Raw genomic sequence first — 112736 nt, 5'->3', positions numbered from 1 at the left:
GGTGTGTCGCAGCCTTCGGCGTGTCGAGCTTGAGCGGCGGGATGCGGACCTTGTCGCCTTCATCGAGCCGATCCTTGCTGTCGGCGCGCTTGCCGTTCACACGCAACTCGCCTTTGCGGACGATGCGCTGAATGTGGGAAAACGACAGGCCGGGAAAGCGCGCTTCGAGAAAGCGATCGACGCGCATGTTGGCTTCGTCGGCCGTCACGGCGACCGTCTGCACCTTCGTCGGCAGCGGCGCTGGTTCGGGTTTGGCGGGCGGTTCGATGAAGGGCACAGTTTCGCGAGGTGTGGCTGCGCGCGGCGGCCTGCCTGGCCGAACGCCCTGTCCTCGCTCGCCTCCGAAACGCTCGGCCGCGCCACGCCCTTCCGGACGCGTCCGTTTGGGACGAACACCTTTGGACAGAGCGCCTTTGGAACGCTCGCTGCCCGAACCGCGGGATTTCGCGAGAGGTCGTTTGACGCGGCGGCTCATGTGCTTTTCTCGCTTGCGAACAGACCCCGGTGCGTAGCGCAGATGCGGGCCACCGTCACGGTGAAATCACCTCGCCGCCCGCCCAGCCGCTACTGGCAAGCCGCCTGCCTCTTGAGCAAAGCGAGGTCGATCAGCACGTCGCGCGAGCGTTTGAGCTTGTCGGCCTCGCTCGCGGCCGCACAGGCGCCCGCGGCGTCGCCGGTCTGCAGCCGCGCAAGTCCGAGACTGGCCCACCCATCCGCGAATGCGGGTGCGTCGCGCACGCCCTCCTCCAAAATCGTTTTCGCCTCGGCCGGACGCTTGGCCTTCAGCAGCAGGCGGCCGTAATCGGCCTTCAGCGTTCGCCGCGGCGACGGCTGGCGAAGCGCGACCTTGAACAATTCTTCTGCATATTCGAGATCCCCGAACCGCGCTGCGGCGATCACGGCGAACCCCTGATAGATCGGGCTGCGTTCGGGGGCGAGCAGCCACGCCTGATTGAATCGCTTCGCCGCCTCCGAAAAGTCGCTGCGCTCCAAATGCCCCCAGCCGCGCTCGATGGCCGCATGAAACACCGCCTCGCGCGGGCCAAGCTTGTCCACGCTTGCGAGAAAATCGGCATCGGCCTTGCGTTGTTCGGGAGTTTTGTCGGCGAACCCGAAGAACGGCTGCTCGTCGATCGGCGCCGCGAATGTCTTCTTCGTCACCGTGACGCCAGGCGCGGTCTCGACCATCTCGGCGTGCGAGGGCGCTATCCACGCGAGAACGCCGATGCCGATAATGCAGGCCCGGATAAACTTCATGGTCACTTGCTGCTCTCCTTCTCTCGTCGCAGCTTCGCCCAATAGTCCAGCCGCTTCCTGATCTCGCGCTCGAAGCCGCGATCGGGCGGATCGTAGAACGTCCGCCGTCCGAGCGCCTCCGGAAAATAGTCCTGCCCCGAAAAGCCATCCGGCGTATCGTGATCGTATTGATAGCCTTCGCCGTAGCCTTCTTCCTTCATCAGCCTGGTCGGCGAATTCAGGATGTGCCTCGGCGGCAACAGCGAACCACCCTCCTTTGCGACCCGCTTCGCCGCGCCGAACGCCTTGTAGGCGGCGTTCGATTTCGGCGCGGTCGCGACATAGATCACGGCCTGTGCGATGGCGAGTTCGCCCTCGGGCGAGCCGAGAAAATCATAGGCATCCTTCGCGGCGTTGGCGATGACCAGCGCCTGCGGATCGGCAAGACCGATATCCTCCACCGCCATCCGCACCACGCGGCGCGCGAGAAACAGCGGATCCTCGCCGGCCTCGAGCATCCGCGCCAGATAATACAGCGCCGCGTCCGGATCGGAGCCGCGCACCGCTTTGTGCAGCGCGGAGATCAGGTTGTAATGGCCGTCGGCGGACTTGTCGTAGATCGGCGCGCGGCGCTGCAGCACGCCCTGCAACTGTTCGGCATTGAACACCTCGCCGTCACGCGCCGAGCGCCAGACCTCCTCGACCAGCGTCAAGGCCGCGCGGCCGTCGCCGTCGGCCATGCGCACCAGCGCGGCGCGGGCCTCGGCATCGAGCGGCAGCGGCTTGCCTTCCACCTGTTCGGCGCGGGCGAACAGGTTCTCGATCGCCGCCGCGTCGAGCGAATGGAACACCAGCACGCGCGCCCGCGACAGCAGCGCCGCGTTCAGTTCGAAGGAGGGATTCTCCGTGGTCGCGCCGACCAGGACGACGGTGCCATCCTCCATGACGGGCAGAAACGAATCCTGCTGCGCGCGATTGAAGCGATGCACCTCGTCCACGAACAATAGCGTTCCCGTGCCGGTCTCGCGGCGCGCTCGCGCGGCGTCGAACGCTTTCTTCAGATCGGCGACGCCGGAGAACACGGCGGACAGTTGCTCGAAGTGCAACGCGGTCGCGTCCGCCAGCAGCCGCGCCACCGTGGTCTTGCCGGTTCCCGGCGGTCCCCAGAAAATCAGCGAGCCGAGCGTGCGGGTTTCCAGCATCCGCGTCAGCGCGCCATCCGGTCCGAGGATGTGGTCCTGCCCGACCACATCAGACAGCGCTCGCGGACGCAGCCGATCCGGCAGTGGACGCGGCGCATCGTTCTCCAGACCCGCCGCGGCGAACAGCCTTTTGGACTCGCGCTGTCGCTTCGGGCTCATCCGCCAAGCATGACTTGAATCTGCTGGCCGCCGCGCATCAACGTGATCCGCCAGAGCCGCCCGGCTTCGCTGACGGCGCGTTCGAGATCGGCCGTCTTTGCGATCTTCTTGTTGTTGACCGCCAGAATGATGTCGCCCTTCATGAAGCCGACGCTCGCGGCCATTCCATCGTCCACCAGCGCGGTGACCACGACGCCCTCAGTGCCGGGGTCGAGATGAAGTTCGTCGGCGAGCGCCGGCGAGATGTTGGCAACTTTCGCGCCCTGAAACGGCGACGGCTTGGTGATCGTGATCTCGTCGCGGCCTCTGTCCGGCGCGGTCTCCAACGGAACGGTGAGCTTGACCGGCCTCCCGTTGCGCTGAACCTCGACCTGCGAGGTGCCGCCGAGCGGACGCGTGGCGAAGCGATAGTCGAACGCATTGGGATCCTCGACGGGCTGTCCGTCGATCGACACGATCAGGTCGGAGAGCTTGAGCCCGGCCCGCGCCGCCGGGCTTCCCGGCGTCACGCTCGCGACCAGCGCGCCGGCGGGTGCCTTGAGGCCGATGGTTTCGGCGATTTCCGGCGTTACCGCCTGCAGCCGCGCGCCAAGCCAGGGCCGCTTCACGGCCTTGCCGCCGTGCTTTGCGGACGCCACGACGACCCGCACCATGTTGGCCGGAATTGCAAAGCCGATGCCCTGCGATCCTCCGGAGCGCGAGAAGATCGCCGTGTTGATGCCGGCAAGGCGGCCGGTCATGTCGACCAGCGCGCCGCCGGAGTTGCCCGGATTGATCGCCGCATCGGTCTGGATGAAGAACTGATAGTCGGTGATGCCGACCTGCGTGCGCGCCAGCGCCGACACGATGCCGTGCGTTACCGTCTGTCCGACGCCGAAGGGATTTCCGATCGCGATGACGACGTCTCCGACCTGCAACTCGTCCGAATTGGCGAAATCGAGCGTCGGAAACTTCTCATGCACATTTTTCAGCCGCAGGATCGCGAGGTCGGTCCGGGTGTCCTTGAGCACGATCTCGGCTTCGAACTCACGCTTGTCCGCCAGCGCGACCTTGACCTGATCGGCGCCTTCGATGACGTGATTGTTGGTCACGACAAGGCCGGACGGATCGACCATCACGCCGGAGCCAAGCGAGCGCTGCATCTGTTCGGGCTGCTGGCCGGGAACGCCGAAGAAGCGGCGAAAGACCGGATCGTCGAGAAGCGGATTGCGGTTCTGGATCACCTTGGCGGCGTAGACGTTCACCACCGCCGGCGCCACCCGCTGCACGATCGGCGCAAAGGACAACCGAATCTCGGCCTCGGAAGCCGGCACGCGGCGATCCTGCGCCGTCGCAGGGTTGACGCCGGTAACGACGACGGCACATAGAGCCGCCGCAAGGAAAGCACTGATTCGGATCATCGATGCCTCTCGGAAAGCGAACGGAATATAAGCCGTCCGGCGGTGCAATATAACGTTTTCGAACGAAGTGGGCATCGGCTCGCGCGAAGAAACACGTCAAATCAAAGTCATGACGTCGCTTTCGATTTCGCCGAGGCGGAACGGTCTCCGAAGATGATCCGCCCCGATTTCGGCATCCGGACGCGAGGCGTATCGAAGTTCCGGCGCAACTGGACAACCGCGATTCGGGGTCAAGTGCCGTCGGCAGTCATGGACCGAATGATATCGCCGGCCATATGACGTCGCCGGCCATAAACAAAAACGGCGCTTAACGCGCCGCTTCCGATGTCTTTGGATGCCGCAGAAGGTCAGTCCTCCTCGGCGGCCTTCTCCTGCACCGGACCGGAGTCCTGTCCCTTGGCATCGAAGTCGCGATCGACGAACTCGATCACCGCCATCGGCGCGTTGTCGCCGTACCGGAAGCCGGCCTTGATGATGCGGGTGTAGCCGCCCTGACGGTCCGCGTAGCGGGGCGCCAGCACGCCGAACAGCTTCTTCACCTGATCGATATCGCGCATCTCGCTGATCGCCTGACGGCGCTTGTCGAGACCGCCCTTCTTGCCGAGCGTCACGAGCTTTTCGACAATCGGACGCAGTTCCTTCGCCTTCGGCAGCGTGGTGACGATCTGCTCGTGCTTGATGAGCGACGACGCCATGTTGGCGAACATCGCCTTGCGATGCTCCGCGGTGCGGTTGAGCTTGCGGTGAACCTTGCCGTGACGCATGTCTCTTTCCTCAATCCCTGTCGCGGCCGCGGGCCGGACATTCAGTGCAGATGGGCATCCTGCGTTCGCCCGGTGATCCCGCTTCCGTCATTCCGGAGGCTGCAGGGCAGCGATCCGGAATCCGGAAACAGAATTGGATGAATTTCTGGATTCCGGGTTCGAGCCTTCGGCTCGCTCCGGAATGACAGAGAGTTCAGTAATGATCCTCGAAGCGCTTGGCCAGTTCGTCGATATTCTCCGGCGGCCAGCCGGGTACTTCCATGCCGAGATGCAGACCCATCTGGGCCAGCACTTCCTTGATTTCGTTCAGTGACTTGCGGCCGAAGTTCGGCGTCCGCAGCATCTCCGCTTCCGACTTCTGCACCAGGTCGCCGATGTAGACAATGTTGTCGTTCTTCAGGCAGTTCGCCGAGCGCACCGACAATTCCAGTTCGTCCACCTTCTTGAGGAACGCCGGGTTGAACGCCAGATCCGGAATGATCTCGGTGGTGACTTCCTTGCGCGGCTCCTCGAAGTTGACGAACACGTTGAGTTGATCCTGCAGGATGCGCGCGGCGAAGGCCACGGCGTCCTCGGGCGTCACGCCGCCGTTGGTCTCGATCGTCATCGTCAGCTTGTCGTAGTCGAGGATCTGGCCCTCGCGGGTATTCTCGACCTTGTAGGACACCTTGCGCACGGGCGAATACAGGCTGTCGACCGGGATCAGACCGATCGGCGCGTCCTCGGGCCGGTTGCGCTCGGCGGCAACGTAGCCCTTCCCGTTGGCGACGGTGAATTCCATGCGGATTTCGGCGCCGTCGTCGAGGGTGCAGATCGGAAGCTCGGGATTGAGCACCACGATGTCGCCGACGGTCTGGATATCGCCTGCGGTGACGGAGCCTGGCCCCTGCTTCTTGACGACCATGCGCTTGGGGCCTTCGCCCTGCATCTTGATCGAGATGTCCTTGATGTTCAGCACGATGTCGGTGACGTCCTCGCGCACGCCGGCGATCGAGGAGAACTCATGCAGCACGCCGTCGATGTGCACCGACTGCACCGCGGCGCCCTGCAGCGACGACAGCAGGATGCGCCGCAGCGCGTTGCCGAGCGTCTGGCCGAAGCCGCGCTCAAGCGGCTCCGCGATCAGGGTCGCGAAGCGCGAGGGATCGCTGCCGGGAACGACCTGCAGCTTGCTCGGCCGAATCAGTTCTTGCCAATTTTTCTGGATCGTCACTGTATCACCCATGCCATCAAGATCTCTGGCGTTGGAGTGCGCGGATCAACCCGCGCGATAATTAGGTCTTGAACCTGTGCGGACGACCAACGCCCGCGGCCGAATATCAAACGCGCCGGCGCTTGCGCGGACGGCAACCGTTATGCGGGATCGTGGTCACGTCACGAATCGAGGTGACGGTGAAGCCAGCGGCCTGCAGCGCGCGCAGCGCCGATTCGCGGCCCGACCCCGGGCCTGCCACCTCGACCTCGAGGGTGCGCATCCCGTGCTCCTGCGCCTTCTTGGAAACGTCTTCCGCAGCAACCTGCGCGGCATACGGCGTCGATTTGCGCGAGCCCTTGAAGCCCATCGTTCCGGCCGACGACCAGGCGATGGTGTTGCCCTGCGCGTCGGTGATGGTGATGGTGGTGTTGTTGAACGACGAATTCACATGCGCGATGCCGGATGCGATGTTCTTGCGTTCGCGGCGGCGCACGCGTGTCGCAGCTTCCTTACCCATTGTCAGCCTTTCCTGTGATCTCAACGCCGCCGTAGTGCCAGCGGCTCCACCAGCGAGTAGCGAACGGCAAAGCAGCGATAGAAACGACTATCCGCTGTCCCCGCTCGCTTATCGCTATCGTTACTTCTTCTTGCCGGCGATCGATTTGGCCGGCCCCTTGCGGGTGCGCGCGTTGGTATGGGTGCGCTGGCCGCGCACCGGCAGACCGCGGCGATGACGCAGGCCGCGATAGCAGCCGAGATCCATCAGCCGCTTGATATTGATGCCGACTTCACGGCGAAGATCGCCTTCGACGAGGTAGTCGCGATCAATGACTTCACGAATCTGAAGAACTTCCTGATCGGTCAGTTGCGAGACCCGGCGATCCGCCGGAATCTTGACCTTCTCGATGATCTCGGCGGCATTCTTCTGACCGATGCCATGGATATACTGAAGCGCAATGACGACGCGCTTGTTGGTCGGGATATTCACGCCGGCAATACGGGCCACAGACTTTTCTCCTGTCACCGGCCCTCGATGGGTCGGCCTTTCCTTCGATATTTCAGGCGGGTATCCTCAAACACGAACACGACGCCCGACCCGCGCAATCCTGGGGCCCGGCATCGTCTCAAACGATCCGCTGGATGACCGCTTATTAGGGATTTAGTATCGTTTCGTCAACCGTTTCGCGCCATCTGCTCGCTTTTTCGTGACTTTGTGACCGCCTTTTGCGTGCTTTCCCTTGCCGGTTCCTCATCCGGAACGACAAACCGTCGGGGCGCTCTCATACGCCTCCCAGATCGATATCCGGGCGGCTTCACCACCTGCGGACGCCGAATTTCGACATCGGCACCCCCGTTTTCCTCAGGACGCTGCGGATATCCCGCGTGACGTCCTCGACGGCCATCATGCCGTCAACGGTCAGCAGCTTGCCGCGCTCCGAATAGTAGCGAATGAGCGGCTCCGTCAGCGCCCGATAGCTCGCCAGGCGCTTTGAGAGCACCTCGGGCGTATCGTCGGCCCGCACCTGCTCGTTCCGGGCCGTCATTTCCGCGACCCGGCTTTCCACGCGCTGCAACAGTGCACGCTCATCGACACGAAGTTCGATAGCCGCGTCGAGATTGAGCTTCTTAGAGTCGAGCAGCTGGTCCAGCGCTTCGGCCTGCGGCACGGTGCGCGGAAAGCCGTCCAGGATGAAACCGCGGGCCGCATCCGGCTGGTCGAGACGATCGGAAATGATGCCGATGACGACGTCGTCGGGAACCAGCCCGCCGCTCGCCATGATGTCCTTCGCCTTGAGCCCGACCGGCGTGCCGGCAGCTACAGCCGCGCGCAGCATGTCGCCGGTGGAGAGCTGAACGATTCCGTAGTCGTGGATCAGGCGTTGCGCCTGGGTTCCCTTCCCTGCCCCCGGCGGTCCGAGAAGAATCAGTCTCATGACGAATTGCCCCCTCGCCGGTTGAGCGAGCGGCCACGCACCCGCGTTTCGATAGTGGGAACGGGACACATCAGCGCCGATCCTCACGCAAACTCATAAGCCACGTTGCCATAGGCGATCAATGAAATACGAAGCACGGCGGCGGAAGGCTGCCATGAATGTGGTGCCGACCTCAGTCTGGATCGGCGTCAGCGACAAGGGCCATGCTGCGCAGCCACGTCGGGGCGCGCCTCGTGCGAGCGCACCGGGCGCGAATTTGACTGGCCGGCAGACGCCGAATTACCGGCGTCGCCCTCTCAGCTTGGATTTCTTGATCAGCCCTTCATACTGATGGGCCAGCAGATACCCCTGCACCTGCGACACCGTGTCCATCGTCACGCTGACGACGATCAGGAGCGAGGTGCCGCCGAAGTAGAACGGCACGGCCGCGTAGGAAATCAGGATCTCCGGGATCAGGCAGACAACCGCGAGATAGACCGCCCCGGGCACGGTGATGCGCGAGAGCACGTAGTCGATATATTCGGCCGTGCGCTCGCCCGGCCTGATGCCCGGAATGAAACCGCCGTGCTTTTTCAGATTGTCGGCAGTCTCGGTCGGATTGAACACGATCGCGGTGTAGAAGAAGGTGAAGAACACGATCAGCACGAGGTAGAGGACCAGAAACAGCGGCCGGCCGTGGCCGAGCTGCGTGTTCAGCCACTGGAACCATTCCGGTCCCTTGCCCGCGTTGAAGTTCGCGACCGTCGTCGGCAGCAGCAGCAGCGACGATGCGAAGATCGGCGGAATCACGCCCGAGGTATTAAGCTTCAGAGGCAGATGCGAGGACTGCCCCTCGAACATCTTGTTGCCGACCTGACGCTTCGGATACTGGATCAGCAGCCTGCGCTGGGCGCGCTCCATGAACACGATGAAGGCGATAACGGCCACCACCATGATCAGAACGATCAGGATGATGCCGGTCGACAGCGCGCCCTGGCGGCCGAGCTCCAGCATGTTGGCCAGCGCGGAGGGCAACTCGGCGACGATGCCCGCCATGATGATGAGCGAAATGCCGTTGCCGATGCCGCGCGAGGTGATCTGCTCGCCGAGCCACATCAGGAACATGGTGCCGCCGGTCAGCGTGATCGCGGTCGAGATCAGAAAGAACATGCCCGGATTGCTGACGACGTTGCCGGCACCCTGAAGGCCGACGGCGATGCCGTAGGACTGGAAGAACGCCAGCACCACCGTGAGGTAGCGGGTGTACTGGTTGATCATCTTGCGGCCGGCTTCGCCCTCCTTCTTGAGGGCCTCGAGCTTCGGCGACACGGTGGTCAACAGTTGCAGGATGATCGACGCCGAAATGTACGGCATGATGTTCAGGGCGAAGATCGCCATGCGATCGATGCCGCCGCCGGAGAACATGTTGAACATCCCGAGGATGCCGCCGGCCTGGGAGTTGAAAACCTTCTGCCAGACCGTGGGGTCGATGCCCGGCAGCGGGATGTAGGTGCCGAGCCGATAGACGAGCAGCGCACCCAGTGTGAACCAGATGCGCTTCTTCAGTTCGTCGGCTTTCGCGAACGCGGAGAAATTAAGGTTCGCCGCCAGTTGTTCCGCCGCTGAGACCATATTCAGCTTTCTCCCGCGCCAACCTTGCCGTCATGCTCCGCGGTGGGCACTCGGCAGACGTCAAACCTCGTGTGGTGCTCGGTTGTCGATAAATCTACCATTCGCAAGTCTGGTGTCGCACGCCAAAGCCGACGATGACGCAGATGTTACGCTGCCTCGCCTTCGTCCTGCTTCGGCGCAAGGATTTTCACCGAGCCGCCAGCCTTCTCGACCGCCGCGATCGCGGACTTCGAGGCCCCATGGACCTCAATGGTGAGTTTCGCCTTGATCTCGCCGCGACCGAGCAGACGGATCCCGTCCCTGGCGCGTCGCACCACGCCGGACTTCACCAGCGACTCGGCGTTGACGGTCTCCTTCGCGTTGATCGAACCGGCGTCGATCGCGGCCTGGAGCCGGTCGAGGTTGATCTCGGCGAACTCCAGCCGGAAAATGTTGTTGAAGCCACGCTTCGGCAGGCGGCGGTGCAGCGGCATCTGGCCGCCTTCAAAGCCCTTGATGCGCACGCCCGAGCGCGCGGTCTGGCCCTTGCCGCCACGGCCGCCGGTCTTGCCCTTGCCGGAGCCGATACCCCGGCCGATCCGCATCCGCTTCTTCCGCGAGCCTGCGTTGTCGGCGATATCGCTGAGTTTCATTGTCGCATCCTCGTCATGTCCGCCGAGCCGGGCTCCCCGGCCATCCACGTCTCTTACCCGGCATCAGGCCGGGCGTGACGGCAAATTGTTATGTCTCGTCGATCACCCTGACGATGTGCTGAACCTTCGCGATCATGCCGCGAACCTCGGGCGTGTCCTGCAACTCGGCGACCCGGCCGATCTTGTTGAGCCTGAGCCCGATCAGCGTCGAACGCTGCGCGTGCTGGCGGCGGATCGCGCTGCCGGTCTGCTCGACCTTGATCGTCTTTGCGGCCTTATTCGCAGTCTTGGCCATCGTCCTCACTCCAAAAGTGCGGCTGGTTGATCGGACCGGCGACCGCCGCTCCGGCTCAGCCTCGTTATTCGGCAACCGCTTCGACGTCGCCGCCGACACGGCGCGCCTGCAGCGTGGATACCTTGATGTTGCGGCGGGCGGCGACCGAGCGCGGCGAATCCAGATGCTTCAGCGCATCGAAGGTCGCGCGAACCATGTTGTAGGGATTGGACGAGCCGACCGACTTCGCAACCACGTCCTGGATGCCGAGCGTCTCGAACACCGCGCGCATCGGGCCACCGGCAATGATGCCGGTGCCGGCCGGCGCGGCGCGCAGGTAAACGCGGCCTGCGCCGTGACGCCCCGCGATGTCGTGATGCAGCGTCCGGCCCTCGCGCAGCGCCACGCGCGTCAGATTGCGCTTGGCCGATTCCGTAGCCTTGCGGATCGCCTCCGGCACTTCGCGCGCCTTGCCGTGACCGAAGCCGACGCGGCCCTTCTGGTCGCCGATCACGACCAGCGCCGCGAAACCGAACCGCTTGCCGCCCTTGACGACCTTCGCCACACGATTGATGTGGACGAGCTTGTCGACGAACTCGCTGTCGCGCTCCTCGCGATCCCTGCTCCGTTCGCGTCCGCCGCGTTCGCGTTCACCTGCCATGGTGTTTTTCCGATCCTTGTGAGGCTTCCGCCCCGTCCTGTCCGTTCGATACCAATCTCAAGTCGCGTATTCCTGTCGCAAAACCCGTTTCCGCCTTTTGCGGGCTACGCATTAGAAGCTCAATCCACTCTCGCGGGCCGCATCGGCCAAAGCCTTGACGCGGCCGTGATAGAGATAGCCGCCGCGATCGAAGACCACTTCCTTGACACCGTTCTTCACCGCCCGCTCCGCCAGCAGCTTGCCGACCGCCTTGGCGGCCTCGATGTTGGCGCCGGTGTTGCCCGCATCGCGCATCGCTTTCTCCAGCGACGACGCCGACGCCAGCGTCTCGCCCTTCTGGTCGTCGATGACCTGGGCATAGATGTGCTTGGACGAGCGGAACACCGACAGCCGCGGACGGCCGTTCGCGGTGCGGCGCAACGACAGCCTCACGCGTTGCTTGCGCCGGGCATTCGTAATCTTCAATTTCGACATGACCGGCTCCGTTACTTCTTCTTGCCTTCCTTGCGGAAGATCTTTTCATCAGCGTACTTCACGCCCTTGCCCTTGTAGGGCTCTGGCGGACGATAGCCGCGGATCTCGGCCGCGACCTGGCCGACGCGCTGCGCATCGTTGCCCGTGATCGTGATTTCGGTCGGCTTCGGCACCGCGATCGTGATGCCTTCCGGAATCGCGTAGTTGACGTCGTGGCTGTAGCCGAGCGCGAGCTGCAGGGTCTTGCCCTGCAAGGCGGCGCGATAACCGACGCCGACGATCTCGAGCTTCTTCTCGAAACCCTTGGTGACGCCCGCGACAAGATTGGCGACCTGCGCACGCGCCGTGCCATACAGCGCCTGCGCGCGGTTGGTCTCGTATCGCGGCGCGACCTTCACCGCGCCGTCCTCGAACTTCACCTCGACATCGTCATGGACGACGAACTGAAGCTGGCCTTTCGGCCCCTTCATCTTGACGGTCTGCCCTTCGACGGTCGCGGTCACACCCGACGGCACCGTGACCGGCCTCTTGCCAATGCGTGACATGGCTCAATCCTTCATCTTGGTCTGTGCACGTTGTCGCAAAACCGGTTCCCACTTTCGCGACATACGCACTAGAACACCGTAAAGAGAACTTCGCCGCCCACGTTCGCGTCGCGCGCATCGTGGTCGGCCATGATCCCCTTCGGCGTCGACAACACCGAAATTCCCAGCCCGTTATTGACGCGGGGCAGATTCCTCACCGAGGCGTAAACCCGCCGGCCCGGCCTGGAGACGCGCTCGATCTCGCGGATCACCGGCTCGCCGTCGAAATACTTCAGCTCAATCTCGAGCTCGCTGCGGCCCGAGGAATGCTCGACGCTGGCGTAGCCGCGGATATAGCCCTCGCTCTTGAGAACTTCGAGCACGTTGGCGCGCATCCGCGAGCCCGGCGTCGAAACCTTGGACTTGTTGCGCATCTGTGCGTTGCGGATGCGGGTGATGAGATCGCTGATCGGATCGTGCGTGGACATCTGGCGATCCTCCTTACCAGCTCGACTTCACGAGGCCGGGAACCAGGCCTCGCGAGCCGAGATCGCGCAACGCGATGCGGCTCAACTTGTTCTTGCGGTAATTCGAACGCGGACGTCCGGTCAGTTCGCAACGATTGCGAATACGCGTCGCCGACGAGTTGCGCGGCATTTCGGCAAGTTTCAGGGTGGCGGCGAACCGCTCCTCCATCGGCTTGGTCTTGTCGGCGATGACCGCCTTCAGCCGCGCGCGCTTCGCAGCCGCGTTCTTGGTCATCCGCCTGCGCCGGTTGTTCTTCTCGATCGAACTCTTCTTTGCCATGCTCGGCTCCTTGCCTTTCCGCGTCTGAGCGCCTTTCAGCGTCTCACTGCCGGAACGGGAAATTGAATGCGGTCAGCAGCGCCTGGGCTTCATCGTCCGTCTGCGCCGTCGTGCAGACGGTGACGTCCATGCCCCAGCTCTCCCCGACCTTGTCGAAGTCGATTTCGGGAAAAATGATGTGTTCCTTGATGCCGAGCGAGTAATTGCCGCGGCCGTCGAAGCTCTTCGGGTTGAGGCCGCGGAAGTCGCGCACGCGCGGCAGCGCGACGTTCACCAGGCGATCGATGAACTCGTACATCTTGGCCTTGCGCAGCGTCACCTTGCAGCCGATCGGCTGGTTTTCACGCAGCTTGTAGGTCGCGATCGCGACGCGCGAATAGGTCACGATCGCCTTCTGGCCGGCGATCAGCGACAGGTCGCCAGCCGCCGTTTCGGCCTTTTTGCGGTCGTTCACGGCCTCGCCGATTCCCATGTTGAGAACCACCTTGTCGAGGCGCGGCACCTGCATGACGTTGCCATAGCCGAACTGCTCGGTCAGCCGGGCGCGGATGCTCTTGTCATACTCCGCGCGCAGGCGCGGCACGTAAGCCGTCTCAGCCATCGATCTCCGCTCCCGAACGCTTGGCGACACGCACCTTGGTGCCGTCGGCCTGAATCTTGAAACCGACGCGGGTCGGCTTGCCGTCCTTGCCGACGATCGCGATCTTGGACAGGTGGACCGGCGCCTCCTTCGAGACGATGCCGCCCTCCCGGTTCTGGGTCTGCTTCTGGTGGCGCTTCACCATGTTGACGCCGCGCACCAAAGCCCTGCTTTCCGCCGGACGCACCTCGAACACCTCGCCGGTGCGGCCCTTGTCGCGGCCCGACAGAACGATAACCTTGTCGCCTTTCCGGATCTTGGCAGCCATCACAGCACCTCCGGGGCCAACGAAATGATCTTCATGTGGTTCTTGGCGCGCAACTCGCGCGGCACCGGTCCGAAAATGCGGGTGCCGACCGGCTCGGACTGATTGTTGATCAGCACGGCCGCGTTGCGGTCGAAGCGGATCACAGAGCCGTCCGCGCGGCGGATGTCCTTGGCCACGCGCACGACCACCGCCTTCATGACGTCGCCCTTCTTCACCTTCCCGCGCGGGATGGCTTCCTTGATCGACACGACGATGATGTCGCCCACCGTTGCATAGCGGCGCTTGGAGCCTCCAAGCACCTTGATGCACATGACACGGCGTGCGCCTGAATTATCGGCCACGTCGAGGTTGGTCTGCATCTGAATCATTGATGCACCTTGTCCTCTTTCTGATGCGCAAAATCGCGCTTAAGCGGTTTTCTTCTGTTCGCCCCGGACCACGGTCCAGCGCTTCAACTTCGAGATCGGCTTGCTCTCCTCGATCCATACCGTATCACCCGGCTTGAACTCGTTGTTCTCGTCGTGCGCGTGATAGTTTTTCGAGCGGCGAATGGTCTTCTTGTAGATCGGATGGGTGAAGCGGCGATCGACGCGCACCACAACCGTCTTGGCTTGCTTGTCGCTGACGACCACGCCCTGCAGCGTCCGTTTCGGCATCTTGCGCCCCTTATTTCTTCGCGTCGCGCTTCTGCGCGGCGATGGTCTTGATCCGTGCGATATCGCGGCGCGCTTCGCGCATCCGCGAGGTGTTCTCCAACTGCCCGGTGGCGCGCTGGAAGCGCAGATTGAACCGCTCCTTCTTCAGATTGGCGACGGCGTCGTCCATCTGGTCGGGGGTCATCGCGCGAATGTCGGCGGTCTTCATTGCGGCCATGTCGGTTACTCCGCGATGCGCGCGACGAAGCGCGTCTTGATCGGCAGCTTGGCGGCGGCGAGCGTCAGCGCTTCCTTCGCGGTCTGCGCCGCGACGCCATCGATCTCGAAAAGGACCCGGCCCGGCTTGACCCGCACCACCCACAATTCCGGCGCGCCCTTGCCCGAGCCCATGCGGACCTCGGCCGGCTTCTTCGAGACGGGCACATCCGGGAACACGCGGATCCAGACGCGGCCGGCGCGCTTCATGTGACGCGTCAGCGCACGTCGCGCGGCTTCGATCTGACGCGCCGTGATGCGCTCGGGCGCCATCGCCTTCAGGCCGAACTGGCCGAAAGCCAGCGTCGCGCCCGACGACGCGGTGCCGTGGATGCGGCCCTTGTGCGCCTTCCGGAACTTGGTCTTCTTGGGTTGCATCATGGCTTACGCCCTCAAACCTTCTGTCTATTGCGCATGATCTGCTCCGAAAACCGGTATCCACTTTTCGGGATCATGCTGTCGCTCAAGCCGCGTCGCGGCGCGGACGGGTGTCGTCCCCGGCCAGCCGCTTGTCCTGGGCCATCGGATCGTGCTCGAGGATCTCGCCCTTGAAGATCCAGACCTTGACGCCGCAGGTGCCGAACGTCGTGAACGCGGTGGCGACGCCGTAATCGACGTCGGCGCGCAGCGTGTGCAGCGGCACGCGGCCTTCGCGATACCATTCCATGCGGGCGATTTCGGCGCCGCCAAGACGGCCCGAGCAGTTGATGCGGATGCCCTCGGCGCCCAGACGCATCGCCGACTGCACGGCGCGTTTCATCGCGCGGCGGAACGCGACGCGGCGCTCGAGCTGTTGCGCGATCGATTCGGCGACCAGCGTGGCGTCAAGCTCCGGCTTGCGAATTTCGACGATATTGATGACGACGTCCGACGAGGTGATGTCGGCGACCCTCTTGCGAAGCTTGTCGATATCGGCGCCCTTCTTGCCGATCACGACGCCGGGACGCGCCGAATGGATCGTCACGCGGCACTTCTTGTGCGGGCGCTCGATCACGATGCGCGCCACGGCCGCCTGCTTGAGCTCCTTGTGCAGAAGCTCGCGGATCTTGACGTCCTCGTGCAGCAGCTTGCCGTACTCGCCTTTGCCGGCATACCAACGGGAATCCCAGGTCCGGTTGATGCCAAGACGCAGCCCGATCGGATTGATCTTTTGACCCATCGTTTTCTCCTGCGCCTCTCTTAAGCGCTCGCCTCGGCCTCGACCTGACGCACGATGATGGTCAGTTGCGAGAACGGTTTATAAATACGGCCCGAGCGGCCTCGGCCGCGCGGTGCGAAACGCTTCATCACCATGCCGTTGCCGACAAACGCTTGCGCCACGACCAACTCGTCGACGTCCAGATCGTGGTTGTTCTCGGCGTTGGCGATCGCCGACTCCAGGCACTTCTTCACGTCGCCCGCGATCCGCTTGCGCGAAAACTGTAGGTCGGCAAGCGCCGCCGACGCCTTGCGGCCGCGGATCAACTGCGCAACGAGGTTGAGCTTCTGCGGGCTCACCCGAAGCATCCGGGCGACCGCCTTGGCTTCGTTTTCCGGGAGGGTCCGTTCGCGCTTTGGTTTGCTCATGACTTAAACCTCAAGCCTTCTTGGCTTTCTTGTCGCCGGAGTGGCCATGAAAGGTCCGCGTCGGCGAGAACTCGCCGAACTTGTGACCGACCATCTCCTCGTTGACCGACACCGGCACATGCTTCTGGCCGTTGTAGACGCCGAACACCAGGCCGACGAACTGCGGCAGAATGGTCGAGCGACGGCTCCAGATCTTGATGACATCATGACGGCCGCTCGCACGCGCCGCATCTGCCTTCTTGAGCAGCGAGCCTTCGACGAACGGGCCTTTCCAGACTGAACGAACCATGTCCGGCTTTCCTTACTGCTTCTTCCGCTTGTGGCGGCTGATGAGAATGAACTTGTTGGTCGACTTGTTGGAACGGGTCTTCTTGCCCTTGGTCGGCTTGCCCCACGGCGTCACCGGGTGACGGCCGCCCGAGGTGCGGCCTTCGCCGCCGCCGTGCGGATGGTCGATCGGGTTCATGACCACGCCGCGGTTGTGCGGGCGCCGACCCATCCAGCGGGTGCGGCCGGCCTTGCCGATCGAGATATTCATGTGATCCGGATTCGAGACCGCACCGATGGCGCCGCGGCAACGGCCGTGCACCAGGCGCTGCTCACCTGAATTCAGGCGAAGGATGACGTAGTCCTGGTCGCGGCCGACGATCTGGGCATAGGTGCCGGCGGAGCGCGCAAGCTGGCCGCCCTTGCCGATCTTCATCTCGACGTTATGAACAATCGTGCCGACGGGCATGTTGCCGAGCGGCATGACATTGCCCGGCTTGACGTCGACATAGTTGCCGGCGAGGACGGTGTCGCCGACGGCCAACCGCTGCGGCGCGAGAATGTAAGCCTGCTCGCCGTCCCGATACTTGATCAGCGCGATGAAGGCGGTGCGGTTCGGGTCGTATTCGAGCCGCTCGACGACCGCCGGCACGTCCACCTTCCCGCGCTTGAAATCGACGTTGCGGTAGGCCTGCTTGTGGCCGCCGCCGCGAAACCGCACGGTGATGCGGCCGGTGTTGTTGCGGCCGCCCTTGGCGCGCTTGCCCTCGGTAAGCTTCTTGACCGGCTTGCCCTTGTACAGGGCCGAACGATCGACCATCACCAACTGGCGTTGGCCCGGCGTCGTGGGATTGAATGTTTTAAGTGCCATAATCTATCGCCTTAAAGCCGTTTCCGCCTCAGAGTCCGGTGGTGACGTCGATGCGGTGGCCCTCTTCGAGGGTCACAACCGCGCGCTTGCTGTCCGACTGCGAACCCAGGCTGCCGCGGAAGACCTTGGTCTTGCCCTTGCGCACCAGCGTGTTCACGTTCTTGACCTTGACGTCGAACAGTTTCTCGACCGCTTCCTTGATCTGCGGCTTGGTCGCCTTGCGTGTCACCTTGAACACGACCTTGTTGTGTTCGGAGGCCATCGTCGCCTTTTCGGTAATGACCGGCGAGACGATCACATCGTAATGCTTCGCATCGATTGTCATTTGAAGCGCGCCTCCAGCGCATCAACCGCCGCCTTGGTCAGAACGAGCTTCTGACGGCGCAGAATGTCGTAGACGTTGATGCCCTGGATCGGCAGCACGTCGATGTTCGGAATATTGCGCGCGGCGGTTTCGAACCCGGCATGAACCTGGGCACCGTCCACGATCAGCGCACTGGTCAGGCCGAGGCCCGAGAAGTGGCCGATCAGCGCCTTGGTCTTGGCATCCTTCAGCTCGGCGCTGTCGATGACGATCAGACCGCCGTCCTTGGCCTTCGCCGACAGCGCGTGGCGCAGCGCCAGCGCGCGCACCTTCTTCGGCAGATCGTGCGCATGGCTGCGGACGACCGGACCGAATGCGCGACCGCCGCCGCGGAACTGCGAGACGCGGGCGGAGCCGTGACGGGCGTTGCCGGTGCCCTTCTGCTTGAACATCTTCTTGCCGGTGCGCCAGATTTCCGCGCGGCCCTTGGCCTTGTGGGTGCCGGCCTGACGCTTGGCGAGCTGCCAGTTGACACAGCGCTGGATCAGGTCCTTGCGCGGCTCGAGACCGAAAATCCCGTCCGAGAGCTGGACCGAGCCCGCGGCCTTGCCTTCGAGGGTGGTGACGTTCAGTTCCATGTTATGCACCCTCCTTCTCGGCCGGGGCATCCGCCGGGACCTTGTCATCGCCGGCAGCCTGCGCACCGCCGTTCGCAACCTTGAACTTGCCGGGCTTGGGCGCTTCCTTCGGCAACGGCTTCTTGACCGCGTCACGCACCGCGATCCAGCCGCCCTTGGAGCCCGGAACGGCGCCCTCGACGAGGATCAGCCCGCGCTCCACGTCGGTCGAGACGACGCGCAGATTGAGCGTCGTGATGCGATCGACGCCCATGTGGCCGGGCATCTTCTTGTTCTTGAATGTCTTGCCGGGATCCTGACGTCCGCCGGTCGAACCGATCGAACGATGCGAGACCGACACGCCGTGCGTGGCGCGCAGACCGCCGAAGTTCCACCGCTTCATGCCGCCGGCGAAACCCTTGCCGACCGAGGTGCCGGTGACATCGACGAACTGACCGACCACGAAATGGTCCGCCTGAATTTCAGCGCCGACCGGAATCAGCGAATCCTCGGACACGCGGAATTCCGCGACCTTGCGCTTCGGCTCGACCTTGGCCACCGCGAACTGCCCGCGCTCCGCTTTCGGCAGATAGACCGTCTTGCGCACGCCCGAGCCGAGCTGCAACGCGACGTAGCCGTTCTTCTCACTGGTCCGGTGACCCAACACCTGACAATTGCTCAGCTTCAGCACGGTCACAGGGACATGCTCGCCGGTCTCCGTGAAGACCCGCGTCATCCCGACCTTTTGTGCGATCACTCCGGAGCGCATCGGCGTGCTTCCTGTTCTTTCTGTCCGCTAACGTTCGGACTGTTCCCAAACTTCGTTTCGACTTCCGCGCGCCCTGCCGGAACGGCGGGCTGCCGCGTCGTCAGAGCTTGATCTCGACGTCGACACCCGCGGCCAGATCAAGCTTCATCAAGGCATCGACCGTCTGCGGGGTCGGATCGACGATGTCGAGAAGGCGCTTATGCGTGCGCATCTCGAACTGCTCGCGGCTCTTCTTGTCGACATGCGGCGAACGGTTGACCGTGAACTTCTCGATCCGCGTCGGCAGCGGGATCGGTCCGCGGACCTGCGCGCCGGTGCGTTTCGCGGTGTTCACGATCTCGCGGGTCGACGTATCGAGAATCCGATGGTCGAACGCCTTGAGACGGATGCGAATATTTTGGCCGTTCATCTGCTTATCTCTTTCGACTGTCATCGCCTGCGAATGCGGGTGATCCAGTAAACACTAGCGCCTCAGTTCATACGCGACGTCGCGAAATACTGGGTCCCCCGCTTTCGCGGGGGACGACAGTCAGTGTGTGTTACTCAATGATGCTCGCCACCACGCCCGCACCGACGGTGCGTCCGCCCTCGCGGATGGCGAAGCGCAGCTTCTCTTCCATCGCGATCGGCACGATCAGGTGCACTTCCATCGCGACGTTGTCGCCCGGCATCACCATCTCGGTGCCGGCCGGAAGATGAACCACGCCGGTCACGTCCGTGGTGCGGAAATAAAACTGAGGCCTGTAGTTGGTGAAGAACGGGGTGTGGCGACCGCCCTCCTCCTTGGTCAGGATGTAGGCTTCGGCCTTGAACTTGGTGTGCGGCTTCACCGAGCCCGGCTTGCACAGGACCTGACCGCGCTCCACTTCCTCGCGCTTGGTGCCGCGCAACAGCGCGCCGATGTTGTCGCCCGCCTGACCCTGGTCGAGCAGCTTGCGGAACATCTCGACGCCGGTCACCGTCGTCTTCTGCGTCGGGCGGATGCCGACGATCTCGATTTCCTCACCGACCTTGACCACGCCGCGCTCCACGCGGCCCGTGACCACCGTGCCGCGGCCCGAGATCGAGAACACGTCTTCGACCGGCATCAGGAACGGCTGGTCGATCGGACGCTCCGGCTGCGGAATGTACTCGTCGACGTTCTTCATCAGCTCGAGAATCGCGTCATGGCCGAGCTTCTGGTCCGAATTCTCCAGCGCCGCCAGCGCCGAACCCTTCACGATCGGAATCTTGTCGCCGGGGAATTCGTACTTCGACAACAGTTCGCGAACCTCGAGCTCGACGAGTTCGAGCAGCTCCGGATCGTCAACCATGTCGCACTTGTTCAGAAACACCACGAGCGCCGGAACACCGACCTGGCGCGCCAGAAGGATGTGCTCGCGGGTCTGCGGCATCGGACCGTCCGCCGCCGACACCACCAGGATCGCGCCGTCCATCTGCGCCGCGCCCGTGATCATGTTCTTCACGTAGTCGGCGTGGCCCGGGCAGTCGACGTGGGCATAGTGGCGGTTCGCGGTTTCGTATTCGACGTGCGCGGTCGAGATCGTGATGCCGCGCGCCTTCTCTTCCGGCGCCTTGTCGATCTGATCGTACGCCGTGAACGTCGCCCCGCCCGTCTCCGCGAGAACCTTCGTAATCGCAGCCGTCAAGGACGTCTTGCCATGGTCAACATGACCGATCGTCCCGATGTTGCAATGCGGCTTGTTACGTTCAAACTTCGCTTTGGCCATTTGACTCTCCGTTCAGTCGTTGACTGTCGCCAGCGACAATCAGGCAAACTTCTTCTGGACTTCCGCCGACACGTTCGCCGGCGCTTCAGCATAATGATCGAATTGCATGGTAAAGGTCGCGCGCCCCTGGCTCATCGAGCGCAGGTTGTTGACGTAACCGAACATGTTCATGAGCGGCACCATCGCGTTGATGACGTTGGCGTTGCCGCGCATGTCCTGACCCTGGATCTGGCCGCGCCGCGAATTGAGGTCGCCGATCACAGAACCCGTATAGTCTTCCGGCGTCACCACCTCGACCTTCATGATCGGCTCGAGCAGCACCGACTTGCCCCGCTGCAAAGCCTCGCGGAAGCAGGCGCGGGTCGCGATTTCGAACGCTAGGGCCGAGGAGTCGACATCGTGGAACTTGCCGTCGATGAGCTGCACCTTGACGTCGACCACCGGGAAGCCTGCGACCACGCCCGAGGAAAGCACGCTTTCGATGCCTTTCTCGACGCCGGGAATGTATTCCTTGGGCACCGCGCCACCGACGATCTTCGACTCGAACTCGTAGCCTTTGCCGGGCTCGCTCGGCTCGACAATCAGCGTGACGGCGGCGAACTGGCCGGTGCCGCCGGTCTGCTTCTTGTGGGTGTAGCTGTGCTCGACGCGCTTGGTGACGCGCTCGCGGAACGCCACCTGCGGCGCGCCGATGTTGGCGTCGACCTTGTAGGTGCGCTTGAGGATATCGACCTTGATGTCGAGATGGAGTTCGCCCATGCCCTTGAGGATGGTCTGGCCGGACTCCTGATCGGTGGAGACGCGGAACGAGGGATCCTCCGCCGCGAGCTTCGCCAGCGCGACGCCGAGCTTTTCCTGGTCGGCCTTGGACTTCGGCTCGATCGCGATCTCGATGACCGGATCGGGGAATTCCATCTTTTCAAGAATCACGGGATGGGCCGGATCGCACAGCGTGTCGCCGGTGCGCGCTTCCTTCAGGCCGGCCAGCGCGACGATATCGCCGGCGTAGGCTTCCTTGATGTCTTCGCGGTTGTTCGCATGCATCAGCAGCATGCGGCCGATGCGCTCCTTCTTCTCGCGCGTCGAGTTGATGACGCCGGTGCCGCTCTGGAGAACGCCGGAATAGATGCGGCAGAAGGTGATGGTGCCGACGAACGGGTCGTCCATGATCTTGAACGCCAGGAGAGCCATCGGCTCCTTGTCGTCGGCATGGCGGACGACCTCGTTGCCCCTGTCGTCAATGCCCTTGATGGCGGGCACGTCGAGCGGCGACGGCAGATAGGCGACGACAGCGTCGAGCAGCGGCTGCACGCCCTTGTTCTTGAACGCCGTGCCGCACAGCACGGGATAGAACGCGCCGGTGATGACAGCCTTGCGGATCAGCCCCTTGAGAGTCGCTTCATCCGGCTCGGTGCCGTCGAGATAGGCGGCCATGGCGTCGTCGTCGAGTTCGACGGCGGCTTCCACCAGCTTCTCGCGATATTCTTTCGCCTTGTCGGCGAGATCAGCAGGAATCTCCTCGACATCGTACATCGAACCAAGAGCGTCCTGATTGAAGACCAGCGCCTTCATGCGGACGAGGTCGACCATGCCCTTGAAGTTGTTCTCCGCTCCGATCGGGAGTTGCAGCGCCACCGGGCGCGCGCCGAGACGATCGACGATGTCGGCCATGCACTTGTAGAAGTCGGCGCCGGTCTTATCCATCTTGTTGCAGAAGACGATGCGCGGCACCTTGTACTTGTCGCCCTGGCGCCAGACGGTCTCGGTCTGCGGTTCGACGCCCTGATTGGAGTCGAGCACGCACACCGCGCCGTCGAGTACGCGCAGGGAGCGCTCCACCTCGATGGTGAAGTCGACGTGGCCCGGGGTGTCGATGATGTTCAGCCGCTTGCCGTCCCAGAACGCAGTGGTCGCGGCGGAGGTGATGGTGATGCCACGCTCCTGCTCCTGCGCCATCCAATCCATCGTCGCGGCACCTTCGTGCACTTCGCCGATCTTGTGGCTCTTGCCGGTGTAATAAAGGATACGCTCGGTCGTGGTGGTCTTGCCGGCGTCGATATGCGCCATGATACCGAAATTACGGTAATCCTCGATAGCATGTTGGCGGGGCATGGAGCTGTCCTTGAATTCCTGTTGTCGCCGTTACCAGCGATAGTGCGAGAACGCGCGGTTGGCTTCCGCCATCTTGTGCACGTCTTCGCGCTTCTTGACCGCGCTGCCCCGATTGTTCGACGCGTCGAGCAGCTCGGCCGAGAGCCGCTCCGTCATCGTCTTTTCATTGCGTCCCCGCGCGGCGGTGATCAGCCAGCGGATGCCGAGCGCCTGGCGTCGGGTCGAGCGGACTTCCACCGGCACCTGATAGGTGGCGCCACCGACGCGGCGCGACCGCACTTCGATGGTCGGCATGACGTTCTCGAGCGCCTGCTCGAACACCGTGAGCGGCCCCTGCTTGGTCTTGGCCTCGATCAGGTCGAGCGCGCCATAGACGATGCTTTCGGCGACCGACTTCTTTCCGGCATACATCACCGAGTTCATGAACTTCGTAATGACGATGTTTCCGAACTTCGGATCGGGAAGCACTTCACGCTTTTCGGCAGAATGGCGACGCGACATCGATCTGTCCTGACTTCGTTTTCTCTTTCGTCATGGCCGGGCTCGTCCCGGCCATCCATGTCTGTTGTTCGGCGATCCCCAAGGCTCGCGACGCGCGCCCGGGATGACCCTCGCTTCGCTCAGGTCACTTCGGACGCTTCGCGCCGTACTTCGAACGACGCTGCTTGCGATTCTTGACGCCCTGGGTATCGAGGACGCCGCGGAGGATGTGGTAGCGCACGCCGGGCAAGTCCTTGACGCGGCCGCCGCGGATCATGACCACGGAATGTTCCTGGAGGTTATGCCCCTCGCCCGGAATATAACCGATGACCTCGAAGCCGTTGGTCAGGCGCACCTTGGCGACCTTGCGCAGCGCCGAATTCGGCTTCTTCGGAGTCGTGGTGTAAACACGCGTGCACACGCCGCGCTTCTGCGGCGACTGCTGCAACGCAGGCACCTTCTTGCGCGACTTCTGTGTGACGCGCGGACTTGCGATCAGTTGGTTGATCGTCGGCATCGTTCGCCTTCACCCTTATATTTACGCGAAACCCGAAGCGGTTCCGCAGATTCGTCCGGGGCTGTCGCCCACCCGCTCGCTACGCATGAAACGATTCACGCAAAACGAAATCGCGCCAACCGTTCATCGCTGAACGGGAAGCGCTTCGACGCCACAGAGGACCGCGATCAACGCCAGCCGGAAAGAACCGGCCAGTTTCCACCGAGGTCATGCATCCGAAATCAATCTCGAGAGAACTTGCTCAAGAGAACGACTGTCGTCCTGGCATTGCCTAGCTATCATCGGCAGCGTCTGAGCAGCATTCGTCGAGGTTGGTGCCCGTCTCTATCAACCAAATCAGATAGAAAGGGTGATCCGTTCCGACGTTGGCGTAACTCACCGCCTGCCGTTAAGTGGGCGGGTTTTATCCACCGCGAGTCGTCAAGTCAAGGCTAAACCGCCGTCACAGAAGCACTTCTACCCGTTGATCACCGGCCACTTGGCGCGAATTCCCTTTCGCGGAAAACCGGCGACAGGCCGCGTCGCCGTTCGGCCGGATCCCCTTCTAAACAATGATCGTTCCACGATATTGGCCGCCCTTCTTGGGCCGCCTTCTACCGGGATCGGTCGGGAATCGGACAACGGCGAGAATTGAGATCAGTTTTGAACGGCTGGCCTGATCGGTTTGCCTTGGCGCGGGGTCAGGCGAAGCCACGGTCCGCCAGCCCCCGAATCACATTCAAATGTTGGCCATCCCTTCGACCGCAGTGCCCTATGTGCCGGGCCGCTACTGGTCATGAGCGCCTGAGCCACGGCAGTTGGATACCCAAACCTCCGCTTCGGACGGAAGAATCAGAAGTGACGGCATGGTATTGATTTAACACGTTTTATCGACGCAAACGGTATCGTCATCGGATCGCCCCCGAGGGCGTGATTCGCTCGAAACGCGATAGTCGAACACCACGGTAAATCGCCGACGACGCCGGGAATCGTCGGTCCCCGCGTTCGCGGGGCGACGCCGCGTGCAGCGGGCGACGACGGGCAAGAACCCGGCCGGACTCTGCGTTGCAACGGGTGCGGTAGCCTCGCGGCGAAGACATGGAGACGCACCAAAGCACTGCCCGTCGATCACCTCAAGGGTGACGACGAGCAGTGCCGTGGGTCAGGTAAAGCCGGTTACAGGCGTATCGTATTCAAGCGAGTGCTACCTGCCGCTTGAAACGGTCGACGCCATTCGAAAGGTGCAGCATTCGAAAAAAGCGTCGGCTGTAACGCACAAAACCAAGGAGGAGTAGTCAGTTTCGGTAACTTCACTCGCCCACGCAGCGGGACCAGTTCAATGGCTCCGCAGCAAACGGCTACGTACTTAAAGCCTAGTGACCGTGAGCGTGGCCGTTCTTCGCTTCACGATGGGCCAGCTCGCTCAGCAGCTTCTGAGCCAGAAGGTCCTGACCTTCCTGATCGACCGGAAACGTGTTGGCATTGCCAAGATAGCCGAGCGGAGCGCTCTTGGCGCCCAGCGTTCCCGAACCGGCATGAATTACCTTGCCGTCAGAGGTGTACGAACCGTCGATCTGCTTTCCCAGAGATTCATCGTAAAATGAGACGTGTCTCGGCATCGGTGCGCTCCATTGTTGGATTTATTTGGTGTACCGATGGAAGCAGTGACCGTATAGCCAACTAGTTTACATAGCTGGCTTTTTTTATTTGGTGAAGGAGCCGGGCAGCAGCCTGTCGTATTCGCGCCGGACGGCGCGATAGCACTCGCAGGATGTGCGCTCCAGAAGTCCCCGGTCCAGTATCGTGATGATGCCGCGACTGTATGTGAGAACTTTCATTTGCTGGAATTTCTTGAGCTCGGCGTTCACTGCCACACGGCTGACCACCAGCAACTCGGCAAGGAATTGCTGGGTGAGCCGAAGCTCATCACCGTCGACGCGATCGTGGGACTTCAGCAGCCATCGCGCGCTGCGCTGGAGCAGCGTATGGCTGGCGTTGCATGCGACGGACTGCATCACCTGCGCGAGGAACGCTCGCGAATAGGCGTTGAGCTTGCGCCGAAAGACAGGCAGGCGTGATTGCAGATCCTGAAAGTCGTGAAAGGAAATACGAATGCCGTCACCGGACACCTGAACGACGGCGCGATGCATCGATTGATCGTCGCCCATGATGGCTCCGACGTTGATCACTCCCTCACGCCCTGTCGTCGACGTCTCGGCCGCCTTGTCGGTCTTGAGCGGTGCGATGTTGGAGATGATCGCCGTCTCCGGGAAGTAGACGTAATCGAACGCGCCGCGGGGTTCGTACAGCACGCGGCCCAGCGGCAGCTTGACGGGCTCGCACAATTTCTGAATTTCGATCCATTCCGAGTCCGGTATGCTTGCCAACAAGGCGTTTTTTGGTCTCTGTGCCATGGTCCCCGGTCGCTGGTTCTTTCAGGAGCGTTGAACCGGCGGCCGCAGTTTCGGTCTTTGCAAGACCAAAGGCAAGCTGCGTCGGGTCGCGCTTCGACTCGTCGCGCCTGTTTGCGCCGCTAAATCAACCAATCCGATATTGCCTCGCCTGCTTCGCCAAACATATTCGAACACTTCTAGACATGCATTCAGGATGCGTTGCGTCGGTATATTTATAAAGATATAGCGTTGACCATAAGTCAACTCGGTGCCACCGGGGCGGCGCACGCGGCGGCAAACCCTAGCGATGCGCGGCAAAACTCACCTTCTTGCTCTTGGGCGGGGCCGGCATGGACCAGGCCCGGATCCGGTCGCGAAGCCGGCGGAGAGAGCCGTAGCCTCGCTGACGGGCTGCCTCCAGCGAAAACGCCAGCGATTTCTCCGCTCCGACATCGACGAGCAAATCGGCCATTCTCCGTCGGCCCGCCCAGAACTGGGTCATGAAGCTTCGTTCGTGCGAACAGGAATCGATCGCCACGATCCCGCCCGAGGAAAACAGGTCGTCCGTGATCTTGTCGATCAGCAGCGCGCCGGGCGAGTATTTCGCGTAGTCCCGGCTGAATGCGGTCTTCCAGGTGTAAGCCGTAGCGCCGCAATACATCAGCACCTGCGCGGCGATGGCGCGCCCGTCGACGCGCAACAGCGCCACCGAGGCGTTGCCGCGTTCGGCGAGCGCGGCGACCATCTGCCGGGCGAAGGTCGCGTCCGCGGCATCGCACAGCAAGGCCGTTCCGCGCGCGCCCTTCCAGCCTGCGGCTTCCAGCTTCAGGAACGTCTCGAACGCCTCTGCTGTGTCCGGCGCTCCCGTGTTGACGATATCGACCACGCCGGCGGCGGAGAGCCGGTTCCAGTCCTGCCGCAGCTTCTTCCGGGTCGAGCCGGACCGTTTCACGCCAAGCTCGGGAGTCGCGAAAGGCCGCGTGCTCTCGGACAATCTGAGTTGCGCCCTTCCCTGCTCCGTCAGCGCCTTCACAAGCATGTCGAAGCTTTCGGCCTCGGCATCGAACGACTTCAGATCGATCACCTTTGGCAGCGAGGGGCTGTTGCGGATCGCCGAGAGGAAGGCCGGAACGACGTCGCGAACGAAAGCGGGATCCACGACAGGGTTTGAGAGAAAGGCATAGTTGTAGGGCAATGCCTCAAGCAGGGTTGGCCACAACCGCGAGATCCTGCGAACCTGAAAGGCCCACATGCCGACCAGCTTGCCTGGCTCGCTGCTGTCGTCCCACGCAAGCAGAACCCGGATGCGCGCAAAGCCGGTCTCGTTGGCGACAGTCAGCGCGACCGGATTCATGAATACATTGGGAGAGGCCCGCCGGACGAGATCGTCCCACGGCGCCGCGAGGTCCAGGGTTGGTGAACAAATGTTTACCGAAATCATCAGAGGCCTTGGCCGATCCCCTTGGGATGTCCCCTCTTGGGCGATCCTCGCTCAGGGCAGCATAATGTTGGTCCGGCATTGCTTTTCAGTTAAGTCGGCCCGATCCGCTTCGAGCGCTCGATGTCCTTCAAGGTTTCTTTGCCTTTTGGGGCGCAAGGATAGCACTGCGGAACAAGGGCCTGTGTATGCGCTATACCGACATTGCGATCGTGGGCGGCGGCCTGGCCGGATCGGCCACCGCCGCGATGCTCGGCCGCGCGGGCATCGCCGCGATCATGATCGATCCGCACACCACATATCCGCCCGATCTGCGCTGCGAAAAGATCGGCGGCACGCAGCTTCCGCGATTGCGCAGGACAGGACTGGAGCATGAACTCCTGCGATCGACCACCGTCGATGGCGAGGTCTGGGAAGCGCGGTTCGGTTTCGTGGTGGCGAAGAAGCCAAGCGATCAGCACGGCGCGATGTATGATACGTTCGTCAATGCTACACGCGCTCTGATCCCGCCCGGCGTTGAGATCCTTTACACCAAGGTCGTCGAGGTCGCGACCGGCGACGAACGCCAGCGCGTGGTGCTGGCGGATGGCGAGGAAATTTCCGCGCGGCTGATCGTGCTCGCGAACGGTCTCAGCATCAGCTTGCGCCACATGCTCGGCCTGCAGCGTCGCGTCATCAGCGAGTGTCATTCCGTGACGCTGGGCTTCGACGTTGCGCCGGCCGGCCAGCCGACATTGCCCTTCCCGGCCCTGACCTACTGGCCGAAGCGAACGGCTGACCGCATGGCCTATCTGACGCTGTTTCCGATCGGGGCTGTGATGCGGGCGAACTTGATGGTCTATCGACCCATGGACGATATCTGGTTTCGCGCGTTTCGTGAAAACCCCGAAGCGACGATGAGCGCAATGATGCCCGGCTTCGACCGCATGACCGGCGGCTTCAGGGTCGGCGGCCCGATCAAGATCCGGCCCGCGGATCTGTACGTCACGGAAAATCATCGGCAGGCCGGAGTCGTTCTCGTCGGCGACGCTTTCGCGACGTCGTGCCCGGCCGCGGGCACCGGCACCGACAAGGTGTTCACCGACGTCGAACGGCTTTGCAACGTCCATATCCCGACATGGCTTGCCACCGAAGGCATGGGTCGCGCCAAGATCGAGAGGTTCTACGACGATCCGGTGAAGGTGGAATGCGACGCATGGTCGGCCGCGAAGGCCTGGCACCTTCGCTCGCTGTCGATCGACGATGGCCTGACCTGGCGCGCACGGCGCTGGGCGCGCTTCATAGGGCGGCTGGCTCAGGGCGTGATGCGACGGACGCACAGGCCAAGCACGCCGACACCAGCACCTCAGACGCGCCCTGAATCGCCCGAAGGCAAAGCCGCCTAGAGTCTGTTTCAACTGCGCTGGATCAGACCCGTCGCTTATCTTTTTGTTTGAGCATGATCTTTTCCGAAAACCGGCGTCCACTTTTCGGGATCATGCTCCAGCGCGACTGGCTCGCCTACGTCTAGGCGATGAACCTGACGCCCAGCGTCGTTCCGCTGCGCCAGACTGCCTGGCATCGACGCCCGGTTCTTGCATCGGGCGAGAACGTCAGTTGGAAACCGGCCGATGCCGCGCTGGTGTCGTTGACGTCGATCTTGGCACCCGTCACCGACAGATCGATGACAGTACATGGCCGCCTGGCGAAGCCGCCGTCGAGAATGATCCATGCGGATTGCCGGACCGACTTGCGGCTCTGCCGCTTCTTCTCTGCATCGATCATGCGTGCGGTTCCCGCGCTTCCGCGCGATCCTCCTTTATATCCGCGCCTGGCGCGACTGGAGCGGATGGCAGGAATCGAACCTGCATCTTCAGTCTGGAAAACCGTTGCTCGGCCATCGAGCTGCATCCGCACAACGGGATATATCATCCCGCAAGCGCGAAACGAACAACGCCGCGATGAAACAGGCAAATTGGCTAAACTTGATATTAATTTTTCCTCACTTCGATCGCATAATTTCATAGGCAGAAACGCCTACTCGTCATCGTTATCGCCGTGATCATGCCCGTGACGCTGGTCGTCCCAGAGCTTGCGGTAGAGCCCGTGCCCCTTCATCAGTTCCGAGTGTGAGCCTCGCTCGACTGCCCGGCCGCCATTGATGACGATGATCTCGTCCATATCGACAACCGAGGTCAGGCGATGGGTCGAAAAGATCATGGTGCGTCCCTTGGACACCCTTAGAAGCGTGCGATTGATCGCAGCTTCGGTGGTCTGGTCGAGCGCGGACGTCGCCTCGTCGAGCAACAGGATCGATGGATCGCGCACGATCGCGCGCGCAATCGCGATGCGCTGACGCTGGCCGCCCGACAGCGTATCGCCGCGCTCGCCGACGACAGTGTCGTAGCGTCGGGGCAGGCTCATGATGAAGCGATGAATCTCGGCCTTTTTCGCCGCAGCCTCGACCTCCGCGTCGCTGGCGTCTTCCTTGCCGAGACGGATGTTTTCGCGGATCGACATGTTGAACAGCATGTTCTCCTGGAACACGATCGCCATGCTCGATCGCAGCGACTCGCGCGTCACCTTCCGGATATCGACGCCGTCGATGGTGACGCGGCCTTCGTCCGGCACATAGAGGCGCAGGATCAGATTGAGCAGCGTGCTCTTGCCGGAGCCGCTCGGTCCGACGATCGCGATACGCTTTCCGACATCCAGCCTGAGACTGAGGTTGTCGAGAACCGGTGTCTCGGCGCTTTCGTATCGGAACGTCACGCGATCGAAGGTGATGTCATGGGTGATGCGCGGCAGGTCCGGTGCGCCGGGGCGGTCGACGCCGCGCGTCGGTTCGTCGAGCATCTCCTGCATGTGACGCACGGCAGCCGCGGCCTGAACCGAGACCGGCACATAGGACATCAGATGGGCGATATTGTACGAGATTTCCCAGAACGCGCTTTCGAACGTCACGAACGTTCCGATCGTGATCTGCCCGCTGGTCGCGAGATAGGCGCCGATGCCGAGAACGACGAGATGCAGCAGCAGCACGGCGATCGTGACCGACCGCTCGACCATGCTCGACAGGAAGGTGGAGGATGCGATCTTCTTTCTGGTCTCCTCATTGCGGACGGTGAACCAGCCGCGGGCGCGACGCTGCAGACTGAAGGCCTTGACCAGGGCCTGCGCGGCGATGTTTTCCTGAACCACGCCGAGGATCGCCGACTCGTTGACCTTCTGCTCGTAGTTGGCCTGCACCGCCTTCGGCGTCAGGATACGCGGACCGATCAGCGTGATCGGAAAGATCAGCAACGCGACCACCGCCAGCGGCCAGCTCAGGAACAGCATCAGAACGATGCCCGCCACCAGCTCCATCGCCGGAAGCAGCGCCGTGTTGGCGAGCGCCTTCGTCGCGCCTTCGAATGCCGAAAGATCGACGGAGAAGCGCGACAGGATTTCCCCGCGCCGGATGCGCGCGAAAAATGCCGACGGCAGATCCTGCACGTGATTGAACAGCCGCTGCCGTACCTCCGAGACGATCGACGACGACAGCCATGCGTCCCATCGTTCATACCAGATCGAAATCAGCGAGGTGACGATGCCGGCGACCGCGAGCACCGACAGGATGCGCATCAGAACGACGAAATCCTCTTCGCCGAGCGCGTCGTCGATCAGGAATTTGAGGCTGAGCGGCATGATGACGTTGAACAGCGTCTCGATCAGCAGGCCGAAGCCGACGAACGCCAACGCCTTCCGGTAGTTCCGGAGCGAGGGCCGGATGAACGCGTAGATCGTCGCCAGCGCACCGGCGGCCTCGCGCGCCGTATAGACAACGAGATCCTCGTCATCGTCGAGGTCGAGTTCGTCGTCCTCGCTTTCGTCGCCGTCGTCTTCGTCATCCTCGACAGAGGCATGAGGCGCCGCAACAGGTTTGCCCGGCGGCGAGACCGGCGCCGGCCCGGCCGCGGCATGCGGGTTGGCCGGCGGAACCCGTGCCGCATCATCGGGAGCGGGCGGAGCGTCGAGCGGCGGCACCTTGGGCACGATCGGGTTTTACCGTTGCGGACGGCCGTTTCGACCGCCGTATGAAAATGAAGGTCATTTGACCGATCCGAGACACTCCACGAACAAAGCCAGCGCAGGTTCGGGGGTCGTCCGATGAGGACTTAAGCGTCCTCGACCTTGTCGAACAGGCAGTAACGCAGGCTTTCGGAATCCGCGTACCACTGATCCGGTCCCTTGCCGGCGGCAAGGGCCGCGGCCCACAACTCGTCGGTGCGGTCCTCGCGGTTCATGGCGAGATCGAACCCGTTGTTGAAAAAGATCTCCGACCATTCCCACCAGGTACCGAGCTTCTTCACGCCACGCAGCAGATCATAACGGTCGATCAGCGTCGGCTTCATGTCGGAGGTGACGGAGCCGAAAATCAGGCCGGTCCTGACGACGCGATTGAGTTCGCGAACCGCCCGCAACGTCCGGGATTCCGGAACATGGCACAGGCTCGTTTCGTAGACGAAATCGAACTGTCCTTCCTCGAACGGCATGTCGACGATCGAACCGAGCCGGTTGAACTTCTGCAACGCCGCAGGCGTCATCGCATGAATGGCGCGGTTGTTCTCGATGCCCCAGGCATCGATGCCGCGGGCGCGCAACGCGCCAACAAGTTCACCGCTCGCCGATCCCGCCACCAGCAGCTTGCAGTCCGTCGTCCTGTTCCAGGCGATCCGGATCAAATCGATCAGGAAGTCCGGATCGCTGAACTGCTGCCAGACCTCGCGATAAGGGCCAAGGCCGCGATAGTTCTCGAAGTAATCGCGGTTGATCCGGTCGAAGGCGCTGGCGCCTTTCCCGCCGCGGGCGCGGCGGAGTTTCATCATCTCGCTGACCACGATGTCGGTCGCCGCATCCGATGAATCCAGCAGGCCGTTGAGCGTCGAATCGAAGAGATAGTCGCCGACCAGAACCAGTCCGGGATGCTCTTTCGGCTCGGGCCGATGGTTGGTCATCACGTCCCGCGCGGGAAGGCCGCCGGGAATCGCGTTGACCGAAGACATCCAGCGATGGATCTTGCCTTCGAGGAAATGCGCGCGCGCGTTGCCGAGCGAGGCCGGCAGCGACTTCAGCGCCGTCTCAACCAACTCCTTGTCGCTGAGGTTCGCGAACGCCAGCGCATCGGAGCCGGCGATCAGCCAGTTCAGCACGCCGTGACGGCCGACATTATGTCGCGCGCCTTCGTTGTAAACGCAGCAGCCGCCGAAGGCTTCGGACATGAACCACGCGCCGGAAATCTTCTCGCCCCAGAACGGTTCGTCGAACAGCACCGACACGCGCAGGTAATGCGCCGGCCGATCGAAGTAGGCGACGTGCTTGACCATCGACTTGCGCAACTGCTCGCCGTCCCATCCCACCGTCGCGAGCCAGCTATGGGGCAGACACATGATGACCAGATCGAAGTCGCGGGTCTCCGGTCCCTTGCCGTTCATCATGTTGAGCTGATAACGGCCGGCCTGCGTCTTGCCGACCTTGAGGACGCGGTGATTGAACTGGATGTCCGCATCGACCTCCGACCTCAGGCAATCGATCAACTGCTCGTTGCCGTTCTGGATCGAATACAGGCCGATATAGCCGTCCACATCCATCACGAAGTTCTTGAGCGCATTCAGTCCGTTGGTGTTATGGCTCTCGGTGGCGAGATCGGAGCGCGCCATCACCTTGAAGAAGCGCCTGGCGACGGGGTCGGCGACCTCCTTGTCGAGCAATTCCTCCGCCGTCATGAACGCCCAGGGATGCTCGTTGTCGCGCGCGCCTTCATAATACGCAATCGGCGACATCATCTCGGCGCAGCGCTTGCGGAAGGCCTCGATGGCATCGGCGGTTCGCGCGCCATATTTGCGGCGCATGCCGGAAACGTCGTCGAGCAACTCGCCGTCGAGTTGCACCTGCCCGGCATCCATCGGAATCGTCTGCAATCCGAAATGCTGGATCAGTTCGCGCAACGGGTCCGGCCCGGTCATCGAGTAGTCATAGATCTCCGCGACGCCCGCCTCGTACATCGCCGGCGCGGTCTCGAACTTGCGGGTCAGCAGCTTGCCGCCGAGGCGGTCGGAAGCCTCGAAGATGGTGACGCGACACAGTTCTCCGAGCTTTTTCCTGAGGTGCCAGGCACTCATCAGCCCGCCAGGGCCGCCACCAACAATCGCAAGATCAAGCATATTCTTCTTTCGACATCCGCGCCTGGCGCTTTCGCAGCCCGGACCCGGCCTTTCTCTGGCTACCGCGGCCAGCGACGTTCAGCCCATGGGAGGAAACGTCGGCTTCCCGTCCCTCATTTGTTACCTGCCGCCCTATTCGATTCTTGAGTCTGGTGGCCAACTTAGAAAAAGCCCTTTCCACATGAAGGGAAGATGAACAAACCGAGCCTCGCCGAAAAAAGCACGCCGGACACCGCGCAACGCAAAAAAGGCCGGACAGCACCGGCCTTTTTCGCGTGAGATCAGGCGATTCCTACTCCGCTGGCGGGAGCGCCAGCGGTTCGGCCTCCGGGGCGGACGGCACGATCGCAGCCTGCTTCTCGCGTTCGTCGAGAATCAGCTTGTCGCGCTTGACCGCGACTTCGCGGATCTTGGCCATCGAGGCGCCGGTGCCCGCCGGGATCAGCCGGCCGACGATGACGTTTTCCTTGAGGCCCTCGAGCGGGTCCACCTTGCCGTTGACGGCGGCCTCGGTGAGCACGCGCGTGGTCTCCTGGAACGACGCCGCCGAGAAGAACGAGCGGGTCTGCAAGCTGGCCTTGGTGATGCCGAGAAGGACCGGCGTTCCCGTCGCGACCTTCTTGCCTTCTTCCCTGGCCTTGGCGTTGATCCTGTCGAACTCGATCTTGTCGATCTGCTCGCCCGAGATCATGTCGGTCTCGCCCTGATCGGTAATCTCGACCTTCTGCAGCATCTGACGGACAATCACCTCGATGTGCTTGTCGTTGATGAGCACGCCCTGCAGCCGGTAGACCTCCTGGATTTCGTTGACCAGATAGGCGGCGAGTTCCTCGATGCCCTTGATCGCCAGGATGTCGTGCGGCGCCGGATTGCCCTCGACGATAAAGTCTCCCTTCTCGACGATGTCGCCATCCTGCAGATGGATGTGCTTGCCCTTCGGAATGAGGTACTCGCGAGCCTCCTCTTCCTTGTCGACCGGCTCGATGGAGATGCGGCGCTTGTTCTTGTAGTCGCGGCCGAAGCGGATGGTGCCGGCGATTTCCGCGATGATGGCCGCGTCCTTCGGCCTGCGGGCCTCGAACAGTTCGGCCACCCGCGGCAGACCGCCGGTGATGTCGCGGGTCTTGGCGCTCTCGGTCGAGATACGCGCAAGAATGTCGCCCGGCTTCACCTTGGCGCCGACGTCGACCGACAGAATGGCGTCGACCGACAGCATGTAGCGGGCGTCGCCGCCGCGTGCGAGCTTCAGCACCTTGCCGTCCTTGCCCTTGATCACGATGGCCGGGCGCAGATCGGCCCCGCCGCGCGTGCCGCGCCAGTCGATGACAATGCGCTTGGCGATGCCGGTGGATTCGTCGAGCGTTTCGGAGATCGACTGACCTTCGATCAGGTCCTCGAATCCGATGGTGCCCTCCACCTCGGTCAGAACCGGCCGGGTGTACGGATCCCACTCGGCGATGCGCTGGCCGCGCTTGACCTGATCGCCCTCGTCGACATGCATGCGCGCGCCGTACTGGATGCGGTGCGTCGCACGCTCGCTGCCGTCCGCGTCGACCACGGCGACAACCATGTTGCGCACCATGGCAACCAGTTGACCTTCGCCGTTTCTCGCGATCGCCCTGTTCCTGATCGCGATCTTGCCGTCGAAATTCGACTCGATCACCGACTGCTCATTGATCTGCGCCGCGCCGCCAATGTGGAACGTGCGCATCGTGAGCTGCGTGCCGGGCTCGCCGATCGACTGCGCCGCGATGACGCCGACCGCCTCGCCGTGATTGACCGGCGTGCCGCGGGCCAGATCGCGGCCGTAGCACTTGCCGCAGATGCCGTTGACCAGTTCGCAGGTCAGTGCCGAGCGGATCTTGACCTCCTGGATGCCGGCCTTCGAGATCTGGTCGACATGGCTTTCCTCCATCAAGGTGTTGCGCTTGACCAGTACCTTGTTGCTCGCAGGATCGCGAATGTCCTCGCACGCCGTGCGGCCCAGGATACGCGATCCCAGCGACGCCACGACCGTGCCGGCGTCGACGATGGCGCGCATCTTGATGCCGAGCTTGGTGCCGCAGTCGTCCTGCGTGATGATGCAGTCCTGCGCGACGTCGACCAGACGGCGGGTCAGGTAGCCCGAATTCGCGGTCTTCAACGCGGTGTCCGCGAGGCCCTTGCGGGCGCCGTGGGTCGAGTTGAAGTATTCGAGAACCGACAGCCCTTCCTTGAAGTTGGAGATGATCGGCGTCTCGATGATCTCGCCCGAGGGCTTGGCCATCAGGCCGCGCATGCCGGCGAGCTGCCGCATCTGGGCCGGCGAACCGCGCGCGCCCGAATGCGCCATCATGTAGATCGAGTTGACCTGCGCCTCGACGCCCTTGGAGCTTTTCTTGACCGCCGAGATTTCCTTCATCATCTCCTTGGCGATTTCTTCCGTCGCCTTGGACCAGGCGTCGACGACCTTGTTGTACTTCTCGCCATGGGTGATCAGGCCGTCGTTGTACTGCTGCTCGAAATCCTTCGCCAGCGTGCGCGTGGTATCGACGATCTTCCACTTGCCATGCGGAACGACCATGTCGTCCTTGCCGAACGAGATGCCGGCCTTGAACGCGTTGTAGAAGCCGAGTGCCATGATCCGGTCGCAGAAGATCACCGTCTCCTTCTGACCGCAGTGGCGATAGACCTGATCGATCACGCCGGAGATTTCCCGCTTCGTCATCAGCTTGTTGATGACGTCGAACGAGATCTTCGGCGACTTCGGCAGCACCTGGCCGAGCATGACGCGGCCGGCGGTGGTTTCGATCAGCCGCTTGGTGGATTCGCCATCCTCGCCGATCACATCCCAGCGATACTTGATCCTGGTGTGCAGGTGGATGACCTTGGAGTACAGCGCGTGCTCCAGCTCGGCCATGTCGCCGAACACCTTGCCCTCGCCGGGCAGACCCTCGCGCATGATCGAGAGATAGTAGAGACCGAGCACGATATCCTGGCTGGGCACGATGATCGGCTGGCCGTTTGCCGGATGCAGGATGTTGTTGGTCGACATCATCAGCACGCGCGCCTCGAGTTGCGCCTCGAGCGACAGCGGAACGTGCACGGCCATCTGGTCGCCATCGAAGTCGGCGTTGAAGGCGGCGCAGACCAGCGGGTGAAGCTGGATCGCCTTGCCCTCGATCAGCACCGGCTCGAACGCCTGAATGCCGAGACGATGCAAGGTCGGCGCGCGGTTCAGCAGCACCGGATGCTCGCGGATGACCTCATCGAGAATGTCCCAGACCTCGGGACGCTCCTTCTCGACCAGCTTCTTCGCCTGCTTCACCGTGGTGGACAGACCCTTGGCGTCGAGCCGCGAATAGATGAACGGCTTGAACAACTCGAGCGCCATCTTCTTGGGCAGGCCGCACTGGTGCAGCTTGAGCTCGGGACCGACGACGATGACCGAACGGCCGGAATAATCGACGCGCTTGCCGAGCAGGTTCTGCCGGAAGCGCCCCTGCTTGCCCTTCAACATGTCGGCGAGCGACTTCAGCGGCCGCTTGTTGGCGCCGGTGATGACGCGGCCGCGGCGGCCGTTGTCGAACAGCGCATCGACCGCTTCCTGAAGCATGCGCTTCTCATTGCGGATGATGATGTCCGGCGCGCGCAGTTCCATCAGCCGCTTCAGGCGGTTGTTGCGGTTGATGACGCGGCGATACAGATCGTTGAGGTCGGAGGTGGCGAAACGACCGCCGTCGAGCGGCACCAGCGGACGCAGGTCCGGGGGGATCACCGGCACCACGGTGAGGATCATCCACTCCGGCTTGTTGCCGGAGAAGCGGAAGGCCTCGACGATCTTCAACCGCTTGGCGAGCTTCTTGTGCCGGATATCGGACTCCGTCGCCTGCATTTCGGCGCGCAGTTCCGCTTCGAGCTTTTCGAGATCAAGTCCCTTCAGCAACTCGCGGATCGCTTCCGCGCCGATCATGGCGGTGAAGCTGTCCTGGCCGTACTCGTCCTGCGCGCGGAGGTATTCCTCTTCCGACAGCAACTGCCGGTCCTTGAGCGCGGTGAGGCCCGGCTCGAGAACGACGTAATATTCGAAATAGAGGATACGCTCGAGGTCCTTCAGCGTCATGTCGAGCAGAAGGCCGATGCGCGAGGGCAGCGATTTCAAAAACCAGATGTGGGCAACCGGCGCGGCCAGTTCGATGTGGCCCATGCGCTCGCGCCGCACGCGCGACAGCGTCACCTCCACCGAGCACTTCTCGCAGATGATGCCCTTGTACTTCATGCGCTTGTACTTGCCGCACAGGCATTCGTAGTCCTTGATCGGCCCGAAGATGCGGGCGCAGAACAGGCCGTCGCGCTCCGGCTTGAAGGTGCGGTAGTTGATGGTCTCCGGCTTCTTGATCTCGCCGTAGGACCACGACAGAATTTTCTCCGGCGACGCGATCGAAATCCGGATCTGGTCGAAGACCTGAGCCGGCGTCGTCGGATTGAAAAGATTCATGATCTCTTGGTTCATGGTGTTCTCCTCGACACCGTTGGAGCGAACTCCGCGGGTCGGTTAAACTTGGGCCTGTTCCCTCTCCCGCTTGCCGGGGGAGGGTTAAGGGAGGGGGCCGATTGGCCAGAGCCCCCACCCGCCAAACATTCGTCCGGCGACCTCCCCCGCAAGCGGGAGAGGTGAAACAAGCGTTACTCCGCCGCCTCCGCAGGCGTCGCGCCGCCGATCTTGGAATTGTGCAGATCGACATTCAGGCCCAGCGAGCGCATTTCCTTGACCAGCACGTTGAACGATTCCGGAATGCCGGCCTCGAAGGTGTCGTCGCCGCGCACGATCGCCTCGTAGACCTTGGTGCGGCCCGCGACGTCGTCGGACTTCACCGTCAGCATTTCCTGGAGCGTGTACGCCGCGCCGTAAGCCTCCAGCGCCCACACCTCCATTTCGCCGAAACGCTGGCCGCCGAACTGCGCCTTGCCGCCCAGCGGCTGCTGGGTGACGAGCGAGTAAGGCCCGATCGAGCGCGCATGGATCTTGTCGTCCACGAGGTGATGCAGCTTGAGCATGTAGATGTAGCCCACCGTCACCTTGCGATCGAACGGGTCGCCGGTCCGTCCGTCATAGACGGTGGACTGGCCCGACTTGTCCATGCCGGCCAGTTCGAGCATCTGCTCGATGTCGGTTTCCTTGGCGCCGTCGAACACCGGCGTCGCGATCGGCACGCCGCGGCTGAGATTGCGGCCAAGCTCGACAAGCTCATGATCGTTGAGCGACTTGATCGTCTCGTTGTCGCCGTAGACCTTCTTGAGCGTCTCCTTCAGCGGCTTGGTTTCCTGCTTCGCGCTGGCGAGATAGGCATCGACGGCCTGCCCGATCCGCCTGCCGAGGCCCGCGCAGGCCCAGCCGAGATGCGTTTCGAGAATCTGGCCGACGTTCATGCGCGAGGGCACGCCGAGCGGGTTGAGCACGATGTCGGCATGGGTGCCGTCCTCGAGGAACGGCATGTCCTCGATCGGAACGATCTTCGACACCACGCCCTTGTTGCCGTGGCGGCCCGCCATCTTGTCGCCCGGCTGAATCTTGCGCTTCACCGCGACGAAGACCTTGACCATCTTCATCACGCCCGGAGGCAATTCGTCGCCACGCTGCAGCTTCTCGACCTTGTCGAGGAAGCGCTGTTCGAGGCCCTTCTTCGACTCGTCGTACTGCTTGCGCATGGCCTCGATCTCGGCCATCAGCTTGTCGTTCGGCGAGGCGAACAGCCACCACTGCGACTTCGGATATTCCTCGAGCACCGAGCGGGTGATCTTGGTGTCCTTCTTGAAGCCCTTCGGTCCGGCGATGCCCTGGCGGTTTTCGAGCAGGTCGGCGAGACGGCCGTAGACGTTGCGGTCGAGAATCGCCTGCTCGTCGTCGCGGTCCTTGGCGAGGCGCTCGATCTCCTCGCGCTCGATCGCCAGCGCGCGCTCGTCCTTGTCGACGCCGTGACGGTTGAACACACGGACCTCCACGATCGTGCCCTGCACGCCCGGAGGCACGCGCAAGGAGGTGTCGCGGACATCGGAGGCCTTCTCGCCGAAGATGGCGCGCAAGAGCTTTTCTTCCGGCGTCATCGGGCTTTCGCCCTTCGGCGTGATCTTGCCGACCAGGATGTCGCCGGCGCGCACTTCCGCGCCGATGTAGACGATGCCGGCTTCGTCGAGGTTCTTCAGCGCCTCTTCCGAGACGTTGGGAATGTCGCGGGTGATTTCCTCAGGCCCCAGCTTGGTGTCGCGGGCCATCACCTCGAATTCCTCGATGTGGATCGAGGTGAAGACGTCCTCCTTGACGATCCGCTCGGAGAGCAGGATCGAGTCTTCGAAGTTGTAGCCGTTCCACGGCATGAACGCGACCAGCACGTTGCGGCCGAGCGCGAGTTCGCCGAGATCGGTCGACGGACCGTCGGCGATGATGTCGCCTTTCCTGACGATGTCGCCGACCTTCACCAGCGGACGCTGGTTGATGCAGGTCGACTGGTTCGAGCGCTGGTACTTCATGAGCCGGTAGATATCGACGCCCGACTTGGTCGGATCGAGATCCTCGGTGGCGCGGATGACGACGCGGGTGGCGTCGATCTGGTCGATCACGCCGGAGCGGCGCGCCGCGATCGCAGCGCCCGAGTCGCGGGCGACCACGCCTTCCATGCCGGTGCCGACGAACGGCGCTTCGGCGCGCACCAGCGGCACCGCCTGACGCTGCATGTTCGAACCCATCAGCGCGCGGTTGGCGTCGTCGTTCTCCAGGAACGGGATCAGCGCCGCGGCGACCGAGACGAGCTGCTTCGGCGACACGTCCATGAAGTCGACCTTGTCCGGCGTCACCGGCAGCACCTCGCCGGCATGGCGGCAAACCACGAGGTCCTCGGTGAAACGGCCGCGGTTGTCGAGCGGCAGGTTGGCCTGCGCGACGTGATAGCGGCCCTCCTCCATCGCCGAGAGATAGACCACCTCGTCGGTGACGCGGCCGTCCTTCACCTTGCGATAGGGCGTCTCGACGAAGCCATACTTGTTGACGCGCGCGAACGTCGCCAGCGAGTTGATCAGGCCGATGTTCGGACCTTCCGGGGTCTCGATCGGGCAGATGCGGCCGTAATGCGTCGGATGCACGTCGCGCACCTCGAAGCCGGCGCGCTCGCGGGTCAGGCCGCCCGGTCCGAGCGCCGAGAGCCGCCGCTTGTGGGTGATCTCCGACAGCGGATTGGTCTGGTCCATGAACTGCGAGAGCTGCGACGAACCAAAGAACTCCCGCACCGCGGCGGCCGCGGGCTTGGCGTTGATCAGGTCCTGCGGCATCACGGTATCGATATCGACCGAAGACATGCGCTCCTTGATGGCGCGCTCCATGCGCAACAGGCCGATGCGGTACTGGTTTTCCATCAGCTCGCCGACCGAACGGACGCGCCGGTTGCCGAGATGGTCGATGTCGTCGATCTCGCCCTTGCCGTCGCGCAGGTCGACCAGCGTCTTGATGACGGCCAGGATGTCTTCCTTGCGCAGCGTGCGATAGGTGTCCGGCGCATCGAGGTCGAGGCGCATGTTCATCTTGACGCGGCCGACCGCGGACAGGTCATAGCGCTCGCTGTCGAAGAACAGCGACTGGAACATGTTCTGCGCCGAATCCAGCGTCGGCGGCTCGCCCGGGCGCATCACGCGGTAGATGTCGAACAGCGCGTCCTCGCGCGTCATGTTCTTGTCGGCGTTCAACGTGTTGCGGATGTAGGGGCCGACATTGACATGGTCGATGTCGAGCAGCGGCAACTCCTTGTAGCCGTGCTCGTTCAGCGCCTTCATCGACTTCTCGGTAATTTCCTCGCCGGCTTCGGCATAGATTTCGCCGGTCTTCGGATTGACGAGATCCTCGGCGAGATACATGCCGATCAGCTCCTCGTCGCTCAGGCGCAGCGCCTTCAGCCCCTTCTCCTGGAGCTGGCGGGCGGCGCGGACCGTGAGCTTCTTGCCGGCCTCGAGCACGACCTTGCCGCTATCGGCGTCGATCAGGTCGTTGATGGTGCTGTAGCCGCGGAAGCGCGCCGGATCGTAGGGCACGCGCCAGCCCTCCGGATTGCCGCCGGACTTGGCGCGCTTGTAGATGATCTTCTTGTAGAACGTGCTCAGGATCTCCTCGCCGTCGAGGCCGAGGGCGAACATCAGCGACGTCACCGGAATCTTGCGGCGGCGGTCGATGCGCGCGAACACGATGTCCTTGGCGTCGAACTCGATGTCGAGCCACGAGCCGCGGTAGGGGATGACGCGCGCGGCGAACAGCAGCTTGCCGGACGAATGGGTCTTGCCCTTGTCGTGATCGAAGAACACGCCGGGTGAACGATGCATCTGCGAGACGATGACGCGCTCGGTGCCGTTGACGACGAAGGTGCCGTTCATGGTCATGAGCGGAATGTCGCCCATGTAGACGTCCTGTTCCTTGATGTCCTTCACCGACTTCGCGCCGGTTTCCTCGTCGATATCGAACACGATGAGGCGCAGCGTCACCTTCAGCGGGGCGGCATAGGTCATGCCGCGCTGGCGGCACTCGTCGACGTCATACTTCGGCGCCTCGAATTCGTAACGCACGAATTCGAGCTGCGAGGTGCCGGAAAAGTCGTTGATCGGAAACACCGACTTGAAGACCGCCTGGAGGCCTTCGTCGAGCCGGCCGCCGGGCGGCTCTTCGACCATCAGGAACTGGTCGTAGGACGCCTTCTGAACCTCGATCAGGTTCGGCATCTCGGCGACTTCCCGGATATGCCCGAAGAACTTGCGAACCCGCTTGCGACCGGTGAACGTCTGCTGCACCATCGTGGCCTCTCATGTCGTCGCCCGTGGGGGCAAACCTTCCGAAGCGCGATTGGCATCGCCCCGGGGTGAATCTTGGAACGCTCTCAGGAGCGGAACGCAAATATCAGGACTTCAATCCTGAACTGGAACGCCAGGCTCGCAGAACGCAAAACGACGCGCGGGGTGCATGCGTACACCCAGCTCGTCAAACCCATCTCCGAACGGACCGAAAAAGCCCGAAATCGCTGCTCTCCCAACAGCTTATGAGAGAACGCCGCCGTTCCCGCCATTCGCTGTGCTTTCGTGCTGCCGCCCCAATATGGGATGGCCATCGTGGAAATTCGAGGGGTGGCTCCCCCGCCTCTCCACACTTTCCTGTGTACAACCAGCCGGAACGGGTCCGGCGGCTGCACCCGCCGAGCGCGATCGGATCGCGCCCATCCGGGAATCCCGTTCACCTCACCGCGTCATGCCCGCGCTTCGACCATCGGGCCCTTGGTGAAGTACCCCCGGAACAAAACTTCCGCCAGTTCCGGGGATCGCTCGTGTAACCCGTTACTTGAGTTCGACCTTGGCGCCGGCCTTCTCGAGCTGGCCCTTGATCTTCTCGGCTTCGTCCTTGGCAACGCCTTCCTTGACCGGCTTCGGCGCACCTTCGACCAGATCCTTGGCTTCCTTGAGGCCGAGCCCGGTGATGGCGCGAACCTCCTTGATGACCTCGATCTTCTTGTCACCGGCCGAGGCGAGCACGACGGTAAACTCGGTCTTCTCTTCAGCGGCCGGAGCGCCACCGCCGGCGCCCGGCGCAGCGGCGACAGCCACGGCAGCGGCGGCCGACACGCCCCACTTCTCTTCGAGCAGCTTCGCCAGTTCGGCAGCCTCGAGCACGGTCAGCGCCGAGAGGTCGTCAACAATCTTCTGCAGATCAGCCATCGATATATTCCTTTAACGTATTCGGTTCGAACCAGATTGACTTGACGAAGGGCCTACGCCGCTTCGCCCTTCGAGGCATAGGCCTGGACAACGCGCGCGAGCTTGGCCGCGGGCGCCGTCGAGAGCTGGGCGATCTTGGTGGCCGGCGCGACCAGAAGGCCGACCAGCTTGCCGCGCAGTTCGTCGAGGGACGGCAGCGAGGCGAGCGCCTTCACTCCGTTCACGTCCAGAACGGTTTTGCCCATCGAGCCGCCGAGCACGACGAAGTTCTCGTTCGTCTTGGCGAATTCGACGGCGACCTTCGGCGCCGCCACCGGATCGCTGGAAGTCGCGATCACGGTCGGGCCCTTCAAAAGGGCGCCTATGGCAACGACGTCTGTGCCTTCAAGAGCGATTTTGGCGAGACGGTTCTTCGAGACCTTCACCGACGCACCCGCCTGCTTCATCTGCTTGCGCAGGGTCTGCATCTGGGCCACCGTGAGGCCGGAATAGTGAGCAACGATCGCGACGCCCGTAGACTTGAAAGTCTCGTTGAGCTGTTCGACCGCTTCTTTTTTTGCCGCTCGTTCCACAGCAAGCTCTTTCCGTTTGGCGGCCTTCGCCTCGAGGCTGGGACCGCCGGGTTATACCCATCGTCCAGCCCGGATCCTGATCCCGAGACCGGCTTCGGGATACCGGTCTCAAGACACGCCGGGCGTGACGACATTCAGTAGCCTGCCCTCCCGCGTCCAGCGGCCTCACGGCCAAAGGGCACGGGGTGTCGAGGTTCGAACCCAATCTGCTGCCTTCCGCTCGTGGCACGGAAAGCGAAATCCGGTCTTCACCCGTCTATGCAGGCCATGCGATTAAGCCGTTGGACCAACTTGCGTTCGCCGCGGGCGCCTGCAGTCTCGGACAGGATGGGGTCGACAACGTCATCCCTGACGGGACGACCGAAGACCCCCGTCCGCACCGTTGTCCCAGCCAGATTGATGCTCTGTCCTCCCGAACCATCCAAATGGACATGCGGGAAGGCAAAGGCTCCTATCTCGTTGGATTTTTGGAATGCGAACACGGACATGCGAGCGCAAGCCAGCATGTCCGGAGCGCGGTGTTTAACCAATCTTTGCTGCGTTGCCAAGTCCCAAATCATGCAATTTTCCGGCCAGCTTTCGATCCGGACAAAATATCGCATCTCGCGTCGGCAGCCACGGCAGGCCGGCCCGGTCAGGCATCGAACGGTCGCAAAATAAAAAAGGCGGGTCCGGAAGGTCCGATCCCGCCTCGCTTGTCGTAAGCGATTCCCGGCCTCAGCCGAGCACGGTTCCCGGCTCGACCTTGACGCCCGGACCCATGGTCGAGGACACCGCGATGCGCTGGATATAGGTGCCCTTGGCGCCGGCGGGCTTTGCCTTCGCCACCGCGTCCGCCAACGCCTTGATGTTCTCGACGAGTTTCTCCTCCGAGAACGAGGCCTTGCCGATCCCGGCCTGCACGATGCCGGCCTTCTCGACGCGGAATTCCACCGAGCCACCCTTGGCGCCCTTCACGGCCCCGGCGACGTCCATGGTCACGGTACCGATCTTCGGATTCGGCATCATGCCGCGCGGGCCGAGCACCTTTCCGAGCCGACCGACCAGCGGCATCATGTCCGGCGTGGCGATGCAGCGATCGAAGTCGATCGTGCCGCCCTGCACCTTTTCAACGAGGTCTTCCGCGCCGACGACGTCGGCTCCGGCGGCCTTGGCTTCGTCGGCCTTGGCGCCACGCGCGAACACGCCGACGCGCAGCGTGCGGCCACTGCCGTTCGGCAGGCTGACCACACCGCGAACCATCTGGTCGGCGTGGCGCGGATCGACGCCGAGATTCATCGCGATCTCGATGGTCTCGTCGAACTTCGATTTGGCGCGCTCCTTGACCAGTTTGATGGCCTCGGCGATCGGATAAAGCTTCTCACGATCAATGCCTTCGCGAGCCTTCTTCAAACGTTTTCCGGTTGCCATGTTGGTTACTCCGCCACCTGAAGGCCCATCGAGCGGGCGGAGCCCTCGACCATGCTCATGGCCGATTCGACGGTGTCGCAATTGAGGTCCTTCATCTTCTTCTCGGCGATCTCGCGCACCTGCGCCTTGGTCACCTTGCCGGCGGAATCACGTCCCGGCGCCTTGGAGCCGGACTGGATCTTCGCCGCCTGCTTGAGGAAGTAGGACATCGGCGGGGTCTTCATCTCGAAGGTGAAGGAACGATCGGCATAGATCGTGATCACCACCGGAATCGGCGTGTTCTTTTCTTCCTTCTGCGTCTGGGCGTTGAACGCCTTGCAGAATTCCATGATGTTGAGGCCGCGCTGACCAAGCGCGGGGCCGATCGGTGGCGACGGGTTCGCCGCACCGGCCGGCACCTGCAATTTCAGGTATCCGGTCACTTTCTTTGCCATGCGTCACTCCTTCAATGGCCCGGACAATTCCGGGCCTTCAGAGACCGTGGTGCGGGTCCGGCACGCGACTGGCGATCGCCTGCCCCCTTCCACGGGTCTTGCGGAAAATTCTCCGCACGTCATGGCCGGGTTTTATCCGGGCCATCCACGTCTTTGCTGGTCTGATCGAAAGGGAAGTCGTAGATGCCCGCGACAAGCCCGGGCATGACGGCCCTATACCTTCTCGACCTGACCGAATTCCAGTTCCACCGGCGTCGCGCGGCCGAAGATCGACACGGCGACCTTCACGCGCGAGCGCGCCTCGTCGATTTCCTCCACCACGCCGGAGAACGACGCGAACGGGCCATCGGCCACACGGACGTTCTCGCCGATCTCGAACGACACCGACGCCTTGGGCCGCTCCACGCCTTCCTGCACCTGGTGCATGATGCGCATGGCCTCGGCTTCGGAAATCGGCATCGGCTTGTGCTCGGCGCCGAGGAAGCCCGTGACTTTCGGCGTGTTCTTGATGAGATGAAACGCCTCGTCGGTGAGGTTCATCTTCACCAGCACGTAACCGGGGAAAAACTTGCGCTCGGTATCGACCTTGCGGCCGCGCCGGACTTCCGTGACCTTCTCGGTCGGTACCAGCACCTGCTCGAAAAGGTCCTCGAGCCCGCGCTGCTTGGCCTGCTCGCGGATGGATTCCGAGACCTTCTTTTCGAAATTCGAATAGGCGTGGACGATGTACCAGCGCATGCTCATGGTTCAGTTCCGCGAGTCGTTCGTGTCTTCAATGAAGGCTCAGGACGAACGTGATGAAAAACCGGATTAACTGATCCGAGAAGAAGAAGAAGACCGACGCCAACGCCACCATCAGGAACACCATGATCGTCGTGACCGTGGTCTCCCGACGCGACGGCCAGGTGACCTTCGCGGTCTCGGTGCGCACTTCCTGCAGGAATTTGAACGGGCTGAAAGCCATCGTCGATAATCCGCGTTCGTTTGCCGATCCGGTTTCGGAGATCCGGACAGCCTCTTTCGTGCGCCCACCCCTCCGGTTGAGGGTAGTCGCCGAGCGGGCTCGACTGTCCGGGGAAATTCAAAGCCGCGTCGGATATCCGTCAATCGGGCCGACAGCAGGTGCCGCTATCTACTGCCGCGGCCCGGAAAGGTCAAGGGCGCGGTTGGCCGCCCGCAGCCTGGCAATGTGCTTGCGATGACGGCCGCAAGGCGCGGATATGTCAACGGATGTGCTGGCAGGAGTGGCGGCGTTGTATCGCATCTATGATGTCAATGGATGCGACCCTTTTGGCACGCCAAAAAGACCCGCGAAAGTCCAGGGAGGAGCATATCCAGGCCTGTCACATCAACATGGGTCAGCGATGAACTGGTCCCGCGCTTCGACGACCCTGTTCCGATGCCTGACAGGTGCACGGTCGGACCATCGGAGAGGCCACGGAGTATGCGACCTCCCTGCTCCGCAAGATCGGCAATCAAGATCGGCAATACAGATCCGTGGCAACGCGCCGCGAACCTGCTGCACCAAGCCGCCGAGCATGGCGCCCTTTCGTCTTCATGGCGCAGATCAACTTTTACCGCGCTGTCCGGCGGGCTCGATTTCGGAACTGGGTAAAGGTCTCCCGAGCGAAGCCGTCATCCGCCTGTGACTGACGGCGCCGGGCCGCCATCCGATCGGCAAGGTCTCTCGGAATTCGAGACATCGCGATACTCCGCATGCGACGCGAAAGACGTCTTGCATTGGCATGTGACGCGAACAGGGCGCATAGCAGCGTCGCCAAAATGACGATAACTCGCATCGGTTCTCTCAGATATAACTTTAGAGGCCGGCGTTTAGTGTCCGCCGGCAATGGGGCTGCCGGCCTTCCAGCAACTGTGCTGGCAGCCCCGCTCGGACTCGCAAGGTCTGCCGACTGTTTTTGGTCGAGGTTGGCTCCTTGCGAAGGAATGGCCTTGAAGCGACTGGCGCTCGCGTTCCCACGCATCGAGCAGCACTTCGGCACCGGGCCGTCAGCGGCCGCCGGCACCTCATTGAGGATTGCGTTCTCGCTTCACGCCCGCTTCGCCGCAGCAAGCGTCTCGGCATCGAATTTCGCCTGCACTCTCGCCGCCTCGTTACGCTGGCGCTCAATCTCCGCCAGATGCGCCTTCTCTCCATGCAGGTCACGAGCAACAAGGCGTTGCCTGCAACCTATTGAAATATATAGGGGGCTGGCAGGAGTGGCAGGGCTCGAACCTGCGACCCCCGGTTTTGGAGACCGGTGCTCTACCAATTGAGCTACACTCCTAGCGCGGTGCCTCTATAGCGAACGCAAAACGCTCCGTCAGCCCTAAAATGCATCGGGCCTACTTTGAATAGGCGGGCGCAACGGGCGGTCAAAGACCGCAGGACCGCTTGCTATCCCGCCCGGGCATGGGCTGCCCGGAAGCTTCGTATTGCCTCGACCGCCTGCCCGGTATTGAGTAGGCGGCCTTCCGGAGGAGGACATCTCCACGACACGGGGCGCAACGGACGATCAGAGGTCACGATGACAACCAGCCAATCACCGCAGGCGAGCAGCAAACGACAGCAGGAGGCAGCCGCCTGGGTCCTGAAAAATCGTGACGTCAACCAAAGCGCGCACGAATTCCGCGCCTTTGAAGAGTGGCTCGACCACGACCCGGAAAACAAAGCAGCCTACGAGGCGGCCGAGCGGCGGACGGGCGATGCCCCGGCGGGCGGCAAACCCCGCCGCCTCGGGATGATCGTGGCCATCGCGATTTTCGGCGTGGCGCTGGTTGCCGGCGCCCTCGTCCTGCTGCATGGGTGAACAGGCGTCGATCCCCCTGCCCGATCCCCTGCCCCGCGCCGCGTCCGAACGCGTTCCTTCCGTCGTAACCTGCTGAGTGGTGGGACGCGCCGGCCATGGCGGCAATAGTACACCGCGCCGTTCGCAGAAAAACCGAGGCATCGATTTACGCTTGCTTCACGGGAGCCATTCTAGAATTTTTTCCAGACAGACAGAGGCGGCGGCGAATTTCCTCAAAGGGAGAATTCGACTGCGCCGGCAACATCGGGAGTATCCGATGGTATTCGTGACTGCCATGATGGCGCTGGCAACGCTGGCGTTCTACGGCGCCAGCAACTACGGCATCGGCGCCGATCAACTGTGCTATTATGGCGCGACATTCTGTGTCCATCCGCACTGGCTGGCGATTGCTACTCTGATGCTGGCGATCTGGACGCTGTTTCTAAGGGTCGACCGCATTTGATGCGGAGGCGAGGAAGCGGCGCGATCAGGCGGCATTGCGACGGAGCACCGACAACGCCCGGTCGCGACGGTCCTCGGCAGCGTTTTCATGATGCAACGCCTCCGGTTCAGACCAAACTGTTACCTCTCATCTTCAATGCGCTCGCGCCGATGCAATGGCAAAACGCGAACGTGAGCGAGCATGGAGAATTCTAAGTGCGTACGTTTGGCACCATCGTGCTGGTCCTGATGCTGCTGCTCGGCGGCGGCTTCGCTTTGTATAAAGTAAATTATCCGACTTATACTTATCGCTTTCGTCTCGCGATTGCGGTCGACGTGGGCGGTGAAACCAGGACAGCCGCAAGCGTGATCGAAGTTCAGGCTGTCATGCGGCCGATGCCCGTGATCTTCTCGCCTGTGAACCTTTACGTGCACGGCGATGCCGTGTTTCTGGACCTCGGAAATGGACGGAATGTCGTCGCCTTACTAGCCTGTAATCCGGACGGTACGCAGGGCTGCATCGCAACACTGGTACCAAATGAATTCAGCCTTGCCGGGGTCAAGAACCTCGCAAAACTTGAGACATTGCGCGGCAGTCGCGAGTTGACGGGAAGGTTCATGCCGACGCTCGTCACCTTCCGCGATCTCAACAATCCGAAAAGCGCGAGCGTCGTATCGCCTAATCAGTTTGAAAAGACATTCGGTCCCGATGTGCACTTCAATCGCGCCTGGATCGAGATGACAAGAGATCCTGTCACAAGAGGGATCGAGAAAAAACTATTGTGGTGGGGCGGCCCGGGACGTCCTGCTCTTGAAGCCTACCGAGCTTGGCGAAAAGGCAAGACCGAGGGGCCGTCGGTTGGGCCAGAAACACTGTTTAAGTGGGGCTGACAATGGCAATTTCCACCATCGCCGCTGCGACGGCAATCTTGGAGTGACGATCCTCTGTGGCGTCTGGAGGTTACTGGAAATCATGAAAAGGCCGGCGCGAAGCCGGCCTTTGTCATTCGATGTGCTTTGCCGATCGGGCGTTGAGTCGCTCCGCCAGCGATCATCTCAATAATGAGGGGCCGCCGGTCCGCCCCAGCCGAAGCGATAGTTCACGCCGGCCTTGACGGTATGCTCGTCGTTACGAAAGCTCGCTCCGACGACATCCGGAGGCGAGCCCGCGGCAAACGTCGTCTTGCCGAAATTGTAATACTGATACTCCACCTTGGCGGACCAGTTCGGCGCGAACATGTATTCGAGACCGGCGCCCACGGTGTAGCCGTTGTCCCGATTGCCGGTGGTTGCGAAATCCTGCGGCACGCCCGCGGCGTCGGTGATACCGAGCTTGCTGTCGCGGAACGCATAACCGCCCTTGGCGTATAGCAGCGCCGGCCCCCAGGCGTAGCCGAGCCGGCCGGTCACCGAGCCGAGACCACGGTCATTGCCGGTCACGATGCTCCCGCCCGGGAATGTCAGGCTGCTGTTGGCGCTGGCAAGCCAGCTATATTCTGCTTCGAGGCCGAGCACCCAGTTGTTCGCGAACTGATAATCCGCGCCGCCCTGCACGCCGCCGAGAAAACGGCCGTCGTTTCCACCGAGACTGTCGCCGCCTCCGAACGCGCCGCCGAGATGACCGCCGATGTAGAAGCCGGTCCAGTTGTAGACGGCCTGTGTCGGCGTATAGGGCGGCGGCGCCTTGGTATAAGGTCGCGGCGGAAGATCAGCCGCAAGCGCCGGTGCCGCGAAGGCGGCAACCGCCGCAGCCGTGAGCAAGAATTTCTTCATGATGGGGTTCCCCCTTTTCGTCGGATACCATCATCGTTCGTTCGGATATCACCATCGTCAAACAACGTGGCGCGAATTTGGTTGCCAGACGGCAGCACCGTTACGCCGATGGTTTACGGCCGTGATATGAAAACAACACCCGGTTCCGATGCAGGATTCACGTCGCAGAGCCGACACACTGTTCAAATAGGTCGTCCGTCCTGTCGCGGGGTTCCGCGCTCTCCGAAATGTGATCGATTTGGACGAACAGCCGACGCACCCGGCGCTGCTCAGCGCGTCAGTTTCTCCAGTTCGGGAAACGGCGCGTAAGCGACGCCGGCGCAGATCTCGCCGGCTTTCTCGATCATGCGATCGAGCCGGGCATCGACATACACCGCCGCGCGCTGCACCACGCCGCCGTAGCTGCCATCGATCTCGCGGGCATTGTAGCGCAGGCAACTCACGTAACGCAGCCGGCCGCCGACGGTGCGCTGAACCGGCTCGGCCATTGCGGCGTCACGGACGCCGACGGGATTGTTGAGGTAGGTTCTCAGGAACGCGAGGACCTGCTCGCGATAGTCCTTCGGAAACGGTTGGTCGGCCACGCCGCGATCATCGGTATAGACCATGCCGCCCTGATTGCTGCTTTGGTCGCCGCCGTCGGTCACGCAGGCCGCGAGCGATCCCGCCAGCAGCGCGATCGCCAGGAATTTTGCAGATGCCCCCAACACCGGTCCGTCTTCAGGTTCCTCGACTTCACCGATGACTAGCCTGCTCGGGGACGAAATGAAATTCGCAATTCAGTTATCGACACAAATGAAGGCTGGAAAACAAATCGGGCCTGCGGACACCGAAAAACGATGACCGCAGGCCGCGATCGGCTTCCGGCGTCATCAGCCATGCGTGCGGGTATGGGCGTGATGATGATGACGGGGGTGGTGGTGACGGACGTGCCGCTTGGAACGATGATGATGTCCCATCTTGGCGTTGGCGTTCAGCACTTTCGATTTGAGGGTAACCGTCTTGGCCGCCGGGGCCTGGCTTGTGCGGGCGGTGCCGGCCATCGCAGGCGCAACAAGCACGGAAGCCGCGAGCAGCGCGGCGGAAAGGGTCTTGAGCATGGACTGGTCTCCTTGAAGCGTGGATCGCCGAGGTCGCCGTCCGGATGGCCGGGCTCTTCGATCAGACACCCACCATGAGACCGCGCCGCTGAACGCGCGCTGAAGCGCGGCGGGGGTCTTTGTTCACCTTGATGAACGTTTGCTCATATCGGTGACGGAATGCATGGCATCTGCACGTAAGAGAAAATGCGACCGCCGGAGCCCTGCCCTTTCGCTAACCATGGGCAGACCCGGGCCTCGACACGCGACCGCAAAGCGCGGTTAAGTGCGACCTCAACAACCGGCGCGGCCGGATACGACACCAGCCTTCGAAACATCATGACCTCACCCCGACCGTACGACCGGATCGCCTTTGTCGCGGGCGCAAGCCCTGAAGCCCAGCAGGCGCTGACCGAACTGGTTGCGATTTACGGCAATCACGATCCCGCGGACGCCGATGTGCTGGTTGCGCTCGGCGGCGACGGATTGATGCTGCAAACGCTGCATCGGAACATGCGGTCCGGCAAGCCGATCTACGGCATGCACCGGGGGACCGTCGGATTTCTGATGAACGAATACAGCCGGGACGCTCTGCGCGCCCGCCTCGCTGCCGCGACCGACACCGTGATCCACCCGCTCCTGATGCGCGCGACCGATGTCCACGGTGCCGTTCACATCCATCACGCCATCAACGAAGTGTCGCTGTTTCGTCAGGCCCATCAGGCCGCGCGGCTGCGCATCCTGATCGATGAGCGCGAGCGCATGGCCGAGCTTATCGCCGATGGCGTCATGGTCGCGACGCCGGCGGGCTCCACCGCCTACAACCTGTCGGCGCAGGGACCGATCCTGCCGATCAACGCCGCGTTGCTGGCGCTGACCCCGATCAGCCCGTTTCGGCCGCGGCGCTGGCGCGGCGCGCTGCTGCCGGATACCGCGGTCGTTGCGATCGAGGTGCTCGAAGAGGAAAAGCGCCCCGTAGCCGCCGTTGCCGACCACGACGAAGCCCGCAACGTCCGCCGCGTCGAGATCCTGTCCGACAAGACGATTGCGATGCGCATGCTGTTCGATCCCGGCCATAGCCTGGAGGAACGGATCCTGCGCGAGCAGTTCGGCTATTAGAGCATTTTCGAGCGAAGCATGTCCTCGGGCTTCACCCGGGGATGGAGACCGGTTCGCGTCAAGAAAACGCGTCAAATCAAAATCATAGAGCCACCGCTTCTGATTCCATCAGAAGCGGACTCAAGAACGCCGTCGCTGCCCGACCGGAGGAAGCCGGCAACCATTCGTTAACGGCGTCGGCATATAGTTAATGGTGGGTATACCGGATCCGCATCCCACCATGTACGGCATCGACTTCAACAAGCTGCGATTCCTCGTCTGCGACGACAATGCGCACATGCGGCGCATCCTGCGCACCCTGCTGCATTCGTTCGGCGCGCGCGAAGTCTACGAGGCCGAAGACGGCGCCACCGCGCTCGAAATGTATACCCATTATGTTCCCGACATTGTCATCACCGACTGGGCGATGCCGATCTTCGACGGCATCGAGCTTGCGCAGATGATCCGTCAGCCGGAATCGAAAGGAAATCCGTTCGCGCCGATCATCATGCTGACCGGACATTCGGAGAAGCGGCGCGTCACCGTTGCGCGCGATGCGGGCGTCACCGAATTCCTGGCGAAGCCGATTTCGGCCAAGGGTCTCTATCAGCGGATCCTCAACGTCGTGGTCTCGCCGCGGCCCTTCATCAAGACCAAGAACTATTTCGGTCCCGACCGCCGGCGCAACACCAGCAACGCCTATATCGGCCCGGAGCGCCGCGGCACCAAGGAGCCCGAAGTCATTCCACATCCATCGCTTCTGGATAAAGCCCGGACCCCGGGTTAGAGCCTGATTCAACTGCATTGAATTAGGCTCCAACCCTATCTTTTTGATCGAGCATGATCTTATCCGAAAACCGGTTTCCACTTTTCGGGATCATGCTCCAGCGAGCAGCGCCATGCAGAAGGAAGATTCTCCAGAGCTGAAGGTCGAGGCGTTCGCCGACCATCACGTCATCACGCCGCCCAATCGGCTGCGCAAAGTGGTGCGTCTTGTCGACGAAAAGACTTTCGAGGATCCGGTCGCACGCGCCGAGAAGGCGCTTGCGGCATTGTCCAACGAATTCTCCAGTTGGATGGCGATCGAGCGAGACCGCCTTACCGCCGCTCACGCGGCCATCGTCAAGGACGGATTCACCCCGGCCACGCGTGACGAACTGTTTCGCGCCGCGCACGACATCAAGGGTGATGCCGCGACCTTCGGCTATCCCTTCGCCGCCGCCGGAGCCGAAAGCCTCTGCCGCATCATCGAGCATTCGCCCGCCCTCGAGCGCGTGCCTGCGGAACTGATCGCCTATCACATCAACGCGATCCAGGCGATCGTGCGCGAGCACACCAGCCCCGGCACCGAGGCCATGGCACAGGAGATCAATCGCAAACTCCGCCTCGTGGCCGACGAATATCTCGCCGCCGTCAACCGCGACCGGCCCGAGCACCTCGAAGCCATCCTCGCGCCAAGCATCGCGCCGGTGGAATAGCATCCGGTCGTCCCTGCGGACGCGGGAATCCATATTCGTCAAATTTCGCTGGTCATCTTTCCCCGTTTCCGTGAAACGGTGAAAGACTCTGCCTTTTTTGATTTGGACGCGTGGCTTCGCGAACCCGTCTCCATCCCCGGGTCAAGCCCGAGGACATGCTTCGTCGAAAACGCCAAGTGATCGCTGGTATTCCGTCGCCGAAATCACGACGGGCAGGTCCCAATGTCCGCAGGACGACGATGATTTCGTTACGCAGCCGCGAGCAGATCGCTGAGCAACGGCTCGCTGCGGGCTCGCGGTGACATCACGGGCTCTTCGAACCTCGGCTCCCAGGACGCGGACTCGCACGGCGTCGGCTCATCAAACCTTGGTTCGACGCGCCCGGGTTCGCAAGACATACCCGCGCAAGGCTCCATCTCGTAAAGCTCGGCTTCGCAAGGTTCTGCATCGTAAGGATCTGCCTCGCAGAACTCCATTTGGTAAGACCACGCTTCGTGAGACTCCGCCTCGTCAAACACGGATTCATCCGGCTCACGATCGGCGGGCCGAGCCTTGAACCTGAAGCGATCGAAGAAGCGCGGCCTGTCGGACACAGGTTGGCAGTACTCTTCGCGGAAATCCGGCTCATACCATTCGGGTTCGGATACCTCCGCCTCGCAAACTGGAGCCTCCTCAAACATCGGCTCCGCGGCTCGTTCCGCAACCAGCTCGTCGCAGAACACGCGCGCCTCCTCGCGTGCCGATTCCGTTGCGAAACGCCGCAGCAGGATCAGCAGAGGCTCCGAAACCTCGGTCGGCGCGGTTTCGCACATCGTCAGAACGCGCTCGACCATGCGGCGGCGCAACCGCGTCGCACCGTCGACCGTTCCGACGAAGCCGATCTCGTCGCGCGCTTCAAGCGCGGCGCGAAACGCGGGGAACGTGGATTCCGGCAGCCCCGCCCGCGTCAGCAGTGCGGGAAGGCTCGCGGCGCCGCGATCGTGAACCAGTGCGACGACGCGGTTCAAAGGCAGGCCCGACAATTCCACCAGCGCATGGTCGAACAGCTCGTGATTGCCCGACAGCAGCGCGCGCAGGATCAGCCCGGCGTTGAGTTGCCCGGTGGCGCGAAGGTGCGCGACCAGACCGCGCATATCGTCGTCTCGGGCTTGAGCTGCGAGGTTGACGATGGAGCGATCGCGCGCATCATCAACCGCGCGACCGGCACGATCGGCACTGAGCCAGTTTTTGGCGACGACGAACTGCGCCAGCCTATCCGACAGCTTTCCGATCAGCGCGAACCGCGTGGCGGCGGGCAGATCGTCAAGTGCCAGCATCGATTCCCGGATCGCAGCGTGATGGCCGTGCCGTTCGACGATGCGGTCCCATGACATCGGCGCGATATTGGCGCCAGGATTTTGGATCAGCTCAAGGGCCGCCGCCGCCGAGCCCACCTCCGCGATGGCCGCGCAGACCGATACCGGAATGCGGGCGCGCCGCGCGACCGCGCATTGCACGTCGTTGTTGCCGGTCGCGACGATGTCGACCAGATCCGCATCGATCAGCAGCGGCGAATGTTCGAGAACCGGAATGGAAACCGAAGGCTGATCGACCGACAGCGCCTGGACGATGGCCGCCGGCGCGGTCGTGCTGCGCGCAAAGACCTCCGCCATCGCCTGGCGAACCAGCGGCGAGGAGTCGTCGAGTTGCATCAGGAGCGCGCCCTCGGCGGCCGCGCGATCGTCCTCGGAGAGATCGGAGATGAGCCAGGCGAGAGCCAGCGCTCGTGTTGCTTCCGCCCGCTCGCCCGCGGGAGCGGTGCGCACCCAACTGATGAATTGCCGAACGATCATGGTCTTTCCGGCTTACACAACTTGAGACGACACCGTGATCCGATGCCACTGTCATAGAAAATAAACCATGACGCTTAACAAAGGGTTCACCATAACCGGTTGCCTTCGTTGACGTTTCGTTAACGCGGAGATGGCCGCAGCGAAAGCAGGCTATACAGGCCGCCGTCATTTGCGAGGCTTATGGCGCCGAAAACAATCCAGGAGCCGCTTAGGAAAAGCTGGATTGCTTCGCTTCCGCTCGCAATGGCGCTCAAAGCAGTTCGACCGGTGTTTGTTTAGCCGCTATAGGCACCGCTGCGGTCGCTGAACAGATCGAACGGCTGGCGCGGACCGGCGTCGGATGAGGTCTGAGCCTCCGAGCCCGCCGCGACGGATCGCGTGCCCCACAATTCCTGAACCGCAGGCGAAACCGGCTGCGTGCGCTCTCCAACCTGAAACAGCGAACGGAATACCGGCTGGCCGGGCGCGGTGGATCCAGTTGTTGCGGACGATGCCGCGAGCGGCGTGACGCCGCGCGTGTCGGGCAGACGCGACAGGTAAAGCGCGTTGTCGGACGACGACGAGAACTGCGCTGCGGACGCGACCGCCACCGGCGCGGTGATGCCGAGCGAGGCCATTGCCGTACGGGTCGCGGGCGAGTTGGCGGCAACCGCATAGCGCCGGTCCAGATCGGCATAGACTTCCGACACGCTGCGCGCGCGACCATCGGGCTCATAGAAAATCGGACGGTTGGCAGCGGCGGCATTCGGAAACAGCCGCGCGCCCGATGCTTGCGGATTGTCCTGCGCATTCGCGATCAGCTTCGCAGCTCCACCGACACCCATGAAATGCGCCATATAAAGTTCGCTGTCGGTCGGACGGCGGCCGATCAGGCCGGTCAGCTTGAAGCTGTTGGATTGCGTCAGCACGCCGGCCATGGCGGAGGCGATGGCCGGATCGTCGCGCAGCTTGAGGATCGCGGCGCGCGTGGCGGGGTCGCTGACGGAGTAGCTGCCCGACGGGGATTTGGTGATGGCGTCGGCGTAGCCGTTGTAGCCGAGCGCGGGTCCCGCCTCCTTCACCGTGCCAAGCCAGGTCTGATCGATGAACTGGAAGAGACCCTTGGCGGACGAGGTAGGCGCGGCGGCTTGTGGATTGAAATTGGATTCCATCTTGGCGGTTGCGAGCAGGTATTCGAAGCTCGCGCCGGTGACGTCGGCCGCCTTGCGGATGGCGGTCGCGATCCCGTTGAAAAGGCCGGTCAATCCGGCGCGCGACGGATCGCTGGCGGCGTTGGCGGCATCGACGGTCATGGTGGTCTCTCGCTCCCCGCGAAACGACCGCTCGCATTTCAACGCGATCTCGGCAAACCCGCCGTCGATGCCGGCTCCCACCGGCAGCGGACGGCTTTCACTGCGGAGCAAGGTGGAAGATTGTGGTTAACGGTGCGTTAACGGACTAGGTGAAGTGTTCAACGCGTCATGGCCGGGCTTGTCCCGGCCATCCACGTCTTTGATCCGGCTCCCGTTTCAAGACGTGGATGCCCGGCATAAAGCCGGGACGATTCGATCAAATCTCATCGTGCTCTAAAATGGAGTCTCGCGCCCCTCAGGACTTCTTATAGACCTCGGCGGGATCGAACAGCCTGTCGGCATCGACAAACCTCACGCGCGCTTCGCCGCCCTCGCCTTTGGTCACCGTCCGGTAGAAACACGAGCGCCGTCCGGTATGGCAGGCGGCGCCGCGCTGCTCGACCTTGATCCAGACCGCGTCCTGATCGCAGTCCGTTCGCATCTCGACCACCCGCTGGACCTGACCCGAACTCTCGCCCTTTCGCCATAACGCCTTGCGCGAACGGCTGTAATACCAGGCGTCGCCGGTCTCGACGGTCCGCCGCAGCGCCTCCTCGTTCATATGCGCGACCATCAGCACGTCGCCGGTCGCGGCATCGGTCGCGACGCACGTGACGAGGCCCGACGAATCGAAGCGAGGCCGGAACGTGAGGTCCTCCTCGCGCGCGACTTCGGCTGAAGATGTCGATTGAGACACTGGAAATCTCTCAGCAAAACCCTCGAGGGTTGACGGCGCGATGTGGCTGTTCGCAACGCTGAGTCCCGCTTCTGATTTCGTCAGAAGCAGGAAAATCTCTGGCGTCAGCCGCCTCGCACCATCGACAGGAAGCGCGCCTGCTCCGCCGGATTGTCGCGGAACACGCCGGTGAAGCGGCTGGTGAAGGTCATCGCACCATGCTTGGCGACGCCGCGCACCGACATGCAGGTGTGCTCCGCTTCGATCATCACGGCGACGCCGCGCGGCTTGAGCACCTCGTCGACGGCGGCGGCGATCTGCGCGGTCATGTGCTCCTGGGTCTGGAGACGCCGGGCGAAGATGTCGGTCAGGCGCGCGAGCTTGGACAGCCCGACCACGCGCTCGACCGGCGTATAGGCGATATGCGCCTTGCCATAGAACGGCATCATGTGATGCTCGCACTGCGAGGTGAACGCGATGTCGCGGACCAGCACGAAATCGTCGTAGCCGGCGGTCTCGCCAAAGGTGCGGTTCAGCACCTCGGCCGGGCACTGATGATAGCCCTGATAGATCTCGTCATAAGCCTCGACCACGCGGCGCGGAGTATCGAGCAGCCCCTCCCGGTCGGGATTCTCGCCGATATAGGACAAAAGGGTCCTGACCGCATACTCCGCCTCGTGCCGCGACGGACGCGAGCGGTCCGGCTGAACGGCCGCCGCCATAAACTCCGACGGATCCAGTTCAGCGGGAGCGAACCCGGCAGGCTTGGCATTGTTGGATTTGGCTTCAACAGGTTTGACGCCGCGCAGCGGCTTGATCAAAGCGTCCATCTTTACTCCGTTCGACCGGCCTCGCTTGAGACCGGAGTGTCACCGGGCAGACGGGGCAGCGTTGGGCTACCGGACGCCTGAGTCCCTTGATATTGAACATTGCAACGCTCGAATTGAACTTCAATCCGGGTGCGACGGAAAATCGCCGGATTGCGTTTCCCGGCATTGGATACATATATAGGCCCCGAGGTTCCCGCCGCCAAGAGCGGCGCCCGCCTCGATAGCGAATTCAACGTTTTGGAATCTGATGCTGAACGACGTCTATAACAAGAGCATCATCGAACTGGCCGGTAATATTCCCCGCCTGGGCCGACTTCCGGCGCCGGACGCCAGCGCCACCGCCCACTCGAAGCTGTGCGGGTCCACCGTCAGGATCGATCTCAAGATGGATGGCCCCGTCGTCACCGACTTCGCCCACGACGTGAAGGCCTGCGCACTCGGCCAGGCTTCCTCTTCGATCATGGCTCGCCATGTGGTCGGGTCGACCGCCACGGAGTTGCGCGAACTGCGCGAGACCGTGCGCAGGATGCTGAAGGAAAACGGCGCGCCTCCGCAAGGCAAATGGGCCGACATCGCGCTGCTCGAACCGGTGCGCGACTACAAGGCGCGCCACGCATCCACCATGCTGACGTTCGACGCCGTGGTCGACGCCATCGGTCAGATCGAGGCCAGATCGGCCGCGCTCACTCCTGCGCAAAACTGAAACAGATCAGGCCATTCCGCCTGAACACTCTTACGGATTCTGAGCTGGCGGAGCCGCCACCGCTACACCGCCGGTCGGAACCGCTTCGGCGGTCTTGGTCTGTTTGCTGACGATCGTCCCGGCAGCAGCCGCATTCGCAACGCTTGCCGGAAAGCGATCCTGCACCGGTTTCGTGACAAGACCGGCAACGGGGGCATCCGTGGTCCCCCCGCCCGGCAACACATCCGCGACGTTGTCCGTCGTGACCAGATTGGTCGAACGCAATTCCGCTCCCGACAACTCGTGGAGTTTCTCCCACGGAGGAATGCTGAGCGCGAGATAAAGCAGATCGCCGCCGCCCCCCATGTCGAAGGTGTATTTGGCGAGACGGCCGATATCGCGCTCCACGATCATCAGATCGTCGGCGGAATAACTGGCGGCCCTGGCATCGTCGGCGCGATCGCCCATCCAGATCTGATGGACACGAACATGCGCGCCGTCAGGCACATAGCGGGCTTTGCCCGACAACAACATGAACGCGCACATGGACTCGCAATAGGCGTCCGGCAGCACCGCGGCGCGATCGCCGGCGACGGTCTTGGCGACCACGCTGGTCCCGACCGTCGTGCGCAAGCCGAGGTCACGCCAGCGTCGTCCCAATGCGATGGCGTCGTTGACCGAGCCGCCGCCGGAGTCCAGCACAACAGTCATGCCGGCGACGTCGCGTCCGGCGCTGAAATCGTCGAAGGCTTTCGGGGTTTCGGCGGTGACGATGCCGACCGCGCTAATCCAGTCCCGGCAGTGCGGCTCGCAGGCCATCAAGGTGAACCGCATCGGCTGCTTGCGGGCTTCGACCGTTACGCCAGGTGAAGCCGGATTATCGAGCGGCGCCGCCAGACCGGGCAAGGCGAAACATAAAAACGCGACGCACAGCAGCGCCCGTCGGCAGACCCCAGATGATTCCGCGCGCCTCAATTCGGTTCTTCCCCGTGCCCCGATCTTCCCCGATTCCAATGCACCGCCCGATGCTCGCGCCAAAGTTCGCGCGGGTGATTCTGGCATCGGGCCACTCGAAAAACTAGCTGCGCCATGCGTCAGCGTCCATACAACCTTTGCTACGTGTAGCAGGAAGAATATGCGATATCTTGGCACCGTGGCGAAATTGCCAAGTTGATGGTTCCTTGTGAGGAACCCTGCAAAGTCATGAAGCCGATACTGCCGAGTTCCAGACCCTGTCCGGATTGTGCGAGAGCCGCCCTGCGGCTGCCCCGCAACACCGGCCGGACGCTGATCTGGATTTATCGCCATACGTTGTCGCCGCTCGTGGGTTTCAACTGCCGGCACCTGCCGACGTGCTCGGCTTACGGCGACGAAGCGATCGAGCGTTTCGGATTATGGGCTGGCGGCTGGATGACGCTGGCGCGGCTGTTGCGTTGTCATCCCTGGGGGACTTCGGGGATCGACAACGTTCCGGCAGCGAAACCGCCCGGCGCCGCCTGGTATCTGCCATGGCGTTACGGACGCTGGCGCGGCGTGAACGATGCGGAAAATATCGACGGCGGAATTTCCGGTTAGAGCAATTTCGCTTCCGATCGGGACGCCTTAACGCGCGACGACCTCGACCTCGCCGTCGACGCCGTTGACGACCTCGAAGCCACGCTCGAAGACCTTGCCTTCGTTCTTGGCGATCACGCGATACTCGCCCTCGGCGAGGATCACCCGAGGAAACGCGCCGATCGATTCCTTAATGACGTCGCCGCCGGGTGTCAGCACCGACCATGCGGTATTGGCGAGCGCCTCACCTCCCTTGTCGCTGACGAGCTTCAAGGTAATGACCGCAGCACGATGCGAGATCGTCACGTCGGTCAGCTTCGACGCCTGCACGCGGATGTCCGATCGCACCACCGAGTTGGCATCGCCGTAGTTGGAGACGATGTAATAGGTGCCCTCCGGCAGGATCAGCACGTCGCCCGCGGTGGCATTAGGAACCAGCGGCGCGCGCTCGGTGCCTTCGAACTGGCTACCCTTGTAGATGCTGAAGGAAATCTGGTTCGGCGGAATCATCGACGTGCCGACGCGGCCCTCGATCCGCAGCCCGCCCGCCGGCAACACGAACGATTCCCGGTCGGTGTCCGGTTTCAGCGTCACGGGACGCACCGCGCTGACCAACCCCAGCGAAACGTACACCACATAGCTGCCGGGAGGCAGCACGATGTTGGGAGTCGCGCCGTGGTCCTCGCGCATCAGCTTGAATGCGCCGGTCTCATCGGGTCGATCGGTATAGACCCGCCAGACAAGTCCGCTGTTGATGACCGGCAGATCCTTGCCGTAGCGCGCCGTCAGCGACAGAACCCCCTGCGCCGGAGCGGGGAGGCTGGGCAGCGGGGTTGTCAGCGGCACGGCGGCGGCCGGTGCCTGGGTCAACGGCGTCGGCAGATTCGGCATGGAAGCCGGGCCGGAAGACGGCGCCAGGCTGATCGCAGGCCCCGACGGCGCTTCGGGAACGGGAGCCGGCGGTACCGGAGGCGGCCGTTCGCCGAAGAGTTGCGCGGAGGCTGCGTGCGGAAATGTCACAAGGAGCGCGACGAGCAAAGGCCACGCGCGCCAGCCCGACATGAATCGATGATTGCCCCCGAAGATCATGGCGCCGGTTTTTCCCGGAAAACACGGCAAATTCAAGCCTCACCATTCACTCATGACTGCATCCCGCTGTGGAATGCATAAAACCCGACCTCCCGGTTGAAACGTCCTCATCCGGTGATAATTTCTTCGACACGGGCATGTCTTTCGTGCGTTCACCGCGGCCCGGAGGAACGGAAAAACCGATGTCGCGGTCTGAAAATCCCGCTGTGCTTGAGGGTCCGAAAGGCCACGACCGGAACGGGTCGGGTGGCCCGAAGGCAGGATTGGACAGCATCAAGCGGCCGATAATCGGGCTCGCTCTCGGCGGCGGCGCCGCGCGCGGCTTCGCCCATATCGGTATCCTGCGATCCTTGATGGCGCATGGCATCGAGCCCGACGTCATTGTCGGCACCTCGATCGGAGCCGTGGTCGGCGGCGCCTATGCCGCCGGTCGCCTCGACACGCTGGAGGAATGGGCGCGCAGCCTGCAGCCCCGGAATATCTTCAGCTATCTCGACATCCGGCTGAACGGCTCCGGACTGATCGGCGGCACCAAGCTGACGGCCCGGCTCGAGGCGTCGCTTGGCCAGATCCGGATCGAGGAACTGCCCCTCAAGTTTGCAAGCGTCGCCACTGAAGTCCGTACCGGTCATGAAATATGGCTCACGCACGGCCGGCTGGTCGATGCGATGCGCGCATCCTATGCGCTGCCCGGAATCTTCGCGCCGATGCTGGTGGGCGATCGCTGGCTGGTCGATGGCGCGCTGGTCAATCCGGTGCCCGTCTCGACTGCCCGCGCGCTGGGCGCCGAGATCGTGATCGCCGCCAACCTTTCCAACGACGTCTTCGGTCACAGCATCACGATCTTCTCTCACGGTGCGAAGACCGAGGCGCGGGAGAATATCGTCGAAGCTGTTCCGCCAAAACGCGGCTTCGGCAAGTTCTTTTCCGCCGAGCGAACGGTCAAGCGCGAACTGTTCGGGGGCGGCGGCCGCCCCGGCGTCATGACGGTCATGACCGACGCGTTCAACATCATGCAGGACCGCATCACCCGCGCGCGGCTCGCCGGCGATCCACCGGACCTGTTGATCCAGCCGCGGGTCGGCCAGATCGGATGGTTCGATTTCCATCGCGCCAACGATCTGATCGCGCACGGCACCCGCGCGGCGGATCGTGCCATCGAAGCGATCGTCGAGGCGATCGAGACTCTGGCCCCGCCGTCTCCGAGCCCCGAGGCGGATGCAGGCGCCGACATCTGATATTGCGCGTGCTCAGGCGGTCTTGATGTAGTCGCGCAGCGCCTCCTGCTCGACTTCGAATTCCTGAACGCGCAGCTTGACGACGTCTCCGATCGACACCAGACCGACCAGCCTGTCGTCCTCCACCACCGGCAGATGCCGGAATTTTTCCGCCGTCATGACTTCCATGAGGTGGGAGACCGTATCCGACAACCGGCAACTGACCACCTTGCGGGTCATGGCGGCACTGACCGGTTGGTCGAGCGCACCTGCTCCGCGCGCGTGGAGCGCATGAACGACGTCACGCTCGGACAGGATGCCGTCGATGCGCCCTCCCGTCATGACGAGGACGGAACCGATCTGCTGGTCCGACAGAATCTTCACCGCAGCCGCGAGCTTGACGTCAGGCTCGACGCTCACGACCTGGTGACCCTTGGCGCTGAGAATGGCACTTACTGTCATTGTCGCCTCCCGCGGAGGAGGATCGCGCGGCATCAATGCGCGATCGTTGGTCAGGCGACAGTCGAATTTCTATTTTTCGCGCGCGAAACGGCGAAACGTTTTCTTCACGCGAAACGAATTTCACTTCGCCTGAATAGACAGCGATGATGGATGAAATCGATCAGCGCCGCAAGCACGCTGTTAGTCGCAAGCGCGCGTTACGGGACCCGATCCGCTCCGCCGGACGGCTCACTCGCCGCATCGCGCGGCGGACGAGGCACCGGATCGAACAGCGAAAACAGCACGAGGCCCGCCAGAAAGCCTCCGATATGGGCCTGCCAGGCGACGGAGCCCGGCTCGGCGCCGATTGCGACCGATCCCATCCCGAAGATGATGTTGATGCCGAACCAGATCGCCAGAAACGCCAGCACGCGCGGATTTTGCAGCGCGCGCATCAGCGACAGCGCCGGCACCTGGGCCGCGGCGGCGGCATCGTCGCTGCGGAACGACAGGAAACTGCCGCGCACGAAGGCGAAGCGGATCGCCGCCGCCATCGCGCCTGACACCGACGCCGATGCACCGATCATCGGCGCGATGCTGTGCTCGTGGGTCAAAAGATGTGCGATCGCGCCGGCGACGGCAGTCACCGCCATGAAAAGAAAAAACCTGAGGCCGCCGAAACGACGCGCCACCGCGCTGCCGAACGGGAGCAGCCACAGCACGTTGAAGCCGATGTGACTGAGGTTGGCGTGCAGCAGCGAATAGGTCGCGAAGGTCCAGATCTTGGCGCCGCTTCCTCCCGGGAATGCCGTCGGCAAGAGACTGGAATCGTATCGCTTGGGGATAAAGCCGAACGCCTCGATGGTCCAGTATTCCAGTTCGGGCGGAAGCGCCGACCACACGACATGAACGATCGCAAGCAGGCCGATATAGGCGGTCAGCGCTCCCGGCAGGGTCAGAATAGGCTCACGCCGCGGTTCCGGCGGGATATCTGAGGGAAGGTCTGGCGGAGAGTCCAAGGGCTGCGACCTGACGGCTCAAGCGGGCGATGGGCCGCAACCGGCGGCTCGGGCGGAGCAGGCAAACGATATAATAAGACTGACGAAAGATACCGTCAGACGGTGCTGCAACATCACTCGCTCTGTTGCTTGGGGCCGAAAACGCGTTTGAGCCCTTTATAGAAGAGCACCAAGGCGGTCAGGGCCGCCGCGCCTTTCAAGAACAGGATGAACATTTCCTGCAGACTTCGGGCGCTGTGATCCCTGTCTCTTTCCCTCACCGGAGGGACCTCTTCCTTCTCCGTGGCGGCCTCGTTCGCCTGAGCGGCGGGTCGGTCGCCGGGCTCGGAAGCCGGAGCGGCGTCCTTGCTCGGAACGGCCGATCGTTCTTCTTGAACGGCCGGATCCGGACTCGCCGAACCATCGGAACCGGCCGCGAAACAGGCCGATTGAAGACCGATCATAACCCCGAGAACGGACATCCAAAAGCGCAAGACTTTCCCCGCCTGTCTCATCCAGCGTTTGCCTCTGCCATCATCGAGTACGGGATAATCGCCGAATTGTGCTCTATCCGTCTCATGCCATTACCATTTCGGCCGGCATCGGTGCCGGATCGCGCCACCAATACCTCAATCCTGCCCTTGCTGTCGATCTTGGCGACGGCGATGACGCAGCCCGCAGCCGTCTACCGCGTGGACCAAAAGAAAAAGGGAGGGTCTGAGAAACCCTCCCTTACGTCTCGACCTTTTCGAGGGCGGATTTTTGCCGGACGAATTTCGGTAAGGCCGAAATCCGGAAATACCACCCGCAAAGACCGGCGCTGTTCGACGGGTCCCTGCCGCAACCTGGAGAAAAAACGGCGGGAGACCCAGTAATCGGATCATACCCGATTTCGAAGTCTCCCCACGCCGATAGTTAATTTAACGTTAACGGCACAAAGGCGCGCGTTGACCCCGTCCGGAACCGCCTGCGGCATGGACGCTGCAACACCCCTCCTGCACAACAGAAACGGAGCAGCAGTGCCCTGAAACCGGACAGAGATGTCCACTTCGCGCTGCGTCAGGACGGTTAAGCCATGAAGCACCCATCGAACCGGGCTTTCTACGCCTATTGGGACGAAAAGCGTGACGGCGAACGCGCTCCTGACCGGCGCGAGATTGAGCCGGCCGCGATCCGCGAACTGCTCGGAGACGTCTTCGTGCTCTCCTGCGAACCGAAGCTCGGCTATCCGTTCCGTGTCGCGGGAACGCGGGTCTGCGCCCTGCTCGATCGCGACCTCAAGGGAGAGGACTTTGCCGCCCTGTTTGGCGCTGCAAGCCGCGCCGAGATCACCGATATGCTCGGCGTCGTATCCGAAGAACTTCTCGCCGCCGTTGCCGGCGTGACCGCAACCGCACGGGACGGATCGATCGCGCACCTCGAACTGCTGCTGCTTCCCTTCAGTAATCGCACCCATGCGCCGATCAGCATGACTGGACTCTTGGCGCCGATGCAGCACAACGGGCAGCCGCTCGGCGAGTTCGCCCTCACCTCGTGGCGTTACATGAACCATCCCCCGCAGCGCTTCATCCCCCGCGCGCTGAAGAAGCTCGCGATCGCACGCGGCTTCATGGTCTACGAAGGATTGCGCTGACCCCAGGCCGATCCACGGTTGTACTGGGCTGGCGGGGTATTATTATACTTGCGTTAGGGTTCTCCGGGTAGAAAAGGGATTTGGTTACCGCTGCTCGAACCGTGCGAGCGGTGCTGTCCGCGCCGTCAGAGCCAGAACATCGTCATGCTCGTGAATTATGTCACTGACGAACCTGGGAAGATACCGGCGATCCGCGCGATGCTGGAGCCGCAATTCCACGTCGTGCCGCAAGTGCTGCAAAGCGACAACGCGCAGGCCGGCGCCAGCGGCATGCTGATGGTCGATGCCGACCTGCGCAAGCAGGACTGCGTCGAACGGATCAAACGCGTCCTGCGAGTCAAGCGGACGAACCCTGAAAAGATGTTCGTCGTTCCCGCCCATCTTCAGGTCATGATCGCACAAGCCTACGCGCTCGGCGCCACGACCGTGGTGTCCCGCCCGCGCGAAATCATTTCGAAGCTGATCCAGTTCGCAAATGACGAAAAGGCGGAGCACAACAATGCCGATAGCGCCTCGCCGGAGACGCAGAACAGCGCAACGGCCTTTGCGTCGATGTTCTCGACAGCGCAGGAAGGCAACCCGGTCAACTTGGCAGACGCCGAATATGCCACCTCGCAGATCATCACGAATATCGCGCGAAACGGTTTCAACCGGTGGCTCGATGAAATTCGCCGTCACCATGAAGGCACGTTTCAACATTGTCTGCTGGTGACGGGAATAGCGGTGGGCTTCGCCCTCGACCTTGGCTTTTGCGAAGCGGACGTGAAGCGGCTCGGGCTCTCGGCGACGCTTCATGATATCGGCAAGGCGCGGATTCCACTCGCCGTTCTCGACAAGCGGGGAGAACTGACGCCGGCCGAGGAAGAGATCATGCGGTGCCACCCCGTGATCGGATACGACCTGCTGAAAGACATACCCAGGATCAGCAGCGAGGCGCTCGACGGCGTCAGGCACCACCACGAGTATCTCGATGGCTCCGGCTATCCGGACGGCCTTGCAGGGTCCGACATCAGCGACCTCGTGCGGCTTTTGACAATCTCGGACATTTTCGCGGCGCTGATCGAACTCAGGCCCTATCGGCCGGCGATGTCGCGGGTCGATGCCTACAAGATCCTCTGCGGCATGGACGGCAAGCTGGAAGGCGCTCTGGTAAAGGCGTTTCAGGGTGTCGCACTCAACGGCACGAAACCGTCAGTCCGATCGCGATAGTCGGACAGCCGCTGGCTCGCTGCCCGAAAGTATCGCCAGCAGGCCGGTCCGCAATGGACAAATCGATACAATCGGTCAAAACTCGACGGCGACTCGACCGTCCCGAATTTTTCGCGTGGCACACACCCCAACCATTCTCGTCCTGGATTCCGGCCTCGGCGGTCTCACCGTGCTGCGGGAGATCGTCAAGGCGCTGCCCGGCGCGCGCTATGTGTATGTCGCCGACGACGCCTTCTTTCCCTACGGTCATCACAGCGAAGACGAGATCATCGCCCGCGTGGTGCCGCTGGTCGGCGAACTGATCGCCGCCCACGCCCCCGACATCGCGGTGATCGCCTGCAATACGATGTCGGTCTCGGTGCTGGGACCGTTGCGCGCCGCCTATTCCGTGCCGTTCGTCGGTACGGTTCCTGCGATCAAGCCGGCCTGCGCGGCATCCAGGACCAAGCGCGTCTCGGTGCTCGGCACGCGAGCGACCGCGCAGCGCGAATACACCCAGGCCTTGATCCGCAATCATGCGCAGGCCTGCACCGTGACGCTGGTCGGCGCGTCGAACCTCGCCTCGCTCGCGGAGGACGCCCTGCGCGGCAAGACGGTCAGCGACGCCGATATTCTGAGCGAGATCATGCCCTGTTTCGTTGCGGCCGACGGCGGCGGAGAGTTGCGCACGGACGCCGTCGTGCTCGCGTGCACGCACTACCCGCTGCTGCTGGATCGGCTGATCAGGCTTGCGCCCTGGCCGGTGGCCTGGATCGACCCGGCGCCGGCGATCGCCCGGCGCGTCGTCGATCTGCTCGGGCCGGACGACGACGGCGGTTGCGAGTTGCCGCCCGAATTGATCTTTACCTCAGGCCGCTCTCACGCGCTGACCGACGCGCTGGCGCCGTTCTTCGGCGGCCGCGTTCCGGCCTGAGTATCGCTTTCGGTTTTTCCGTGTGCCTACTATGCCGACGGGGAAACGGTTTCGCTGTGATGAAGATCACACAGCAAGCCGCCGAGCCGGCTAACAGCAGGTTCTCCCACCGAAAACCACTGGTCCTCCTGGTTCGTTCGCGATCGTCCCGAAAACGGACCAAAACAGGCATTTTCGGCTTGAAATCGGTTCTGCTTGGTTTGACAGGATAACGGTTTATCCGTAGAAAACCCCTGCGCGCGGGCCGGCTTCGGCCCGCGTTGCGTTTCGCGACCCGTGGTCCTGTCCATCAAGCTTGTGGACCGGGCCTGTCGGCAGCGGGTCTGACATGATCCCGAAAAGCGGTCTTCCGGTTTTCATCATGCGCAGATCATCTGCACAGGAGGGCGCGTTTCCTCAAACCATAAACTTTGAAAGAGGACGCGATGACTAAGCGCAGTGAGGCGAAGTACAAGATCGATCGCCGTATGGGCCAGAACATCTGGGGCCGCCCGAAGAGCCCCGTCAACAAGCGCGAATACGGCCCCGGCCAGCATGGCCAGCGCCGCAAGGGCAAGCTCTCCGACTTCGGCACCCAGCTCCGCGCCAAGCAGAAGCTCAAGGGCTACTACGCCAACATTTCCGAACGCCAGTTCTATGCGATCTACGTCGAGGCGACCCGCATGAAGGGCGACTCCGGCGAGAACCTGATCGGCCTGCTCGAGCGCCGCCTCGACACCGTGGTCTATCGCGCGAAATTCGTGCCGACCATGTTCGCCGCGCGCCAGTTCGTCAATCACGGCCACGTCAAGGTCAACGGCCGCCGCGTCAACATCCCGAGCTACAAGCTCAAGGTCGGCGACACCATCGAGATCAAGGATGCCTCGAAGCAGCTCGCGCTGGTGCTGGAAGCCAACCAGCTCGGCGAACGCGACGTGCCTGACTTCATCGATGCCGACCACAACAAGCAGGTCGCGAAGTTCGTCCGTATCCCGCACCTTACGGATGTGCCGTTCGCGGTGCAGATGGAGCCGCATCTGATCGTCGAGTTCTATTCGCGCTGATCTCTGCCACGGTTTGAAAAAAAGCCCCGGATATCCGGGGCTTTTTTATTGTCATATGGAGATGCGGACTAGAGCGTTTTCGAGCGAAGCATGTCCTCGGGTTTGACCCGAGGATGGAAACCGGTTCGCATGAAGAAAACACGTCCAATCAAAATCCAGAGCCCGCTTCTGATTCCATCAGAAAGGCGCTAGTCGTCGTCCCGTTCGCTCTTGGTGATCTCACCGCTCTTCGGATCGACATGAAGATCGTAACGGATGCCCTTGAGATCGGCCTCGAGTTCCCAATGGCCGTCGTCGGCCTCGACCTTGCCGAAGTTGGTGTATCCCTTGGCCGTCAGCTTCTGGATGACCTGATCAGCGGGCATCCAATCGGCCCCCGGCTGGTCGGCATGGGCGAGACCGGCAGCCGCCATGATGGCCGCCGCGGTCGCGATGGCGACATATCGTGTTTTCATCCCATGATCTCCCTGCAACGAATTGGCTTGCACGAGAACAGCCGTTCGTCGTCAGGGTTCCTCATGCTGCGACGTCACGCCTCAGCTCCACGAGCGATCATAGGTGAGCGACACAGATCACAGGTGAGCGATACAGGCGTTCTGCACGCTGCCGCCCCGCTCCGCGGGCAGTCGCGGCACCTCATCGCGGCGAGGGACGCGCCATCACCGCCGATCAGACCCCATCGCTGCCCGGATGACGCGTCAATACCCGGAGCTATGATCCAGCGCCACGATCAAACGCCACGACGTTCGCAGCGATAATCCCGAGCGCAAGAACCAGAAGCGTGTCAGGCTCAGTCGTCAGGCCGACGCCGGTGCGTTGAAGGTGATGCCCTTGTCGGAGAACAGCTTCTGCAATTCGCCGGCCTGGAACATCTCGCGGACGATGTCGCAGCCGCCGACGAACTCACCCTTGACGTATAGCTGCGGAATCGTCGGCCAGCTCGAATAGGTCTTGATGCCGTCGCGAAGGTCCGGAGATTCGAGCACGTTCAGGCCCTTGTAGCCGACGCCAACGTGGTCCAGAATCTGAACCACCTGCCCCGAAAAACCGCACTGTGGAAATTGCGGCGTGCCCTTCATGAACAGCACGACGTCGTTCGACTTCAGTTCGTTCTCGATGAATTCCTTAATGCCCATCATCACATCCTTATAGCCGTAAGCATATAGCCGCACGTTCAGAGGGCCGCGAGCGACCCTCCAGTTGGCATAGCTATAACCCGAAACCGTTGTGTAATAAAGTAAATTGCCGGGGAGCTGCCATGCGCGGTCCGGGCATTTTCTCCCATTGTGGCAAATCGAAAGCGGCCTGCGTCCTTCGCTCCGGCGCGCGCCTCATATAGGATGGTCCTTCTGCGGAACCCATCCTCCGGAGCAACGTTCTCTTCGAAACCGGAGATGTCCGTGACGAAACCAGCGTCTGCCGCAGCCGTGACGGCCATTTCTAACCTGCCGCTATTTTCCAGTCCAGGAACGCTGGCCAGCCGGCTGACGGAAGCCTTTCTCGCCGTTCGGGGCGAAACGGAGCGGCGTGCGGAGCCGCTGTCGCCGGAAGACCAGATGGTGCAGTCGATGCCGGACGCCAGCCCGGCGAAATGGCACCGCGCCCATACCACCTGGTTCTGGGAACAATTTCTGCTCGGCCAGCACAGTCCCGGCTACGTGCCGTTCCATCCCGATTATGCCTTCCTGTTCAATTCCTATTACGTCAGCGCCGGCCCGAGATATGCCCGCGCCCAGCGCGGCCATATCACGCGGCCTGGTGCCGAGGAGATCACCGCCTATCGCCGGCACGTCGATGCCGCGGTCGTCAAGTTCTTACACGACACGAGCGACAAAATGCTGACTCAGCTCGTGCCGCTGGTCGAAGGCGGCCTCAATCATGAACAGCAGCATCAGGAATTGTTGCTGACAGATATTCTGCACGCCTTCGCGCAAAATCCGACATCGCCGGCTTACGATGTGTCGTGGCGCTTCCCGACGCCTGTCGCGGGTGCCGGCGGATGGATCACGCTGAATGAGGGCATCCATACTGTCGGGCATCACGGCAACGGCTTTCATTTCGACAATGAGAAACCTGCGCACCGCGCCCTCGTGGGGCCGGTGAAGCTCGCGCGCAATCTCGTCACAAACGCCGACTGGCTCGCCTTCATGGACGACGGCGGCTATCGCACCGCGACCTTGTGGCTGATGGACGGTTTCGCCGCAGCCACCGAGGAGGAGTGGGACGCGCCGGGCTACTGGCACAAGACCGGCGACGGCTGGCAAGCCATGACGCTTGCCGGCTTGCGGCCGGTCGATCCCGACGCGCCGGTCTGCCACGTCAGTTACTATGAGGCCGATGCATTCGCGCGCTGGAGCGGCAAGCATCTGCCGACCGAGATGGAATGGGAGGTCGCCGCACGCGCGGGTCAACTCGAAGACGCGTTCGGCACGGTATGGCAATGGACGCGAAGTCCATACGCGCCCTATCCCGGATATCGCGCGGACCGGAGCACGCTTGGCGAATACAACGGAAAGTTCATGGTCAACCAGTTCGTGCTGCGCGGCTCGTCGCTGGCGACGCCCAGGGAGCACAGCCGCGTCACCTACCGGAACTTCTTCTATCCGCACCACCGCTGGCAATTCACCGGTCTGCGCCTCGCGGATTACGACACCTGATCATCGTCAACCCGAAATGCGTCGCGACGCGCCAGGGAGGCTGTCATGAATCTGCACGCTGCCGCTTCGGCCGGGACACTTCCCGACCAGACGACACCGGCATTCGCGAGCGACGCCATCGCAGGACTGACGCAACATCCGAAGCAGATTCCGCCGAAGTATTTTTACGATGCCGCCGGCTCCGAACTGTTCGAGCAGATCACGCGGCTGCCGGAATACTATCCGACCCGCACCGAGCTTGGCATTCTGCGCGAGCGTGCAGCGGAAATCGCTGCGATCCTTCCGAAGCATGCCGCACTGGTGGAGTTCGGCGCCGGCGCCGCCACCAAGGCGCGGCTGCTGCTGGAGGCATGCGAATTCGCCGCCTATGTGCCGGTGGACATATCGGGAGACTTTCTCAACGCGCAGGCGCGAGGACTGCGAAAGGACTTTCCGCATCTGCAAATCTATCCGGTGACCGCGGATTTCACCGCGCCGTTCGCTCTGCCCGATCAGGTCAAGGCGATGCCGAAGGTGGGCTTCTTCCCCGGCTCGACGCTCGGCAACTTCGAGCCCCACGAAGCCAGCCGCTTTCTGCGCGGAGCCTGCAGGATTCTTGGCGAAGGGGCGCATATGCTGATCGGCGTCGACCTCGAGAAGAACGAACGGGTGCTGTACGACGCCTATAACGATGCCGCCGGCGTCACCGCGCGCTTCAATCTGAACATGCTGGCTCGCATCAACCGCGAACTCGGCGGCAATTTCGACCTGTCCGCATTCACCCATCGCGCGATCTACAATCGCGAACGCTACCGGATCGAAATGCACCTCATCAGCAAGAGGCCACAGACCGTCCGTTTGCAGGGCCGCAGCATTCCGTTCCGCACCGGCGAGAGCATTCACACCGAAAGCAGCTACAAATACAGCATCGATCGCTTCACCGCGCTGGCGAAGGGCTCGGGCTGGAGGCCGATCGCATCATGGACCGATCCCGACGGAATGTTTTCGGTTCACGCGCTGGTATGCTGAACTCAGGCATCGCCTCTTACGCATCCCGATGCGAATCGGATCCCAGCGAGATCGCTTCCCACGCCGCCACGATCATCAGGACCGCCGCCGCGATTGCCGCAAGCGACAGCGGCGTGAACCGGGACGCGAATGGGATCAGCACGACAAGCAGGACGATTCCGACGAGATGGGAGAGTTGGTAGATGCCGCGGATCGCGTGCTTGAACAGGATCGTTCCGATCAGATAGAGCAGCGGGCCGCCAACGATGCTGAGCGTTTCCTTGGCCCCGACATGGCCGCCCGGATGCGCCAGCAGCAACTCGTCGCCGACGGCGGACACCACGATGCCGGCTACGACCGGCAGGTGCAGATAGGTGTAGGCCAGCCGCGCCAGCCGCCCCGAATCCGACGATTGCAAAATATGTTCCGATCCGGCTTCGGCTCCGAGATGGAAGTAGACCCACCACATCGCGATGCTGCCGACGAGCGCCACCACAAAGGCGCAAACAGTGGTCACCGTCCATACCGCCTCGGCGAAGGTCGCGCCGGTGACGACGATGGATTCGCCGAGCGCGATGATGATGAACAGCGCGCAGCGTTCGGCCATGTGGCCGCCCTCGACTTCCCAGTCCTGCGTGGTCGAGGCGCCAAGGCGTGGCGTGTGAAACCGCATCGCCGGGCCGGCATATTCGATCGCGAGCGCGACCAGCCATAGGGCGATGCGAACATTGCCATCGGCCAGCCCGCCCGCGATCCAGAACACCGCACTCGCGACAAGCCAGATCAGGATGCGGATGAAGTTGTTACGCTGGCCGACCGCCGTCGTCGGCACCGACCACAGGAAGAACAGCGTACGCCCGACCTGCATCGCGGAATAGGCGACTGCGAATATCAGGCCGCGGTTGTCGAAAGCCTTCGGAATGGAGGTCGACAGCAAGAGGCCGGCGAGCATCAGGCCAAACAGCATGATCCGCACCGGCGCGCGGTCGGGGTCGAGCCAGTTGGTGGTCCACGAGGTAAAGACCCAGACCCACCATACCGCCAGCATCAGCATACTGACTTGCAGCACGCCGAGCGGCGTGAAGTGCGCGAGCAGCGTGTGGGAGATTTGCGTGATCGCGAAGACGAACACCAGGTCGAAGAACAGTTCGACGTAGGTTACGCGGTTGTGCTGGTCAGGGCTGCGCTCCCGCAAGAGCCTGCCATCGTCGTTGGCGCGCGGCATCAGCCCCTCTGCGACGGCGCGGCGGGACTACTCCGGAACGCCGGTCTGCAACGCCAGTGCGTGGAGCACGCCGCCCATCTGGCCCTTCAGCGACTGATAGACGATCTGATGCTGCTGCACGCGGGACTTGCCGCGGAACGACTCCGAGATCACGGTGGCCGAGTAATGGTTGCCGTCACCGGCGAGGTCCTGGATCGTCACCTGGGCGTCCGGAATCGCCTCCTTGATCATCGACTCGATTTCCCGCGCTTCCATCGGCATCAGAGTGTCTCCCAAATCCGCCACATCTCGGAATCTCCGCGACGGCAGTTCAACTTAATATGGCTATCTCGTCACGTCACGCAGCTCGATCCCATACTCGCACGAACTTTGCCAATCGCAAGAGCGAAGGTAACCCGCGCGGGGGAGCGCCGGCTTGCGGCACGCGCTGCGTGCTGTGAACTGCGGTCACCCTTTTCCGGCCATATAGTCCGGCAGCCAGCTTTCAAAGCCGTGCTGCAAGGCCTTGACCGCGACAGCACGCTCTCCGGCGATGGCGATCTCGCGCCCGCCGGTCAGGCCGATCTGGACGCAGGGCACCCCGACCGCCCGGAGCTTGGTGAATACGCTCAGCAGATCCTTTTCGTGCACGGTGACGATGTAGCGCGCCTGATCCTCACCGAACCACCAGGCATGCGGCACGATTGCTTCCGGCGCGGCATCGAGAACGGCGCCGATGCCGCTCGCCATCGCCATTTCAGCCAGCGCCACCAGGAGTCCGCCGTCGGAGACATCATGCACGGCGGTGGCGGTGCCCGCATGGATCATGCCGCGCACCACGTCGCCATTGCGCTTTTCCGCGGCGAGGTCGACCGGCGGGGGTGCGCCCTCCTCGCGGCCGCAGACGTCGCGCAAATACACTGACTGGCCGAGCCAGCCCTGGGTGTCGCCGATCAGCAGGATCGGATGTCCCTTGGCCTTGAAGGCGAGCGAAGCGGACTTGGTGAAATCGTCGAGCAGGCCGACGCCGCCGATCGAGGGCGTCGGCAGGATGCCGCGGCCGTTCGTCTCATTATAAAGGGAGACGTTGCCGGACACGACCGGGAACTCCAGCGCGGTGCACGCTTCCGAAATGCCCTTCAGGCAACCGACGAACTGGCCCATATTCTCGGGCCGTTCCGGATTGCCGAAGTTCAGGTTGTCGGTGATCGCCAGCGGGCGGCCGCCGACGGCGGTGATGTTGCGCCATGCTTCCGCGACCGCCTGCTTGCCGCCTTGATAAGGATCGGCCTCGCAGTAGCGCGGGGTCACGTCGACCGTGAGCGCAAGCCCCTTCGGCCCGTCCTGCACGCGCACCACCGCCGCGTCACCGCCCGGACGCTGCACGGTGTTGCCGCCGATCACGTGATCGTATTGCTCCCACACCCAGCGCTTCGAGCAGAGTTCCGGCGTCGCGATCAGTTTCTCCAGCGCGTCGGCCATCGGCATCGGGGCTGCGACATCGCGGGCATGAACGACGGGCAGTTGCGGTGACGGCACATGCGGCCGATCATACAAAGGCGCTTCCGATTCCAGTTCCTTGATCGGCAGGTCGGCCATCACGTCGCCGCCATGCTTCACAACGAAACGCTTGCTCGGCGTGGTATGGCCAACGATGGCGAAATCGAGGCCCCATTTCCGGAAGATCGCCTCCGCTTCCTTCTCCTTCTCGGGCTTCAGCACCATGAGCATGCGCTCTTGCGATTCCGAGAGCATCATCTCGTAGGCGCTCATGCCCTGCTCGCGCGTCGGCACGCTGTCGAGATCGAGATCGACGCCGAGGTCGCCCTTGGCGCCCATTTCGACCGCCGAACAGGTCAGCCCCGCCGCGCCCATGTCCTGGATCGCGACGACGCAGCCCTTCGCCATGATTTCGAGACAGGCCTCCAGCAGCAGCTTTTCGGCGAAGGGATCGCCGACCTGCACGGTCGGACGCTTCTCCTCGCTGTCGTCGTCGAATTCGGCCGACGCCATGGTCGCACCGTGGATGCCGTCGCGGCCGGTCTTGGAACCGAGATAAACGATCGGCATGTTCACGCCGGATGCCGCAGCATAGAAAATCTTGTCGGCGTCGGCGAGGCCGACCGCCATGGCGTTGACGAGGATGTTGCCGTCGTAACGGGTGTGGAAGCGCACCTGTCCGCCGACGGTCGGCACCCCAAACGAGTTACCGTAGCCGCCGACGCCCGCGACCACGCCCGATACCAGATGCCGCGTTTTCGGATGCGACGGATCGCCGAAGCTCAGCGCGTTGAGGCAGGCGATCGGGCGCGCGCCCATGGTGAAAACGTCGCGCAGGATGCCGCCGACGCCGGTGGTCGCGCCCTGATAGGGCTCGATGTAGCTCGGGTGGTTGTGGCTCTCCATCTTGAAGACCACCGCCTGCCCGTCGCCGATGTCGATGACGCCGGCGTTCTCGCCCGGCCCCTGGATCACCCACGGCGCTTTGGTCGGCAGCCCGCGCAGATGGATGCGCGAGGACTTGTACGAGCAATGCTCGTTCCACATCGCCGAGAAGATGCCGAGTTCGGTGAAGGTCGGCGTCCGGCCGAGCAGCTTGAGGATGCGCTCGTATTCGTCCGGCTTGAGGCCGTGCGAAGCGACGAGTTCGGGAGTGATCGGGGGTTCGTTGGGGATCATTGAGCTTGAGCCCAAACTTTTGTCGCGCCTATTGTAGCTTGCGAGACGAATTGACTGATCGATATCGCATTACGTTGCGTAGGCGCAGCCCCTGTTAAGCCCGCTATTCGATCCTGAATGCTTTGCTTGCTCGCCTCCCAAATTTCAATCGCATCTAGCGTTTCTTTATCGAGGAGGACGAGGAGAACTGAATCAAAGTCGCCGGACAACCTTATACTTCCAACACGGCCTCGACGAGGATTAGCTCGATCAACCGCCCGGCCCTTTATCTGATATCGAACACAGCGACCTCCGATTTCCTTCGAGGCATCGTAGTATGGGGTTCTCGCAGTCTCTAGATTCAGCTCAAGCCATTTGGCGGCTTCGTACTCAGCAACTTCTCCAGTGACGCCAAGAGGCTTCTTGGTCAGAAAATAATACTCACAAGCGATTCGTTTGGCTTCCTTCAAAAGAAGACCCACTCGCTCTGGATCGCTCACGCCGCCCGCTCCAGATGCGCGACGAGACCTGCGAACAGCCCGCGGCCGTCGGTGCAGCCCATGACGTCTTCGACATGGTTTTCCGGATGCGGCATCATGCCGAGCACGTTGCCGCGCTCGTTGACGATGCCGGCGATCGACTGCGCCGCGCCGTTGATGTTGTGGGTGTCGCCGACCTCGCCCGACGGCGAGCAATAACGATAGAGAACGCGGCCTTCGCCTTCGAGGCGGCGGACGGTCTCTTCATCGGCAGCGTAATTGCCCTCGCCGTGGGCGACCGGCACGCGGATCACCTGCCCGGCATTGTAGCCGCGCGTGAACGGAGTATCGGACCGCTCGACCCGCAGATGCACGTCATGGCAGATGAACTTCAGCCGCGCATTGCGCATCAGGATGCCCGGCAGCAGGCCGGATTCGCAGAGAATTTGAAAACCGTTGCAGACGCCAAGCACGAGACCGCCTTGAGAAGCAAAGGCGCGCACCGCGTCCATGACCGGGGCGCGCGCGGCGATGGCGCCACAGCGAAGATAGTCGCCATAGGAAAACCCGCCGGGCACCACGACGAGATCGGTGCCTTCAGGCAGCGAGGTTTCCGCGTGCCAGACCATGGCGGGTTCCCGCCCGGACACGAGCCGCAATGCGCGCGCCATGTCGCGCTCGCGATTGATGCCGGGAAAGACGAGAACTGCGGGCTTCATGTCGTGCGTCGCCTAGCCGAGAACCTCGACGCGATAATTCTCTATCACGGTATTTGCCAGCAGCTTGTCGGCGGCGGCCTTCAACACGGCTTCCGCCTTGGCCTTGTCCGCGCCAGCGAGTTCGATGTCGAACACCTTGCCCTGGCGCACGCTGGCGATGCCGTCGACGCCGAGCGACTTCAGCGCGCCCTCGATCGCCTTGCCCTGCGGATCGAGAATGCCGGTTTTCAAAGTAACGGTGACGCGCGCTTTCATCCCACCCTCGTCATTCCGGACGATCCGCACGGCGGATCGATCCGGAATCTGGCCCCACTTCCTGGATTCCGGGCTCGACGCTCCGCGCCGCCCCGGAATAACCGATCGGAATCAACCCTTCACCAGCACCGGGCCGGCGCCGACGGGCCGTTCGTTTTCCATCAGGATGCCGAGCCGCTTCGCAACTTCGGTGTAGGCTTCCACCAGCCCGCCGAGATCGCGGCGGAAGCGGTCCTTGTCGAGCTTCTCGTTCGACTTGATGTCCCACAGCCGGCACGAGTCGGGCGAAATTTCATCGGCGACGACGATCCGCATCATCTCGTTCTCGAACAGCCGGCCACATTCCATCTTGAAATCGACCAGGCGGATGCCGATGCCGAGAAACAGCCCGGTGAGGAAATCGTTGACGCGGATCGCCAGCGCCATGATGTCGTCGATCTCCTGCGGCGTCGCCCAGCCGAACGCCGTGACGTGCTCCTCGGAGACCATGGGATCGTTGAGCTGGTCGTTCTTGTAGTAGAACTCGATGATGGAGCGCGGTAGCTGGGTGCCTTCCTCGATGCCCAGCCGCTGCGACAGCGACCCCGCCGCAACGTTGCGGATCACGACCTCGAGCGGCACGATCTCGACCTCGCGGATCAACTGCTCGCGCATGTTGAGACGGCGGATGAAATGGGTCGGCACCCCGATGTCGTTGAGGTGCTGGAACAGGTATTCCGAAATCCGGTTGTTGAGGACGCCTTTGCCTTCGATCACCTGATGTTTCTTGGCATTGAACGCGGTCGCGTCGTCCTTGAAATGCTGGATCAGTGTGCCCGGCTCCGGTCCTTCGTAAAGCACCTTGGCCTTGCCTTCGTAAATGCGACGCCGACGGCTCATTGGGATGTACCGTGTGTTGTTGAAATCCATGAAACTGGGTGCTCCGAGCGTTCGATGTGACCCGTGGCGGAGCTGCCGCGAAGGCCAGGATCTTGGATTAGAACAGGAAACAGAACAAGAACCGAGCCTGTCCGCAACCTAGCCGATCGGGCCACCCGGCACAATCAATTCAGGCCTTTACCGGGAAGTTTTACCCCGCTCCCCTGCGACCTTGCGTCCGTTGTTCCCGGATCGGCCAATCCTTATCTAGGTTGTTGAACCGGCTGCGGCAACGTGGCCGCTCACGGCTTCTTCATCGGCAACGGAACCGGAACCTGGCCATGACCACATTCGACAAACGTGAAGAAGGTTTTGAGAAGAAATTCGCCCTCGACGAGGAGCAGAAATTCAAGGCCGAGGCGCGCCGCAACAGATTGCTGGGATTGTGGGTCGCGGAAAAGCTGGGCATCTCCGGCGATGCCGCCGGTGCCTATGCCAGGGAGGTCATCGCCGCCGACTTCGAGCAGCCGGGTGACAACGACGTCGTTCACAAGGTGATGCGCGATCTTTCCGCCAAGGGCGTCGCGCTCACCGAACAACAGCTCCGCGTCCAGATGGACGCCCTGATGGCCGAGGCCATCGCGCAAGTGAAGGCGGGGACGTAGAGGCGCGGGATTTTTGCGCTATTTCAGCGTTATCCGGAACGTCATCGTTCCGTTGATCGTGAAACCCTCCTGTTGGGCCGAACCGTACTGACGGCTGGAGTTGACGTTGCTGTTGACCGATTCCAGCCGGCAGTCGCTCGCCAAGGTCGCTTTCAGCAGATCGCATTCCCGCGCCGCGGTCGCATAAATCGACTGCCGGGCTTTTTCCCGCAACTTTTCAGCCTCGCTACTCTCGCCGGACGGACCGGGCACAAAAAAGCTCACCGTGCTCTGGACACGCACAAAGCCATCCTGACGATGCTGCAATTCGACCACATCGGCGCTCCGCCGCGCGAGTTTGTCGAGCACCGGTGATTGCGCGGCGGCGGCCGTCCCCACCAGCAACGTGCCGGCAACAACGGCAAGCAGACTACAGCGTGTCATATGGCTTTCCTCGCGTGCGACGTTCCATCCGCGGGAATAACAATCGGACCTTGTCGTTTGAACAATCCGAACGGCGGAAAAACCAGCCTTATATTCAGGGCATGTTAACCGAAGGCGCCTGCACCACACTGATCCGTCCGGCACGACAACGACCGGCGCTATCACTCCTCCTTGAAGCCGTATTCGAGATTATTCCCGGTCGCGCCGTAATACTTGAACGGCAGGAACTTGCCGCTCATGCCGATCCTGACGCGATCGCCCTTGGGATGGGCGACGCGCGCGATCTCCAGGTCGAAGTCGATCGCCGACATGATGCCGTCGCCGAATTCTTCCTCAATCAGCGCTTTCAGCGCCGGTCCGTTGATCATGACCAGTTCGTACAACCGATAGATCAACGGATCGGTCGGCGGCATCGGCGTGCCCTGCCCTCGCGTCGGCACCTCGTTGAGCATCGCGATTTCCGTCTTGGAAAGGCCGAACAGCTTTCCGGCCGCCGCCGCCTGCGGCCTGGTCAGTTTCATGTGGCCGAGCAACGCGCTGACGATCAGGATTTCCGAAAACCCGCCGATCTCGCCGGCGATGTACTTCCAGCTCCATTCCTTCTCGCGCTTGATGTCGAGAATCTTTTCGGTGAGGTCGGAACGCTTCATCATGTCCTCCCGTCTGAAAACGTCTGGGACAAGGGCCGTGCAATGCACGTGCCATGGACAAGACAGCGACTGACCTGAGAAAATCAGCGCGGACGGCGAGCGATTGACCAGAATTTGCGCAGCGAATGCCGCTTGAGCGGGCACTGCCATAACCGGCGCAGCTACGCGCGAGGCATACGCGAAGCGCTAGCCTCAACCCCCTTGCCGTCGCCGTAAAATAGGATTATATTCCGTACATGACCCCACCGCACATACCTCCCGTCCTCGCCCGCTTCCGCGTCAAGCCGGACGAACCCGCCGAGGGCTCGACCGTTGCGGGTCCGCCCGCCGTTCAGGCAAGCGACCGGCCAAAGGGCACAAGGCGGCCGCATCCGGATTCCAGCGTCCGTGCCGTGCGGCACCTTGTGGAGACGACCACGCTGACCTTTGCGCAGATACAGGCCCGAACCGGCGTCAACCATTCGACGATAACGCTCTGGAAGCGCAATCATGGCTGGACGCGCCCGGCGTTCGCGGCGCGCCATTCCTATGACGTGCCGCTCTGGCGGGCCGGCCCACGGCAAAAGACGGCCGCGTTGACAGGACGGCTGGTTGCGATCGCCGAGCGGATGGTGCGCGAACTGGAGGAGAAACCGGACACCGACATCGACAAGCTGATGCAGGCGATGGAGGCGTTGAAGATGGCGCGGCTGGAGGCCAGGACCCGAAATCGTCACTGGCCTGTCATCGGCCCCTCGCGCACCGGCCGAGAGGTTCTCAACGAGCAGGAGGCGATCCGCGCCGCGCTGAAGGAAATGCGCCGCGGCGGCGTCGACATCGACCGCGCCCCGCAGGAGGCACTGGACCTCGTGATCGACGCCAACCTGCCGGTGGAGGCGGATCACCCGGCGTTGAGGCCGAGGGGACGAATGAAGTAGGGGTTCTGTATATGCTCACTGAAAAACGCCGTCAGCACCACGTTTGGAGGCGATATCTAGAGAGTTGGTGCATCGACGGAAGACTCTATTGCTTCCGAGACGGGGAAGTTTTCCCGAATGCGCCTCACAATCTTGCAGTCGAAAGTTATTTCTATCGACTGGACGATCTGACAGAGAGCGATCTGGCTCTGTACCGAAAGTTATTGATCGAAAAAGGCGACGCCTACCAGAAGAAATCGCATGAACGTTTCCTCAGTATGGTGATGGCTCCAATCGAAATGGCCGAACGAGTAAAGCAAGTCGAAAACAATCCGACGCTGTACCCCGTTCTGCAAGAGTTCCTCAAAACCTACAAAACAAACGTTTTAGAAGACTACTACGCTGGCATCGAGAGCGAATTTGGACCCATTCTCGGCAAGCTTCTTTCCGGTGATCTCAGCGTGTTCTCGAACGATGAAACGGTAATACCTTTGTATTATTTCTTGGCCACTCAGTACATGCGCACCAAGCGGATCAGAGAATCGTGGATCAAGAGTTTCGAAGAAGCGCCGTTCAGCATCGAGCGCATTTTGCCGCTACTGGCGCTTCAGTACGCCGAAAATATTGGACGATCGCTGTATTTAGATAGAAAGAAGATTTCGCCGGTAATACTAGACAACCCTACGGAAATTGCCTTCATCACTGGTGACCAGCCTATCATCAACTTGCTTGCAGTGGCTGACCGTCCGGCAACCGAGCTTTCATTGTACTATCCACTCTCCCCTACAAAGGCTCTCCTGCTCAGCGATGCCGGAAGGCATGCGATGGTCACGAATGACAGCTTTAACAAGGAATGGGCTGTAGAGTTGAACCGCAAGATCGCTGAGAACAGCCACAGTCAGGTGTTCGCAAGGGATGCATGCGCATTAAAGTTGTTTGTAAACATGAAAACGATTTGAACTCTACGGTTCGACAAACGTGTGAAGTCTAAAGCGCGACGCGGATTAGGTGTAGATAGCTGTATCGACGCACGGCAATATTTGTACGGTAGGAATTTTGCCGGATACAGCGGGTTCACACCTCCCCCTTCCCCATCCTCCCCGCCAAATCATCGAGCACCCCCGCCAGATCGGCCTCCACCGCCACCGCCTCGATATCCACCACGCGATAGCCGCGCTCGGCGAGCCACGCTCCCCGCGTAGCGCGATCCTTCGCGATGGTCTCGCTCTCGTTCGCGTTCACCAGTTCGATCGCGATGCGCTGCGTAAACGACACGAAATCCGGAATGTGACGACCGACCGGGGTCTGCCGCTTGAACTGGCCGGCGAAGCGGCGGTCGCGCGTCAGCGCTTGCCACAGGATTCGCTCGGCGTCGGTGGGATTTCGTCTGAGCAGCCGCGCCAGTCCACGCACCGTGCTGCTGCTGTCCGCGGATGCTCCCCCCGGCCCCTGCTCGGCCAGCAGCGCCCGCAGCCGCGTGGCCTGCGCGCCGTCGAGCACGCCGCCCTTGGCCGGGCCCTTGCGCCCTTCCGCGATCGCCATGACGACTCCATGGAGCGTGTGCATGTCCTGCTTGGTCGGCTCCATGCGGGTGAAAATGTTGCGCAGGTTCACCAGCATGGTGTCGCGCTTTTCCGGCGGGCGGAGGAATTCCACCGTGTCGAGTTCGGCGACAAGATTGTCGAAGAACGCCTGCATCTGATGTTGCGAGGCCCGCTCCGAACGTTCCGGCATCGCGAACGGCAACTCGCCTCGCGTCACCAGCTTGAACCATTCGTAGCCCATCAGCAGCACGGCCTGCGCGAGGTTGAGCGAGGCGAAGCCCGGATTGACGGGATAGGTGATGATGCGGTCGGCCATCGCCACTTCCTCGTTCAGAAGCCCGGCGCGCTCGCGCCCGAACAGGATGCCGACATGGCCGCCGGCCGCGATCTGCGCACTGGCCTCGGTAGCGGCCGCCTCCGGCGCGACGACCGGCTTGGCCTGATCGTGGGCGCGCGCGGTGGTCGCGAACAGCAGCGTGCAATCGGCCACGGCGTCGGCGACCGTGTCGAACAGCTCCACCTTGCCGATGATGTGATCGGCGCCCGCCGCCGCGCGCTGCGCCGCGACATTCGGCCAGCCGTCGCGCGGGTTGACGATGCGCAGCCGCGTCAGGCCGAAATTGCCCATGGCGCGCGCCGCCATGCCGATGTTCTCGCCGAGCTGCGGCTCGACCAGAATAACGGTGAAGCCGGTCTCGGCGATGCCGGTTTTCGTTCTGTCGGTGCCCGACATCTCGCCTCGTCTTTCACCTTACGCTTGAGATTCTGGTTCAACGGCGTCGCTCGCCGCGTCTTCGATTGCGCCTTTCCAGATTTTTCTCAAGTCAAATAACGCACTTAGTGGAATGGAGTTGAACTTGCAGGGGAAGATGAATGTATATGGCCAAGTTTCAGCCGGGCTCGTTGGGGGAAACGTCAGAACGTCTGGAAAATCAGTGCGGTAATGCCGTCCATTCGGCTTTCGCCTGCGCCGTCCCGATGCTATAGCCGGACACTTGCAGGTTTCCTCTCCCGAAGCGGCCCGATCTCCAAATGGCAAAAATCAAGGTGACCAATCCGGTCGTCGATCTCGACGGCGACGAGATGACCCGGATCATCTGGAAATACATCAAAGAGAAGTTGATCTATCCGTTCCTGGATATCGACCTGATGTACTTCGACCTGGGGATGGAATCTCGCGACAAGACCGACGACCAGATCACGATCGACGCCGCCAACGCCATCAAGAAGGTGGGCGTCGGCGTGAAGTGCGCCACCATCACCCCCGACGAGGCCCGGGTGAAGGAATTCGGCCTCAAGCACATGTGGAAGTCGCCGAACGGCACCATCCGCAACATCCTGGGCGGCGTGATCTTCCGCGAGCCGATCATCTGCAAGAACGTGCCTCGTCTCGTCCCGGGCTGGACCAAGCCGATCATCATCGGCCGCCACGCCTACGGCGACCAGTATCGCGCCACCGACATCAGGTTCCCGGGCAAGGGCACGCTGAGCATGAAGTTCGTCGGCGAGGACGGCACGGTGATCGAGCGCGAAGTGTTCAAGGCGCCCGGCCCGGGCGTCGCGATGGAAATGTATAATCTCGACGATTCCATCGTCGATTTTGCGCGCGCCTCGCTGAACTACGGTCTGCTGCGCGGCTACCCCGTCTATCTCTCGACCAAGAACACCATCCTCAAGGTCTATGACGGCCGCTTCAAGGACATCTTCCAGGACATCTACGACCGCGAGTTCAAGACGCAGTTCGAGGCCCGCAAGCTGACCTATGAGCACCGCCTGATCGACGACATGGTGGCCTCGGCGCTGAAATGGTCCGGCGGCTATGTCTGGGCCTGCAAGAATTACGACGGCGACGTGCAGTCGGACACGGTGGCGCAGGGCTATGGTTCGCTCGGGCTGATGACCTCGGTGCTGCTGACCCCGGACGGCCAGACGGTCGAGGCGGAAGCCGCCCACGGCACCGTGACGCGACACTACCGCGAACACCAGAAGGGCAAGGAGACGTCGACCAACTCGATCGCCTCCATTTTCGCCTGGACCCGCGGCCTGTCCCATCGCGCCAAGCTCGACGACAACGAGGCGCTGGCGCATTTCGCGGCCACGCTGGAGAAAGTCTGCGTCGACACCGTCGAGGCCGGCTTCATGACCAAGGATCTTGCGCTTCTCGTCGGCGCCGACCAGCGCTGGCTGTCCACCACCGGCTTCCTCGACAAGGTGGCGGACAATCTGACCAAGGCGATGGCTGGATCGGACCAGAATTAAACGTTCAAGCCGCCGACGGCGCGCTCCCCTCTGCCGAGTTCGGATTGCTGTCGGGAGGCGCAGCCGCACCGGCGGCGGGGCGGCTCTCCGGCAGGATCACAGCATCGGCGGTCTGCGCCAGCATCGCGCGGGCGATTTCGGTTTCGCCCATGATGACCGATGTCGCGCCGTGAAACTTCAGATGAGCGACCTCCTCTTCGGAATGCGCCCGCGCGATGATCGGCAGGCCTTCGCTGATGGCGCGCGCCTTGGCGACGATCTGGCCGCCCTCGAAGCCGTCGGGGATCGCGACCAGGAGACCTCGCGCAGCGCCGACATTGGCCGCCTGCAGCATGCCGGGGGCTGCAGCGTTGCCGGTTATGACTTCCACGCCTTCCTGCTTGAGCCGCTCGACGGTGCCGGGATTGTCCTCGATCACGAGAAGCGGCGTCCCCGCCTCGCGCAGCGCGCGGCTGACGACGCTGCCGACGCGACCATGTCCCACCAGCACGACATGACCGGTCAATGCCGACACCGGCAGCGGCACCTGCGGTGATTCCTCCTCTGAATCATTCGAAGGTTTTTCGCCATTCTTTTTCTCGACACGCGCCATCACGCGATCGAGCACCGCGAACCACAACGGATTGAGCATGATCGTGATGATGGCGCCTGCCAGCACCAGATCGCGCCCGCGCTCGGTCATCAGCGACAGGCTGACGCCGAGGCTGACCAGAATGAACGAGAATTCGCCGATCTGCGCCAGGCTGGCGGAGATCGTCAGCGCCGTCGAGTTGGAATAACCGAACACGCGCACGATCGCATAGGCCGCCAGCGACTTGCCGAACAGGATGATGAACAGCGTCGCCAGCAGCGGCAGCGGCTCCTTCATAATGATCAGCGGATCGAACAGCATCCCGACCGAAACGAAGAACAGCACCGCGAACGCATCGCGCAGCGGCAGCGTTTCGCTGGCGGCGCGCTGGCTGAGTTCGGACTCGCTGAGGATCATGCCGGCGAAGAATGCGCCGAGCGCAAACGATACGTCGAACAGCGTCGCCGCGCCGAACGCCACGCCGAGCGAGATGGCGAAGACCGCAAGCCTGAACAGTTCGCGCGAGCCGGTATGCGCAACGTAGTGCAGGATCCACGGGATCACGCGGCGGCCGACCACCAGCATCAACGCCACGAAAGCGGCGACCTTTCCGAGCGTCAACGCCATCGGCCAGGCCAGCGTCGATATCGCCACGTTGGCTCCGGTCTCGCCGTTCATCAACCCGGCGAGCGGCGGCAGCATCACCAGCGTCAACACGCAAGCGATATCCTCGACGATCAGCCAGCCGACCGCAATGCGTCCACGCTCGGTGTCGATCAGCCGCCGCTCCTGCATCGCGCGCAGCAGCACCACGGTGGACGCGGTGGAGAGGGCGATACCGAACATGATGCCCTTGCCGGTGCTCCATCCGAGCACCCAGCCCAGCCCCCAGCCCATCACCGTCGCCGCCGTGATCTGCACCACCGCGCCGGGCAAGGCGATCGCGCGAACCGACCACAGATCCTTCAGCGAGAAGTGCAGCCCGACGCCGAACATCAGCAGGATGATGCCGATCTCGGCGAGTTCATTGGCGATGTTCTGGTCGGCGACGAAGCCCGGCGTGAACGGCCCCATCAGGACGCCCGCCAGCAGATAGCCGACCAGCGGCGATACGCGCGCGCGCTGCACCAGCGCGCCGAAGACGAACGCCAGCACGAGGCCGATCACGACGGTGGAGATCAGGGGCGTGTTGTGTTGCATGGGGCATATTGTTGCATATGCGAGCAGGATGCCACACGGTTATCGGCTACCCATCGCCGCACCGGCCCAACTAAAGCATGTTCGTCCGTTGAAGCTCCGACGGGCGAGTGGCGCGAATTGCCTTATGAAATTCCATCGCACAATGTCACGGTGCTGACATCTTGCTGCGGACATCATCGGCCACCCGGAGAGAAAGGTGCGCCATGTCCAGTTCCTCCAGTTCCGTCGGTCGTTTCGTCTGGTACGAATTGATGACCAGCGACGTCGAAGCCGCCAAGGCATTTTACACCAAGGTCGTCGGATGGCAGGCCGAGGACACAGCCGCGACCGGCATGACCTACACTCTGTTCAAGGTTGGCGAGGTCCATGCCGCGGGCCTGATGGCGCTGACCGAGGATGCACGCAATCGCGGCGTACCACCGTGCTGGACCGGCTACGTCGCGGTCGATGATGTCGATGCCAGCTCCGACCAGTTCAAGAAGCACGGTGGCGCGGTCCATGTGCCGCCGTGTGACATTCCCAATACCGGCCGCTTCGCCATCGTCGCAGACCCGCAAGGTGCGGTGCTTGCGCTGTTCAAGGGCGCGACGCCGCAGCAAGCTCCTGCGTTCGGTGCGCCCGGCCATGCGGGCTGGCATGAATTGATGGCCGCCGATTGGGAAAAAGCCTTTGCGTTTTACGCCACGTTGTTCGGCTGGCAAAGGGCCGACGCAATCGACATCGGGCCAATGGGCAAATACCAGCTTTTCACCGCCGGCGAGCAACCGATCGGTGGCATGTTCAACAAGCCCGCCAAAATGCCGATACCGTTCTGGCTCTATTATTTCAGCATCGACGCGATCGACGCCGGCACCGAACGCGTAAAATCGGGCGGCGGCAAGATCATCAATGGACCGATGGAAGTGCCGGGCGACATGTGGATCGTGCAGTGCACCGATCCGCAAGGCGCGATGTTCGCGCTGGTCGCACCGAAGAAATAACTGCCGCGCATAAACGTCTGGCGTGAATCGTCTTTTCGCGTCTGATGAATCAGAAGCGAAAAGGCTCTAACCACCCATTGCCGCCGCGATGGCGTCCAAAGCCGCGCCCGCCTTGGCGCCGTCGGGACCGCCGGCCTGCGCCATATCCGGCTTGCCGCCGCCGCCCTTGCCGCCGAGCACCTCGGACGCCTTGCGCACGAGATCGACCGCCGAGAAGCGCGTCACGAGATCGGGCGTCACGCCGACAACCACACTCGCCTTGCCGTCGTCGCTGGTCGCGACCAGTGCGACGACACCCGAGCCGAGCTGCTTCTTGCCCTGATCGGCGAGGTTCTTGAGGTCCTTGATCTCGATGCCTTCGACCGAACGCGCCATCAGCTTGATGCCGCCGACATCGCGCACGCCCGCCGCCGCGCCGGAAGATGCGCTCGCGGCCCCGCCTCCCATGGCGAGTTTCTTGCGCGCCTCGGACAGTTCGCGCTCGAGCTTCTTGCGCTCCTCCATCAGGGAGGCGATCCGCGCCGGCATGTCGTCGAGCGTGGTGCGCAATTCGCCCGCGGCGGTTTTCGCAAGCTGGATGGCGTCGTTGGCGTGACGGCGCGCGTGATGCCCGGTCAGCGCCTCGATCCGGCGCACGCCCGACGCCACCGCGCTTTCGCCGGTCACCGAGATCAGGCCGATATCGCCGGTGCGTTTCACATGGGTGCCGCCGCAAAGCTCGACCGACCAGCCGAGCGCATTGCTCGCCGCGCCCTGCCGTCCCGTGCCGCCCATCGACACCACGCGCACCTCGTCGCCGTATTTCTCGCCGAACAGCGCCCGCGCGCCCGCCTCGCGGGCGTCGTCCACCGCCATCAGGCGCGTCGTCACCTCGCCGTTCTCCAGCACGACGTCATTGGCGATGTCCTCGATGCGGCGCAGTTCGTCCGCGCTGATCGGCTTGTTGTGGGCGAAATCGAACCGCAGCCGCTCGGGCGCGACCAGCGACCCACGCTGCGCGATATGATCGCCGAGCACCTGCCGCAACGCTTCGTGCAACAGATGGGTCGCGGAATGATTAGCGCGGATCGCGGAGCGCCTTGCGTGATCGACCTCCAGCGTCAGCGCCATGCCGGGCGTGAGCGTCCCCTGCTCGACGGTGCCGAGATGCACGAACAGATCGCCCGCTTTTTTCTGCGTGTCGGTGACACGAAAGCGAACGCCCTCGCCGGTCAGAACGCCGGTGTCGCCGACCTGACCGCCGGATTCGCCGTAGAACGGCGTCTGGTTCAGAACAATCGCACCGCTTTCGCCGGCCTTGAGGCTGTCGATTTCCCTGCCGTCCTTCACCAGTGCAGCGACCACGCCTTCCGCGGTTTCGGTCTCGTAGCCGAGAAACTCCGTGGCGCCGAGTCTTTCGCGCAACGGAAACCAGATCGCCTCGGTCGCTGCCTCGCCCGAGCCCGACCACGACGCGCGCGCCTTGGCTTTCTGCTGTTCCATCGCATCGGTGAACGAGGCCAGATCAACGCCGATGCCGCGCGCCCGCAACGCGTCCTGCGTCAGGTCGAGCGGAAAGCCATACGTATCGTACAGCGTGAACGCGGTCTCGCCGTCGAACATGTCGCCCGTCTTCAGCGACGCGCTTTTCTCATCGAGAATAGAAAGCCCGCGCTCCAGCGTCTTGCGGAAGCGCGTCTCTTCCAGCCGCAGCGTTTCCTCGATCAGGGCGCGGGCGCGCTGCAGCTCGGGATAGGCCTCGCCCATCTCGCGCACCAGCGCGCCGACCAGCCGCCACATCAACGGCTCCCGCGCGCCGAGCAACTGGGCGTGGCGCATCGCGCGCCGCATGATCCGGCGCAGCACATAGCCGCGACCTTCGTTCGAGGGCAGCACGCCGTCGGCGATCAGGAACGAGGATGCGCGCAGGTGATCGGCGATCACGCGCAGCGATGCCTTCATCGGACCGCGCGGGTCCGCGCCGGTCAGATCGGCCGCGGCGCGGATCAGCGCGACGAACAGGTCGATATCGTAATTGTCGTGCTTGCCTTGAAGTACGGCGGCGACGCGCTCAAGACCCGCGCCGGTATCGATCGAGGGCTTGGGCAGATCGAGGCGGCTGCCGTCCGGCAGCTTCTCGTATTGCATGAACACGAGGTTCCAGATCTCGACGAAGCGGTCACCATCTTCGTCCGGCGACCCCGGAGGCCCGCCCGGAATCTTGTCGCCGTGATCGTAGAAGATCTCCGAGCACGGACCGCACGGACCGGTATCGCCCATCTGCCAGAAATTATCCGCGCCACTGATGCGGATGATGCGCGAGTCCGGCAGGCCCGCGATCTTTTTCCAGAGGCCGAACGCCTCGTCGTCGTCGATGTAGACGGTGGCGGTCAGCCTGTCCTTCGGCAGGCCGAACTCCTCGGTCACCAGCTTCCATGCCAGTTCGATGGCGCGATCCTTGAAATAGTCGCCGAACGAGAAGTTGCCGAGCATCTCGAAGAAGGTGTGGTGGCGCGCGGTGTAGCCGACATTGTCGAGATCGTTGTGCTTGCCGCCGGCGCGCACGCATTTCTGCGAGGTGGTGGCGCGCCGATAGGGCCGCTTCTCGACGCCCGTGAAGACGTTCTTGAACTGTACCATGCCCGCATTGGTGAACATCAATGTCGGATCGTTGCGCGGAACCAGCGGCGACGAGGGCACGATCTCGTGGCCCTGGGCCGCGAAGTAATTCAGAAACGCCGACCTGATGTCGTTAACGCCGCTCATTGTGTTCCATCGCAAATTAAGGGCTCGCGGCCCTGAGCGCATATTCCAGCAAAGGTGGTAACCGGCTTTGCGAGCAGAATACGCGCAAGTTGGCAGTCGCATCTTGTCCAGCGACCGCTTTTAGACGGGGGTGGCCGGGCTGTCCAGAAAGTGTGCAGGAGGATCAGAGACTTGGCCGTATTAATAACATCCGTTGAAAATGCTGCATCCGCGTTGACAGTCTTGTTGAAGGCGTGTTTTCGTCCTATCTGTTTTGAAGTCGCGCCGGGAGAGATCGGCCACTTCCAGGAATGGAAGCAGGCCGGCGCCGAAGGAGCAACCGCCCCGGAAACTCTCAGGCAAACGGACCGCGCGACTCGTTAACATCTGGAAAGAGACCCTCGGCCGTGTGCGGTCAGGGTCCGCCGACGGGATAATACTCTCAGGCACAGCGACAGATGGGGTTTTTACGGGTTTTCAGGGAATCGTCCCTTTTGACCGCAAGGACCCCTGATGGCGACGCACGTCTCCGAAGCGCCGACCCTGCGAAAAACGCCCCTGCACGCCCTGCATCTGGCGCGCGGCTGCAGGATGGTGCCGTTCGCGGGCTACGACATGCCGGTGCAGTACGCTGCCGGCGTGCTGAAGGAACATCTCCACACCCGAGCCGCCGCCGGCCTGTTCGACGTCTCGCATATGGGCCAGATCGCGCTGCGGCCCAAATCCGGTAAAGTCGAGGATGCCGCGCTCGCGCTGGAACGGCTGGTGCCGCAGGACGTCGTGGCGATCGCCCCGGGACGGCAGCGCTACGCCCAGTTCACCAATGCAGCCGGCGGACTGCTCGACGACCTGATGGTGGCCAATTTCGGCGACCACCTGTTTCTGGTGGTCAATGGCGCGTGCAAAACTGCCGACGAGGCGCATCTGCGCAAGCATCTCGTCGATGCCTGCTCCATCGACGTGCTGGCCGATCGCGCGCTGGTCGCGTTGCAGGGACCGAAAGCGGCGTCCGTGCTGGCGAAGCTTTGCCCTGAGGCAGCCGCGATGCGCTTCATGGAAGCCGGGCCGCGTCCGATCAGGATAGCCGGCGGCACCATCGACTGCTTTCTCTCGCGCTCCGGCTATACCGGCGAAGACGGCTTCGAGATCTCGATTCCCGCAGCGCAGGCCGAAGCCGTGGCATCGGCATTGCTCGGCGATCCGGCCGTGATGCCGATCGGCCTCGGCGCCCGCGACAGCCTGCGGCTCGAGGCCGGCCTCTGCCTTTACGGCCACGACATCGACACCACGACGACGCCGGTCGAAGCCGCGCTGGAATGGTCGGTGCAGAAAAGCCGTCGCAGCGGCGGCGCGCGCGCGGGCGGTTTTCCCGGAGCCGACGTGATCCTTTCCCAATTCGAGCAGGGCGCAGCCCGCCGCCGCGTCGGACTTCTGCCGGAAGGCCGCACGCCGGTGCGCGAAGGCGCACGACTGTTTGCGGATGCGAATTCCGCCGATCCGATCGGCGCCGTGACATCGGGCGGTTTCGGGCCGAGCCTGAACGCGCCCGTGGCGATGGGTTATCTGCCGACTTCGCACGCTGCCGTCGGCGGTCTGGTCTTTGCTGACGTACGCGGGCAGCGGCTGCCGCTGCGGGTGTCCGCGATGCCTTTCGTTCCACATCATTACAAGCGTTGAGGATTTGTCATGACCGTTTTGTATACTGCCGACCACGAATGGCTTCGTATCGAGGGCGACACCGCGACCGTCGGCATTACCGATCATGCGCAGTCGCAGCTTGGCGACGTCGTGTTCGTCGAACTGCCGAAAGTCGGACGCCAGTTGAAGAAGGCCGAGGCCGCGGCGGTCGTGGAGTCGGTCAAGGCGGCTTCGGATGTTTACGCGCCGATCACGGGTGAAGTTCTCGAGGTCAACGACACGCTCAGCGCGGAGCCGGCGCTGATCAATTCCGACGCCAACGGCAAGGCGTGGATTTTCAAGCTGAAGATCGCCGACAAGAGCGAGCTCGAGGGCCTGATGAATGAGGCCGCCTACAAGGCGCACACCGCGTGAGCTTTTTCGTCAAGCCCGGCCATGACGCAAGTCATTCAATATTTGCAAATTTGCATCGAGGAGCATTTCGATGACCGTCCGTGAAGAGCCCGCCACCACCTTCGCGCGCCGCCATATCGGCCCGTCGCCGCGCGACATCGACGCGATGCTGGGCACCGTCGGCGCGAAGAGCCTCGCGGCGCTGATCGACGAGGCGTTGCCTCCCGCGATCCGGCGGAGCGCGCCGCTCGATCTCGGCGAAGGCTTGAGCGAGGGCCTGAGCGAAATCGAAACGCTGACGCACATGCGGGAGCTCGCCGCGGGCAACCAGGCCTTCACCTCGCTGATCGGTCAAGGTTATTCCGGAACGATCCTGCCGACGGTGATCCAGCGCAACATCCTGGAAAACCCCGCCTGGTACACGGCGTACACGCCCTATCAGGCGGAAATCAGCCAGGGCCGGCTCGAGGCGCTCTTCAATTTCCAGACCATGATCTGCGACCTTACCGGGCTCGACGTCGCAAACGCCTCGCTGCTCGATGAGGCGACCGCGGTGGCGGAAGCGATGGCGCTGGCCGAGCGCGCGTCGACGGTGAAAACGAAAGCGTTCTTCGTCGATCACGAGGTGCATCCGCAGACGCTCGCGGTGCTGCGCACCCGCGCGGAACCGCTCGGCTGGACGCTCGTCACCGGCGATCCGCTGCACGATCTCGACAACGCGGATGTGTTCGGCGCGGTGCTGCAATATCCCGGCACATCGGGCGTGGTGCGCGACCTGCGTCCGGCAATCGCCGCGATCAAGGCCAAGGGTGGTCTCGCCGTGATCGCGGCCGACCTGCTGGCGCTGACGCTATTGGCCTCGCCCGGCGAACTGGGCGCCGACATCGCGGTCGGATCGGCACAGCGCTTCGGCGTGCCGATGGGCTATGGCGGGCCGCACGCGGCCTACATGGCAGCGCGCGACGCGCTGAAGCGATTGCTGCCCGGCCGCATCGTCGGCCTCTCCGTGGATTCGCGCGGCGCGCCGGCCTATCGACTCGCTCTGCAGACCCGCGAGCAGCACATCCGCCGGGAGAAGGCCACCTCCAACATCTGCACCGCGCAGGTGCTGCTGGCGGTGATCTCCTCGATGTACGCGGTCTATCACGGTCCTGAAGGGCTGGCGCAGATCGCGCGTACCGTGCATCGGCATACAGCAACGCTGGCGGCCGGCCTGACGCGGCTCGGCTTCGCGCCGCTCAACGGCGCAACCTTCGATACGCTCATCGTGCGGGCGGACGATCGACAGGACGAGATCGTCATCCGTGCGCTCAGCCAGGGCATCAATCTGCGGATCAACGCCGACCGGACGCTCGGCATCGCGCTCGACGAGCTCACCACGCCGGAGATCGTCGAAGCGGTGTGGCGCGCGTTCGGCGGCGCGCTGTCCTATGCCGACGTCGCACCACACGCCTCCGACCTGCTGCCTGCCGAGCTCGGGCGCAGGACATCCTATCTGACCCATCCGGTGTTTCACGCGCACCGCTCTGAAACCGAGATGCTGCGCTACATGCGAAAGCTCAGCGACCGCGATCTCGCGCTCGATCGCGCGATGATCCCGCTCGGATCCTGCACGATGAAGCTCAACGCCACCACGGAAATGATTCCGCTGACGTGGCCTGCATTCGCGAGTTTGCATCCGTTCGCGCCGTCCGAGCAGGCGGAAGGCTATTACGCGCTGTTCGAACAACTCGAACAATGGCTGCTCGACATCACCGGCTATGATGCGATCTCGCTGCAGCCGAACTCCGGCGCGCAGGGCGAATATGCCGGGCTTCTGGCGATCCGCGGCTATCATGCGGCGCGCGGTGACAGCCACCGCACGGTGTGCCTCATCCCCTCCTCCGCGCACGGCACCAATCCGGCCTCCGCCAACATGGCGGGAATGGAAGTGGTGGTGGCGGCCTGCGATGCGCGCGGCGACGTCGATGTCGACGATCTCAGGGCCAAGGCGGCGCAGCACGCCGACCGGCTCGCCGCGATCATGATCACCTATCCCTCGACTCACGGCGTGTTCGAAGAGCGTATCCGCGAAATCTGCGACATCGTGCACAGCCATGGCGGCCAGGTCTATCTCGACGGCGCCAACATGAACGCGCAGGTCGGCCTGGCGCGGCCCGGCGATTACGGCGCCGACGTCAGCCACCTCAACCTGCACAAGACCTTCTGCATTCCGCACGGCGGCGGCGGTCCGGGCATGGGCCCGATCGGCGTGAAAGCGCACCTCGCGCCCTTCCTTCCCGGCCATCCCGTAACCGATGGCGCAACACCGTCCGCGGTCGGCCCGGTCTCGGCCGCGCCATTCGGCTCGGCCTCGATCCTGACCATCTCCTACATCTACGTTTTGATGATGGGCGGCGAAGGCCTGACGCGGGCCACCGAAGTGGCGATCCTCAACGCCAACTATATTGCGCAGCGCCTCGATCCGCACTTTCCGGTGCTGTACCGCAACGTGAAGGGCCGCGTCGCGCATGAATGCATCATCGATACCCGCCCGCTAAAGGCCAAAACCGGCGTCACCGTCGACGATATCGCCAAACGGCTGATCGACTACGGCTTCCACGCCCCGACCATGAGTTTTCCGGTGCCGGGAACGCTGATGATCGAGCCGACCGAATCGGAGGCGAAAGCGGAACTCGATCGATTCTGTGACGCCATGATCGCGATCCGGAACGAGATCGCAGAAATCGAGGCCGGACACTGGAGCGTCGAGGCCTCGCCGCTCCGCCATGCGCCGCATACGGTGCACCACATTGCCGAGGATAACTGGTCGCGGTCCTACAGCCGCGCCCAGGGCTGCTTCCCGGCGGGCACATCGCGCTCGGACAAATACTGGCCGCCGGTCGGACGGGTCGACAATGCCTACGGCGACCGCAACCTGGTCTGCTCCTGTCCACCGCTGGAAGATTACGCCCAGGCTGCGGAGTAACAAACCTCAACTCGCACCTGCTTTCCACTCGACCGGGGAGTTACGTAACGGCGAGCCGTTGCGCGCTGAGGATGTCCTCTGAGGGTGATGAAAAACAAAAACGGACGCTGGGGATGTCGGCAACTCAACATCCACAGCGCCCGTTTGCTTCCGAGAGGCGCGAGACGCTTCCGCAAAGGATTCCCGTCTTTGCGGATCGCACCGTACCCGGGCTGCACCAGCCCGAGTCCCGGAAATAACCAAGCCGACCAACTCAGTCCTCGGCCGGCTCCTCGTCGTCATCATCACGCTCGGGGCTGCCGGCCAGAATCTGCTCGGCGATAAGCCCTGAATTCTGGCGGATCGCCATTTCGATCTTGGCGGTGATGTCGGGATTGGCCCGCAAAAACGCCTTCGCGTTCTCGCGTCCCTGCCCCATGCGTTGGCTGTCATAGGAGAACCAGGCGCCGGATTTTTCGACGATGCCCGCCTTGACGCCGAGATCGAGGATCTCTCCCATCTTGGAGATACCCTCGCCATACATGATGTCGAACTCGACCTGCTTGAAAGGCGGCGCCAGCTTGTTCTTCACCACCTTGACGCGGGTCTGGTTGCCGACGACCTCGTCGCGCTCCTTGATCGCGCCGATGCGGCGAATGTCGAGGCGCACGGACGCATAGAATTTCAGCGCGTTGCCGCCGGTGGTGGTTTCCGGCGATCCGTACATCACCCCGATTTTCATGCGGATCTGGTTGATGAAGATCACCATGGTATTGGACTTGTTGATCGAGGCGGTGAGCTTGCGAAGGGCCTGGCTCATCAGCCGCGCCTGCAGTCCGGGCAGCGCATCGCCCATCTCGCCCTCAAGCTCGGCGCGCGGCACCAGCGCCGCGACCGAATCGATGATCAACACGTCCACCGCGCCGGAGCGCACCAGCGTATCGGCGATTTCCAGCGCCTGCTCGCCGTGATCGGGCTGCGAGATCAGGAGATCGTCGACATTGACGCCAAGCTTGCGGGCGTAAACCGGATCGAGCGCATGCTCAGCGTCGATGAAGGCGCAGATGCCGCCCTTTTTTTGTGCCTCGGCGACCGCATGCAGCGCGAGCGTGGTTTTGCCTGAGGACTCCGGCCCGTAGACCTCCACGATGCGTCCCTTGGGCAGGCCGCCGACGCCGAGCGCGATGTCGAGCCCGAGCGAACCCGAGGAAATCACCTCGACGTCCATCGACTTGTCGTTCTTGCCGAGCTTCATCACCGAGCCCTTGCCGAACTGGCGCTCGATCTGGGAGAGCGCGGCGGACAGGGCCTTCGACTTATCCATGGAGGATCCTTCGACGATACGCAGGGCAGCTTGAGACATGGGCCGGGCTCCTTATGAACGGGATTCGCGGAGGGGACAACGAATGGCCGTGAATGATCAGGTGGAACCTATGTACCCCATTTGTTCTAAGTTCGCAATATGTTCTTTTCTTTAGTTCGGAATACATTGGCTTATTTAATTCTCCTGCCGCAGGTGGCCGGTGGATTTTGGCAAGGACGGCTTCACCGCCGCAGGAAAATGCCCGTCTCATGAACGGCCTCTTCCCAAATACAATGACCGGTTCAATCGAACCGCCAACCGCCAGTTCTAATTTTATCTTAAGACTCTGGTGTCAACCTACCGTCATGAAGATGATTTTCGCGCTGGCAGTCGCGCTGGTTGTGATCAACCAGTGGGATCAGAATTACAACAACGGGACATTGACCCGTGCCGGCTTCTCATTGGCAAGAGCTCTCGGTCACTCATTCGGCATTTATATATAGAGCGGCCGCCAAGTTAGATTTCAGGTCAGCAACGATCGAACCTCGCGGTTTAAACTCGCGGGTGCCCTCTCGCTTGTGACACGGCGAGAAAGACCAGCGCGCCGTACTGCGCGATCTCGAAGCAGTTGCCGGGCGGTATGGACTGCCGGGCTGCGATTGCCGTCAGCAAGATTTACATATCGGTCGGCGACATCCTGAACTCGCTGGGGAACTCCGCAGCAGCCACAGGTTTCTACAGTCAGACGACCCGCGTCCTGCGGGGCGGCTGCCCCGCTTAAGAGACGCGACTAAAGCGGTTCGCTGATTTCCGATTCAAAACGGATTCTCGCAAACCGCACGAATAATGCGAATCCCTTGTCGCGACAGCGACGGGAACGAAGCATGGTGCAGCCGCGGCCAAGCCAGGATCAAGCGAACTGCTCCAGGTGCGGCACACATTCATCGGGTGGAGCTTGCCGGCAGATCGCCCGAGAGCGGATCAATGCACGGTCATCCAGGCTCTCGCCTCGCGCTGCGCCGCAACGATCTCGGCCTCGGACATGAGCGCTGCGACTTCCCGACGCATCGCGATCGCTTCGGCGTGGCCCTTGAGCGCTGCGAGGTTGAACCATTTATGCGCGGCCACCAGGTCGACCAGACCGGCCCGGCCGCTAGCCCAGTACAAACCGCGTTCGAACAGAATATTCTGAATGGTGTCGGCGCCTACCGGCGCCGCCGTGTCGAAATCGATATGCCCCTGAAACATTTCTCTGTTCCTTTTTATAACCGCCCTGCTTCGAGCGCGGCCCCATCCACTTGTTGTCGCCCCCGCCGGTCCCGACCGCCGTTCACCGGCGTGCCGTCCAGACGCGCAGACCATGGCGGTAAAATTTGAAGAGCAGTTTAAGCATCGCGATGAATCGAACGTGAACGTTCCGTGCGGGGACCACCCCACGGAATCGAAAAAGTCTTTGTTATTCGGGGGCTTTCCTGATTTCGCGGAATTCGGTTTACTGTCGGGCTTGGCAAACCGGTAACCATCGCCAGAGCCGGTATCGTACCCGACCGGGCGGAAGCGCAGAACTACAGCGTTTCGATCGAATCATGTCCTCGGGCTTGCGGGGATAGATACCGGTTCGCGTGAAGAAAACGCGTCGAAACAATAATCCAGAGCTTCGCTTTTGATTCAATGAGAAGCGAAAATGCTCTGGCAACGCGGTGAAACCGCGCTCACCGCGGCGGCGGCACCAATTCAAACGATGGGGAAACAGCAACACCGGGGCTGAGCCACGCCGGTGGCAGGACGAGGGCGTCGGTGAACACGTCAGGACCAACTCTCACCGCAGCCGAGGCCGCTGGTGACTGCGGACATTGACATCCGCATCGAACGAAGACCGCAGGTGAACCCACCGTGATCTTCTCTCGGACCGGTTGTCACGGGAGTCCCGGGACAGACGATCCGACCGTTTGACCTGATGTCTCGCCGACACCCTCTCTCGTCGACCGGAGCCTGGATTGAAAATCTGCTCTTGGAAACAAACTCTCTCCGGCTCTTGCGACGTCGCCGGCATCTGCCGGCGATACCATAACGCGAGCTTACTTCTTCTTCTTGGCGACCTTGCGGGTCTTCTTCGCAGTCTTCTTCACCGCGCTCTTCGCCTTCTTGACCTTCTTAGCCTTTGCCTTCTTCGCCTTCTTGGCCATGTTGCCCTCCAGGGTTAGTGAGATGGCTTAGTCGCTGCGTGCACTCGGGAATCGAAATGCACATCCTTCGAATACACCAACACATTGAAAAAAACAGTGTCCCACTTAAGGAAGTGTTGACAGACAAATGCCGTCGCGGCGACGACGCATTTCAGGATGATGCGCGGATTCGGCGATGAGCGGCGCGAATAACCAGCGAAAGACCTGCGTCGACGAATGTCAACGTTTCAGGAAGTGGCTGTGCCGCAGCGGCATTCTGCATTTCGTAACGTAACGACATACGCGCATGATGCACGACACCGAGTCGCTTCACCCGTGAAGATCGTCGCAGCGCGGACTCCGAGTCGTAACTTTTGGCAACAAAAATATTTTCACGATAATCCGGGAAATTGCCATTCGGTCCCCGTGAAGGTGCGCTTTTTGCGAATCGTGAAATCCGATTCGCAAAACCAAACCAGCTATCGTCACCCCATCACAGTGTGATGCCGGCGCACGATGCACGCACACACGACTGCAATTTCAACGAGCAGAACGAGCGCAGCATCGCCCGGCGTTTCGCTCCACATCCCGCATCCTTCGGACAATGCAGCCACACGCCAGAGGCATCATCGCTTTGTCGCGACGATGCAACAGACTGCGCACAAGCAATGCACACGGCGTTGAAACGCCGGTCAGAGCATTTTCGGGCTCAGTGCAATCCGGCTGGCGGTTAGATAATTCGCGCGTATTCTGATCGCGAAACCGGTATCCATTTTTGCGGAATACGCGCTAGCGACCGGCCGACGACGATTACAGACCGAGCTTGGTCTTGAGCAGATCGTTCACGGCTTGCGGGTTGGCCTTGCCGCCGGACGCCTTCATCACCTGACCGACGAACCAGCCGATCATCTGCGGCTTGTCACGGACCTGCGCGGCCTTGTCCGGATTGGCTGCCACGATGTCGTCGACCGCCTTCTCGATCGCACCCATGTCGGTGACCTGCTTCATCCCGCGCGCTTCGACCAGCGTCCGCGGGTCGCCACCCTCGGTCCAGACGATCTCGAACAGATCCTTGGCGATCTTGCCGGAAATGGTCCCCTCGCCGATCAGATCGACGATCGCGGCGAGCTGCGATGTCGAGACCGGCGATGCGGCGATGCTCAGGCTTTCCCTGTTGAGCCGCCCGAACAGTTCGTTGATCACCCAGTTGGCGGCCAGCTTTCCGTCGCGGCGCGCGTTCGCAAGCCCCGCCAGCACAGCCTCATAAAAGTTGGCGCTCTCATGTTCGCTGACCAGCACGGCGGCGTCATAGGGCGTCAGGCCGAAGTCGCCGATGAAGCGCGTCTTCTTCTGGTCAGGCAATTCCGGCAGATCGGCCTTCAGCGCCTCCACGAAGCCTTGCGAAAATTCCAGCGGCAGCAGGTCGGGATCGGGGAAGTAGCGATAGTCGTGCGCCTCTTCCTTGGAACGCATCGCGCGGGTCTCGCCCTTGTCCGGATCGAACAGCCGGGTTTCCTGGTCGATGCTGCCGCCGTCCTCGAGGATGCCGATCTGGCGTCGCGCCTCGTGTTCGATCGCCTGACCGATGAAGCGGATGGAGTTGACGTTCTTGATCTCGCATCGGGTGCCGAAGGGCTCCCCTGGCCGGCGCACGGAAACGTTGACGTCGGCGCGCAGGCTGCCCTTCTCCATGTCGCCGTCGCAGGTGCCGAGATAGCGCAGGATCGTCCGCAGTTTCGTCACATAGGCCCTGGCCTGTTCCGACGACCGCAGATCGGGCTTGGAGACGATTTCCATCAGCGCCACGCCGGAGCGGTTCAGATCGATCGCGCTCATGTCGGCGTGCTGGTCGTGCAGCGACTTGCCGGCGTCCTGTTCGAGGTGCAGCCGTTCGATCCCGACCGTGATGCTGGTGCCGTCGGCCAGGTCGACCACGACCTCGCCCTCGCCGACGATCGGCGACTTGTACTGGCTGATCTGATAACCCTGCGGCAGGTCCGGGTAGAAATAGTTCTTGCGGTCGAACACCGAGCGCAGGTTGATCCTAGCGTTCAGCCCTAATCCGGTCCGCACCGCCTGCCGGATGCATTCCTCGTTGATCACGGGCAGCATCCCGGGCATCGCCGCGTCGACCAGCGAGACGTGGCTGTTGGGGTCGCCGCCGAAGGCAGTCGACGCGCCGGAAAACAGCTTTGCGTTGGATGTGACCTGGGCATGGACTTCGAGCCCGATCACGATCTCCCACTCGCCGGTGGCGCCCTTGATCAGGTTCGACGGTTTGACAGGTGCGTTCATGCGCGGCTTTTACCCCGGAGGTTGCGACGGGAAAACCCCCGTCCGAATCAATTGAGTCGGCCGCTTGCGCCCGCTCACATGCTGCCGGCAAACGCGCGGAAGGTTGGACTCGCCCGCAATGCGTCGCGCCCGGCGGCGATCACGTCGTCGACCTGCTGCGGCGGCAGATGGAAACGGGTCGGAACGGTCTCCAGGCTCGCGGCCCGCGCGGGATCGAGTTGATCGAAGCCGATCCGTCCGACGAACAATTTCAGATCGTGGCAATTCCAGCCCGGGCGCGCGCCATAACGGGCGCGGTCGGCGGCCGACAGGCCGCAGCGCCAGCGGATCAGCGCGGTCTGCCAGTCGCCCATGGTTCGCTCGAAGGCGGTATAGCCCGCGCCGACGCTGGCATCGATCGCGGTGTCCGCCGCCGCCTTGACCAGATCGACGCCGCTCGGGCCTTCAACCGTGTTGATCCAGTTGCCGGCGACGCCGGTCTTCGCGTCGATCACCAGAAACAGTGCACGCCGTATCTTGACCGCCTGATCGGGCGACAGCGGTCCATAAGGCGTACTCGCCGACAGCCGCGCGATGGTGAACCCTGCCAAGCCGTAGTTGTCGACCAGGCCGCCGTCGAGCAGCTTGATATAGGGGATTTCGCCATCGTGATAGCGGCTGACCGCTTTCGCAAACGCGCTCAGCATCGGCGGCGCGTTGCGGTTGTCGCGCGCTTTCACGATCCAGGCCGGCAGCGGATCCTTGCACCGGCCCGGAAAGGTCTGGATCACCACCGGCGCGAACGCAACAGGCACCGCTGCTGATGCGGCCACCGCGTTCGCCAGCGGATAGGATCCGAGGTCGCTGCACATCGCGCTGAACGCGGTCACGCCGAAAACAAAGGGCGTGCGATTGTAGATGTCGGAGGCGTTGATCCAGACCCGCGGGCGCACCGTCTTGCGAAGGTCGGCGAAGGTCGCGCCATGAAACAGGTTGGCATCGAGCCAGCGTGGCAGGCCGCTGGAGTCGTTGATGCCGCCGGCGAAGGCCTTGCCGAGCGTGGCAAGGTTGAGATCGGTCTGCAGCCCCTCCTCCGCGTTGCGCAGCAGAAATCTTTCGCGGAAGTCAGCCAGCGCCGCGCGTTTTCGCAACCCGAAATAGGCCGCGGTAACCGAGCCGCCCGACACGCCGGAAATGAAATCGATGCGATCAAGCATCGACACGCCGCCGCCGCCGCGCGCCGGTATTTGCGCCAACTCCTCCAGCACGCCGAAGGAAAAGGCCGCCGCCCGGGTTCCGCCCCCGGAAAACGACAAGCCGACCAGATCATCGTCGGTGGCTGCCCGCTCCTCGAAATTTTCGTGAAGCTGGCCCGCGAGATCGGCGCTGCTGCCCGGCTGGTTGACCGGCGCATTCTGGATCGACGCGCAGCCAAGCAGCACCGCGCAAAATCCAGTGATCGCAAATGCTGAACGCATGGCCGTGCAATCGCCCCCGCCGATGTCGCCATTGATGCGCAGAGCCGGACAGTCTCGCCCATGACAGGATAGCTGTTCCGCCCCGCCCCGTCTGTCTAGCCGCCCTCGCCGCCCAGCAATTCCGCGACGATCTGACTCCACTCGTCTTCGGATGAACCTTTCGCAAACGGCTTGTCCGCGCGGCGATACCAATAGGCGGCGTTGCCGATCTCGCGTCCGTCAAGCCGATGCAGATAGGCATGCACCCAGGCCGCCTCGGTGCCGACTTGCGACTGCACGAGGACGTGCGCCTTGTTCCAGTCGCCTTTCGCGGCCCACCACAATGCCGCAAGCGGTGCCGAAACGCCCTGCGGCGGCTCCGCGTTCGTCAGGCTGGTCTTGAAAGCATCCGGCGTCACCACCACACCTCCGGCGCAAAGCGTCCTGCCGCCTGCTCGACGATCTCGCCAAGCGAAAGGAGCGTCTCCTCGTCGAACGGACGGCCGATCAGTTGCAATGCAAGCGGCAGTCCATGAGCATCCTTGCCCGCAGGCACCGCGATGCCCGGCAGTCCAGCCATGTTCGCCGTCACGGTGAAGATGTCATTGAGATACATCTCGATCGGATCGGCCCCGGCTTTCTCGCCGATGCCGAAGGCGGCTGACGGCGTCGCGGGTGTCAGGATCGCATCGACCCCCGCCGCATAGCAATCCTCGAAATCCTTCTTGATCAAGGTGCGGACCTTTTGCGCACGAAGGTAATAGGCGTCGTAGTAACCGGCGGACAAGACATAGGTGCCGATCATGATACGACGGCGGACCTCCGCTCCAAAGCCCTTCGCGCGCGTATTCTCATACATTTCGACGAGATTGCGGCCATCGACGCGCGCGCCGTAACGAACGCCATCGTAGCGCGCGAGGTTCGACGACGCCTCGGCGGGCGCCACGATGTAATAAGCGGGCAGCGCGTATTTCGTATGCGGCAGCGAGACCTCGACCAATTCGGCGCCCGCGGCTTTCAGCCACTCGGCGCCCTGCGTCCACAGCCTCTCGATCTCCGCGGGCATGCCGTCGAGCCGATATTCCCTGGGAAGGCCGATCTTCATCCCTTTCACGGATCTGCCGACCGCGGCTTCATAGTCGGGAACTTCGCGATCGACCGACGTCGTGTCCTTCGGGTCGTGGCCGGCCATCGAGCGCATCAGGATGGCCGCGTCGCGCACCGTGCGCGCGATCGGCCCGGCCTGATCGAGCGACGATGCAAACGCGACGATGCCCCAGCGCGAGCAGCGTCCGTAGGTCGGCTTGATGCCCACGGTGCCGGTGAAGGCAGCGGGCTGGCGGATCGAACCGCCGGTGTCGGTCGCGGTCGCGCCAAGACACAGTCCGGCCGCCACCGCCGAGGCCGACCCGCCCGACGAACCGCCGGGGACCAGCTTCGCATCGGACCCCTGCCGCCGCCACGGATTGATCACGGGGCCGAAGCGCGAGGTCTCGTTCGACGAGCCCATCGCGAATTCGTCGTTATTGAGTTTTCCGAGCATCACGGCGCCGTCGCGCCAGAGTTGCGACGTCACGGTGGATTCGTAAGGCGGCTTGAAATCGTCGAGAATTTGCGAACACGCCGTGGTCCGCGTGCCTTCCGTCGCGAACAGATCCTTGACGCCGAGCGGAATGCCGTTGAGCGGCCCGCTTTCGTCTTTGGCAATCCGCGCGTCGGCCTCGCGCGCCATCGCTCTCGCCCGCTCCGGCGTCTCCAGCACATAGGCATTGAGCACGCGCGCCCGCTCGATCGCCGCGAGATGAGCGTCGGTCAGCTCAATCGCGGTGAATGACTTGGTCGCAAGACCATCACGGGCCTCGGCCAGCGTGAGCGACGTCAAATCCGTCATTTATCGACCGCGCTACAGAAAAATGGCGACAGCGTCCTGTCGTTTCGGGGATCGGCGGCGCGAAGCTTTTCTTCCGCCTGGAGCTGCTCGAAGACGGCGTCCAATACCGCGTCGGGATCCACAGTCTCCCCCCGACGCTTCAACGCGTCGAGACGTTCCATATAGGTCCGATAGACCTTCTCATCGTTACACAGCAGACACATCGGCTCACAACCTGTTATTCGACGACCTTCGGCACCAGAAAGAAATGGTCATCCGTTACCGGCGCGTTGGCGACAATCTTGTCCGCGATGTTGCCGTCATTCACCACATCGGCCCGCTTTTTCATCGTCATGGGCATCACCGAGGTCATCGGCTCGACACCGTCGACGTTCACTTCCTGCAACTGCTCGACGAATGCGAGAATCGCATTCAGTTCGTCCTGAAGTGCGGGAACTTCCGTCTCGCTGATCGCGATCCGCGCAAGGTGCCCGATACGGCGGACGGTAGCGGCATCGACAGACATCAAGGGCCTCGCAGGCGTCTAATTGTTCAGGGGCTGCCACCAACAGGCGTCACGCCTATAGCAGACCCGGCTTTCGCGCTGCAACCGCACTGTTCCTCTTACAACTCACAAGGCGCTCAACCGCTTCAACGCGTCCCCCGCCAGCGCGCGCGTGAGTTCCGCCGCCGGCATCTCGCGGCCAAGACGAACCCCCTGTCCGGCCCAGAGGTTGGTGAAATCGACCTTGCCCTGCTTCTCGGCGGCCACCCTGAGCGGTGCGAAGGCCGCGGCCGCATGGGGAAACGCCGGCGCATCGGGCGAGACCGGTCCCACTTCGCGCATCGCGCGGTTCACGATCCCGCGTGCCGGACGCCCGGTCATGACATTGGTGATGACGGTGGACTCGTCGCCCGCGGCGGCAAGCGCAGCGCGGCCCAGCGCGGACGCCCTGGATTCAGGACAGCGAAGATAGGCCGTGCCGATCTGCACGCCGGCCGCGCCAAGCGCGAACGCCGCCGCGATGCCCCGCCCATCGGCGACACCACCCGCCGCGATGATCGGCACGCGCACCGCATCCGCCATCTGCGGCACCAGCGCGAAGAGACCCGGCTGCGCCGCGATATTGTCGGTCAGAAACATGCTGCGGTGGCCGCCCGCCTCCGCGCCTTGCGCGATGACGGCATCAACGCCGTTTTCCTCAAGCCAGACCGCTTCGCGCACGATCGTGGCGCAGCCGACCACGACAGCGCCGGTCGCTTTCACCCGATCGAGCAGCGGCTTGTCCGGCAATCCGAAATGGAAGCTGACCACCTCCGGCTTCACCTCCTCGACGACGTCGCACATCGCCGCATCGAACGGAGCGCGGCTCGCGGGCGCGGTCGGGGCTGACGGGTCGAGGTCCCACCCTCTATAATAAGAGGCGAGCCGCATCCGCCATTGGGCGTCACGGTGTGGATCGGCGGCCACCGCGCGATGGGCGAAGAAGTTCATGTTGATCGGCGCCTTGACCCGCTGCCGGATGATGCCGACCTGCTCGCGGGCCCTGTCGGGCGAGAGCATCGCGCACGGCAGCGACCCCAGGGCGCCGCCCTCCGCCGCCCCGATGACGAGTTCGGCATCCATGACACCCGCCATCGGCGCCTGAACGATTGGAAACTCGATGCCAAAAAGATCGATCAGTCTGCGGTCCGGCCACATGGTCTTCTCGTTCGCGAGGGGTTGTTGATCGGCGCCTTAGCATACCGGCACCCAAGGCGGCCACCGATCGTCGGTCCGGCGTTTTGCCGCGCCATTTTGCCATGCCCGTCGCGCGCATGTTATGCGAGGCGATGCCCGCCTCAGTCCTGCAATTGATCGAAGCCGCCATGCACTGGCCGCAACGCGGCGCCCTCGTCGGGCTCGACCTCGGCACCAAGACCATCGGCGTGGCGGTGTCCGACCCCGATCGCCGCCTCGCCACCGGCGTCGAGACCATCCAGCGCAAGACTTTTACGGCGGATGCCGCGCGGCTGCTTGCGATAGCGGGTGAGCGTAGCGCCGTCGGCTTCGTGCTCGGGCTGCCGATCAACATGGACGGCAGCGAAGGACCGCGCGCGCAGTCGACCCGGGCTTTCGCGCGCAATCTGGCGAAGCTCACCGATCTCGCCATCGGCCTCTGGGACGAGCGGCTGTCGACGGCCGCCGTCGAGCGCGAACTGATCGGAATGGACATGAGCCGCGCAAGGCGCGCCAAGGTCATCGACGAACATGCCGCGATCTTCATCCTGCAGGGCGCGCTCGACCGGCTTGCGGCGCAGCGGCGGTCTTCCGGATCGGACTGAATGCGCGGCAGCACGGATCGCGCCGGCGTCAGGAATGGCCGGCGATCCACAGCGTCTGCAGCGTCGCCGCGAGATTGTTGAGGCCGTGCAGGATCACGGTGAGCAGGATCGAGTCGCTGCGATAGCGCAGGTAGCCGAACAGCAGCCCGATCGAGAACACCTCGGCAAAGAAAAACCAGTCGTATTGCAGGTGCATCGCGGTCCACACCAGCGATGACAGCACGATGGCGCCACCGGGCTTCAGGGCCGACTCCGACCATCCGCGATAGAGGAAGCCGCGCGTCAGCAGTTCCTCGGTGACGGGGGCCACGACACAAATTGCGACGACCAGAAGCCACAGCGCGCCCTCGGCCTGCGCCGACTTCAGCACCTCCACCATGAAGCCTGCCGAAGTCTCGTGTCCCATCGCATAGAACACGCCCTCCCATCCCATCACGAGCCCGACCAGAGCAACGATGCCGAGCAGCAGATGCCGCCACCAGATCCAGCGCAGCGCGAGATAGTCGGCGAGCGACACGCCGGAGAGGCGGATTGCGATCCACAGCACCAGCAAGGCCATCGGCAGTCCCGCGACCACCGACAGGGCGACCGTCAGGCCGTTTCCGGCGTGTTCGGTGACCTTGTCGAAACTGAACGGCGCCGGATCGGTCAGCACGAAATAAGCAAGGACCGAAAGTTGCCCGGCAAACATCGCGACGAACACCGCTAGGCCCCACAGGCTGGTGCCGATGAATTTCCAGGCTCGCGGCAGGCGCGGTTGAGGCAGCGGCGGCGGCATCACAACAGGGTACACGGGCGCTTCGGCAGACATCATCGACCTTCCCTTTCGTCATGCCCGGCCTTGTTCCGGGTATCCACGTCTTGCAGCCCCGCCACAAAAAGACGTGGATGGCCGGAGCAAGCCCGGCCATGACGCCCTATACTCATTTCTGAATCGTTGCCGGCGTTCACGGCAGCGCCCGCTCGAGCAGATCGCGGCTCCGGGCGGCAGACAATTCGGCCGTCCCGAACATGCGCCCGTGGCTGGTCCCAAGGCGCGTCGCCGCGAACAGCGCCGCCTGTTCCGGCGCGGTCCTGTTGAGCGCCGCAGCCGCCGCCAGTTGCGCCAGCGTCTCAACCGCCTGCCGCGCTGCCCGCTCGCCATCGGACCGGCGGAAAGTGCCGGCAAGAAACGTCACGGCCTCCGCGGCGCCGGGCAGATCTTTAGTGTCCGCGACGAAATCTTCGAGCACGGCCACAGCCGCCTCCGGCTCGCGCGCCAGCGCGCGCAACACGTCGAGGCACATCACGTTGCCGGAGCCTTCCCAGATCGCATTGACCGGCGCTTCGCGATAGTGCCGCGCCAGAATGCCCTCCTCGACATAGCCGTTGCCGCCGAGGCACTCCATCGCTTCATACAGGAAGCCCGGCGCGCTCTTGCAGACCCAGTATTTCACCGCCGGAGTCAGAAGCCGCATCCACGCGGCCGCTTTCGGATCGGACGGCGCTTCATCGAACGCACGACACAGCCGCATCACCAGTGCCACCGACGCTTCCACATGCAACGCCATGTCTGACAGCACCGCCTGCATCAGCGGCTGATCGACCAGATGTTTCTGGAACACGCTGCGATGGCGGGCGTGATGCAACGCATGCGCCAGCCCGGAGCGCATCAGGCCGGCCGAGGCGATCGCGCAATCCTGCCGCGTGAGTTGCACCATCTGGATAATGGTGCGGATGCCCTTGCCTTCCTCGCCGACGCGTTCGGCATAGGCTTCGGTAAATTCCACCTCGGATGAGGCGTTGGAGCGGTTGCCGAGTTTGTCCTTCAGCCGCTGAAGATGAATCTCGTTGACCGAGCCGTCGGGCCGGAAGCGCGGCATGAAAAAGCATGTCAGCCCGCCATCGGCCTGCGCCAGCACCAGGAATGCATCACACATCGGCGCCGACATGAACCATTTGTGGCCGGTGATGCGATACGTGTCACCGTCGCGCACAGCGCGGGTCTGGTTGGCGCGCACGTCGGTGCCGCCCTGCTTTTCGGTCATGCCCATGCCGAGCGTCATGCCGTGCTTGCTCCACCATGGCGCAAATGAGGGATCGTAGGCCCGGGTCGCGATCACGGGCATCGCCTTCGCCAGCACGTCCGGCTGTGCAGCGAGCGCCGCCACCGAGGCACGGGTCATGGTGATCGGGCAGAGGTGTCCGGTCTCGACCTGGGCTGCCATGTAGAATTTTGCGGCCCGAACCACCTCCGCACCACCGCCGGCCGGCTTGCCGTCGACGGTCCAAGTGGAATTGTGGAGTCCGGCGCGGGCGCTGTGGGCCATCAGTTCGTGATAGGCCGGATGGAATTCCACTTCGTCGCGCCGGTTGCCGCGCGCATCGAAGATCCGCGGCTTCGGCGGATTCTCGTTGGCAAGGCGTCCGCGCGCGGCCATTGCCGCCGATCCCCAGTGCCTGCCGAATCCGGACAGTTCGGCCGATGCGGCCGTGCCGCCGTTCGCGGCCACCGCCTCGGTGAGCGGACGATCCAGCGTGAACAGGTCGACGTCCTCGAACGGCGGCGACTGGTTGAACACCTCATGGGTTCTGAAAGAGGCCTGTGTCATGCGTCAATTTCCGCGAGCGTCGGGGCCGTTCAAACTTACGCTGGAACAGCGCGTTATCACCATGGCTTTCCGTTTACCTTGAGCGAGCATCACCGGGGGAAAACTCGCCCGGGCGCTATTCGACCTTGCTCCGCCCGGAAACTCTGCCTATAGCTCTGGCTTTAATGACATCGTCTCCGAAATCGAGCTTTGTCCTCGGACACCGGCATTTGCTGGGCATCGAGGGCCTTTCCGTCGCCGACATCACCGGCCTGCTCGACCTTTCCGAAGAATACGTCGAACTGAACCGCCAGATCGACAAGAAACGCACCTCGCTGCGCGGTCGCACCCAGATCAACCTGTTCTTCGAAGCCTCGACCCGAACCCAGTCATCGTTCGAGATCGCGGGCAAGCGGCTCGGCGCCGATGTCATGAACATGTCGGTATCGTCGATGTCGACCCGCAAGGGCGAGACGCTGGTCGATACCGCGATGACGCTCAACGCTATGCATCCGGACATTCTGGTGATGCGCCATTCCGCCTCCGGCGCGGTGGAACTGCTGGCGCGCAAGGTCGACGGCTCCGTCATCAATGCCGGCGACGGCGCCCACGAACATCCGACCCAGGCGCTGCTCGATGCGCTGACCATCCGCCGCAACAAGGGGCGGCTCGAGGGACTTCTGGTCGCGATCTGCGGCGACGTGCTGCATTCGCGCGTCGCGCGCTCCAACATCATCCTGCTCAACGCCATGGGCGCGCGGGTGCGCGTCGTTGCGCCCTCCACGCTGCTGCCGCCGGGCATCGAGCGCATGGGCGTCGAGGTCGCCCGCGACATGCGCGAAGGACTGGACGGCGCCGATATCGTGATGATGCTTCGCCTGCAGCGCGAACGGATGAGCGGCTCGTTCGTGCCGTCGGTTTCCGAGTATTTTCACTATTTCGGGCTCGACCAGAAAAAGCTCGCTTATGCGAAGCCCGACGCGCTGGTCATGCATCCGGGACCGATGAATCGCGGCGTCGAGATCGACTCCATCGTGGCGGACGGAGCCCAGTCGCTGATCCGCGAACAGGTGGAAATGGGCGTGGCGGTGCGGATGGCGGTGCTCGAAGCGCTGGCGAGGAACCTGCCGAATGCGTGAGGCTCCAACTTTTCCGTCATTCCGGGGACGGCCAAAGGCCGCAACCCGGAATCCGGCCGCAATGGCAATCCTCTCATCTGGATTCCGGGTTCGCTTCGCTACGCTCGCGTCCCGGAATGACGGCGAAGGCGTGACGTCATGGTGAGAGATCGCCGCCCCGTTTTGCTCGCCAACGCTCGCATCATCGATCCCGCGCGCGACCTCGATGCCCCCGGCGATGTGCTGATTTCCGACGGCGTCGTTCGCGATGCGCGGCGCGGCATTGGCGCCGCCGGCGTGCCAGAGGGCACCGACATCATCAACTGCGCCGGCAAGATCGTCGCGCCCGGCCTGATCGACATGCGCGCTTTCGTCGGCGAACCCGGGGCCGGCCATCGCGAAACCTTTGCATCCGCGAGTCGCGCCGCCGCAGCCGGCGGCATCACCACCATTGTCTGCCAGCCCGATACCTCGCCGGTGATCGACAATTCCGCGACCGTCGATTTCGTGCTCCGTCGCGCGCGGGATACCGCGATCGTCAACATTCATCCGATGGCGGCGCTGACCAAGGGGCTTGCCGGCAAGGAAATGACCGAGATCGGCCTGCTGAAGGCGGCAGGCGCGGTTGCCTTCACCGATGGCGCGCGAAGCGTGATGAACGCGCAGGTGATGCGCCGCGCCCTGACCTATGCCCGCGACTTCGACGCCCTGATCGTCCACCACACCGAGGATACCCATCTGGTCGGCGAAGGCGTCATGAACGAAGGCGAATATTCCGCCCGGCTCGGACT

General features: G+C 62.8%; 111 protein-coding genes, 2 tRNA genes, 2 pseudogenes and 1 riboswitch (1 of these 116 running past the window's edge). Of the genes and pseudogenes, 28 read left to right on the top strand and 87 right to left on the bottom strand.

Translation table 11 applies throughout. From position 1 onward, the window contains the following. The 38 genes and pseudogenes from ACS3WA_RS05225 to ACS3WA_RS05040 all read right to left on the bottom strand — a co-directional run. Positions 1–475: the 5' portion of an RluA family pseudouridine synthase gene (locus ACS3WA_RS05225; RefSeq protein WP_438277494.1), read on the bottom strand. 761 nt of this gene lie to the left of the window's left edge; the window shows 475 of its 1236 coding nt (coding positions 1–475); the start codon lies at positions 473–475; its stop codon lies beyond the left edge, outside the window. An 89-nt stretch (positions 476–564) separates the two neighbouring features. Next, entirely contained in the window at positions 565–1257 is a 693-nt protein-coding gene (locus ACS3WA_RS05220; protein WP_438277702.1) for a tetratricopeptide repeat protein, read from the bottom strand. A gap of 2 nt (positions 1258–1259) precedes the next feature. Beyond that, on the bottom strand, positions 1260–2597 hold the full coding sequence (locus tag ACS3WA_RS05215; protein ID WP_438277493.1) for a replication-associated recombination protein A: 1338 nt from the start codon (positions 2595–2597) through the stop codon (positions 1260–1262). After that, entirely contained in the window at positions 2594–3997 is a 1404-nt protein-coding gene (locus ACS3WA_RS05210) for a DegQ family serine endoprotease (protein ID WP_438277492.1), read from the bottom strand. Before ACS3WA_RS05210 ends, ACS3WA_RS05215 begins: the two co-directional genes overlap by 4 nt. Before the next feature lie 347 nt (positions 3998–4344). After that, positions 4345–4761 (bottom strand): 50S ribosomal protein L17, encoded by a 417-nt coding sequence (gene rplQ / locus ACS3WA_RS05205; protein ID WP_438277491.1) that lies wholly within the window; start codon positions 4759–4761, stop codon positions 4345–4347. Between the two features lie 193 nt (positions 4762–4954). Next, positions 4955–5986, bottom strand: a complete 1032-nt coding sequence (locus ACS3WA_RS05200; protein ID WP_438277490.1) for a DNA-directed RNA polymerase subunit alpha — start codon at positions 5984–5986, stop codon at positions 4955–4957. A gap of 94 nt (positions 5987–6080) precedes the next feature. Continuing rightward, positions 6081–6473 carry a 30S ribosomal protein S11 gene (rpsK, locus tag ACS3WA_RS05195; RefSeq protein ID WP_335578515.1) on the bottom strand — a complete coding sequence of 131 codons (393 nt, stop codon included), beginning with the start codon at positions 6471–6473 and terminating at the stop codon, positions 6081–6083. A 120-nt stretch (positions 6474–6593) separates the two neighbouring features. Further along, positions 6594–6962 (bottom strand): 30S ribosomal protein S13, encoded by a 369-nt coding sequence (gene rpsM / locus ACS3WA_RS05190; RefSeq protein WP_009797115.1) that lies wholly within the window; start codon positions 6960–6962, stop codon positions 6594–6596. 343 nt (positions 6963–7305) lie between these two features. Then, positions 7306–7890: pseudogene (locus ACS3WA_RS05185) on the bottom strand (adenylate kinase); the annotation flags it as partial. A 279-nt stretch (positions 7891–8169) separates the two neighbouring features. Further along, positions 8170–9501 carry a preprotein translocase subunit SecY gene (secY, locus tag ACS3WA_RS05180; protein WP_438277489.1) on the bottom strand — a complete coding sequence of 444 codons (1332 nt, stop codon included), beginning with the start codon at positions 9499–9501 and terminating at the stop codon, positions 8170–8172. Positions 9502–9647: 146 nt separating this feature from the next. After that, positions 9648–10133 (bottom strand): 50S ribosomal protein L15, encoded by a 486-nt coding sequence (rplO, locus tag ACS3WA_RS05175; RefSeq protein WP_438277488.1) that lies wholly within the window; start codon positions 10131–10133, stop codon positions 9648–9650. 88 nt (positions 10134–10221) lie between these two features. Continuing rightward, complete coding sequence (rpmD, locus tag ACS3WA_RS05170) at positions 10222–10428, bottom strand: 50S ribosomal protein L30 (protein ID WP_438277487.1); 207 nt, start codon at positions 10426–10428, stop codon at positions 10222–10224. A gap of 64 nt (positions 10429–10492) precedes the next feature. Further along, entirely contained in the window at positions 10493–11068 is a 576-nt protein-coding gene (gene rpsE, locus ACS3WA_RS05165) for a 30S ribosomal protein S5 (RefSeq protein WP_292618025.1), read from the bottom strand. Between the two features lie 111 nt (positions 11069–11179). Then, positions 11180–11542, bottom strand: coding sequence for a 50S ribosomal protein L18 (gene rplR, locus ACS3WA_RS05160; protein ID WP_438277486.1), 363 nt, complete (start codon positions 11540–11542; stop codon positions 11180–11182). Between the two features lie 11 nt (positions 11543–11553). Further along, a complete protein-coding gene (rplF, locus tag ACS3WA_RS05155; protein ID WP_438277485.1) occupies positions 11554–12087 on the bottom strand; it encodes a 50S ribosomal protein L6 in 534 nt (177 codons plus the stop codon). A 68-nt stretch (positions 12088–12155) separates the two neighbouring features. After that, on the bottom strand, positions 12156–12554 hold the full coding sequence (gene rpsH, locus ACS3WA_RS05150; protein ID WP_412772985.1) for a 30S ribosomal protein S8: 399 nt from the start codon (positions 12552–12554) through the stop codon (positions 12156–12158). A gap of 13 nt (positions 12555–12567) precedes the next feature. After that, positions 12568–12873, bottom strand: coding sequence for a 30S ribosomal protein S14 (rpsN, locus tag ACS3WA_RS05145; RefSeq protein WP_438277484.1), 306 nt, complete (start codon positions 12871–12873; stop codon positions 12568–12570). Between the two features lie 43 nt (positions 12874–12916). Next, positions 12917–13474, bottom strand: a complete 558-nt coding sequence (gene rplE, locus ACS3WA_RS05140; protein ID WP_438277483.1) for a 50S ribosomal protein L5 — start codon at positions 13472–13474, stop codon at positions 12917–12919. Continuing rightward, complete coding sequence (gene rplX / locus ACS3WA_RS05135) at positions 13467–13781, bottom strand: 50S ribosomal protein L24 (RefSeq protein WP_438277482.1); 315 nt, start codon at positions 13779–13781, stop codon at positions 13467–13469. Before rplX ends, rplE begins: the two co-directional genes overlap by 8 nt. Next, a complete protein-coding gene (gene rplN, locus ACS3WA_RS05130) occupies positions 13781–14149 on the bottom strand; it encodes a 50S ribosomal protein L14 (RefSeq protein WP_002712291.1) in 369 nt (122 codons plus the stop codon). Before rplN ends, rplX begins: the two co-directional genes overlap by 1 nt. A 39-nt stretch (positions 14150–14188) precedes the next feature. Continuing rightward, positions 14189–14437 (bottom strand): 30S ribosomal protein S17, encoded by a 249-nt coding sequence (gene rpsQ, locus ACS3WA_RS05125; protein ID WP_438277481.1) that lies wholly within the window; start codon positions 14435–14437, stop codon positions 14189–14191. A 10-nt stretch (positions 14438–14447) separates the two neighbouring features. Further along, positions 14448–14654, bottom strand: coding sequence for a 50S ribosomal protein L29 (gene rpmC / locus ACS3WA_RS05120; protein WP_438277480.1), 207 nt, complete (start codon positions 14652–14654; stop codon positions 14448–14450). Positions 14655–14659: 5 nt separating this feature from the next. Then, positions 14660–15073 (bottom strand): 50S ribosomal protein L16, encoded by a 414-nt coding sequence (gene rplP, locus ACS3WA_RS05115; RefSeq protein WP_292612377.1) that lies wholly within the window; start codon positions 15071–15073, stop codon positions 14660–14662. Positions 15074–15155: 82 nt separating this feature from the next. Beyond that, the gene (rpsC, locus tag ACS3WA_RS05110) at positions 15156–15851 is read right to left on the bottom strand and encodes a 30S ribosomal protein S3 (protein WP_438277479.1); all 696 of its coding nucleotides are present in this window, start codon (positions 15849–15851) and stop codon (positions 15156–15158) included. A 20-nt stretch (positions 15852–15871) separates the two neighbouring features. Continuing rightward, entirely contained in the window at positions 15872–16258 is a 387-nt protein-coding gene (gene rplV, locus ACS3WA_RS05105) for a 50S ribosomal protein L22 (RefSeq protein WP_438277478.1), read from the bottom strand. Between the two features lie 10 nt (positions 16259–16268). Further along, complete coding sequence (gene rpsS, locus ACS3WA_RS05100) at positions 16269–16547, bottom strand: 30S ribosomal protein S19 (RefSeq protein ID WP_027536815.1); 279 nt, start codon at positions 16545–16547, stop codon at positions 16269–16271. 12 nt (positions 16548–16559) lie between these two features. Continuing rightward, positions 16560–17396 carry a 50S ribosomal protein L2 gene (gene rplB / locus ACS3WA_RS05095; RefSeq protein ID WP_438277477.1) on the bottom strand — a complete coding sequence of 279 codons (837 nt, stop codon included), beginning with the start codon at positions 17394–17396 and terminating at the stop codon, positions 16560–16562. Positions 17397–17424: 28 nt separating this feature from the next. Then, complete coding sequence (locus tag ACS3WA_RS05090; RefSeq protein WP_438277476.1) at positions 17425–17721, bottom strand: 50S ribosomal protein L23; 297 nt, start codon at positions 17719–17721, stop codon at positions 17425–17427. Further along, positions 17718–18338, bottom strand: coding sequence for a 50S ribosomal protein L4 (gene rplD, locus ACS3WA_RS05085; protein WP_438277475.1), 621 nt, complete (start codon positions 18336–18338; stop codon positions 17718–17720). The genes ACS3WA_RS05090 and rplD overlap by 4 nt, the downstream gene beginning before the upstream one ends. A 1-nt stretch (position 18339) precedes the next feature. Continuing rightward, entirely contained in the window at positions 18340–19086 is a 747-nt protein-coding gene (gene rplC, locus ACS3WA_RS05080) for a 50S ribosomal protein L3 (RefSeq protein WP_438277474.1), read from the bottom strand. A 100-nt stretch (positions 19087–19186) separates the two neighbouring features. After that, positions 19187–19495, bottom strand: a complete 309-nt coding sequence (rpsJ, locus tag ACS3WA_RS05075) for a 30S ribosomal protein S10 (protein ID WP_002712302.1) — start codon at positions 19493–19495, stop codon at positions 19187–19189. Between the two features lie 130 nt (positions 19496–19625). Then, positions 19626–20816, bottom strand: a complete 1191-nt coding sequence (gene tuf / locus ACS3WA_RS05070) for an elongation factor Tu (RefSeq protein WP_438277473.1) — start codon at positions 20814–20816, stop codon at positions 19626–19628. Between the two features lie 39 nt (positions 20817–20855). Further along, on the bottom strand, positions 20856–22928 hold the full coding sequence (gene fusA, locus ACS3WA_RS05065; RefSeq protein ID WP_438277472.1) for an elongation factor G: 2073 nt from the start codon (positions 22926–22928) through the stop codon (positions 20856–20858). Between the two features lie 30 nt (positions 22929–22958). Then, entirely contained in the window at positions 22959–23429 is a 471-nt protein-coding gene (gene rpsG / locus ACS3WA_RS05060) for a 30S ribosomal protein S7 (protein WP_412772998.1), read from the bottom strand. 124 nt (positions 23430–23553) lie between these two features. Then, a complete protein-coding gene (gene rpsL, locus ACS3WA_RS05055) occupies positions 23554–23925 on the bottom strand; it encodes a 30S ribosomal protein S12 (RefSeq protein WP_412772999.1) in 372 nt (123 codons plus the stop codon). A 1352-nt stretch (positions 23926–25277) separates the two neighbouring features. After that, positions 25278–25523 carry a hypothetical protein gene (locus tag ACS3WA_RS05050; RefSeq protein WP_292613733.1) on the bottom strand — a complete coding sequence of 82 codons (246 nt, stop codon included), beginning with the start codon at positions 25521–25523 and terminating at the stop codon, positions 25278–25280. 84 nt (positions 25524–25607) lie between these two features. Beyond that, positions 25608–26291: a Crp/Fnr family transcriptional regulator gene (locus tag ACS3WA_RS05045; protein WP_438277471.1), complete on the bottom strand. Its 684-nt coding sequence runs from the start codon at positions 26289–26291 to the stop codon at positions 25608–25610. 307 nt (positions 26292–26598) lie between these two features. After that, positions 26599–27738, bottom strand: a complete 1140-nt coding sequence (locus ACS3WA_RS05040) for a GNAT family N-acetyltransferase (protein WP_438277470.1) — start codon at positions 27736–27738, stop codon at positions 26599–26601. Positions 27739–27923: 185 nt separating this feature from the next. Here ACS3WA_RS05040 and ACS3WA_RS05035 point away from each other — a divergent pair, with 185 nt between their 5' ends. Continuing rightward, entirely contained in the window at positions 27924–29120 is a 1197-nt protein-coding gene (locus ACS3WA_RS05035; RefSeq protein ID WP_438277469.1) for an FAD-dependent monooxygenase, read from the top strand. Positions 29121–29241: 121 nt separating this feature from the next. On the opposite strand, the gene ACS3WA_RS05030 is transcribed toward ACS3WA_RS05035, so the two are convergent. The 13 genes from ACS3WA_RS05030 to ACS3WA_RS04970 all read right to left on the bottom strand — a co-directional run bounded on the left by ACS3WA_RS05030 (position 29242) and on the right by ACS3WA_RS04970 (position 48338). Further along, entirely contained in the window at positions 29242–29499 is a 258-nt protein-coding gene (locus ACS3WA_RS05030; RefSeq protein ID WP_438277468.1) for a PilZ domain-containing protein, read from the bottom strand. Between the two features lie 56 nt (positions 29500–29555). Continuing rightward, positions 29556–29629, bottom strand: a tRNA-Gly gene (locus tag ACS3WA_RS05025). Between the two features lie 122 nt (positions 29630–29751). Further along, positions 29752–31749 (bottom strand): ABC transporter ATP-binding protein, encoded by a 1998-nt coding sequence (locus ACS3WA_RS05020; RefSeq protein ID WP_438277467.1) that lies wholly within the window; start codon positions 31747–31749, stop codon positions 29752–29754. Between the two features lie 122 nt (positions 31750–31871). Then, positions 31872–33917 carry an FAD-dependent oxidoreductase gene (locus tag ACS3WA_RS05015; RefSeq protein WP_438277466.1) on the bottom strand — a complete coding sequence of 682 codons (2046 nt, stop codon included), beginning with the start codon at positions 33915–33917 and terminating at the stop codon, positions 31872–31874. Positions 33918–34209: 292 nt separating this feature from the next. Next, positions 34210–38409: a DNA-directed RNA polymerase subunit beta' gene (gene rpoC, locus ACS3WA_RS05010; RefSeq protein ID WP_438277465.1), complete on the bottom strand. Its 4200-nt coding sequence runs from the start codon at positions 38407–38409 to the stop codon at positions 34210–34212. Positions 38410–38582: 173 nt separating this feature from the next. Then, positions 38583–42722, bottom strand: a complete 4140-nt coding sequence (gene rpoB / locus ACS3WA_RS05005; RefSeq protein ID WP_438277464.1) for a DNA-directed RNA polymerase subunit beta — start codon at positions 42720–42722, stop codon at positions 38583–38585. A gap of 534 nt (positions 42723–43256) precedes the next feature. Beyond that, positions 43257–43634: a 50S ribosomal protein L7/L12 gene (rplL, locus tag ACS3WA_RS05000; RefSeq protein ID WP_438277463.1), complete on the bottom strand. Its 378-nt coding sequence runs from the start codon at positions 43632–43634 to the stop codon at positions 43257–43259. Positions 43635–43687: 53 nt separating this feature from the next. Further along, positions 43688–44206, bottom strand: a complete 519-nt coding sequence (gene rplJ / locus ACS3WA_RS04995) for a 50S ribosomal protein L10 (RefSeq protein WP_438277462.1) — start codon at positions 44204–44206, stop codon at positions 43688–43690. 717 nt (positions 44207–44923) lie between these two features. Further along, complete coding sequence (gene rplA, locus ACS3WA_RS04990; protein WP_438277461.1) at positions 44924–45616, bottom strand: 50S ribosomal protein L1; 693 nt, start codon at positions 45614–45616, stop codon at positions 44924–44926. A gap of 5 nt (positions 45617–45621) precedes the next feature. Further along, positions 45622–46050, bottom strand: coding sequence for a 50S ribosomal protein L11 (gene rplK / locus ACS3WA_RS04985; RefSeq protein WP_079446311.1), 429 nt, complete (start codon positions 46048–46050; stop codon positions 45622–45624). A 213-nt stretch (positions 46051–46263) separates the two neighbouring features. Next, the gene (gene nusG, locus ACS3WA_RS04980) at positions 46264–46794 is read right to left on the bottom strand and encodes a transcription termination/antitermination protein NusG (protein ID WP_438277460.1); all 531 of its coding nucleotides are present in this window, start codon (positions 46792–46794) and stop codon (positions 46264–46266) included. A 28-nt stretch (positions 46795–46822) separates the two neighbouring features. Continuing rightward, a complete protein-coding gene (gene secE, locus ACS3WA_RS04975) occupies positions 46823–47014 on the bottom strand; it encodes a preprotein translocase subunit SecE (RefSeq protein ID WP_438277459.1) in 192 nt (63 codons plus the stop codon). A gap of 1248 nt (positions 47015–48262) precedes the next feature. Next, positions 48263–48338: transfer RNA gene (locus ACS3WA_RS04970), tRNA-Trp, on the bottom strand. Between the two features lie 240 nt (positions 48339–48578). Here ACS3WA_RS04970 and ACS3WA_RS04965 point away from each other — a divergent pair. The 3 genes from ACS3WA_RS04965 (at position 48579) to ACS3WA_RS04955 (ending at position 50171) form a co-directional block, all read left to right on the top strand. Next, positions 48579–48860 carry a FecR/PupR family sigma factor regulator gene (locus ACS3WA_RS04965; RefSeq protein ID WP_438277458.1) on the top strand — a complete coding sequence of 94 codons (282 nt, stop codon included), beginning with the start codon at positions 48579–48581 and terminating at the stop codon, positions 48858–48860. Positions 48861–49116: 256 nt separating this feature from the next. Next, positions 49117–49302 carry a hypothetical protein gene (locus tag ACS3WA_RS04960; protein WP_438277457.1) on the top strand — a complete coding sequence of 62 codons (186 nt, stop codon included), beginning with the start codon at positions 49117–49119 and terminating at the stop codon, positions 49300–49302. A 194-nt stretch (positions 49303–49496) separates the two neighbouring features. Further along, complete coding sequence (locus ACS3WA_RS04955) at positions 49497–50171, top strand: hypothetical protein (protein WP_438277456.1); 675 nt, start codon at positions 49497–49499, stop codon at positions 50169–50171. A 165-nt stretch (positions 50172–50336) separates the two neighbouring features. Here the strand turns inward: ACS3WA_RS04955 and ACS3WA_RS04950 are convergent, their stop codons facing one another. The 3 genes from ACS3WA_RS04950 to ACS3WA_RS04940 form a co-directional block, all read right to left on the bottom strand. Then, a complete protein-coding gene (locus ACS3WA_RS04950) occupies positions 50337–51053 on the bottom strand; it encodes an outer membrane protein (RefSeq protein ID WP_438277455.1) in 717 nt (238 codons plus the stop codon). 269 nt (positions 51054–51322) lie between these two features. Next, a complete protein-coding gene (locus ACS3WA_RS04945; RefSeq protein ID WP_438277454.1) occupies positions 51323–51763 on the bottom strand; it encodes a hypothetical protein in 441 nt (146 codons plus the stop codon). A 162-nt stretch (positions 51764–51925) separates the two neighbouring features. After that, the gene (locus ACS3WA_RS04940) at positions 51926–52153 is read right to left on the bottom strand and encodes a His-rich protein BRANT (protein ID WP_438277453.1); all 228 of its coding nucleotides are present in this window, start codon (positions 52151–52153) and stop codon (positions 51926–51928) included. A 318-nt stretch (positions 52154–52471) separates the two neighbouring features. Here ACS3WA_RS04940 and ACS3WA_RS04935 point away from each other — a divergent pair, with 318 nt between their 5' ends. The 3 genes from ACS3WA_RS04935 (at position 52472) to ACS3WA_RS04925 (ending at position 54708) form a co-directional block, all read left to right on the top strand. After that, positions 52472–53251, top strand: coding sequence for an NAD kinase (locus tag ACS3WA_RS04935; RefSeq protein ID WP_438277452.1), 780 nt, complete (start codon positions 52472–52474; stop codon positions 53249–53251). A 220-nt stretch (positions 53252–53471) separates the two neighbouring features. Further along, positions 53472–54017 carry a response regulator gene (locus ACS3WA_RS04930; RefSeq protein ID WP_438275944.1) on the top strand — a complete coding sequence of 182 codons (546 nt, stop codon included), beginning with the start codon at positions 53472–53474 and terminating at the stop codon, positions 54015–54017. A 112-nt stretch (positions 54018–54129) separates the two neighbouring features. Then, positions 54130–54708 carry an Hpt domain-containing protein gene (locus ACS3WA_RS04925; RefSeq protein ID WP_438277451.1) on the top strand — a complete coding sequence of 193 codons (579 nt, stop codon included), beginning with the start codon at positions 54130–54132 and terminating at the stop codon, positions 54706–54708. Positions 54709–54956: 248 nt separating this feature from the next. Here ACS3WA_RS04925 and ACS3WA_RS04920 read toward each other — a convergent pair whose 3' ends face one another. The 4 genes from ACS3WA_RS04920 to folE form a co-directional block, all read right to left on the bottom strand. Next, positions 54957–56540 carry a DUF2336 domain-containing protein gene (locus ACS3WA_RS04920; RefSeq protein WP_438277450.1) on the bottom strand — a complete coding sequence of 528 codons (1584 nt, stop codon included), beginning with the start codon at positions 56538–56540 and terminating at the stop codon, positions 54957–54959. Positions 56541–56815: 275 nt separating this feature from the next. Next, on the bottom strand, positions 56816–57832 hold the full coding sequence (locus ACS3WA_RS04915) for a transglycosylase SLT domain-containing protein (RefSeq protein WP_438277449.1): 1017 nt from the start codon (positions 57830–57832) through the stop codon (positions 56816–56818). A gap of 295 nt (positions 57833–58127) precedes the next feature. Beyond that, entirely contained in the window at positions 58128–58568 is a 441-nt protein-coding gene (gene hisI, locus ACS3WA_RS04910; protein WP_438277448.1) for a phosphoribosyl-AMP cyclohydrolase, read from the bottom strand. 104 nt (positions 58569–58672) lie between these two features. Next, a complete protein-coding gene (folE, locus tag ACS3WA_RS04905; protein WP_438277447.1) occupies positions 58673–59377 on the bottom strand; it encodes a GTP cyclohydrolase I FolE in 705 nt (234 codons plus the stop codon). A 247-nt stretch (positions 59378–59624) separates the two neighbouring features. On the opposite strand from folE, the gene ACS3WA_RS04900 reads away from it, so the two are divergent. Then, positions 59625–60080, top strand: a complete 456-nt coding sequence (locus tag ACS3WA_RS04900; RefSeq protein WP_438277446.1) for an iron-sulfur cluster assembly scaffold protein — start codon at positions 59625–59627, stop codon at positions 60078–60080. Between the two features lie 30 nt (positions 60081–60110). On the opposite strand, the gene ACS3WA_RS04895 is transcribed toward ACS3WA_RS04900, so the two are convergent. Then, positions 60111–61034: a hypothetical protein gene (locus tag ACS3WA_RS04895; RefSeq protein ID WP_438277445.1), complete on the bottom strand. Its 924-nt coding sequence runs from the start codon at positions 61032–61034 to the stop codon at positions 60111–60113. A 228-nt stretch (positions 61035–61262) separates the two neighbouring features. On the opposite strand from ACS3WA_RS04895, the gene yidD reads away from it, so the two are divergent. Further along, entirely contained in the window at positions 61263–61634 is a 372-nt protein-coding gene (gene yidD / locus ACS3WA_RS04890; RefSeq protein ID WP_438277444.1) for a membrane protein insertion efficiency factor YidD, read from the top strand. Positions 61635–61661: 27 nt separating this feature from the next. On the opposite strand, the gene ACS3WA_RS04885 is transcribed toward yidD, so the two are convergent. Then, a complete protein-coding gene (locus ACS3WA_RS04885; RefSeq protein ID WP_438277443.1) occupies positions 61662–62702 on the bottom strand; it encodes a hypothetical protein in 1041 nt (346 codons plus the stop codon). A gap of 206 nt (positions 62703–62908) precedes the next feature. Here ACS3WA_RS04885 and ACS3WA_RS04880 point away from each other — a divergent pair, with 206 nt between their 5' ends. Next, entirely contained in the window at positions 62909–63940 is a 1032-nt protein-coding gene (locus tag ACS3WA_RS04880; protein WP_438277701.1) for a patatin-like phospholipase family protein, read from the top strand. Positions 63941–63952: 12 nt separating this feature from the next. Here ACS3WA_RS04880 and ACS3WA_RS04875 read toward each other — a convergent pair whose 3' ends face one another. From ACS3WA_RS04875 to ACS3WA_RS04865, 3 genes are all read right to left on the bottom strand, one after another. Beyond that, positions 63953–64381 (bottom strand): CBS domain-containing protein, encoded by a 429-nt coding sequence (locus ACS3WA_RS04875; RefSeq protein ID WP_438277442.1) that lies wholly within the window; start codon positions 64379–64381, stop codon positions 63953–63955. 197 nt (positions 64382–64578) lie between these two features. After that, a complete protein-coding gene (locus ACS3WA_RS04870; protein ID WP_438277441.1) occupies positions 64579–65379 on the bottom strand; it encodes a rhomboid family intramembrane serine protease in 801 nt (266 codons plus the stop codon). Between the two features lie 113 nt (positions 65380–65492). After that, positions 65493–65873 (bottom strand): hypothetical protein, encoded by a 381-nt coding sequence (locus ACS3WA_RS04865; protein ID WP_438277440.1) that lies wholly within the window; start codon positions 65871–65873, stop codon positions 65493–65495. Positions 65874–66433: 560 nt separating this feature from the next. Here ACS3WA_RS04865 and ACS3WA_RS04860 point away from each other — a divergent pair. The 4 genes from ACS3WA_RS04860 (at position 66434) to rpsD (ending at position 70156) form a co-directional block, all read left to right on the top strand. After that, on the top strand, positions 66434–66991 hold the full coding sequence (locus ACS3WA_RS04860; protein ID WP_438277439.1) for a PAS domain-containing protein: 558 nt from the start codon (positions 66434–66436) through the stop codon (positions 66989–66991). 144 nt (positions 66992–67135) lie between these two features. Continuing rightward, positions 67136–68200: an HD-GYP domain-containing protein gene (locus tag ACS3WA_RS04855; RefSeq protein WP_438277438.1), complete on the top strand. Its 1065-nt coding sequence runs from the start codon at positions 67136–67138 to the stop codon at positions 68198–68200. 115 nt (positions 68201–68315) lie between these two features. Beyond that, positions 68316–69113 (top strand): glutamate racemase, encoded by a 798-nt coding sequence (gene murI, locus ACS3WA_RS04850; protein ID WP_438277437.1) that lies wholly within the window; start codon positions 68316–68318, stop codon positions 69111–69113. Positions 69114–69538: 425 nt separating this feature from the next. Then, on the top strand, positions 69539–70156 hold the full coding sequence (gene rpsD / locus ACS3WA_RS04845) for a 30S ribosomal protein S4 (protein ID WP_438277436.1): 618 nt from the start codon (positions 69539–69541) through the stop codon (positions 70154–70156). Positions 70157–70344: 188 nt separating this feature from the next. Here the strand turns inward: rpsD and ACS3WA_RS04840 are convergent, their stop codons facing one another. Both ACS3WA_RS04840 and grxD read right to left on the bottom strand, forming a co-directional pair. Beyond that, complete coding sequence (locus tag ACS3WA_RS04840; protein WP_438277435.1) at positions 70345–70611, bottom strand: PepSY domain-containing protein; 267 nt, start codon at positions 70609–70611, stop codon at positions 70345–70347. 342 nt (positions 70612–70953) lie between these two features. After that, positions 70954–71292 (bottom strand): Grx4 family monothiol glutaredoxin, encoded by a 339-nt coding sequence (grxD, locus tag ACS3WA_RS04835; RefSeq protein WP_292611732.1) that lies wholly within the window; start codon positions 71290–71292, stop codon positions 70954–70956. A gap of 264 nt (positions 71293–71556) precedes the next feature. Between grxD and egtB the strand changes: the two genes are divergently transcribed. Together egtB and egtD are read left to right on the top strand one after the other, a co-directional pair. Next, positions 71557–72813 carry an ergothioneine biosynthesis protein EgtB gene (gene egtB / locus ACS3WA_RS04830; protein ID WP_438277434.1) on the top strand — a complete coding sequence of 419 codons (1257 nt, stop codon included), beginning with the start codon at positions 71557–71559 and terminating at the stop codon, positions 72811–72813. Between the two features lie 45 nt (positions 72814–72858). After that, a complete protein-coding gene (gene egtD, locus ACS3WA_RS04825; protein WP_438277433.1) occupies positions 72859–73821 on the top strand; it encodes an L-histidine N(alpha)-methyltransferase in 963 nt (320 codons plus the stop codon). Between the two features lie 16 nt (positions 73822–73837). Here the strand turns inward: egtD and ACS3WA_RS04820 are convergent, their stop codons facing one another. The 7 genes from ACS3WA_RS04820 to purC form a co-directional block, all read right to left on the bottom strand. After that, positions 73838–75025: a low temperature requirement protein A gene (locus ACS3WA_RS04820; RefSeq protein ID WP_438277432.1), complete on the bottom strand. Its 1188-nt coding sequence runs from the start codon at positions 75023–75025 to the stop codon at positions 73838–73840. A gap of 27 nt (positions 75026–75052) precedes the next feature. Next, on the bottom strand, positions 75053–75286 hold the full coding sequence (locus ACS3WA_RS04815; protein ID WP_292611719.1) for a BolA family protein: 234 nt from the start codon (positions 75284–75286) through the stop codon (positions 75053–75055). 186 nt (positions 75287–75472) lie between these two features. Next, positions 75473–77683: a phosphoribosylformylglycinamidine synthase subunit PurL gene (gene purL, locus ACS3WA_RS04810; RefSeq protein WP_438277431.1), complete on the bottom strand. Its 2211-nt coding sequence runs from the start codon at positions 77681–77683 to the stop codon at positions 75473–75475. Then, positions 77680–78162: a hypothetical protein gene (locus ACS3WA_RS04805; protein WP_438277430.1), complete on the bottom strand. Its 483-nt coding sequence runs from the start codon at positions 78160–78162 to the stop codon at positions 77680–77682. Before ACS3WA_RS04805 ends, purL begins: the two co-directional genes overlap by 4 nt. Then, a complete protein-coding gene (gene purQ / locus ACS3WA_RS04800; RefSeq protein WP_438277429.1) occupies positions 78159–78860 on the bottom strand; it encodes a phosphoribosylformylglycinamidine synthase subunit PurQ in 702 nt (233 codons plus the stop codon). The genes ACS3WA_RS04805 and purQ overlap by 4 nt, the downstream gene beginning before the upstream one ends. 12 nt (positions 78861–78872) lie before the next feature. Further along, on the bottom strand, positions 78873–79115 hold the full coding sequence (gene purS / locus ACS3WA_RS04795) for a phosphoribosylformylglycinamidine synthase subunit PurS (RefSeq protein WP_292611714.1): 243 nt from the start codon (positions 79113–79115) through the stop codon (positions 78873–78875). 111 nt (positions 79116–79226) lie between these two features. Then, on the bottom strand, positions 79227–79994 hold the full coding sequence (gene purC / locus ACS3WA_RS04790) for a phosphoribosylaminoimidazolesuccinocarboxamide synthase (RefSeq protein WP_438277428.1): 768 nt from the start codon (positions 79992–79994) through the stop codon (positions 79227–79229). A 320-nt stretch (positions 79995–80314) separates the two neighbouring features. Here purC and ACS3WA_RS04785 point away from each other — a divergent pair, with 320 nt between their 5' ends. Continuing rightward, entirely contained in the window at positions 80315–80638 is a 324-nt protein-coding gene (locus ACS3WA_RS04785; protein ID WP_438277427.1) for a DUF1476 domain-containing protein, read from the top strand. An 18-nt stretch (positions 80639–80656) separates the two neighbouring features. On the opposite strand, the gene ACS3WA_RS04780 is transcribed toward ACS3WA_RS04785, so the two are convergent. Then, entirely contained in the window at positions 80657–81061 is a 405-nt protein-coding gene (locus tag ACS3WA_RS04780) for a hypothetical protein (protein ID WP_438277426.1), read from the bottom strand. Positions 81062–81222: 161 nt separating this feature from the next. Continuing rightward, positions 81223–81711, bottom strand: a complete 489-nt coding sequence (gene cynS / locus ACS3WA_RS04775; RefSeq protein ID WP_438277425.1) for a cyanase — start codon at positions 81709–81711, stop codon at positions 81223–81225. 236 nt (positions 81712–81947) lie between these two features. Here cynS and ACS3WA_RS04770 point away from each other — a divergent pair, with 236 nt between their 5' ends. Together ACS3WA_RS04770 and ACS3WA_RS04765 are read left to right on the top strand one after the other, a co-directional pair. Then, positions 81948–82628 (top strand): hypothetical protein, encoded by a 681-nt coding sequence (locus ACS3WA_RS04770; protein ID WP_438277424.1) that lies wholly within the window; start codon positions 81948–81950, stop codon positions 82626–82628. An 11-nt stretch (positions 82629–82639) separates the two neighbouring features. Continuing rightward, positions 82640–83566: a DUF4238 domain-containing protein gene (locus tag ACS3WA_RS04765; RefSeq protein WP_438277423.1), complete on the top strand. Its 927-nt coding sequence runs from the start codon at positions 82640–82642 to the stop codon at positions 83564–83566. A 115-nt stretch (positions 83567–83681) separates the two neighbouring features. Here ACS3WA_RS04765 and ACS3WA_RS04760 read toward each other — a convergent pair whose 3' ends face one another. Next, positions 83682–84884: a TrmJ/YjtD family RNA methyltransferase gene (locus ACS3WA_RS04760; RefSeq protein WP_438277422.1), complete on the bottom strand. Its 1203-nt coding sequence runs from the start codon at positions 84882–84884 to the stop codon at positions 83682–83684. Positions 84885–85183: 299 nt separating this feature from the next. On the opposite strand from ACS3WA_RS04760, the gene ACS3WA_RS04755 reads away from it, so the two are divergent. After that, on the top strand, positions 85184–86410 hold the full coding sequence (locus tag ACS3WA_RS04755; RefSeq protein WP_438277421.1) for an NADP-dependent isocitrate dehydrogenase: 1227 nt from the start codon (positions 85184–85186) through the stop codon (positions 86408–86410). Positions 86411–86414: 4 nt separating this feature from the next. Here ACS3WA_RS04755 and ybaL read toward each other — a convergent pair whose 3' ends face one another. After that, positions 86415–88181, bottom strand: coding sequence for a YbaL family putative K(+) efflux transporter (gene ybaL / locus ACS3WA_RS04750; RefSeq protein WP_438277420.1), 1767 nt, complete (start codon positions 88179–88181; stop codon positions 86415–86417). Positions 88182–88384: 203 nt separating this feature from the next. Here ybaL and ACS3WA_RS04745 point away from each other — a divergent pair, with 203 nt between their 5' ends. Continuing rightward, positions 88385–89161, top strand: a complete 777-nt coding sequence (locus ACS3WA_RS04745; protein ID WP_438277419.1) for a VOC family protein — start codon at positions 88385–88387, stop codon at positions 89159–89161. A 66-nt stretch (positions 89162–89227) separates the two neighbouring features. Here the strand turns inward: ACS3WA_RS04745 and alaS are convergent, their stop codons facing one another. After that, a complete protein-coding gene (alaS, locus tag ACS3WA_RS04740) occupies positions 89228–91906 on the bottom strand; it encodes an alanine--tRNA ligase (protein ID WP_438277418.1) in 2679 nt (892 codons plus the stop codon). A gap of 254 nt (positions 91907–92160) precedes the next feature. After that, positions 92161–92266, top strand: a riboswitch (glycine riboswitch). 132 nt (positions 92267–92398) lie between these two features. Here alaS and gcvT point away from each other — a divergent pair. The 3 genes from gcvT to gcvP all read left to right on the top strand — a co-directional run bounded on the left by gcvT (position 92399) and on the right by gcvP (position 96884). Further along, positions 92399–93562: a glycine cleavage system aminomethyltransferase GcvT gene (gcvT, locus tag ACS3WA_RS04735; RefSeq protein WP_438277417.1), complete on the top strand. Its 1164-nt coding sequence runs from the start codon at positions 92399–92401 to the stop codon at positions 93560–93562. A gap of 9 nt (positions 93563–93571) precedes the next feature. Beyond that, a complete protein-coding gene (gcvH, locus tag ACS3WA_RS04730; RefSeq protein WP_438277416.1) occupies positions 93572–93937 on the top strand; it encodes a glycine cleavage system protein GcvH in 366 nt (121 codons plus the stop codon). 70 nt (positions 93938–94007) lie between these two features. Continuing rightward, positions 94008–96884 (top strand): aminomethyl-transferring glycine dehydrogenase, encoded by a 2877-nt coding sequence (gcvP, locus tag ACS3WA_RS04725; RefSeq protein ID WP_438277415.1) that lies wholly within the window; start codon positions 94008–94010, stop codon positions 96882–96884. A 253-nt stretch (positions 96885–97137) separates the two neighbouring features. On the opposite strand, the gene recA is transcribed toward gcvP, so the two are convergent. After that, a complete protein-coding gene (gene recA, locus ACS3WA_RS04720; protein ID WP_438277414.1) occupies positions 97138–98226 on the bottom strand; it encodes a recombinase RecA in 1089 nt (362 codons plus the stop codon). Between the two features lie 53 nt (positions 98227–98279). On the opposite strand from recA, the gene ACS3WA_RS04715 reads away from it, so the two are divergent. Further along, positions 98280–98669 (top strand): hypothetical protein, encoded by a 390-nt coding sequence (locus ACS3WA_RS04715; protein ID WP_438277413.1) that lies wholly within the window; start codon positions 98280–98282, stop codon positions 98667–98669. A gap of 478 nt (positions 98670–99147) precedes the next feature. Here ACS3WA_RS04715 and ACS3WA_RS04710 read toward each other — a convergent pair whose 3' ends face one another. The 7 genes from ACS3WA_RS04710 to ACS3WA_RS04680 form a co-directional block, all read right to left on the bottom strand. Further along, positions 99148–99414: a hypothetical protein gene (locus tag ACS3WA_RS04710; protein ID WP_438277412.1), complete on the bottom strand. Its 267-nt coding sequence runs from the start codon at positions 99412–99414 to the stop codon at positions 99148–99150. A 1727-nt stretch (positions 99415–101141) separates the two neighbouring features. After that, positions 101142–102626, bottom strand: a complete 1485-nt coding sequence (gene gatB / locus ACS3WA_RS04705) for an Asp-tRNA(Asn)/Glu-tRNA(Gln) amidotransferase subunit GatB (protein WP_438277411.1) — start codon at positions 102624–102626, stop codon at positions 101142–101144. A gap of 74 nt (positions 102627–102700) precedes the next feature. After that, positions 102701–104083 carry a patatin-like phospholipase family protein gene (locus ACS3WA_RS04700; RefSeq protein ID WP_438277410.1) on the bottom strand — a complete coding sequence of 461 codons (1383 nt, stop codon included), beginning with the start codon at positions 104081–104083 and terminating at the stop codon, positions 102701–102703. A gap of 95 nt (positions 104084–104178) precedes the next feature. Next, the gene (locus tag ACS3WA_RS04695) at positions 104179–104487 is read right to left on the bottom strand and encodes a hypothetical protein (RefSeq protein WP_438277409.1); all 309 of its coding nucleotides are present in this window, start codon (positions 104485–104487) and stop codon (positions 104179–104181) included. Beyond that, a complete protein-coding gene (gene gatA, locus ACS3WA_RS04690) occupies positions 104478–105953 on the bottom strand; it encodes an Asp-tRNA(Asn)/Glu-tRNA(Gln) amidotransferase subunit GatA (RefSeq protein WP_438277408.1) in 1476 nt (491 codons plus the stop codon). The genes ACS3WA_RS04695 and gatA overlap by 10 nt, the downstream gene beginning before the upstream one ends. A 217-nt stretch (positions 105954–106170) precedes the next feature. Continuing rightward, positions 106171–106458: an Asp-tRNA(Asn)/Glu-tRNA(Gln) amidotransferase subunit GatC gene (gene gatC / locus ACS3WA_RS04685; protein ID WP_412774817.1), complete on the bottom strand. Its 288-nt coding sequence runs from the start codon at positions 106456–106458 to the stop codon at positions 106171–106173. Between the two features lie 105 nt (positions 106459–106563). Next, the gene (locus ACS3WA_RS04680) at positions 106564–107634 is read right to left on the bottom strand and encodes an NAD(P)H-dependent flavin oxidoreductase (protein ID WP_438277407.1); all 1071 of its coding nucleotides are present in this window, start codon (positions 107632–107634) and stop codon (positions 106564–106566) included. Positions 107635–107765: 131 nt separating this feature from the next. Here ACS3WA_RS04680 and ruvX point away from each other — a divergent pair, with 131 nt between their 5' ends. Next, positions 107766–108257: a Holliday junction resolvase RuvX gene (gene ruvX, locus ACS3WA_RS04675; RefSeq protein WP_412774819.1), complete on the top strand. Its 492-nt coding sequence runs from the start codon at positions 107766–107768 to the stop codon at positions 108255–108257. A gap of 28 nt (positions 108258–108285) precedes the next feature. On the opposite strand, the gene ACS3WA_RS04670 is transcribed toward ruvX, so the two are convergent. Beyond that, positions 108286–109071, bottom strand: coding sequence for a CPBP family intramembrane glutamic endopeptidase (locus ACS3WA_RS04670; RefSeq protein WP_438277406.1), 786 nt, complete (start codon positions 109069–109071; stop codon positions 108286–108288). 133 nt (positions 109072–109204) lie between these two features. Beyond that, a complete protein-coding gene (locus ACS3WA_RS04665) occupies positions 109205–110848 on the bottom strand; it encodes an acyl-CoA dehydrogenase family protein (protein WP_438277405.1) in 1644 nt (547 codons plus the stop codon). A 164-nt stretch (positions 110849–111012) separates the two neighbouring features. On the opposite strand from ACS3WA_RS04665, the gene ACS3WA_RS04660 reads away from it, so the two are divergent. Both ACS3WA_RS04660 and ACS3WA_RS04655 read left to right on the top strand, forming a co-directional pair. Next, complete coding sequence (locus ACS3WA_RS04660) at positions 111013–111966, top strand: aspartate carbamoyltransferase catalytic subunit (RefSeq protein WP_438277404.1); 954 nt, start codon at positions 111013–111015, stop codon at positions 111964–111966. Positions 111967–112104: 138 nt separating this feature from the next. Next, positions 112105–112736: pseudogene (locus tag ACS3WA_RS04655) on the top strand (dihydroorotase); the annotation flags it as partial.

Origin of the sequence: Nitrobacter sp. (genome assembly GCF_051535235.1) — a bacterium.
GTDB lineage: Bacteria > Pseudomonadota > Alphaproteobacteria > Rhizobiales > Xanthobacteraceae > Nitrobacter.
This window is presented reverse-complemented; position numbering and strand designations above follow the sequence as displayed.

Excerpts from the sequence above, each read along its gene's own strand:
- ACS3WA_RS05220 (WP_438277702.1), bottom strand. The coding sequence starts at position 1,257 with ATGAAGTTTATCCGGGCCTGCATTATCGGCATCGGCGTTCTCGCGTGG.
- ACS3WA_RS05215 (WP_438277493.1), bottom strand. The coding sequence starts at position 2,597 with ATGAGCCCGAAGCGACAGCGCGAGTCCAAAAGGCTGTTCGCCGCGGCG.
- ACS3WA_RS05210 (WP_438277492.1), bottom strand. The coding sequence starts at position 3,997 with ATGATCCGAATCAGTGCTTTCCTTGCGGCGGCTCTATGTGCCGTCGTC.
- rplQ (WP_438277491.1), bottom strand. The coding sequence starts at position 4,761 with ATGCGTCACGGCAAGGTTCACCGCAAGCTCAACCGCACCGCGGAGCAT.
- ACS3WA_RS05200 (WP_438277490.1), bottom strand. The coding sequence starts at position 5,986 with ATGGGTGATACAGTGACGATCCAGAAAAATTGGCAAGAACTGATTCGG.
- rpsK (WP_335578515.1), bottom strand. The coding sequence starts at position 6,473 with ATGGGTAAGGAAGCTGCGACACGCGTGCGCCGCCGCGAACGCAAGAAC.
- secY (WP_438277489.1), bottom strand. The coding sequence starts at position 9,501 with ATGGTCTCAGCGGCGGAACAACTGGCGGCGAACCTTAATTTCTCCGCG.
- rplO (WP_438277488.1), bottom strand. The coding sequence starts at position 10,133 with ATGAAACTCAGCGATATCGCCGACAACGCAGGCTCGCGGAAGAAGCGG.
- rpmD (WP_438277487.1), bottom strand. The coding sequence starts at position 10,428 with ATGGCCAAGACTGCGAATAAGGCCGCAAAGACGATCAAGGTCGAGCAG.
- rpsE (WP_292618025.1), bottom strand. The coding sequence starts at position 11,068 with ATGGCAGGTGAACGCGAACGCGGCGGACGCGAACGGAGCAGGGATCGC.
- rplR (WP_438277486.1), bottom strand. The coding sequence starts at position 11,542 with ATGTCGAAATTGAAGATTACGAATGCCCGGCGCAAGCAACGCGTGAGG.
- rplF (WP_438277485.1), bottom strand. The coding sequence starts at position 12,087 with ATGTCACGCATTGGCAAGAGGCCGGTCACGGTGCCGTCGGGTGTGACC.
- rpsH (WP_412772985.1), bottom strand. The coding sequence starts at position 12,554 with ATGTCCACGCACGATCCGATCAGCGATCTCATCACCCGCATCCGCAAC.
- rpsN (WP_438277484.1), bottom strand. The coding sequence starts at position 12,873 with ATGGCAAAGAAGAGTTCGATCGAGAAGAACAACCGGCGCAGGCGGATG.
- rplE (WP_438277483.1), bottom strand. The coding sequence starts at position 13,474 with ATGGCTGAGACGGCTTACGTGCCGCGCCTGCGCGCGGAGTATGACAAG.
- rplX (WP_438277482.1), bottom strand. The coding sequence starts at position 13,781 with ATGGCTGCCAAGATCCGGAAAGGCGACAAGGTTATCGTTCTGTCGGGC.
- rplN (WP_002712291.1), bottom strand. The coding sequence starts at position 14,149 with ATGATTCAGATGCAGACCAACCTCGACGTGGCCGATAATTCAGGCGCA.
- rpsQ (WP_438277481.1), bottom strand. The coding sequence starts at position 14,437 with ATGCCGAAACGGACGCTGCAGGGCGTGGTCGTCAGCGACAAGCAAGCC.
- rpmC (WP_438277480.1), bottom strand. The coding sequence starts at position 14,654 with ATGGCCGCAATGAAGACCGCCGACATTCGCGCGATGACCCCCGACCAG.
- rplP (WP_292612377.1), bottom strand. The coding sequence starts at position 15,073 with ATGATGCAACCCAAGAAGACCAAGTTCCGGAAGGCGCACAAGGGCCGC.
- rpsC (WP_438277479.1), bottom strand. The coding sequence starts at position 15,851 with ATGGGTCAAAAGATCAATCCGATCGGGCTGCGTCTTGGCATCAACCGG.
- rplV (WP_438277478.1), bottom strand. The coding sequence starts at position 16,258 with ATGAGCAAACCAAAGCGCGAACGGACCCTCCCGGAAAACGAAGCCAAG.
- rpsS (WP_027536815.1), bottom strand. The coding sequence starts at position 16,547 with ATGGTTCGTTCAGTCTGGAAAGGCCCGTTCGTCGAAGGCTCGCTGCTC.
- rplB (WP_438277477.1), bottom strand. The coding sequence starts at position 17,396 with ATGGCACTTAAAACATTCAATCCCACGACGCCGGGCCAACGCCAGTTG.
- ACS3WA_RS05090 (WP_438277476.1), bottom strand. The coding sequence starts at position 17,721 with ATGACAATCGATGCGAAGCATTACGATGTGATCGTCTCGCCGGTCATT.
- rplD (WP_438277475.1), bottom strand. The coding sequence starts at position 18,338 with ATGGAACTGAACGTCACCACCCTCGAAGGCAAGGCCGCGGGCTCGGTC.
- rplC (WP_438277474.1), bottom strand. The coding sequence starts at position 19,086 with ATGCGCTCCGGAGTGATCGCACAAAAGGTCGGGATGACGCGGGTCTTC.
- rpsJ (WP_002712302.1), bottom strand. The coding sequence starts at position 19,495 with ATGAACGGCCAAAATATTCGCATCCGTCTCAAGGCGTTCGACCATCGG.
- tuf (WP_438277473.1), bottom strand. The coding sequence starts at position 20,816 with ATGGCCAAAGCGAAGTTTGAACGTAACAAGCCGCATTGCAACATCGGG.
- fusA (WP_438277472.1), bottom strand. The coding sequence starts at position 22,928 with ATGCCCCGCCAACATGCTATCGAGGATTACCGTAATTTCGGTATCATG.
- rpsG (WP_412772998.1), bottom strand. The coding sequence starts at position 23,429 with ATGTCGCGTCGCCATTCTGCCGAAAAGCGTGAAGTGCTTCCCGATCCG.
- rpsL (WP_412772999.1), bottom strand. The coding sequence starts at position 23,925 with ATGCCGACGATCAACCAACTGATCGCAAGTCCGCGCGTCACACAGAAG.
- ACS3WA_RS05050 (WP_292613733.1), bottom strand. The coding sequence starts at position 25,523 with ATGCCGAGACACGTCTCATTTTACGATGAATCTCTGGGAAAGCAGATC.
- ACS3WA_RS05040 (WP_438277470.1), bottom strand. The coding sequence starts at position 27,738 with ATGATTTCGGTAAACATTTGTTCACCAACCCTGGACCTCGCGGCGCCG.
- ACS3WA_RS05035 (WP_438277469.1), top strand. The coding sequence starts at position 27,924 with ATGCGCTATACCGACATTGCGATCGTGGGCGGCGGCCTGGCCGGATCG.
- ACS3WA_RS05030 (WP_438277468.1), bottom strand. The coding sequence starts at position 29,499 with ATGATCGATGCAGAGAAGAAGCGGCAGAGCCGCAAGTCGGTCCGGCAA.
- ACS3WA_RS05015 (WP_438277466.1), bottom strand. The coding sequence starts at position 33,917 with ATGCTTGATCTTGCGATTGTTGGTGGCGGCCCTGGCGGGCTGATGAGT.
- rpoC (WP_438277465.1), bottom strand. The coding sequence starts at position 38,409 with ATGAACCAAGAGATCATGAATCTTTTCAATCCGACGACGCCGGCTCAG.
- rpoB (WP_438277464.1), bottom strand. The coding sequence starts at position 42,722 with ATGGTGCAGCAGACGTTCACCGGTCGCAAGCGGGTTCGCAAGTTCTTC.
- rplL (WP_438277463.1), bottom strand. The coding sequence starts at position 43,634 with ATGGCTGATCTGCAGAAGATTGTTGACGACCTCTCGGCGCTGACCGTG.
- rplA (WP_438277461.1), bottom strand. The coding sequence starts at position 45,616 with ATGGCAACCGGAAAACGTTTGAAGAAGGCTCGCGAAGGCATTGATCGT.
- rplK (WP_079446311.1), bottom strand. The coding sequence starts at position 46,050 with ATGGCAAAGAAAGTGACCGGATACCTGAAATTGCAGGTGCCGGCCGGT.
- nusG (WP_438277460.1), bottom strand. The coding sequence starts at position 46,794 with ATGAGCATGCGCTGGTACATCGTCCACGCCTATTCGAATTTCGAAAAG.
- secE (WP_438277459.1), bottom strand. The coding sequence starts at position 47,014 with ATGGCTTTCAGCCCGTTCAAATTCCTGCAGGAAGTGCGCACCGAGACC.
- ACS3WA_RS04965 (WP_438277458.1), top strand. The coding sequence starts at position 48,579 with ATGACAACCAGCCAATCACCGCAGGCGAGCAGCAAACGACAGCAGGAG.
- ACS3WA_RS04960 (WP_438277457.1), top strand. The coding sequence starts at position 49,117 with ATGGTATTCGTGACTGCCATGATGGCGCTGGCAACGCTGGCGTTCTAC.
- ACS3WA_RS04950 (WP_438277455.1), bottom strand. The coding sequence starts at position 51,053 with ATGAAGAAATTCTTGCTCACGGCTGCGGCGGTTGCCGCCTTCGCGGCA.
- ACS3WA_RS04940 (WP_438277453.1), bottom strand. The coding sequence starts at position 52,153 with ATGCTCAAGACCCTTTCCGCCGCGCTGCTCGCGGCTTCCGTGCTTGTT.
- ACS3WA_RS04935 (WP_438277452.1), top strand. The coding sequence starts at position 52,472 with ATGACCTCACCCCGACCGTACGACCGGATCGCCTTTGTCGCGGGCGCA.
- ACS3WA_RS04930 (WP_438275944.1), top strand. The coding sequence starts at position 53,472 with ATGTACGGCATCGACTTCAACAAGCTGCGATTCCTCGTCTGCGACGAC.
- ACS3WA_RS04925 (WP_438277451.1), top strand. The coding sequence starts at position 54,130 with ATGCAGAAGGAAGATTCTCCAGAGCTGAAGGTCGAGGCGTTCGCCGAC.
- ACS3WA_RS04920 (WP_438277450.1), bottom strand. The coding sequence starts at position 56,540 with ATGATCGTTCGGCAATTCATCAGTTGGGTGCGCACCGCTCCCGCGGGC.
- ACS3WA_RS04915 (WP_438277449.1), bottom strand. The coding sequence starts at position 57,832 with ATGACCGTCGATGCCGCCAACGCCGCCAGCGATCCGTCGCGCGCCGGA.
- folE (WP_438277447.1), bottom strand. The coding sequence starts at position 59,377 with ATGGACGCTTTGATCAAGCCGCTGCGCGGCGTCAAACCTGTTGAAGCC.
- ACS3WA_RS04900 (WP_438277446.1), top strand. The coding sequence starts at position 59,625 with ATGCTGAACGACGTCTATAACAAGAGCATCATCGAACTGGCCGGTAAT.
- yidD (WP_438277444.1), top strand. The coding sequence starts at position 61,263 with ATGAAGCCGATACTGCCGAGTTCCAGACCCTGTCCGGATTGTGCGAGA.
- ACS3WA_RS04885 (WP_438277443.1), bottom strand. The coding sequence starts at position 62,702 with ATGATCTTCGGGGGCAATCATCGATTCATGTCGGGCTGGCGCGCGTGG.
- ACS3WA_RS04875 (WP_438277442.1), bottom strand. The coding sequence starts at position 64,381 with ATGACAGTAAGTGCCATTCTCAGCGCCAAGGGTCACCAGGTCGTGAGC.
- ACS3WA_RS04865 (WP_438277440.1), bottom strand. The coding sequence starts at position 65,873 with ATGAGACAGGCGGGGAAAGTCTTGCGCTTTTGGATGTCCGTTCTCGGG.
- ACS3WA_RS04860 (WP_438277439.1), top strand. The coding sequence starts at position 66,434 with ATGAAGCACCCATCGAACCGGGCTTTCTACGCCTATTGGGACGAAAAG.
- ACS3WA_RS04855 (WP_438277438.1), top strand. The coding sequence starts at position 67,136 with ATGCTCGTGAATTATGTCACTGACGAACCTGGGAAGATACCGGCGATC.
- rpsD (WP_438277436.1), top strand. The coding sequence starts at position 69,539 with ATGACTAAGCGCAGTGAGGCGAAGTACAAGATCGATCGCCGTATGGGC.
- ACS3WA_RS04840 (WP_438277435.1), bottom strand. The coding sequence starts at position 70,611 with ATGAAAACACGATATGTCGCCATCGCGACCGCGGCGGCCATCATGGCG.
- grxD (WP_292611732.1), bottom strand. The coding sequence starts at position 71,292 with ATGGGCATTAAGGAATTCATCGAGAACGAACTGAAGTCGAACGACGTC.
- egtD (WP_438277433.1), top strand. The coding sequence starts at position 72,859 with ATGAATCTGCACGCTGCCGCTTCGGCCGGGACACTTCCCGACCAGACG.
- ACS3WA_RS04820 (WP_438277432.1), bottom strand. The coding sequence starts at position 75,025 with ATGCCGCGCGCCAACGACGATGGCAGGCTCTTGCGGGAGCGCAGCCCT.
- ACS3WA_RS04815 (WP_292611719.1), bottom strand. The coding sequence starts at position 75,286 with ATGCCGATGGAAGCGCGGGAAATCGAGTCGATGATCAAGGAGGCGATT.
- purL (WP_438277431.1), bottom strand. The coding sequence starts at position 77,683 with ATGATCCCCAACGAACCCCCGATCACTCCCGAACTCGTCGCTTCGCAC.
- purQ (WP_438277429.1), bottom strand. The coding sequence starts at position 78,860 with ATGAAGCCCGCAGTTCTCGTCTTTCCCGGCATCAATCGCGAGCGCGAC.
- purS (WP_292611714.1), bottom strand. The coding sequence starts at position 79,115 with ATGAAAGCGCGCGTCACCGTTACTTTGAAAACCGGCATTCTCGATCCG.
- purC (WP_438277428.1), bottom strand. The coding sequence starts at position 79,994 with ATGAGCCGTCGGCGTCGCATTTACGAAGGCAAGGCCAAGGTGCTTTAC.
- ACS3WA_RS04785 (WP_438277427.1), top strand. The coding sequence starts at position 80,315 with ATGACCACATTCGACAAACGTGAAGAAGGTTTTGAGAAGAAATTCGCC.
- ACS3WA_RS04780 (WP_438277426.1), bottom strand. The coding sequence starts at position 81,061 with ATGACACGCTGTAGTCTGCTTGCCGTTGTTGCCGGCACGTTGCTGGTG.
- cynS (WP_438277425.1), bottom strand. The coding sequence starts at position 81,711 with ATGAAGCGTTCCGACCTCACCGAAAAGATTCTCGACATCAAGCGCGAG.
- ACS3WA_RS04770 (WP_438277424.1), top strand. The coding sequence starts at position 81,948 with ATGACCCCACCGCACATACCTCCCGTCCTCGCCCGCTTCCGCGTCAAG.
- ACS3WA_RS04765 (WP_438277423.1), top strand. The coding sequence starts at position 82,640 with ATGCTCACTGAAAAACGCCGTCAGCACCACGTTTGGAGGCGATATCTA.
- ACS3WA_RS04760 (WP_438277422.1), bottom strand. The coding sequence starts at position 84,884 with ATGTCGGGCACCGACAGAACGAAAACCGGCATCGCCGAGACCGGCTTC.
- ACS3WA_RS04755 (WP_438277421.1), top strand. The coding sequence starts at position 85,184 with ATGGCAAAAATCAAGGTGACCAATCCGGTCGTCGATCTCGACGGCGAC.
- ybaL (WP_438277420.1), bottom strand. The coding sequence starts at position 88,181 with ATGCAACACAACACGCCCCTGATCTCCACCGTCGTGATCGGCCTCGTG.
- ACS3WA_RS04745 (WP_438277419.1), top strand. The coding sequence starts at position 88,385 with ATGTCCAGTTCCTCCAGTTCCGTCGGTCGTTTCGTCTGGTACGAATTG.
- alaS (WP_438277418.1), bottom strand. The coding sequence starts at position 91,906 with ATGAGCGGCGTTAACGACATCAGGTCGGCGTTTCTGAATTACTTCGCG.
- gcvT (WP_438277417.1), top strand. The coding sequence starts at position 92,399 with ATGGCGACGCACGTCTCCGAAGCGCCGACCCTGCGAAAAACGCCCCTG.
- gcvH (WP_438277416.1), top strand. The coding sequence starts at position 93,572 with ATGACCGTTTTGTATACTGCCGACCACGAATGGCTTCGTATCGAGGGC.
- gcvP (WP_438277415.1), top strand. The coding sequence starts at position 94,008 with ATGACCGTCCGTGAAGAGCCCGCCACCACCTTCGCGCGCCGCCATATC.
- recA (WP_438277414.1), bottom strand. The coding sequence starts at position 98,226 with ATGTCTCAAGCTGCCCTGCGTATCGTCGAAGGATCCTCCATGGATAAG.
- ACS3WA_RS04715 (WP_438277413.1), top strand. The coding sequence starts at position 98,280 with ATGATCAGGTGGAACCTATGTACCCCATTTGTTCTAAGTTCGCAATAT.
- ACS3WA_RS04710 (WP_438277412.1), bottom strand. The coding sequence starts at position 99,414 with ATGTTTCAGGGGCATATCGATTTCGACACGGCGGCGCCGGTAGGCGCC.
- gatB (WP_438277411.1), bottom strand. The coding sequence starts at position 102,626 with ATGAACGCACCTGTCAAACCGTCGAACCTGATCAAGGGCGCCACCGGC.
- ACS3WA_RS04700 (WP_438277410.1), bottom strand. The coding sequence starts at position 104,083 with ATGCGTTCAGCATTTGCGATCACTGGATTTTGCGCGGTGCTGCTTGGC.
- gatA (WP_438277408.1), bottom strand. The coding sequence starts at position 105,953 with ATGACGGATTTGACGTCGCTCACGCTGGCCGAGGCCCGTGATGGTCTT.
- gatC (WP_412774817.1), bottom strand. The coding sequence starts at position 106,458 with ATGTCTGTCGATGCCGCTACCGTCCGCCGTATCGGGCACCTTGCGCGG.
- ACS3WA_RS04680 (WP_438277407.1), bottom strand. The coding sequence starts at position 107,634 with ATGTGGCCGGACCGCAGACTGATCGATCTTTTTGGCATCGAGTTTCCA.
- ruvX (WP_412774819.1), top strand. The coding sequence starts at position 107,766 with ATGCCCGCCTCAGTCCTGCAATTGATCGAAGCCGCCATGCACTGGCCG.
- ACS3WA_RS04670 (WP_438277406.1), bottom strand. The coding sequence starts at position 109,071 with ATGATGTCTGCCGAAGCGCCCGTGTACCCTGTTGTGATGCCGCCGCCG.
- ACS3WA_RS04665 (WP_438277405.1), bottom strand. The coding sequence starts at position 110,848 with ATGACACAGGCCTCTTTCAGAACCCATGAGGTGTTCAACCAGTCGCCG.
- ACS3WA_RS04660 (WP_438277404.1), top strand. The coding sequence starts at position 111,013 with ATGACATCGTCTCCGAAATCGAGCTTTGTCCTCGGACACCGGCATTTG.